General features: G+C 47.7%; 103 protein-coding genes, 1 tRNA gene, 5 pseudogenes and 1 riboswitch (2 of these 110 running past the window's edge). Of the genes and pseudogenes, 43 read left to right on the top strand and 66 right to left on the bottom strand.

The features are described from left to right. The 7 genes in view from btuB to RBH92_RS03830 are tightly spaced (at most 14 nt apart) and all read left to right on the top strand, a layout consistent with a single transcriptional unit that may run on beyond the window. Positions 1 to 1,716: the 3' portion of a TonB-dependent vitamin B12 receptor gene (btuB, locus tag RBH92_RS03860; protein WP_307933338.1), read on the top strand. 132 nt of this gene lie to the left of the window's left edge; the window shows 1,716 of its 1,848 coding nt (coding positions 133-1,848); its start codon lies off the left edge, out of view; its stop codon occupies positions 1,714 to 1,716. Positions 1,717 to 1,730: 14 nt separating this feature from the next. Then, on the top strand, positions 1,731 to 2,309 hold the full coding sequence (locus tag RBH92_RS03855) for a hypothetical protein (RefSeq protein ID WP_307933337.1): 579 nt from the start codon (positions 1,731 to 1,733) through the stop codon (positions 2,307 to 2,309). A 4-nt stretch (positions 2,310 to 2,313) separates the two neighbouring features. Continuing rightward, on the top strand, positions 2,314 to 2,919 hold the full coding sequence (gene cobO / locus RBH92_RS03850; protein ID WP_307933336.1) for a cob(I)yrinic acid a,c-diamide adenosyltransferase: 606 nt from the start codon (positions 2,314 to 2,316) through the stop codon (positions 2,917 to 2,919). 4 nt (positions 2,920 to 2,923) lie between these two features. Then, positions 2,924 to 4,405 carry a cobyric acid synthase gene (locus RBH92_RS03845; RefSeq protein ID WP_307933335.1) on the top strand — a complete coding sequence of 494 codons (1,482 nt, stop codon included), beginning with the start codon at positions 2,924 to 2,926 and terminating at the stop codon, positions 4,403 to 4,405. Continuing rightward, positions 4,402 to 4,932, top strand: a complete 531-nt coding sequence (gene cobU / locus RBH92_RS03840; protein WP_307933334.1) for a bifunctional adenosylcobinamide kinase/adenosylcobinamide-phosphate guanylyltransferase — start codon at positions 4,402 to 4,404, stop codon at positions 4,930 to 4,932. The genes RBH92_RS03845 and cobU overlap by 4 nt, the downstream gene beginning before the upstream one ends. After that, positions 4,929 to 6,002: a nicotinate-nucleotide--dimethylbenzimidazole phosphoribosyltransferase gene (cobT, locus tag RBH92_RS03835; protein WP_307933333.1), complete on the top strand. Its 1,074-nt coding sequence runs from the start codon at positions 4,929 to 4,931 to the stop codon at positions 6,000 to 6,002. Before cobU ends, cobT begins: the two co-directional genes overlap by 4 nt. A 3-nt stretch (positions 6,003 to 6,005) precedes the next feature. Next, a complete protein-coding gene (locus tag RBH92_RS03830; protein WP_307933332.1) occupies positions 6,006 to 6,623 on the top strand; it encodes a histidine phosphatase family protein in 618 nt (205 codons plus the stop codon). A 121-nt stretch (positions 6,624 to 6,744) separates the two neighbouring features. On the opposite strand, the gene RBH92_RS03825 is transcribed toward RBH92_RS03830, so the two are convergent. The 10 genes from RBH92_RS03825 to fdxA form a co-directional block, all read right to left on the bottom strand. Further along, positions 6,745 to 8,772: a CopD family protein gene (locus tag RBH92_RS03825; RefSeq protein WP_307933331.1), complete on the bottom strand. Its 2,028-nt coding sequence runs from the start codon at positions 8,770 to 8,772 to the stop codon at positions 6,745 to 6,747. A 13-nt stretch (positions 8,773 to 8,785) separates the two neighbouring features. Next, complete coding sequence (locus RBH92_RS03820) at positions 8,786 to 9,112, bottom strand: copper resistance CopC family protein (protein WP_292922697.1); 327 nt, start codon at positions 9,110 to 9,112, stop codon at positions 8,786 to 8,788. Positions 9,113 to 9,282: 170 nt separating this feature from the next. Further along, positions 9,283 to 9,810 carry a hypothetical protein gene (locus tag RBH92_RS03815; protein ID WP_374049961.1) on the bottom strand — a complete coding sequence of 176 codons (528 nt, stop codon included), beginning with the start codon at positions 9,808 to 9,810 and terminating at the stop codon, positions 9,283 to 9,285. 53 nt (positions 9,811 to 9,863) lie between these two features. Continuing rightward, positions 9,864 to 10,481, bottom strand: coding sequence for a hypothetical protein (locus RBH92_RS03810; protein WP_307932430.1), 618 nt, complete (start codon positions 10,479 to 10,481; stop codon positions 9,864 to 9,866). 208 nt (positions 10,482 to 10,689) lie between these two features. Beyond that, on the bottom strand, positions 10,690 to 11,952 hold the full coding sequence (locus RBH92_RS03805; RefSeq protein WP_307933330.1) for a methane monooxygenase/ammonia monooxygenase subunit B: 1,263 nt from the start codon (positions 11,950 to 11,952) through the stop codon (positions 10,690 to 10,692). Continuing rightward, on the bottom strand, positions 11,952 to 12,776 hold the full coding sequence (locus RBH92_RS03800) for a methane monooxygenase/ammonia monooxygenase subunit A (protein WP_307932432.1): 825 nt from the start codon (positions 12,774 to 12,776) through the stop codon (positions 11,952 to 11,954). The genes RBH92_RS03805 and RBH92_RS03800 overlap by 1 nt, the downstream gene beginning before the upstream one ends. Before the next feature lie 164 nt (positions 12,777 to 12,940). After that, positions 12,941 to 13,750 (bottom strand): methane monooxygenase/ammonia monooxygenase subunit C, encoded by an 810-nt coding sequence (locus tag RBH92_RS03795; RefSeq protein ID WP_307932433.1) that lies wholly within the window; start codon positions 13,748 to 13,750, stop codon positions 12,941 to 12,943. 312 nt (positions 13,751 to 14,062) lie between these two features. Beyond that, positions 14,063 to 17,539 (bottom strand): UvrD-helicase domain-containing protein, encoded by a 3,477-nt coding sequence (locus tag RBH92_RS03790; RefSeq protein ID WP_307933329.1) that lies wholly within the window; start codon positions 17,537 to 17,539, stop codon positions 14,063 to 14,065. A 1-nt stretch (position 17,540) separates the two neighbouring features. Then, entirely contained in the window at positions 17,541 to 20,297 is a 2,757-nt protein-coding gene (locus RBH92_RS03785; protein WP_307933328.1) for a PD-(D/E)XK nuclease family protein, read from the bottom strand. A 32-nt stretch (positions 20,298 to 20,329) separates the two neighbouring features. Continuing rightward, the gene (gene fdxA, locus RBH92_RS03780) at positions 20,330 to 20,653 is read right to left on the bottom strand and encodes a ferredoxin FdxA (RefSeq protein WP_292924213.1); all 324 of its coding nucleotides are present in this window, start codon (positions 20,651 to 20,653) and stop codon (positions 20,330 to 20,332) included. Positions 20,654 to 20,912: 259 nt separating this feature from the next. Here fdxA and RBH92_RS03775 point away from each other — a divergent pair, with 259 nt between their 5' ends. Both RBH92_RS03775 and RBH92_RS03770 read left to right on the top strand, forming a co-directional pair. Next, positions 20,913 to 21,836: a peptidylprolyl isomerase gene (locus tag RBH92_RS03775; RefSeq protein ID WP_307933327.1), complete on the top strand. Its 924-nt coding sequence runs from the start codon at positions 20,913 to 20,915 to the stop codon at positions 21,834 to 21,836. A gap of 710 nt (positions 21,837 to 22,546) precedes the next feature. Then, complete coding sequence (locus RBH92_RS03770; RefSeq protein WP_307933326.1) at positions 22,547 to 23,842, top strand: polysaccharide lyase family protein; 1,296 nt, start codon at positions 22,547 to 22,549, stop codon at positions 23,840 to 23,842. 50 nt (positions 23,843 to 23,892) lie between these two features. Here RBH92_RS03770 and RBH92_RS03765 read toward each other — a convergent pair. Continuing rightward, positions 23,893 to 24,234 (bottom strand): annotated as a pseudogene (locus RBH92_RS03765) (integrase core domain-containing protein); the annotation flags it as partial. 189 nt (positions 24,235 to 24,423) lie between these two features. Continuing rightward, positions 24,424 to 24,510, top strand: a riboswitch (cyclic di-GMP riboswitch). 123 nt (positions 24,511 to 24,633) lie between these two features. Here RBH92_RS03765 and RBH92_RS03760 point away from each other — a divergent pair. Beyond that, positions 24,634 to 25,983: a polysaccharide lyase family protein gene (locus tag RBH92_RS03760; RefSeq protein ID WP_307933325.1), complete on the top strand. Its 1,350-nt coding sequence runs from the start codon at positions 24,634 to 24,636 to the stop codon at positions 25,981 to 25,983. Between the two features lie 179 nt (positions 25,984 to 26,162). After that, complete coding sequence (locus RBH92_RS03755; RefSeq protein ID WP_307933923.1) at positions 26,163 to 26,276, top strand: hypothetical protein; 114 nt, start codon at positions 26,163 to 26,165, stop codon at positions 26,274 to 26,276. A 60-nt stretch (positions 26,277 to 26,336) separates the two neighbouring features. Here the strand turns inward: RBH92_RS03755 and RBH92_RS14950 are convergent, their stop codons facing one another. Continuing rightward, positions 26,337 to 26,504 carry an integrase core domain-containing protein gene (locus RBH92_RS14950; protein ID WP_374049960.1) on the bottom strand — a complete coding sequence of 56 codons (168 nt, stop codon included), beginning with the start codon at positions 26,502 to 26,504 and terminating at the stop codon, positions 26,337 to 26,339. Positions 26,505 to 26,602: 98 nt separating this feature from the next. On the opposite strand from RBH92_RS14950, the pseudogene RBH92_RS03745 reads away from it, so the two are divergent. The 3 genes and pseudogenes from RBH92_RS03745 to RBH92_RS03735 form a co-directional block, all read left to right on the top strand. Beyond that, positions 26,603 to 27,537: pseudogene (locus tag RBH92_RS03745) on the top strand (IS3 family transposase); the annotation flags it as partial. A 77-nt stretch (positions 27,538 to 27,614) separates the two neighbouring features. Further along, positions 27,615 to 28,046, top strand: a complete 432-nt coding sequence (gene tnpA / locus RBH92_RS03740; protein ID WP_307931855.1) for an IS200/IS605 family transposase — start codon at positions 27,615 to 27,617, stop codon at positions 28,044 to 28,046. A 74-nt stretch (positions 28,047 to 28,120) separates the two neighbouring features. Next, positions 28,121 to 28,362 (top strand): annotated as a pseudogene (locus tag RBH92_RS03735) (IS3 family transposase); the annotation flags it as partial. Here RBH92_RS03735 and RBH92_RS03730 read toward each other — a convergent pair. Next, positions 28,359 to 28,811 carry a DDE-type integrase/transposase/recombinase gene (locus RBH92_RS03730; protein WP_307933323.1) on the bottom strand — a complete coding sequence of 151 codons (453 nt, stop codon included), beginning with the start codon at positions 28,809 to 28,811 and terminating at the stop codon, positions 28,359 to 28,361. The pseudogene RBH92_RS03735 and the gene RBH92_RS03730 overlap by 4 nt on opposite strands. A 243-nt stretch (positions 28,812 to 29,054) precedes the next feature. Next, positions 29,055 to 29,414 (bottom strand): annotated as a pseudogene (gene tnpA, locus RBH92_RS03725) (IS200/IS605 family transposase); the annotation flags it as partial. 100 nt (positions 29,415 to 29,514) lie between these two features. Here tnpA (RBH92_RS03725) and RBH92_RS03720 point away from each other — a divergent pair. After that, the gene (locus RBH92_RS03720; RefSeq protein WP_307931565.1) at positions 29,515 to 30,510 is read left to right on the top strand and encodes an IS30 family transposase; all 996 of its coding nucleotides are present in this window, start codon (positions 29,515 to 29,517) and stop codon (positions 30,508 to 30,510) included. Here RBH92_RS03720 and RBH92_RS03715 read toward each other — a convergent pair. The 7 genes from RBH92_RS03715 to RBH92_RS03685 form a co-directional block, all read right to left on the bottom strand. Continuing rightward, a complete protein-coding gene (locus RBH92_RS03715; RefSeq protein WP_307933322.1) occupies positions 30,431 to 31,123 on the bottom strand; it encodes a hypothetical protein in 693 nt (230 codons plus the stop codon). The two genes, RBH92_RS03720 and RBH92_RS03715, sit on opposite strands and share 80 nt — an antisense overlap. Beyond that, positions 31,116 to 32,192: a tyrosine-type recombinase/integrase gene (locus RBH92_RS03710; RefSeq protein WP_307933321.1), complete on the bottom strand. Its 1,077-nt coding sequence runs from the start codon at positions 32,190 to 32,192 to the stop codon at positions 31,116 to 31,118. The genes RBH92_RS03715 and RBH92_RS03710 overlap by 8 nt, the downstream gene beginning before the upstream one ends. Positions 32,193 to 32,435: 243 nt before the next feature. Further along, on the bottom strand, positions 32,436 to 32,867 hold the full coding sequence (gene tnpA / locus RBH92_RS03705) for an IS200/IS605 family transposase (RefSeq protein WP_307932278.1): 432 nt from the start codon (positions 32,865 to 32,867) through the stop codon (positions 32,436 to 32,438). 566 nt (positions 32,868 to 33,433) lie between these two features. Next, positions 33,434 to 34,372, bottom strand: a complete 939-nt coding sequence (locus RBH92_RS03700) for an IS30 family transposase (protein ID WP_307933320.1) — start codon at positions 34,370 to 34,372, stop codon at positions 33,434 to 33,436. A gap of 371 nt (positions 34,373 to 34,743) precedes the next feature. Further along, a complete protein-coding gene (locus tag RBH92_RS03695) occupies positions 34,744 to 35,202 on the bottom strand; it encodes a hypothetical protein (RefSeq protein ID WP_307933319.1) in 459 nt (152 codons plus the stop codon). Between the two features lie 106 nt (positions 35,203 to 35,308). Beyond that, complete coding sequence (locus tag RBH92_RS03690; protein ID WP_307933318.1) at positions 35,309 to 35,899, bottom strand: hypothetical protein; 591 nt, start codon at positions 35,897 to 35,899, stop codon at positions 35,309 to 35,311. Positions 35,900 to 35,909: 10 nt separating this feature from the next. Next, positions 35,910 to 38,870, bottom strand: a complete 2,961-nt coding sequence (locus tag RBH92_RS03685; protein WP_307933317.1) for a hypothetical protein — start codon at positions 38,868 to 38,870, stop codon at positions 35,910 to 35,912. A 273-nt stretch (positions 38,871 to 39,143) separates the two neighbouring features. On the opposite strand from RBH92_RS03685, the gene RBH92_RS03680 reads away from it, so the two are divergent. The 4 genes from RBH92_RS03680 to RBH92_RS03665 all read left to right on the top strand — a co-directional run bounded on the left by RBH92_RS03680 (position 39,144) and on the right by RBH92_RS03665 (position 42,692). Continuing rightward, positions 39,144 to 39,980, top strand: coding sequence for a hypothetical protein (locus tag RBH92_RS03680; RefSeq protein WP_307933316.1), 837 nt, complete (start codon positions 39,144 to 39,146; stop codon positions 39,978 to 39,980). Positions 39,981 to 40,087: 107 nt separating this feature from the next. Continuing rightward, positions 40,088 to 41,473: a hypothetical protein gene (locus RBH92_RS03675; RefSeq protein WP_307933315.1), complete on the top strand. Its 1,386-nt coding sequence runs from the start codon at positions 40,088 to 40,090 to the stop codon at positions 41,471 to 41,473. Then, a complete protein-coding gene (locus RBH92_RS03670; protein ID WP_307933314.1) occupies positions 41,470 to 41,799 on the top strand; it encodes a helix-turn-helix domain-containing protein in 330 nt (109 codons plus the stop codon). Before RBH92_RS03675 ends, RBH92_RS03670 begins: the two co-directional genes overlap by 4 nt. Further along, on the top strand, positions 41,709 to 42,692 hold the full coding sequence (locus RBH92_RS03665) for a tyrosine-type recombinase/integrase (protein WP_307933922.1): 984 nt from the start codon (positions 41,709 to 41,711) through the stop codon (positions 42,690 to 42,692). Before RBH92_RS03670 ends, RBH92_RS03665 begins: the two co-directional genes overlap by 91 nt. Positions 42,693 to 42,726: 34 nt before the next feature. On the opposite strand, the gene RBH92_RS03660 is transcribed toward RBH92_RS03665, so the two are convergent. The 8 genes from RBH92_RS03660 to RBH92_RS03625 form a co-directional block, all read right to left on the bottom strand. After that, positions 42,727 to 42,802 (bottom strand) — tRNA-Thr (locus RBH92_RS03660). A gap of 26 nt (positions 42,803 to 42,828) precedes the next feature. After that, complete coding sequence (locus RBH92_RS03655) at positions 42,829 to 43,251, bottom strand: ClpXP protease specificity-enhancing factor (RefSeq protein ID WP_307933313.1); 423 nt, start codon at positions 43,249 to 43,251, stop codon at positions 42,829 to 42,831. Next, on the bottom strand, positions 43,248 to 43,847 hold the full coding sequence (locus tag RBH92_RS03650; RefSeq protein ID WP_307933312.1) for a glutathione S-transferase N-terminal domain-containing protein: 600 nt from the start codon (positions 43,845 to 43,847) through the stop codon (positions 43,248 to 43,250). Before RBH92_RS03650 ends, RBH92_RS03655 begins: the two co-directional genes overlap by 4 nt. A 50-nt stretch (positions 43,848 to 43,897) precedes the next feature. After that, the gene (locus tag RBH92_RS03645; protein ID WP_292924981.1) at positions 43,898 to 44,611 is read right to left on the bottom strand and encodes a cytochrome c1; all 714 of its coding nucleotides are present in this window, start codon (positions 44,609 to 44,611) and stop codon (positions 43,898 to 43,900) included. Positions 44,612 to 44,615: 4 nt separating this feature from the next. Continuing rightward, positions 44,616 to 45,863 carry a cytochrome b gene (locus tag RBH92_RS03640; protein WP_292924980.1) on the bottom strand — a complete coding sequence of 416 codons (1,248 nt, stop codon included), beginning with the start codon at positions 45,861 to 45,863 and terminating at the stop codon, positions 44,616 to 44,618. After that, positions 45,864 to 46,472: a ubiquinol-cytochrome c reductase iron-sulfur subunit gene (petA, locus tag RBH92_RS03635; protein WP_374049959.1), complete on the bottom strand. Its 609-nt coding sequence runs from the start codon at positions 46,470 to 46,472 to the stop codon at positions 45,864 to 45,866. A 197-nt stretch (positions 46,473 to 46,669) separates the two neighbouring features. Next, complete coding sequence (gene secA, locus RBH92_RS03630) at positions 46,670 to 49,399, bottom strand: preprotein translocase subunit SecA (RefSeq protein WP_307933311.1); 2,730 nt, start codon at positions 49,397 to 49,399, stop codon at positions 46,670 to 46,672. Between the two features lie 91 nt (positions 49,400 to 49,490). Next, positions 49,491 to 50,162 carry a M23 family metallopeptidase gene (locus tag RBH92_RS03625; protein ID WP_307933310.1) on the bottom strand — a complete coding sequence of 224 codons (672 nt, stop codon included), beginning with the start codon at positions 50,160 to 50,162 and terminating at the stop codon, positions 49,491 to 49,493. Positions 50,163 to 50,440: 278 nt separating this feature from the next. Between RBH92_RS03625 and RBH92_RS03620 the strand changes: the two genes are divergently transcribed. Beyond that, entirely contained in the window at positions 50,441 to 50,911 is a 471-nt protein-coding gene (locus RBH92_RS03620; protein ID WP_307933309.1) for a DciA family protein, read from the top strand. A gap of 162 nt (positions 50,912 to 51,073) precedes the next feature. Here the strand turns inward: RBH92_RS03620 and RBH92_RS03615 are convergent, their stop codons facing one another. From RBH92_RS03615 to RBH92_RS03600, 4 genes are all read right to left on the bottom strand, one after another. Then, complete coding sequence (locus RBH92_RS03615; protein ID WP_307933921.1) at positions 51,074 to 51,190, bottom strand: Kazal-type serine protease inhibitor domain-containing protein; 117 nt, start codon at positions 51,188 to 51,190, stop codon at positions 51,074 to 51,076. Between the two features lie 250 nt (positions 51,191 to 51,440). Beyond that, entirely contained in the window at positions 51,441 to 52,331 is an 891-nt protein-coding gene (locus RBH92_RS03610; protein WP_307933308.1) for a tetratricopeptide repeat protein, read from the bottom strand. A gap of 9 nt (positions 52,332 to 52,340) precedes the next feature. After that, positions 52,341 to 53,375, bottom strand: a complete 1,035-nt coding sequence (locus tag RBH92_RS03605; RefSeq protein WP_307931601.1) for an IS630 family transposase — start codon at positions 53,373 to 53,375, stop codon at positions 52,341 to 52,343. A 53-nt stretch (positions 53,376 to 53,428) separates the two neighbouring features. Next, a complete protein-coding gene (locus tag RBH92_RS03600; RefSeq protein ID WP_307933307.1) occupies positions 53,429 to 54,241 on the bottom strand; it encodes a hypothetical protein in 813 nt (270 codons plus the stop codon). Positions 54,242 to 54,523: 282 nt separating this feature from the next. Between RBH92_RS03600 and RBH92_RS03595 the strand changes: the two genes are divergently transcribed. From RBH92_RS03595 to mgtE, 4 genes are all read left to right on the top strand, one after another. Next, positions 54,524 to 56,380 (top strand): ribonuclease catalytic domain-containing protein, encoded by a 1,857-nt coding sequence (locus RBH92_RS03595; protein WP_307933306.1) that lies wholly within the window; start codon positions 54,524 to 54,526, stop codon positions 56,378 to 56,380. 107 nt (positions 56,381 to 56,487) lie between these two features. Next, the gene (locus tag RBH92_RS03590; RefSeq protein ID WP_374049958.1) at positions 56,488 to 57,408 is read left to right on the top strand and encodes an energy transducer TonB; all 921 of its coding nucleotides are present in this window, start codon (positions 56,488 to 56,490) and stop codon (positions 57,406 to 57,408) included. 53 nt (positions 57,409 to 57,461) lie between these two features. Further along, the gene (gene aroE / locus RBH92_RS03585) at positions 57,462 to 58,289 is read left to right on the top strand and encodes a shikimate dehydrogenase (RefSeq protein WP_307933304.1); all 828 of its coding nucleotides are present in this window, start codon (positions 57,462 to 57,464) and stop codon (positions 58,287 to 58,289) included. A 150-nt stretch (positions 58,290 to 58,439) separates the two neighbouring features. Beyond that, positions 58,440 to 59,879: a magnesium transporter gene (gene mgtE, locus RBH92_RS03580; RefSeq protein ID WP_307933303.1), complete on the top strand. Its 1,440-nt coding sequence runs from the start codon at positions 58,440 to 58,442 to the stop codon at positions 59,877 to 59,879. Between the two features lie 57 nt (positions 59,880 to 59,936). Here the strand turns inward: mgtE and RBH92_RS03575 are convergent, their stop codons facing one another. The 7 genes from RBH92_RS03575 to RBH92_RS03545 all read right to left on the bottom strand — a co-directional run bounded on the left by RBH92_RS03575 (position 59,937) and on the right by RBH92_RS03545 (position 70,129). Next, a complete protein-coding gene (locus RBH92_RS03575; RefSeq protein WP_307933302.1) occupies positions 59,937 to 60,803 on the bottom strand; it encodes a YicC/YloC family endoribonuclease in 867 nt (288 codons plus the stop codon). 45 nt (positions 60,804 to 60,848) lie between these two features. Next, entirely contained in the window at positions 60,849 to 61,865 is a 1,017-nt protein-coding gene (locus tag RBH92_RS03570) for a hypothetical protein (protein WP_307933301.1), read from the bottom strand. 8 nt (positions 61,866 to 61,873) lie between these two features. Next, positions 61,874 to 63,484, bottom strand: a complete 1,611-nt coding sequence (locus tag RBH92_RS03565; RefSeq protein WP_292924968.1) for a peptide chain release factor 3 — start codon at positions 63,482 to 63,484, stop codon at positions 61,874 to 61,876. A 4-nt stretch (positions 63,485 to 63,488) separates the two neighbouring features. Then, positions 63,489 to 65,540, bottom strand: a complete 2,052-nt coding sequence (locus RBH92_RS03560) for an ABC transporter ATP-binding protein (RefSeq protein ID WP_307933300.1) — start codon at positions 65,538 to 65,540, stop codon at positions 63,489 to 63,491. Continuing rightward, on the bottom strand, positions 65,537 to 67,048 hold the full coding sequence (locus RBH92_RS03555; RefSeq protein WP_307933299.1) for an ABC transporter permease: 1,512 nt from the start codon (positions 67,046 to 67,048) through the stop codon (positions 65,537 to 65,539). Before RBH92_RS03555 ends, RBH92_RS03560 begins: the two co-directional genes overlap by 4 nt. Positions 67,049 to 67,322: 274 nt before the next feature. Further along, on the bottom strand, positions 67,323 to 68,348 hold the full coding sequence (locus tag RBH92_RS03550) for a PstS family phosphate ABC transporter substrate-binding protein (protein WP_307933298.1): 1,026 nt from the start codon (positions 68,346 to 68,348) through the stop codon (positions 67,323 to 67,325). A 50-nt stretch (positions 68,349 to 68,398) separates the two neighbouring features. Then, on the bottom strand, positions 68,399 to 70,129 hold the full coding sequence (locus tag RBH92_RS03545; protein ID WP_374049957.1) for an OprO/OprP family phosphate-selective porin: 1,731 nt from the start codon (positions 70,127 to 70,129) through the stop codon (positions 68,399 to 68,401). 349 nt (positions 70,130 to 70,478) lie between these two features. On the opposite strand from RBH92_RS03545, the gene RBH92_RS03540 reads away from it, so the two are divergent. The 12 genes from RBH92_RS03540 to nudB all read left to right on the top strand — a co-directional run bounded on the left by RBH92_RS03540 (position 70,479) and on the right by nudB (position 83,284). Continuing rightward, complete coding sequence (locus tag RBH92_RS03540; RefSeq protein ID WP_307932433.1) at positions 70,479 to 71,288, top strand: methane monooxygenase/ammonia monooxygenase subunit C; 810 nt, start codon at positions 70,479 to 70,481, stop codon at positions 71,286 to 71,288. Between the two features lie 149 nt (positions 71,289 to 71,437). After that, positions 71,438 to 71,872 carry a PGPGW domain-containing protein gene (locus RBH92_RS03535; protein WP_292925337.1) on the top strand — a complete coding sequence of 145 codons (435 nt, stop codon included), beginning with the start codon at positions 71,438 to 71,440 and terminating at the stop codon, positions 71,870 to 71,872. A gap of 39 nt (positions 71,873 to 71,911) precedes the next feature. Further along, a complete protein-coding gene (locus RBH92_RS03530) occupies positions 71,912 to 72,433 on the top strand; it encodes a GNAT family N-acetyltransferase (protein WP_307933296.1) in 522 nt (173 codons plus the stop codon). Further along, positions 72,430 to 73,257 (top strand): diaminopimelate epimerase, encoded by an 828-nt coding sequence (dapF, locus tag RBH92_RS03525; protein ID WP_307933295.1) that lies wholly within the window; start codon positions 72,430 to 72,432, stop codon positions 73,255 to 73,257. Before RBH92_RS03530 ends, dapF begins: the two co-directional genes overlap by 4 nt. 17 nt (positions 73,258 to 73,274) lie before the next feature. Continuing rightward, positions 73,275 to 73,952, top strand: a complete 678-nt coding sequence (locus RBH92_RS03520; protein ID WP_307933294.1) for a DUF484 family protein — start codon at positions 73,275 to 73,277, stop codon at positions 73,950 to 73,952. 10 nt (positions 73,953 to 73,962) lie between these two features. Next, a complete protein-coding gene (gene xerC, locus RBH92_RS03515) occupies positions 73,963 to 74,856 on the top strand; it encodes a tyrosine recombinase XerC (RefSeq protein WP_307933293.1) in 894 nt (297 codons plus the stop codon). A gap of 79 nt (positions 74,857 to 74,935) precedes the next feature. Further along, the gene (gene hslV / locus RBH92_RS03510; RefSeq protein ID WP_307933292.1) at positions 74,936 to 75,457 is read left to right on the top strand and encodes an ATP-dependent protease subunit HslV; all 522 of its coding nucleotides are present in this window, start codon (positions 74,936 to 74,938) and stop codon (positions 75,455 to 75,457) included. A 78-nt stretch (positions 75,458 to 75,535) separates the two neighbouring features. Continuing rightward, positions 75,536 to 76,870, top strand: coding sequence for an ATP-dependent protease ATPase subunit HslU (gene hslU, locus RBH92_RS03505; RefSeq protein ID WP_307933291.1), 1,335 nt, complete (start codon positions 75,536 to 75,538; stop codon positions 76,868 to 76,870). 240 nt (positions 76,871 to 77,110) lie between these two features. Beyond that, positions 77,111 to 80,410: a hypothetical protein gene (locus tag RBH92_RS03500; protein WP_307933290.1), complete on the top strand. Its 3,300-nt coding sequence runs from the start codon at positions 77,111 to 77,113 to the stop codon at positions 80,408 to 80,410. 216 nt (positions 80,411 to 80,626) lie between these two features. Continuing rightward, a complete protein-coding gene (locus RBH92_RS03495) occupies positions 80,627 to 80,932 on the top strand; it encodes an FmdB family zinc ribbon protein (protein WP_307933289.1) in 306 nt (101 codons plus the stop codon). 120 nt (positions 80,933 to 81,052) lie between these two features. Further along, entirely contained in the window at positions 81,053 to 82,834 is a 1,782-nt protein-coding gene (gene aspS / locus RBH92_RS03490; RefSeq protein WP_307933288.1) for an aspartate--tRNA ligase, read from the top strand. 18 nt (positions 82,835 to 82,852) lie between these two features. Continuing rightward, positions 82,853 to 83,284 (top strand): dihydroneopterin triphosphate diphosphatase, encoded by a 432-nt coding sequence (nudB, locus tag RBH92_RS03485; RefSeq protein ID WP_307933287.1) that lies wholly within the window; start codon positions 82,853 to 82,855, stop codon positions 83,282 to 83,284. Between the two features lie 18 nt (positions 83,285 to 83,302). Here nudB and RBH92_RS03480 read toward each other — a convergent pair whose 3' ends face one another. From RBH92_RS03480 to RBH92_RS03440, 9 genes are all read right to left on the bottom strand, one after another. Beyond that, positions 83,303 to 84,118, bottom strand: a complete 816-nt coding sequence (locus tag RBH92_RS03480; protein ID WP_307933286.1) for a nucleotidyltransferase family protein — start codon at positions 84,116 to 84,118, stop codon at positions 83,303 to 83,305. 42 nt (positions 84,119 to 84,160) lie between these two features. Next, entirely contained in the window at positions 84,161 to 85,453 is a 1,293-nt protein-coding gene (locus tag RBH92_RS03475) for a SulP family inorganic anion transporter (protein ID WP_307933285.1), read from the bottom strand. 231 nt (positions 85,454 to 85,684) lie between these two features. Further along, on the bottom strand, positions 85,685 to 86,686 hold the full coding sequence (locus RBH92_RS03470; RefSeq protein WP_307933284.1) for a cadmium-containing carbonic anhydrase: 1,002 nt from the start codon (positions 86,684 to 86,686) through the stop codon (positions 85,685 to 85,687). Positions 86,687 to 86,949: 263 nt separating this feature from the next. After that, positions 86,950 to 87,078, bottom strand: a complete 129-nt coding sequence (locus tag RBH92_RS03465) for a hypothetical protein (protein ID WP_307933283.1) — start codon at positions 87,076 to 87,078, stop codon at positions 86,950 to 86,952. Between the two features lie 34 nt (positions 87,079 to 87,112). Then, complete coding sequence (locus RBH92_RS03460; protein ID WP_307933282.1) at positions 87,113 to 87,514, bottom strand: universal stress protein; 402 nt, start codon at positions 87,512 to 87,514, stop codon at positions 87,113 to 87,115. A gap of 101 nt (positions 87,515 to 87,615) precedes the next feature. Continuing rightward, positions 87,616 to 88,950: a SulP family inorganic anion transporter gene (locus tag RBH92_RS03455; protein ID WP_307933281.1), complete on the bottom strand. Its 1,335-nt coding sequence runs from the start codon at positions 88,948 to 88,950 to the stop codon at positions 87,616 to 87,618. A 23-nt stretch (positions 88,951 to 88,973) separates the two neighbouring features. Continuing rightward, positions 88,974 to 90,008, bottom strand: coding sequence for an IS630 family transposase (locus RBH92_RS03450; protein WP_307931601.1), 1,035 nt, complete (start codon positions 90,006 to 90,008; stop codon positions 88,974 to 88,976). Positions 90,009 to 90,287: 279 nt separating this feature from the next. Beyond that, entirely contained in the window at positions 90,288 to 91,271 is a 984-nt protein-coding gene (locus RBH92_RS03445; protein ID WP_307931813.1) for an IS5 family transposase, read from the bottom strand. 264 nt (positions 91,272 to 91,535) lie between these two features. Further along, positions 91,536 to 92,315, bottom strand: a complete 780-nt coding sequence (locus RBH92_RS03440) for a DUF5995 family protein (protein WP_307933280.1) — start codon at positions 92,313 to 92,315, stop codon at positions 91,536 to 91,538. A gap of 21 nt (positions 92,316 to 92,336) precedes the next feature. On the opposite strand from RBH92_RS03440, the gene RBH92_RS03435 reads away from it, so the two are divergent. Next, positions 92,337 to 92,462, top strand: coding sequence for a hypothetical protein (locus RBH92_RS03435; RefSeq protein WP_307933279.1), 126 nt, complete (start codon positions 92,337 to 92,339; stop codon positions 92,460 to 92,462). A gap of 179 nt (positions 92,463 to 92,641) precedes the next feature. Next, positions 92,642 to 93,628 (top strand): malate dehydrogenase, encoded by a 987-nt coding sequence (locus RBH92_RS03430; protein ID WP_307933278.1) that lies wholly within the window; start codon positions 92,642 to 92,644, stop codon positions 93,626 to 93,628. 13 nt (positions 93,629 to 93,641) lie between these two features. On the opposite strand, the gene RBH92_RS03425 is transcribed toward RBH92_RS03430, so the two are convergent. Together RBH92_RS03425 and fur are read right to left on the bottom strand one after the other, a co-directional pair. Continuing rightward, a complete protein-coding gene (locus tag RBH92_RS03425) occupies positions 93,642 to 94,913 on the bottom strand; it encodes a lytic murein transglycosylase (protein ID WP_307933277.1) in 1,272 nt (423 codons plus the stop codon). Positions 94,914 to 94,916: 3 nt separating this feature from the next. After that, the gene (gene fur, locus RBH92_RS03420) at positions 94,917 to 95,357 is read right to left on the bottom strand and encodes a ferric iron uptake transcriptional regulator (RefSeq protein WP_307933276.1); all 441 of its coding nucleotides are present in this window, start codon (positions 95,355 to 95,357) and stop codon (positions 94,917 to 94,919) included. Between the two features lie 77 nt (positions 95,358 to 95,434). Between fur and RBH92_RS03415 the strand changes: the two genes are divergently transcribed. Genes RBH92_RS03415 through RBH92_RS03405 form a run of 3 tightly spaced genes read left to right on the top strand, consistent with a single transcriptional unit; the run spans position 95,435 to position 97,511 of the window. Next, the gene (locus RBH92_RS03415) at positions 95,435 to 95,839 is read left to right on the top strand and encodes an outer membrane protein assembly factor BamE (protein WP_307933275.1); all 405 of its coding nucleotides are present in this window, start codon (positions 95,435 to 95,437) and stop codon (positions 95,837 to 95,839) included. Between the two features lie 54 nt (positions 95,840 to 95,893). Continuing rightward, positions 95,894 to 96,700 (top strand): 4-hydroxy-tetrahydrodipicolinate reductase, encoded by an 807-nt coding sequence (gene dapB, locus RBH92_RS03410; protein WP_307933274.1) that lies wholly within the window; start codon positions 95,894 to 95,896, stop codon positions 96,698 to 96,700. A gap of 10 nt (positions 96,701 to 96,710) precedes the next feature. Then, positions 96,711 to 97,511, top strand: coding sequence for a symmetrical bis(5'-nucleosyl)-tetraphosphatase (locus tag RBH92_RS03405; protein ID WP_307933273.1), 801 nt, complete (start codon positions 96,711 to 96,713; stop codon positions 97,509 to 97,511). Here the strand turns inward: RBH92_RS03405 and RBH92_RS03400 are convergent. From RBH92_RS03400 to RBH92_RS03345, 12 genes and pseudogenes are all read right to left on the bottom strand, one after another. Continuing rightward, a complete protein-coding gene (locus RBH92_RS03400) occupies positions 97,465 to 98,256 on the bottom strand; it encodes a lysophospholipid acyltransferase family protein (RefSeq protein WP_307933272.1) in 792 nt (263 codons plus the stop codon). The two genes, RBH92_RS03405 and RBH92_RS03400, sit on opposite strands and share 47 nt — an antisense overlap. A gap of 141 nt (positions 98,257 to 98,397) precedes the next feature. Further along, on the bottom strand, positions 98,398 to 98,715 hold the full coding sequence (locus RBH92_RS03395) for a P-II family nitrogen regulator (protein ID WP_292925312.1): 318 nt from the start codon (positions 98,713 to 98,715) through the stop codon (positions 98,398 to 98,400). Between the two features lie 38 nt (positions 98,716 to 98,753). Further along, positions 98,754 to 99,710 carry a sodium-dependent bicarbonate transport family permease gene (locus tag RBH92_RS03390; RefSeq protein WP_292925311.1) on the bottom strand — a complete coding sequence of 319 codons (957 nt, stop codon included), beginning with the start codon at positions 99,708 to 99,710 and terminating at the stop codon, positions 98,754 to 98,756. A 298-nt stretch (positions 99,711 to 100,008) separates the two neighbouring features. Then, positions 100,009 to 101,283 carry a sensor histidine kinase gene (locus RBH92_RS03385; RefSeq protein ID WP_292925310.1) on the bottom strand — a complete coding sequence of 425 codons (1,275 nt, stop codon included), beginning with the start codon at positions 101,281 to 101,283 and terminating at the stop codon, positions 100,009 to 100,011. Continuing rightward, positions 101,264 to 101,953, bottom strand: coding sequence for a response regulator transcription factor (locus RBH92_RS03380; RefSeq protein ID WP_292925309.1), 690 nt, complete (start codon positions 101,951 to 101,953; stop codon positions 101,264 to 101,266). The genes RBH92_RS03385 and RBH92_RS03380 overlap by 20 nt, the downstream gene beginning before the upstream one ends. Positions 101,954 to 101,984: 31 nt before the next feature. Next, entirely contained in the window at positions 101,985 to 103,058 is a 1,074-nt protein-coding gene (gene hemE / locus RBH92_RS03375; RefSeq protein WP_307933271.1) for a uroporphyrinogen decarboxylase, read from the bottom strand. Between the two features lie 278 nt (positions 103,059 to 103,336). Further along, positions 103,337 to 104,458, bottom strand: a complete 1,122-nt coding sequence (locus RBH92_RS03370; protein ID WP_292925307.1) for a deoxyguanosinetriphosphate triphosphohydrolase — start codon at positions 104,456 to 104,458, stop codon at positions 103,337 to 103,339. After that, entirely contained in the window at positions 104,451 to 105,551 is a 1,101-nt protein-coding gene (gene aroB / locus RBH92_RS03365; RefSeq protein ID WP_307933920.1) for a 3-dehydroquinate synthase, read from the bottom strand. Before aroB ends, RBH92_RS03370 begins: the two co-directional genes overlap by 8 nt. Before the next feature lie 108 nt (positions 105,552 to 105,659). After that, positions 105,660 to 106,070 (bottom strand): annotated as a pseudogene (locus RBH92_RS03360) (shikimate kinase); the annotation flags it as partial. 168 nt (positions 106,071 to 106,238) lie between these two features. After that, entirely contained in the window at positions 106,239 to 109,379 is a 3,141-nt protein-coding gene (locus RBH92_RS03355; RefSeq protein ID WP_307933270.1) for an efflux RND transporter permease subunit, read from the bottom strand. 382 nt (positions 109,380 to 109,761) lie between these two features. Then, a complete protein-coding gene (locus tag RBH92_RS03350; protein WP_307933269.1) occupies positions 109,762 to 111,486 on the bottom strand; it encodes a methyl-accepting chemotaxis protein in 1,725 nt (574 codons plus the stop codon). Between the two features lie 38 nt (positions 111,487 to 111,524). After that, positions 111,525 to 112,037 (bottom strand): chemotaxis protein CheW, encoded by a 513-nt coding sequence (locus tag RBH92_RS03345; RefSeq protein ID WP_307933268.1) that lies wholly within the window; start codon positions 112,035 to 112,037, stop codon positions 111,525 to 111,527. A 510-nt stretch (positions 112,038 to 112,547) separates the two neighbouring features. Between RBH92_RS03345 and RBH92_RS03340 the strand changes: the two genes are divergently transcribed. Next, positions 112,548 to 112,955, top strand: a complete 408-nt coding sequence (locus RBH92_RS03340; protein ID WP_307933267.1) for a VOC family protein — start codon at positions 112,548 to 112,550, stop codon at positions 112,953 to 112,955. Between the two features lie 4 nt (positions 112,956 to 112,959). Here the strand turns inward: RBH92_RS03340 and RBH92_RS03335 are convergent, their stop codons facing one another. Further along, positions 112,960 to 113,745, bottom strand: coding sequence for a M48 family metallopeptidase (locus tag RBH92_RS03335; protein ID WP_307933266.1), 786 nt, complete (start codon positions 113,743 to 113,745; stop codon positions 112,960 to 112,962). 78 nt (positions 113,746 to 113,823) lie between these two features. Here RBH92_RS03335 and RBH92_RS03330 point away from each other — a divergent pair, with 78 nt between their 5' ends. Beyond that, a complete protein-coding gene (locus RBH92_RS03330; RefSeq protein ID WP_307933265.1) occupies positions 113,824 to 114,030 on the top strand; it encodes a dodecin in 207 nt (68 codons plus the stop codon). Between the two features lie 69 nt (positions 114,031 to 114,099). Here the strand turns inward: RBH92_RS03330 and RBH92_RS03325 are convergent, their stop codons facing one another. After that, on the bottom strand, positions 114,100 to 114,777 hold the full coding sequence (locus RBH92_RS03325; RefSeq protein WP_307933264.1) for an ATP-binding cassette domain-containing protein: 678 nt from the start codon (positions 114,775 to 114,777) through the stop codon (positions 114,100 to 114,102). Beyond that, positions 114,777 to 115,343: the 3' portion of an ABC transporter permease DevC gene (gene devC / locus RBH92_RS03320; RefSeq protein WP_307933263.1), read on the bottom strand. It continues 603 nt past the right edge of the window; the window shows 567 of its 1,170 coding nt (coding positions 604-1,170); the start codon falls outside the window, past its right edge; its stop codon occupies positions 114,777 to 114,779. The genes RBH92_RS03325 and devC overlap by 1 nt, the downstream gene beginning before the upstream one ends.

Raw genomic sequence — 115,343 nt, 5'->3', positions numbered from 1 at the left:
ACTGCATTGGCTTCGGTAACGGTCATTTCACGAAAAGACATCGAGCGGCAACAAGCACGCTCGGTGCAAGATTTACTCCGCGGTGTTGCCGGAATCAGCATTTCAAATAGCGGCGGCATGGGCAAATCGTCGTTTGTGTTCATGCGCGGCACCGAGTCCGATCATGTATTGGTGCTGGTCGACAACATCAAAGTTGGTTCGGCCACTTCCGGTACCACGGCGTTTGAGAACATTCCCATTGATCAAATCGAACGCGTCGAAATCGTGCGCGGACCACGTTCCAGTTTGTATGGCTCCGAAGCAATCGGCGGGGTGATTCATATCATCACCCGCAAGGGAACCGGCAGCGGCTTCCGGCAACACTTGAACTTCGGCGGCGGCAGCTTCGGCACATTCGAGGGTGCAACCGGTATGTCATATAATGGCACGCAAGGCTGGCTGAATCTGACCGCCAGCGGCATCGGCACCCAAGGCTTCAACGCTTGCAACGGCACCAGCAGCGCCGGGTGTTTTGTCGATTCATCCGACCCCGCATTGTTCGATCGCGATGGCTATCGGAATGTTGCGGGCAGCATGCGCGGTGGCTACCGTTTTCAAAATGGCTTGGAAATCGAAACCAATTTCATGCAATCCACCGGAAAAGCGTACTATGATGGCAGTTTCGCCAATAAAACCGTGCTAATGCAGCAAGTTGTCGGCGGCACCATCCGTTACGCGCCGGTTGCATTCTGGAATTTCAATTTGATCGCGGGCAGCAGCCGGGAAGACAGTGACAATTTTTTGGGAACCGCTTTTCAGTCCCGGTTCAATACCACGCGAGATAACGTTTCGGTTTTAAATACTTTCACTGTCGCAAAAGACCAGCAGCTTACGCTGGGCATGGATTATCAGCGCGATCATATCAACAGCACCGAAGCCTACACGGTAATGTCACGCACCAATTGGGGGGTATTCGCGCAGCATCAAGCCAATATCGCCGCACATAACTTGCAATTTTCGATCCGGCATGACGATAATCAACAATTCGGCAGCCGTGTTACCGGCAACGCCGGATGGAGTTATCCGCTATCCGACAAATTTTTATTGATCGCCAACTTCGGCAGCGCTTTCAAGGCGCCGACATTCAATGAGTTATATTTTCCCGGCTTCAGCAACCCTAATCTCAAACCCGAAGACTCTCTCAGCTATGAATTCGGCACGCGCGGCCATGCTAACTGGGGCAACTGGTCGATCAATGCGTATGAAACACGTATCGACAATTTGATCGCGTACGATGCGAGAATATTCGCGCCGAACAATATCGAGCAAGCTCGTATCCGCGGCATTGAAGGGATATTGTCTACACAAATCATGGCATGGCAAGTCAATACCCATTTGACGCTGATGGAACCGGTCGATCGCGGATCGGGATCCGATCGCGGAAATATATTGCCGCGACGTGCCGAGCAATCGTTCAGGCTGGATTTGAACCGCGAATTCGGTAAATATGCCGTCGGCGGCATGCTGCTGGTGGAAGGTCAACGCTACGATGACTTGGCCAATACGCGAAAACTGGATGCATACGCGAAGTTGGATTTGCGCGCAGAATATCAGTTCGCGCCAAAATGGCGCTTGCAAGGCCGCATCGACAACGTATCCGACGAACACTATGAAACCGCGGCGTTTTATAATCAAGCCGGGCGAAGCTTTTTTGCCATGGTCCGTTATCAACCCTAGAAGGAGTAATACCTATGCTGACATTATCCACTCGCAACCAGATCGCTATCGGATTGTTACTTGCAGCGCTGATGATAGCGACACGCAGCCATCATTTCGCCACCGTCCATAACCTAGCCGATGCATCCTGGGCGATTTTCTTCCTTGCCGGAATCTACTTACGATCTGCTTGGACATTACCGGCGTTCTTTGCGTTGGGCTGGGGCTTAGACATTTCTGCCACTACCTGGGGCGGAGTCAGTGATTATTGCATGACGCCTGCTTATCTATTCATGCTGCCGGCATATGCTTCATTATGGTTGGCCGGGCGCTGGTTTGCACAACATTATCAATTCAGCTGGAGCACCCTGGTGCCATTGTTTATCAGCGCATCCACAGGGTTAATACTGTGCGGATTATTTTCCAGCGGCGGATTCTATTTCTTCTCCGGCCGTATCGCAGAAACCAGCTTCGCAGAATTCGGCGAGCAATTGCTGAAATATTTTCCAATGTATATCGAAACATTCGTTTTCTATTCTGCTATAGCCATCGGAGTACACGTGTTATTTACAGCTGTTCATCAGCTTAATTCGCGCAACACCACAACCGGTTAAACTGATGACTGATTCCGAACGCGCAGAGCGTTATCGCGTGCGCATGCAACGCAAAAAAGAGGTCATTGACGCCGCCATCGCACGCGCCGATCGCAAACAGGGATTACTGTTGGTACTCACTGGTAACGGAAAAGGCAAATCCAGCTCGGCATTCGGTATGATGGCGCGCGCGTTAGGCCATGGTATGCGCGTGGGTGTCGCGCAATTCATCAAAGGCCGCTCAGATACCGGTGAAGAAGCGTTTTTCCGCAAACAGGAAAACGTGGTTTGGCATGTCCTAGGAGAGGGATTCACTTGGGATACACAGAATCTTGAGCACGATACCGAAACCGCGCGCCTTGGCTGGGAGGTAGTGCAAACCATGTTGCGCGATCCGTCATTTGACTTGATTGTGCTCGATGAATTGACCTACCCGCTCAAATTCGGCTGGCTTGATCTGCAACAAGTGCTGGGCGATCTGAAAAGCCGTCCGCCGATGCAGCATGTCGTCATCACCGGCCGCGGCGCGCCCGAAGCGCTATGCGATGCCGCCGACACCGTTACCGAAATGACCGACATCAAACACGCGTTCCGTGCCGGCATCCAGGCGCAATCAGGTATCGATCTGTAATATCATGAATGCGCAAACACTGATGATTCAGGGCACCACGTCCGATGCCGGCAAAAGCATGCTGGTAACCGCACTTTGCCGCTGGCTGGCACGACAAAGCGTGCGTGTCGCACCGTTCAAACCGCAAAATATGGCGCTCAACAGTGTCGTCACCGCCGATGGCGGGGAAATCGGCCGGGCTCAGGCGGTACAGGCGTTGGCCGCCGGATTGGCGCCGCATACCGATATGAATCCGGTATTGCTGAAACCTACTTCGGACAAGAATGCACAGATCATCATTCACGGTCATGCCATCGCCAACATGGATGCATGCAACTTTCATGACTATAAATCGAAGGCGCTTGGTGCGGTGCTTGATTCGCATACAAGACTCTGCGGGCAATACGACAAAATTATCGCCGAAGGCGCCGGTTCACCTGCTGAAATCAATCTGCGCGCCAATGACATAGCGAATATGGGCTTTGCCGAAGCGGTCGACTGCCCGGTTGTTCTCATTGCCGATATCGATCGTGGCGGTGTATTTGCGCATCTGGCAGGCACATTGGCATTATTGAGCGAAAGCGAACAAGCGCGTATCCAAGGGTTTGTCATCAATCGTTTCCGTGGCGATAAAGCATTGCTTGATTCCGGATTGGATTGGCTGGAGCAATATACCGGCAAGCCGGTGTTGGGTGTTATTCCTTACTTGCAGGGTTTACACCTTGAAGCCGAAGATGCTTTACCTTGTGCTAATGTTTCAAAAGCATCCTCGGAGCAGAAACATTTCCGGGTTATTGTTCCGGCACTGCCGCGTATCAGCAATCATACCGATTTCGATCCGTTGCGTTTGCAGCCGCACGTTCATTTGCAGTTCATCGGTCCCGGCGACACCATCCCGCCAGCGGATTTGATCATTCTACCCGGTTCTAAAAGCGTCCGCGCAGATCTCAATTGGTTACGCCAACAGGGCTGGGAGCCAGCAATCCATCGTCATTTACGCTATGGCGGGAAGTTGATAGGTATTTGCGGCGGTTTTCAAATGCTTGGGAAATTGATTCATGATCCTGATGGCTATGAAGGTGATGCAGGCAGCTCAGCAGGGTTCGCCTGCTTTGATATGGAGACAACGCTGAAAGCCGATAAAATACTCCGCAACATTCAGGGACGATTCGCTGCGAGCGAAGTTGCCATGACTGGCTACGAGATTCATGCGGGGGTCTCCACGTTTCATGCGCATTATCAACCAGTGTTCCACTTAGCGCACGGAAATGATGGCGCTATCAGCGGCGATGGATTGATACTGGGAACCTATCTGCATGGCATTTTTGAATCACCCCTTGCCTGTAATGAACTATTAACCTGGGCCGGTTTTAAAAATACATGCATTGCTTTTGATTACCACGCGGTGCGCGATGCTCAGATAAATCGATTAGCGGATTGTGTGGATCAATATCTGGATACTGCGCGTTTATATCACATGCTCAACTTGCCTTCGTGTACTCCATGAGCGCGACAAAAACATTGATCCTAGGTGGTGTACGGTCGGGTAAAAGCCGCCTGGCAGAGCGTTTGGCAACAGCCAGCGGATTGCCGGTCACCTATATCGCAACTGCGACTGCCGGAGATGACGAAATGCGCGCAAGAGTTGCCGCGCACCGGGCGCGGCGGCCAGATCACTGGCAGGTCGTGGAAGAGCCACTGCAACTCGCTTCGGCATTGACTCAACACGCAACTGAAACACGCTGTCTATTAATCGATTGCCTGACACTCTGGACGACGAATCTGCTGATCCACCCAGATCCGTTACGAATCGACATTGAACACAGCGCTTTTCTGGATGTACTCGCCCGCGTATCGGGGCCGCTCATTTTAGTCAGCAACGAAACCAACATGGGAATCACACCTTTGGGTGAATTAAGCCGGCGCTATTGCGATGAAGCGGGTCGGCTACATCAGGATTTAGCAAAAGTCTGCGATCAGGTGGTCCTGACTGTCGCCGGTCTGCCGCTGGTTTTGAAAGGAAAACCGTTATGACTCGGCTGCTCACACCCGCATGGCTGCGGGAACCTGTCTGCTCTCTCAACGAAACAACATGCCATCAAGCGCTACAGCGCCAGATGCAACTCACCAAGCCGCCCGGTGCGCTGGGCCTCCTGGAAACTGCGGCAATTCAGCTTGCTGCTATGCAGCATACCGTTAAACCCTGCGCCGATCGCGTGCATATCAGTATTTTCGCTGCCGATCACGGTATTGCTAACGAAGGCGTTTCCGCATTCCCGCAAGCGGTTACCGGTGAAATGATCCGCAATTTCTCACGAGGCGGCGCGGCAATCAGTGTGTTGGCCAAAGCAATTGGCGCGACGTTGGAAGTCGTCAATCTCGGCACGGTCAACGATGTCGAAGCCCTGCCTGGCGTCATCCATCGCCGGCTTGGCTCAGGCACTGCCAATTTTTTGCACGCCCCGGCCATGACGGAGCAGCAATTATCCGCAGCTCTGACCGCCGGCTTCGATGCAATCGAGCGAGCACAGCAGCACTCTGTCGACATCTTTATCGGCGGTGAAATGGGTATCGGCAATACTACCAGCGCGACAGCGCTGGCCTGTGCTTTGTTGAATCGTGACTCGCAAGCGCTGACCGGCTCAGGCACCGGCCTTACTGCCGCGCAAATTGCGCATAAAGCAGCCGTTATCGCCCAAGCGCTGTCTTATCATCGCGCGCAGATTGATTCGCCGCTGGATGCGTTACGCCGCCTAGGCGGTTTTGAAATTGCCGCACTGACCGGCGCCTATCTCCGCGGCGCGCAAATCGGATTGCCGCTGCTGATCGATGGTTTTATCAGCTCGGTCGCTGCTCTGGCAGCGGAATCAATCGTTCCAGGCTGCAAAGATTGGTTTATTTTTTCGCACCGGTCAGCCGAACCCGGTCATCGCATCGTGCTTCAGGCATTCGATGCGACACCGCTGCTCGCTATTGAGATGCGGCTCGGCGAAGCCAGCGGCGCAGCAACAGCGCTACCTTTGCTGCGCCTGGCTTGCAACCTGCACAACGGCATGGCGACTTTCGCCGAAGCGCAAGTATCAGGTCAACAGTTTGCGGAGTAACCGATGCCAACACAAATCGATTTACTCAGACACGGCGAAACCGTTCACAGCGGCCGCTATTGCGGCAGCACCAATCATCCGCTCACTCGGACCGGTTGGGCGCAAATGTGGAAGGCCATGGAAAATCGTCCCATCGAATGGCAACAAATCGTCACTTCTCCCCTCGCGCGGTGCGCGGACTTCGCCGAAGCAATCGGTCAACGCTATGCCATTCCCGTTACATGCGATGAACGCATCCAGGAAATCCATTTCGGTGATTGGGAAGATCGATCGTCCGCAGAATTGATGCGTATCGATGCCGATGCTTTGGCGTGTTTCTGGCGGGATCCGTTTAACCATCCGCCGCCAAACGGCGAATATTTGCCTATTTTCATGACGCGCGTTTTATCGGCTTGGCATGCCGTTCAACAACAATTTAACGGGCAAAAAATTTTGCTTGTTACCCATGGAGGTGTTATCCGGATCATCATTTGCCATGTTCTGCAGTTTCCACTTGAACGCATGCTTGAAATAAAAATCGAACACGCCTGCTTCAAGCAGATTCAAATCAGTCCTGTTCAATCGCCACAAGCAATGCTGATTTCCGGTCTGCAATCACAATCGGAGCATTGCATAAAATAGGATGTCATTAGGGAAATTGGGGTTTGTGGACTTAAAAACCGGAACAAAAGGAATACGCTGGAGCTGGTTGCGATAACACGCGCATAACTATCGCTGCGTCAGAAAATTGTAATCAATGAAACTAGCGAACCGAATCTTCCGGAAACGGCATTGCCATTCGCTCACGATTCAACAAATTGACTTGCTGGATCAAGGCATCGATATCCGACCAACCGGATTGGTCTATGGATGGAATCCAACGTGCACGTAAATACCCACTACGGTCGATCAAAAACTCCAGATGATCCGGAACCGTACCTCGCCCGATAATATCCGGAGTACTCAGTGTCCTCCGCCACAGTGCATAGCTAGCTGTAATCTCTTCAAAACCTTGGGTAACAACGGGAAATGGCAGGTCATCCATTACTTGCGCCAATTCATCAGTAGTGAGTTGCTTGGTTGGCACTGCTAATAATGCGATATTTTGCTCTCTTAGCTTGCCATAGAAATGCCTGAGTTGTTCGATTCGTTGTTTCGATTGCGGCCACGAAAAGTTAACGAGTAATACCGGTTGACGATTACGAAAATCCTGCAATGCGCCATGGCTGCCATCCTGAGTTGTATAAGAAAAGACAGGGGGTTTTGCAAATGCTTTATCGGGTACAATTTCCGGTGTCAGAATACGTGCTTGATAACCTCTCGATAATGCATGAACAAAGTTAATTAAATCCCAGCGGCCTTCTTCGGGAATTTTATCGGCATAACCTGGCATGTCGGTATCAACCATCCCGAAACTTATCCAATGATAAAAATCACCCGGTGTATGATCATTAACATGAAGCTCCATCAGTAAATCGGGCAGCTTAGTTGATAATGTTCTCGATTTGATGCCATTACCTTTCCCCTGAATACCATGACAATCGACACAATGCTGAGCATAAAGTGTGGCACCGTTTGCTATCGAGGTCGTATCAAACGGAATCGGTGGTTGGCGATAAGTTTCAGGATGAGCTTTGATCGTCAAAGGAGGTAACGTTACTGCGAATCCTGATAACAAGAGCAGCATCGGAATGATTACCAGACGCCTGCCACTCCAATTCCGGAATTGTCCCCACCCAATCACGACAAAAGCCAGTGCAACAATTGCCATGCCAATCCAAACCTGTGATGCGACGCCGGGTTGATTCCATGTTGCATCAATCGAGAATCGAAACGGAAAAGGCCAGTTATCAATAGGCGTATACTTAGCTGGCGTTGTATTCGAAATGATCGTAGCCAGCAATATCAAAACAAGTGCCAGAATAAACTCGATTCGCACCCATTTCGAAATGTTATTCCGGTTTTCAACTAACCCATCTTCTGTCTGCTCATTACTCTGCAACGCAGGTAGCCAATCCGGCCGGACTCGCCAGGCAATTACAAGAATAATTCCAAGCAGAAGTAGTTTAGAACTGAGCAACCACCCATATTCAGTAGCTACCAAGGCAGCATATTGTTCCGCAAATATGCGATCGCTCACAACAAGCCCGGTTAGGATAATCAATATCATAATCGGTAACGCGATTATGGAAAAACGCTGAGCCGTCTCTATAGCTAATCGATGAGTGCCAACATCAACACTTTGTTCTGATGAATAAAACAGGAGAAATAGAGCCGGCAAAGCGCCAAACCAAATGCCTGCGAAAACTTGATGTAATGCATAAGGCGCAATGGCTGATATTGACACTCCTTCAGCAGCGCTGTGACTAGCGAATGAACTCGCTATAAGCGGTAAAGCTGCAATAGAAGCACAAGCTGCGTAGTGCCAGCGAACGCGTGTTACCTTGCGCAGGTATATTATGAATAGAAGAAGGATTACTGCAAAGATGAAACGACCAATCCAGATTTGTCCTACCCTGGTTTCATTCAGAAAATTTAACCACACGCCAGGGTGTTTTAAATTGACTGCATCACCAGTAATTTGCAGGATAGTTGCAAATACAATCACCAATAAAGCTATCGGAATCGTGATTGCAAGCCCGATAAATGAACGCTCTAATTTTTCAGGCCATTTCTTTGCGTATGCCGACTTATTAGCACTTAATATAAATAGAAAAACACAACCACCCAATAAAATCAGATTTGCCGCAAGTTGACTCCAGCGCGCAAATGTGGCAATAACTTCAAGCATTTTTTGTTACATATTATTTTTTTACATTAAAATCAAAATTGGATTCAATAACATGCCCGTCAACAGACATGACACGATAATGCACCATATATCGTCCAGGCTCAAGCTGGGGCAAACTTAAAACAATAGATTTAGGGTCATCTGCGACGGTTTCGGGATTATTTGTAGTGACAACATTCTGTTGCGAATCCTTAACTGTAATTAAAGCATATGCTCCTTCAATCTTTTCGTTGAACCAGAGTTGAATATGTTTCGGTGATACAGCAAGCGCCGCTCGACGCGGTGGATCGGATTTGACTAATGCGGCGTGAGCAAATACAGAATTTGCTTGAAATAACATGGAGAGCAAACACATTAGTGCTACAAAGACTGAAGTTCTCCTAGAACCGAAATACCATAACCTTTTGTTTTGCACAATTTTCCTCAATGCTTGTAATTTATTTCATCTTTGATTCTCAGAGAAAGGATGAGTTCAATACCCATCCTTAATCTCTGTCAAAATCTTACTAACTACGCAGCGGCGCCGTCGGATTTACGTTTGCGCATCATCAAGAAAGCCACACCGGCAACCACCAGCACGATCGGCGCAATGATGGCTATTTTCGGTGTTGGCCGTCCTTCTCCCACTGAAAACGGAAACCGCGACACATACTCTTGCGGCCCGCCGGACACCGTTACCAATCCTACAAACTTGCCTTTTTCCGGGAAGGTATGATCAATCGTTATGGATGCTGTCGGGTATACCTTCGGCGGTAAATGAAAGACCGTGATCTCGTCGAGATTCGCTTCTGATCCCGTATCCCGGATTATCCGCACTTCCGTTAGTAACGGACGCAGCTCTTCTTGTATGTAATCCAACGCTATGACCGTTTTCCCTACTTCCGGTATGTCTTCACAAAATTCTTCTTCTTGCGATAATGGCTGATAGCCGGTAAAGTGCATCCGGTAGGGGCCTACCGTCAATACACACATATCTTCCGCCAGCGCTAACCCTCCGTGCGCTTGCACTTGTGTCGTGAACATGACGCTGACCGCCATGATTCCCGCTATTACCAATTGTTTTATTGTTCCACTTCTTTCTACTAACATCGCTAGGATTCCCCGTCTTTAGTTTGTTTGTTGATTGATGTCTTTTCTTCGTCGACTGCCGATGATTTTGCTCCGCCATCGACTTTTTCAGTTCCTTTCGAGCTGCGTGATGCCATCCATTCCCTGAATCGTCTTGACCGGATGAGTTTATACCCAAGTATGGCGGTCAGCAATAGACCGACCAGTGGCCCTACCGACGCTCTAAATGCATCCGCATAATTAATCATCTCAACGCGCAGATGATATTCATAGTGCAGGGGCGGCACGCCTTCGGCAGTCACTTGTATGAGATATTTTCCTTGTTCCAGCGCTTTTTGCGTGCTGATAACTCCATCCTGATATACCGCCGGACGCAGATCCGTGACGGTTTCTCCTTCCGTCCGATCGCCTCTGATTATCTTCATCCCGATCGGCATCTCTCTCAGTGCAGGATCCACTAAGTCTATCACTAGGATCGTGCTTCCCATTTTGGGTATATCCGTGCAGTAGTGCCCTTCTTCATCAACCTGGGGTTGATAGATACTCAGGTGGATCATGTTTTCGCCTATCCGGCGCATACAACTGTCATCTTCCATGGCTACCTTGCCATGGGCGCCGGCTGTGCTTGTGTAAAGTGTCATAACAAGCATAAAGGCCGCAATCCCTGCTCGTGCTATTTGTCTGACCACGACAAATCCTCCTTTCGCGTTAGTGCCTCTATTTTTGCCAGTTCTTTTGTCCGCATTCTTTGTTGCACCTTAAATTTTCTTTGTTCTCTACCCATATAAAAAAACCGGTACACCGGCTGTCTTGCGACAGTGGTGTACCGGTGTTCAGACTCGCTCTATCTTATAGCTTGGTAAAGACTGGAATTACTGCGCCAGCAATACTGTTAATATAACGATTGCCTTCGTCATCCCATGTCATCAACAAACCACCAAAGCGGCTTTCCGGGTCACCCAACAGCGCCATCAAACGTTGTACTTCCCACAACGCGTCTTTGGCTTCCATCTTAACTTCCCGGGTTTCTCCTGGTTCAATCCCTCTTTCATCTTCCATCGTCAAACCGGTTGCTACCAGTTCGCGTGGATAGTCAGGATCCAGATATTTGCGTCCCAAGTCGTTTACAAAACGGACACCCGCTGTCGTGAACTCGCCAATGTTGACTGTCGAGTCACCGTTGTTGGTGATTTCCATCGTTACACGCAGGGCACGTCCAGGTACGTCGTAGTTAGCGTGCGTTACCTTGATCGCAACCGGATTCGGTGCAATCGGCATCGGTTCTACTTTCGATTCACCCGCTTGGATCGGTACTGTGTATGGATGGACACTTTCGGTATAACGATAGCCGCCCCATACCAGTGCACAGGTCAGGATCGCTACTGCCATCCCTACTTTACGATCCATTGGATCCAGCAGCAGTTCGTCACCGTAGGCTAACAGTACACGGCTACGTGGCAGGAACATCGGACGTGCTACATAGTAGCCAATCCAGAAGCAGCCTAAGCCTAACCATACCAAGTGCCAGAACACGCCATTACTGAAGTTAAATGTCTCCAGATCAATGGTTTTGCCTGTCAAAGTGGTTACCGGGTTGGTGAAGTCATCCCAGTTGCCTGAGATGTTCATCCACGATGCCGGTCCTGCGATCGGACCCGCTTCTTTGACGTTTACCATCGCATGCATGTGATGGCGTCCTGGAATCCTTGCTTTCAGTCTGACTTCAAATTCATAGTCACGGCCAATTTGCAACGGTCCAGAAATAAACGTCGGTTCGCCATTCAATTTGGTGCTTAAACGTACAAACACCGGACTCGGGCTACCTACGTTGAAGAATGCGCGTTCCGGCTTGCCTACCGCACGTGGCCAGTCTTCCGCCAAGTGAAATTTACCGGTAATCGTTGCAATGTCGTTCACTTTGGTGACTTTCGGTTGCCATTTCAGGTCGTACCATTGAATCGTACGCATACGAAGGAACGGTTCTTGCGAACGTTCACCGTGCGCCGCCGCTGTCTGAACATCTACTGTCAGTGTCAGTGCCAGTGAGGCCGCTCCTATTGCCGCTCCATACAGGCCTAATACGCCCAGCTTAAATATGCTTCTTATATTCATTATCTAATCCCCTGTGCAAAGCCTTTTTCACCAAATGCGGTTACGTCGTTCTTCATAGAGATGCGTCCTCTTTCTCCTTTAACATAGAAGAATGCGGTGCAGTAGATCTTGCCAAAGTACCACCATACGCAGTACATCAACATCGATACAAACGCTGAGAAGAATGCCGCAATAACCGTGGTGTGACCACCAAAGGTACGCAGTGAGCCTTGTTCAATCAGGCGTACATATTCCGGTGTACCGGTACGTACATATAAGAAGCCTGTGTAGTCAGCTACTGATAACAGTACGCCTTCTACTACCAGCGGTAAGTGGGTCGGTCCAAAAATCGGCCAGTTGCCAGGATAGAAGAATAATCCCCAGAATCCACCACCCAACAGTGCCGTGATCAGCCAGTTACCGGTCAGCAGCAATATGGTATCCAGCATCAATGCGCCAGGTATCATCGTTGATGGCAGTACAAAATTCAACGGGTAGTGTGACCACCAGTAGAATCCCCAGTAACGGGTCAGCCATTCTCCGACTAACAGGCATACGATACACAGTGTCGCACCGTAGGATAAACGGTAGTTTACCCACAGGTAATATTGCAGTGCCGCGCAATACATAACGCCTACGATCGGTGTTACTACCGGCCACCATTGACGGTCTTTCCAGTCAAGCCAGAAATCCCAGTCACCTGCCAACAGCATGAAGTGCATGTGGAATGTTCCTACCAACAAGATGCACAGGATCGGAAAATATACCGCGTCGATATATCTGGACATCCTGATCGCTTCTGGCGGCATCTTTGCCGCTGCTAAAATTTCGTCTGTTCTACTCACTAGACCCTCCCTTCTTCATTTCGTGTGATATTAAATATGAAAACTCGACGATTCCCTTTACTTCCTTTTACATCGCCTGCCTTAGCCCGTTTTCATCTTTTCTCTTCGTTACTTAATTTCTTCTGTCACACCTGGCTTGCAGGTGTGACATTCTTACTCAGAAATTAAGGAACAATTCTGTTGTTCAGAATTTCGCGGCTTGCACCGTTCCAGGTTACGTCAGTCAGGTTTGAGTAACGGGTGACGATTTGTGCTGCAATACCGCCCGAGAACAAGCCTGCCCAGCCCAGAATTACAAAGCCCCAGTGCAATGGCGCGCTAAACAGTTCTTCCATGAACCAGAATGCATGACCCCATTCGTTCAAACCGACGTTCGGCAGAATCATCAATGGGCCTGCAATCGCCATTACCAGCGGGAATGATGTGCCGCGGCTGTACAGTGGCAGACGGGTCATCGCGTACAGGTAGGATGCTACACCACATACGATGTACATCGGGAATGAGCCGTAGAACACTACCACGTGACTTGGCGTGAAGCTGGTGTCACGAATAATTACTTGGTGCCAGCTTGCATCTTGTTCGGTGAAGAAGCTGCCGCCCCAGTAAACACCAAACAAGTAAACACCCAGCCACATCATCCAGTAGAAATAACGTTTGATTTCCAATTTGGTGTCCAGGTTGTCCAATTGCTCTTTGGTGTCACGGGTCTTCAGTATCCAGCCCCAGGTTACCAATGCAAACAAAGGCATCAGGGTCATGTGTACCCGCCACAGTCCCATCCATACTTTGTCAAATTCCGGTTCCATCGAGTCCATTCCGTGTGAATACGCAAATGTCCTTTGGTACCAGATCCAGAATATCGCTACCAGCAGCATGGTGCCCATGCCCAGTTTGTAGTACTTCGAGTCGTACCACAGCGACATGTCATAGCTCGCGCTCGACGCGCTACTCGTTGTGCCATACGTTGTTGCCATCTTTCTACCTCCTATCTGTTAATCAAAACTACTTCTCTTTTCTTCTACTGCTTCTAATACTAATTAATTAGTACTGCTTAAAATTTCGGCAGCTAAATTAAACTCTACTTCCCCTCTAATTTAGCTACGCCTCTCAGGCTAGTCGACCTTGGGGTCCAAAGTCAAGTCATTTGTCATAAAATTACCTTTCCATCTCAATGGATTTCTTACAGCCATAGCGATTTTGTCCTTCTTATACAATAACTAGCAATATCACTTCAACTAGAAAAATTATATAAACCTTAAAAATAATTAAAAAAGTTTCTGAAAAAACTACTCCCAAAATTCCCACTCGCACCAACCGCTCACCAATGGAAAATAAATTCCCAGTTTTATTAACCGCGAATCCATCTGCTGCATGAGTTTTGCATAATTATGCATTTGATTTTGATAGCGTACTTTCTCACGATCAAGAAATCCTTGCAAATCGGATCCCTCATGGCTGCTGATTTTGTAATCGATAATCCAACGGATATTTTTCGAATCGCAAAATGTACGATCAATCACCCAATTAGTAACCTTGTTGTTTAAAACCGATGTGATCTTAAACTCATTATGGGCGTATTGATGTGATCCTAAGATCCAACGCCCACGATCATCCGTAATGACTCTTGTCAAACTCAGCATGATGCGTTCAACCGCAGCTTGCACTTGATCATCATTACCATTCATTCCGCATGCTAACAGATTGTGTTTAAATTGATTTCGCAATCTCTCAATACGTTTAACAGACCACATTGAGAGACCATCTTCCGCAATTTGTTGTAACCAACGATGTACAACCGTCCCAACATGTCGCGCCATATCACTTACCCAATAGAAATCAATCGCATCATGAATTGGCATGCTCTCCTGCATCTTTTTCAATTTGATAGACTCGGGAGCATCCGGTAAAACCCAGCCTGATTTCAATCGGATGATTTCTTGGTTGAATACTTTCCTAATTTCGTTGACGTAACTGTCATTTGTCGAGTCATTCTCCCTTGAAACTGCATTCGCAACACTCGAGAAAACTGGCTCTACGACCGGCCAGAGCCTATCAAGCAGCGACCCCCTTTTTGGTCTTTTCAATTCACTCCAGTCATTTCTGGCTGTTGATAACTCAACATGACCCAGAAAATGCAAAAATTTCTTTGCACGGGTCGCAGCAACATACAATAGCCGATCCGATTCCAGTTGCCCTTTATCCCAATCGAGCTTTTCCAACCAAGTATAGATCGGATCAATTTCCGTACCCGTCCTCCGGACAGGTGCCAACAATAAATCCGCAGTGGCAAAATTTTCGTATACAAACTGATCGCGAGGCTGTTCTATCCATTGCAACAGCTGTTTTTCCTTGTTGCGAGGCATGTAACCAAGTCCAGGTACAATAACAGTATCGAACTCAAGCCCCTTGGCTTTATGAATTGTCATAATTTGTAATGAGCTATCGGCAGTCAAGTCCGGAGCAGCATAAAGCGCATCAAGTCCGCTCTGAAATCGTGCTAAATCCAGAATGTTACCCGCCACTTCTTGATCTTCAAGATAATCCAGATAAATCGCTGCATCATCCAAATGCTTCATGATGCCTTTCTCATCCTGAGTGCCATGGCTGGCGCAACCAGGGCCACCTAAAGCGTTCCAAGCCGCTTCCACTGTTACACGCAGTGATTGGCGCCGGCGATGTATCACGCAGGGTTTAAGAATTTCGCGCAGGTTGCGAATTCGATTTCTTGCATCGCTAGAGATTTTTCCCCATTGTGTTTCGTCACTCATCGATTCCCACACACTCCGTTTGGTGACGGCAATTTGCGAAGAGTTATCTTGCTGGTCTATGGCCATCAGCGCGGTAATATCTTGCAACAACAAACCGCACCATGGCGCACGCAGCAGCGCAAACCAAGCAAGCCGGTCAGCAGGATTGATTATTGCACGGGTCAGCGCCAGCAGATCTTGCACGACTGGCTTGGTACGTAATATTTCGATATCGATCGCACGAAAACGCAAATCATTTTTTTGCAGTTGCTTCACGATTTCATGCAAGTGACTTCGGTTCCGCACTAAAATTGCAATCGAGTCCGTTGGATAATCGTGCCGGCTGGATTTAATAATTTCAATGACCTTAGCAGCTTCGGCGGCAGGATCACCTGTAAACTCGGGATATATTTTTACAGCATCACCGTTTAGCATTGGATGCGTCGCAACGGAAGGCGAAAATGTTATCGCACCGGATACACTATCCTCTTCATCTGGCATGATCTGTGAGAATGTTTTATTCACCCAATCGATAATTCCTTGCTGGGACCGGAAATTCGCACTGAGTGTTATTGGCTGAAGCTTTCGATTATTAATCCCAAAGTTACGAGCCCGTAAAAACAAACCCACTTCCGCTTCGCGAAAACGATAGATTGATTGCATCGGATCTCCCACTACAAACAAGCTGCGACCATCCGTATCTTCCCAACCAGTCACAAGTTTCTCGATCAATTCAAATTGACTGATGGAAGTATCTTGAAACTCATCGATTAATAAGTGTTTGATCTGGTAATCCAGCGCCAATGCTAAATCTGTCGGCGCCTGCGGGTTGCCAAGCGCCGATATTGCGCGTTGCGCGACTTCCGAAAAATCCACGCAACCGCTTTCTTGGAAAATAACTTGTAGTTGCGCCACTGCATAAGGTAGTAACCGCATAATCGTTCCAAGAATTTCCCATTGCTGCTCGGAATAATTGGGCGGCGGAAGCTGACGCATTGTCTGTAATCCTTGCCGGAAGTCCTGCTCCTGAGTCAATTTAGCAATCAGCGATTCGAACCGATCCTTCCAGGATTTTGCTGTATCTTTTTCGATTTTGGTTTTTCCCGAAGGAAAACCTTCTTTGCTTGAAATTCTTTTTCGCCAGGCGTTCTCTTTGGTTAACAAAAACTCTGCAATCCCTTGCCACTGCTCGATAGTCGCCATTGACAATGCCTCAAGCTCTGCACAGCAAGTGATAACCGACTTGTTGTCCTCCGCGAGAAGGTTTACAGCCGCATACCGCAGTAACTGCAACAACTCACTTTGCAGAGCTTCGGGCAATAACTGAAAAGTCTTCTGTTGAGCGTTACGGCGGGAATTCTGCAGCGAACATTCCAATTCCTCTCGAGTTCTTGCATGCAGATGGCGCAACCAGTGATCGCGCCGCGCCAGCATATCGGCCAGCAATGTTTCTATTCGCGCAAGATCATTGTCCAGATGCTCGAGTAGCCGCTCAACATCATTTGCAATCGCCACGTCTTGCTCCATCAATCTCAACGTCGCACGAGCGGCTTCCGAATAAAAACGGGCCGCATCCTCAATCGTTTCAGGTTGCGCACCGAATTTCGACAGAACCGGCATTTGCCGGGTCAAGCTGGCGCACAGGGAATCTATGGTCTGTATTCTTAATCGTTCCGGGTTTTCCGCAATTTGCCAACCGGCTTGACGATCTCGCTGCAAAACCATTTCTGCTAATTCCCGATTTAATTTTCCATTCGGTGATTCGTCTTGCTCTGTCGGCTGATCAATCTGTAAAGCCGCCAGAACACGGGCTCGCATTTCCGCGGCAGCTTTTCGCGTAAATGTAATCGCCACAATCTCCTCGGGCGCATCAACGCAAGCGAGCAACCTCAGATACCGCTGTATCAAAATCGAAGTTTTTCCAGATCCAGCAGGCGCTTGCACGATAAATGATCGGGAAGGATCCAAAGCGAGGATGCGCTCGTCAGCATCCGGAACGAAACGAGTTACCGGCATTTTATTGTCCCTCCTCATCCGGAGAGTCATTGACGCGCTCATAAATCCTGCAAAACATATGCAGATCGCAAAATTCACAGGTTGCTGGAAATTTCTTAGGATCCACGCTCGCTTCACCGCTACAAAACCCAACGGCGAGATTTGTCAGATTCTGTCGAAATGCGGTAATGATTTCCTGCCAGCTATTAAAAGACTTGCAACCAGTTAATTGAGAATAATCTTTTATCCCTGGCAACAAACCCGAGCTGTCCGTTAGCCCAACAAACCCTATTTCGCCGGATTTCACGATTCCAAACGCAATCCCCGCAACCCCCAGTTCCAGATCGGGCATCGTCATATAAAGCGGCAACTGCGGTTCATCCGGCCGTTCTCCAAGTACCGATTGAATGGATTGTTTACTGGTTTTGTAGTCGATAATAATATGCCGCCCGTCCGCCAATTCATCCAGCCGATCGAGCCGCATGCTGAGTCTCAGGTTATCTAATTGGATATAGCACTTTTCCTCGATTGCAATCACGGTGAAGCAATCACGATTTTTCTCGGCATCCAGCCATTCACGTATCAATCGGATCAGACGCCGTTGTTCGACTTGCAGGAAACGATCCGGCAACAATGCAGGACGAGCTTTCCGCAATACCGAAATCGCGCTGCCAACGATTTCCGCAATTAACTTTTGAAGATCATCTTCACTGATTTGATCTAATGCCGTTTTGGTATTCAGTCTACGCCACACATCAGCCAGTGTTTGATGAACCAACGACCCTCTTTCCCTCGCATCCAAACCGGTATGCGGTTCGTCGAAGCTTTCAATATCCAATCGATGCCTTGCCCACGCACGAAATGGACAAGCAGCATAGTCCTTGATGATAGATGTGCCTCCTTGAATGCCTTGCTGTGCAATTTCTTCTGGAAGCGGTAGTGCTTGATTATCTTTAATCCGCTGCATCTCACACGATTGAACAATCAAGTCGCGATGCGACAACCACTTTGGGATTACAGGATCTTCAGCAGGTATCGATTGAATCAGACCGCTGGGCGCCAAAATCTGTTGATCATGTCCATCCCGATACTTGGGTGAACTTACGATCACTTCTTCAGCATTCGAAAACCAGCCTTGCATTAATCGCCGGCAAAAAGCGGATGATTCTTGAATTGATCCGAATGTCAACTTTGCTTTGCGCTGTAACTCAAGCGGTAAAAACGGATTAGGGCGGGCACGAAGCGGCCACTGGTCATCCGAGAGGCCCAGTATCCACAGGTAGTCAAATGACATCCCCGCGGCCTCCAGCACTCCTAAAATCTGTATCGGTGCTTCCGGTGACTCAGGCTGAAAAACGGTATCATCCGCCATCCATTTCAAACGGCTGATTGCCTCGTGAAAAGTAATTCTTGAAGTAATATGATCGAGTGCAGCAAAGTCAGCAAGCAGCGACTGCCATTTTTCAACGGTCTGATATTCATCGGAATTCAAATTACGCTCCCCCGGAAAACCAGAAAGTTGCAATATTTCTGTGATAGCCCTGACAAAATCCGTATGACTTCCGCCGCTTGGCAATTTTGTCAGGCGGTAAGCATCAATTTCTGTCAGGAATGCCAATAAAATAGGACAACTTTTGTGGCCATTCACGCGCTTCACAAGCATTAGCAGTTGCGGCAGTGAAATCATTGGCCCGGCAGAACGCCGGATCGCGGCATCGAGTAATGCACGCTGCCCCATTTCGGTTTCAGCGCCTCTTAGAAACGGCGATCGCAACCAATGACTCACCTGATGAAATTCTACTTCTCGATCAGCAAGCGCTAAAGTAGCGAACGCAGTATCAATGACTGGATAGCTTGAAAATGCTAAACCCAGCGAAACATTAAACGGTGCAACCGGTCGATCCGAACCTGGCAAAGCTGATCTGACATCCGGCTGCAGCACCGCATAAAAAGTCCGGATTAAAGCATTACGATAATTCGCGAATGCTGGCACCACGATACCGACACGAACTTCAGCATCGGTCTTGTCAATTTTCGATCGCGCCCACACAGCTGCATGATAAATCTCGTCAATACTATCCAAGTATTCTACCCGCCGGACGTTTTCCGGCAGTACCTGCTTCTGGATTGGAGAACCGGTTATCGTTATCTCGCAACCTAAAGCCCGCAGTTTTTCGAAAAATTCATTTTGTTGCGGTGTAATCGCATCAAAACCATGGCAAATCAATGAAGCACATTTCTTTATTTCAAGAGCTTCATAGCATTCCGCAATGAGATTGCAAAGGCGCGCTTGATCAGTAAACCCTTGAAGTGCGGTGATATTCTGGTATGACTCAACCCAGCCCAGAAACGCTCTGCCATCTTCATTAGGTAAGTAGTGACCTAATTGTGAGATCAATTGCCAAGCATGCGCGAGCTGCCAGGCTTCTCGCGCCAATTGCGCTGTTTGTGAAACCCTCAGTAATGTATTTCCGACTTCGGATTGTTGAATAACCGATTCCCACAATGCTTGCTCTTGAGCATCCGACAACAACAAAGGCAATGACGAGAAACTTGCAGAATAAAGCGCATCGCAATAGATGCGATTGATGAAATTAGTAAAGGACAGGATGTCGGCAGAGTGCCAGACTGCCTCCTCCTGATCGATTCGATGCTGATCAAACTTTCCTTTAAGCGCCAACGCAAGCCTTTGGTTGGGCGTGACAACCGTCCCGCCGGCAAGTAAGCGCTTAAATACTTCTTCTAGGGAAATCTGCGGATGTTGCGAAGGGTCAAACATGCGGCAGTTGAAATACTAACCGCTATCGCAGCTTAACGTTTCAGTTGATCCAGCTTGTCCTTGACGCTCGCCCACTGATCAGCATCTGGCAAGGGTTCTTTTTTCTCAATGATCGGTCGCCATTTCTTAGATAAATCAGCATTCAATTCGATGAAATGAGTCTGCTCATCGGGTACATCATCCTCAGCGTAAATGGCTTCCACCGGACATTCAGCAACACATAATGTGCAATCGATACACTCATCAGGGTCGATCACCAAAAAATTTGGACCTTCACGAAAACAATCAACCGGACATACATCCACGCAATCTGTGTACTTACATTTAATACAATTTTCAGTTACTACATAAGCCATGACAACTCTTCCTTGCTTGTCTCTTGAATAGAATTTTCCATTTTAACAGAATTCTATTAACTAACGCCATCACTCAGAATCCTCTCATTCATCCCGTATCACGCATAACTTTGACTTGATCTCAATTCTGCCTTTGCCAAACCGGATGGACAGATTACTGCGTATTCCATCGATACAGATTTATTTGCATAAAAAGTTTGATGCATCTTGATTATCATCAGTAAAATGTTTTAGTCAACAATTAAATCTGTGGATCGCCATGAACATTCAACAAAAATACAAACTCCCGCTGGCTGTTTCTCTACTGCTCTTACCTCCATTTTCCCATGCCAATCCAGTGGCCTGCTTTAATACCAACGCTGGACGGTTCTGTATAGAACTATTTGAATCGCATACACCTACAACTACCGCAAACTTTCTTAACTACATCAACAATGATGCATACACAAACGGAATTTTTCACCGCAGCGTCCCTGGTTTTGTGATTCAAGGCGGCGGTTATAAAATCACTGACAGCGCTAGCGGAAAAATTCTCTCGGCTGTAAACACCTTTCCACCGGTTACAAATGAATTTAAGATTTCCAATACGCGTGGAACCGTCGCCATGGCTAAAATCAGCGGCAACCCGAATAGTGCAACCAGTCAGTGGTTTGTCAACCTCGCAGACAATTCCGGTCCTCCGAGCCAATTAGACACACAAAATGGTGGCTTCACTGTATTTGGAAGAATTATCTTTGATGGCATGAATACCATCGACGCGATCGAAGACCTCCCGGTTTCGAACATCAACCTCGGCGGCAGCCGTTCGCCAGCACCTATTATAGGTTCGGACGGTTCAGCGATTACCATCGAAAATCTGGTAACTATCAATCAGGTAACTGTGACATCTGTCGCCGGCATATTCAGTCAAGACGTTTTAAGTTTTGCTGTTGATATTGGAACCGGTACCGCATTAGATGTCAATTTGCGGTTAATCAATAGTCCACCCCATATGTTCGAACTTGAACCAGCAAGTATCAAATCGCTTGCAAATAAACCGGCGAATATTGCTACGTACTCAAGTTCAAGCGGCCAGCTTCACATCCCATCCGTGATGATTAACTCCAAGACTATTGTCAACAATGTCACTATGCAACTTATTGATAATGAAACCTATAGATTCCAATTGATCAGCTATGATTGATAATAAATACCGATACTTATATTGTCATTCTAATTAATGCGTCGTTCGTAATTAATCACATCTTCATAAAAAATATTTACTTAAGTAGAGAATTTGAAGTATATTTATTATTAATAATAATAAGTCTCATTTATGCATAACTAGAAATCAGAACAAGCTAAATTAGATAACTTCATAGAATTTTCTGAAGAATCCGGATGCACCTGCCTGTTTAATGCATCAGCTAATAAACAGTAATCTCCAAAGACGTTTTGGCATTTTTTGTCAATATGCAACAGAGAATGTCATTCTTTTTTTGATAAAAAGCAATAATCCATGGTTATTTCCGGTTTTATCCCGAAAGTTTTAGATTAGTATTTCTCAATGCTTGCTTGTCCTATTCGTTATGCAAATTTATTAACTTTATGGAGATTGATAGCCTAATTTAAAAATTTCAATTTTGTTGCTCACTTTCAAAGCATAAACAGAGCGACATTTCCTCACCATCAAGATGCGGCATGAAACATAGGGATTTCTCTATAAAGGAAATTACAAGTTTCATACAGCACTGATCCTAACCAAAAGGGCAATAGCCTCAAGACAATAGAGTTGCTTGATAAGCCGCATCAGCTTACGTTGAGTCGTAATCGTGTTGCAACTTGAGTCAATTATATTGACTAAAAAAGGCATCAATGCAAGATCTGTTCTAGTAACCAGAAGGAGAAATCGAAATGCACATCGATAACCAAGCACTACAATCATTTCAAGCCAATCGAATTTCACGATCAATTCGAAACATGCAGTTCTTTGCAATGGTAATTATTGCCATCATGACTTTAACTGCCACTCAAGCTCAAGCAGCCAAAATATTATTCAGGTCGAATTTCAGCTCGGGAGTTTCCATTAGCACACCTTATGGCTTCTATGGCAATGGTGCATGGCAGCAGATTACCGGCACTGATAGTGATACTGGTCATAGCTGGCCAATTAGGGCATTAGGCGCTAATTTCTCTGGCATTCAGCTTATTACAGGTGATCCAGTTGAGCCTTCAACCATCGGAAATTACATTACCAATACGATTAGGACTGTTGCCGGACCGTTCGGAACGATTAATGAGCTTTTCCAAAATGTAAAATTAAAAGGTGATGTAGGTGAGGCAACTTCCCAATCGCCATTTGTGATCACCAGGCCATCGACTATTGGCGATGTAAAGGATTTATATTTCTCCTATTGGTTTAAGTATTCTGACGACTTAGCTTCGAAACTGGATAGTGCTGTCACAAACGGCAACTGGCGCGCGCAGTTCAGCTTCAAAACCGGCGGCTACGGTGGCAATGCGGCTTCAGGTGATTATCGAATCGCAATTAACGTCCTGAAAAGAAAAGATGGCAAACTCATTTGGCTTACTAAAGGAGATAGTGACGCAAACGGTCCCGTTCCAGATGATACCTATTGGTATGAAACAAATGAAGTTGTCCCAGTCCCCGTTGGCACATGGTTTAAATTTGAAGTTTACTGGCACCGCTCAAGCGGCAGCGACGGACGCTTCTGGGCCGCCGTCAATGGTCAAGAAATTGTCGATTATAGAGGCCCAAATACCGGTATCTATAATCTTCCAATTACACGAATCATAGCCCATAACGCATACAGCGGCGGATATGGCCCTGTCCAATCAAGCATTACGGGATTTGAAATATGGGACGGATTTCCTTGTGGCATTGGCGTCTCATGCTATAACTTCGATAAAACCGCGCCTACTGTCCCGGCTTCACCAACCGGGAGACTCACGAAATTTTCGAGTTTCGGGTCGGTAGCTTTAGCTTGGCTGCCTTCGACAGATAATGTCGCTGTAGCGAACTATATAATTTACAGAAACGGCACGAGAATCGGAGTCAGCGTAACGCCCAATTTTATTGACACGATCTCCGGAAGCTCCAAAGGAGCGATTTATAGCTATACAGTCCGCGCTCTTGATGCAGCTGGAAACTATTCTTCCATGAGTTCAGCAATCCCAATTGTTTATTAAGGAATTATGGCAACCCTCTCATTTTTAATTGAGGCATGCAGTCGAGAGTCTTAGTTTAAAAACTTCGCCAGCTTCATAGCTGGCGTGATGCCTCCGGGTATCATACTCGGACATTCATTATTGTAAATCCAAAGCCATTGTGTTGCGGTGAGTTGCACTTCATCAATGGTCGCAGATTCATTCATCCCCAGCTATTCAGTCCTATTATGGCGTTCCACACAGGCATTCTGCTGTGACTTTCCCGGTAGAATGCAATCAAGCTGGCCACCTCGTTTCTTTGCCCAATAACCGAGTGTGCCACTGACATTCTCCGGTTCGTTATCACAACGGAGCCTACTTGGCTTGCCGCGCCATTCAATAATCTGATCCAGGGCACGTGTAACACGCTCTGCCAACTACCCCATTTATAAAGACTCACTGCTCATCCCATATCCCCGGCATAAATCAGCCGCAGAATCTTCTCGGCCTGCTTCAATAAATCTTATATTAATTATTATAATCATATAATTGGAAATACTTTGGAGATAACCAAAGAAGTTTACACAATTAATTGGCACGAATAATGCTTTATGATTACCGTAGCACAAAAAGGGCAAACTCTGCGAAAGCAGGGGACGCAAAGTCACTGATCTAAAGGGCAAAAGCCCCAAGATGGCAGGACTGCCACAGATATCGCTGATTGATTTAGTAGCCATACGATGCAACCCTATCACGGTTGTACTGTATTTTGAGTAATCTAATTCAAAGCTTATCTCTGCAGTTCCGTCCTTGAAATTTAAGGAGGAATCGAAATGAACATCGATAATCAAGTAGTTATAGCAACAAAACCACCAACAGTAGTTAATAAAGCAGAAAGACCATTTCTATCCACCACCAAACACAACAGTGTTTCAAAGTCGCTTCAAATAGGAAAGCTTATAACGATGATGCTCATCATCACTTTTGTTTCTTTCCACGCACAAGCAGCCAAAATGCTTTTCAGGTCAAATTTCGGCTCCGGAGTATCGGTTAATGCTCCCACTAACTTCTTCCCTTCGGGAAACGGAGCTTTGCAACAAATCACCGGTATCGACAAAGAAACTGGTTATAGTTGGCCGGTTACAGCATTTGGAACGAACTTTTCGGGTCTGATGCTCATTACCAAAGACCCGGTTACTTCCGCAACTATAGGCGATTACATAACCAATGAAGTCCGGTCCGTGAGCGGGCCAAAAGGAAAAACAATTAATGAAGTTTTTCAAAATGTAAAAATCAAAGGTGACGTAGGCCAAGCCAGTTCTCAGTCGCCCTTTATGTTTAATAGATCATCGAAAATCGGTGATATCAAAGATTTTTATATGACATACTGGATTAAGTATCCGGCTGACTTGACAGAAAAATTGGATTCCACAGTTTCAGCGGGAAACTGGCGCGCCCATTTTGCTTTTAAAACTGGCGGATACAACGGCAATGACAGTAGCGGTGACTATCGCATCGCAATAAATATATTGAAAGACGCTGATGGCAAGCTGTATTGGCTAACAAAAGGAGATAGCGATGCAAATGGCCCTATTCCGAGAACCACTTACTGGTACGAAGAAAATCGCATCGTACCGGTTCCAGTTGGTGAATGGCTCAAATTTGAAGTCTACACACGTCGTTCAAGCGGCAGCGACGGACGTTTTTGGGCCGCGGTAAATGGGCAAGAAATTGTAGACTATCAAGGTCCGAATATGGGAGATTACAATCTTCCTATCACTCGACTCATGCCGCACAACGCATACAGTGGCGGCTATGGCCCCGTTGAATCGCATATCACAGGATTTGAAATATGGGACGGATTTCCATGTGGCGACGGTGTTTCATGCTATGACTTCGACAAGGTTGCGCCTACAATTCCAGCATCTCCAAAAGGCACACTAAGAAAATATTCTACATTCGCTTCAGTTGCCTTATCTTGGACAGCGTCAACCGATGCAGTCGGTGTTGCCGGGTATGCAATTTATAGAAATGGCATAAAAATTGGAGTCAGCATCACACCCAGTTATACCGATACCATAACTGGCAGCGCTAAAGGTACGCTTTATAGCTATACTGTAAAAGCATTTGATGCTGCAGAAAACTTTTCTAGCTCGAGTTCAGCCGTCAAAGTAACCCACTAGAAGTAGGATCATAATCCCCACATTTATTACTTATTTGTGGGGATTATCATGACCTGATCGCCTGAGCTTGATAATTGCATGGTAGAGCTTAATCTTCTCTCAGGTTTTCCAGTCCAGGGAGTCACTTCAAACTAGCAGAATTAGGATTAGCCAATCCCCGCATCCGGCGCAACGAATTGATGGTGCGCATTTGCGATTTTGAATACACCACCAATGAATTAGGTCATGCCGGGGAATTCTACTCCATCACTTGCCCATCCCGGATGCATACCCGGCCACTCCGTCAACGGTGAGCATAATACCAAGTAACACCCAAACAAGCACAAAAATATTTGAATAAAGTGTAAGAACTCTCAGGGTTGTTTACAGAGAGGTTGATTAAAATAAGCGTTGAGTATTTCATAAGGGGTTGCGTTATTCAAACTCTTATGGGGTTTGACGGTGTTGTAGAAGTTAATGAAACGGACAAGTTGAATACGGCGGTCAGCGGTGTCTTTAAAACAGAGTTTGTTGTGCCACATGTCCATGAGCGTGCGGATCACGCGCTCGGCTTTGCTGATGTGGTCCAATAGACCCGGACACTCCAGTTAAGAGAGAATAGTCTTAATTGGAGGAAGAAATGGAACCGAGGAAACACTATACAAAGGAATTTAAGCTGGATGCAATCAGCTTGGTACTGGATCAAGGATTAACGATAGCAGAAGCTGCCAGAAGCCTGGGAATCAGGGCTAACATGCTTGGGCGCTGGGTCAAGGAGAGCCAGGCGGATACTAATGGTCAGGCATTTCGCGGCAATGGAAAACTGACGGCGGAGCAGGAAGAAATCCGGCGGCTTAAGCTAGAAAACAAGCAATTAAAGCTTGAGCGGCAAATATTAAAGGAGGCGGCGGTCTTCTTCGCGCAAGAAACGAAGTGAAATATTCGTTCATCACCCAAAAGAAGAAGACCTGCCCGGTTAGCCTAATGTGCCGACAATTGGGTGTGAGTCGCAGTGCTTACTATAACTATGAGCAGTACCGTAGAAACCAGTCTGATGATTTGTATCATCAACAACTGCTTGATGCTGTAAGGAATATCGCAAAATCATGCGATTACACCTATGGCAGCCGCCGGATGAAACGAGCGCTGAATGCCTTGGGCTATCGGGTTAGCCGCTGGAAGGCAAGAAGACTAATGCAGGAAGCCGGAATACAAGTGAGACACCGGAAGAAATACAAGGTGACGACGGACAGCAATCACCTGTTGCCGGTGTTTGAGAACCAGTTGAATCGGCAATTTACGGTTGCCAGACCAAATCAAGTCTATGTTTGCGACATTACCTACATTTGGACTCAGGAAGGCTGGCTGTACCTGGCGGTTGTCATCGATTTGTTCTCCAGAAAGGTGGTGGGCTGGAGTATGAGCTCACGGATGAAAGCAGCACTGGTTTGTGATGCATTGCGAATGGCGATCTGGTTACGCCGGCCACCGCCTGGCCTGATCGTGCATTCTGATCGCGGGTCGCAGTATGCCAGCAAAGCATACCGTAATCTACTGAAAGCATACGGTTTTATTGTCCATCATAAGGTTAAAACCACCGGCTTCAGCCGGTCAGCTTTAGCTGCGAGAATATGCCACACAGGAGGTGTGGCATGGATTATAGACATGGAAGTCATACGGTTTATCAGATTGAATATCATTTTGTATGGGTAACGAAGTATAGATATAAGATTCTGAAGGGAGAAGTAGCAGAACGAGTACGAGAGTTGGTTCGTCAGACGTGTGAAGCATTTGAAATGAGAATTGTACAGGGTGTAGTAAGTAAGGATCATGTGCATATTCTGGTGAGTTGTCCGCCGGAGATGGCTCCGAGTGAGATCATGAGGCGGCTAAAAGGACGAACATCGAGCTATCTGTTTGAAGAATTTCCTCACTTGAAGAAGCGGTACTGGGGAAGGCATTTTTGGGCGCGAGGGTATTTCTGCGTGACAGTAGGTCAGATGACAGAAGAGATGATCAAACAATACTTGGAGCATCATTTTGAGCCAAATCCAAACGACAATTTTAAAATGGAGCCGGAATAAGACGCGTCGTTTAGTCGACGCGTATCCGGACTTTCAGTCCGTAACTCAAACCCACCGGCTTTAGCCGGTGGTTGTTTAGTGGCAGCATGAGTCGTCTGGGAAATTGTTGGGATAATGCAGTTGCGGAAAGCTTCTTTGGCAGCCTCAAGCAGGAACGCTGCCAATGGCGGCATTACCAAACCCGCTATGCAGCACAGCAGGACATTTGCAATATATCTCTGTGTTTTATAACAACCAAAGACTGCATTCATACCTGGATTACAAAAATCCAAACCAATATGAAGCAGAAGCAGCAAAATCGATAAAAGCAGCTTAACTGGAGTGTCCGGTTTTACTTGACCAGGTCATGCCGTTAGTCTGGGGGTGATTGATGCGGGTAAACTTCTGACCGATATCGTGTTGCGCGCATGCTTTGACGAAAGCGTGACCGGCAGTCCCCTTAAATTCCTTGCCGTTATCGGAATAAGTGTAGTCGATCTGATAAGGGCACTGGGCGATGACGGTTTCTATGAGGAAATGCACAGCGCTGTATTGGGTTTTATCAGGGAAAATCGCGGCATATAACTCCCTTGAGAAGTCATCGATGGCGACAAACAGGTATTCGCGAGGTTCGCTGGCAGATTGTCCTTTCAGCAAGGGAAGGCGCTTGGTATCGAAGTGAACCAGCTCACCGGGATAAGTTTTGTTATAGCGTTTTGATTCACGCTTGAGGCGATCCTGGATCGCTTGCTCAACTTTGGCCAAGCGTTTAAGACCGTACTGCAATGTTCTAAACCGCTGATTTGTACTGTTGAGTGGAGTAAATTCCTGAAGTCTTGCGCGTTCCAATACGGCATAAATCGTTGGCCGGCTGACTCTGAAGTGTTCCGCCAGCTGCGTTACCTTCCAGACTCGGGTTTGATAAAGCCGCCAGATTTCCTGGCGATCTACTAAACAACCACCGGCTAAAGCCGGTGGGTTTGAGTTACGGACTGAAAGTCCGGATACGCGTCGACTAAACGACGCGTCTTATTCCGGCTCCATTTTAAAATTGTCGTTTGGATTTGGCTCAAAATGATGCTCCAAGTATTGTTTGATCATCTCTTCTGTCATCTGACCTACTGTCACGCAGAAATACCCTCGCGCCCAAAAATGCCTTCCCCAGTACCGCTTCTTCAAGTGAGGAAATTCTTCAAACAGATAGCTCGATGTTCGTCCTTTTAGCCGCCTCATGATCTCACTCGGAGCCATCTCCGGCGGACAACTCACCAGAATATGCACATGATCCTTACTTACTACACCCTGTACAATTCCGATTTCAAATGCTTCACACGTCTGACGAACCAACTCTCGTACTCGTTCTGCTACTTCTCCCTTCAGAATCTTATATGGTGGATTCAAAATTGAAGTGCAACTTTTGTAAGGAAGTTTAGGAAGCAAGCTGCGGTAGTATCGGAGCTTCTTAAACGACCAAGTAGAAGGAGCACAGATGAAGCACTACAAGCAGCTCACCAGCGAGCAACGATACCAGATTTCCGGCTTGAAGAAGGCGGGTTTGAACCAATCGCGAATAGCGGATGCAGTGGGCGTGAGCAAGTCGACGATTTCGCGGGAATTCAGGCGGAACAAGGGTCGGCGTGACTGGTATCCCAAGCAGGCGCAGGAATTACGGAACGAGCGCCGAAAACAATGCGCCAACGCCCAGCGTTTATCAATGTCGGACTGGACGGAAGTTGAGCGATTGGTTCGGCTGGACATGAGTCCGGAGCAAGCGGCCCGTCGACTTGCTTTGGAAAGTGTGTTGCAGATCAGTCACGAGACGATCTACTTGCACATATATGCAGACAAGCGTCGAGGTGGCGACCTGTGGCGGCATTTGCGTTGCCAGAAGCCCCGCAGGAAGCGTTATGCGAGCGGTCAAGAGCGCCGGGGCACGATCAAGAACCGGATCGGCATTGATGAGCGTCCGGGGATCGTGGATCAGAAGAACCGCATAGGCGACTGGGAGGGCGACACCGTAATCGGCAAGAACCATCAAGGCGCATTGGTTACGCTGGCCGAGAGGAAGTCGCGCTACATTCTGGCAGCCCAAGTGCCCGGCAAACATGCATCGGGCGTAACGGCGGCGGTAACGCGATTGCTGCGCCCCCATAAACGCAAGTGCCACACCATGACATTCGACAACGGGAAAGAATTTGCGGAGCATGAAACCATTGCTGCGAAACTCAATGTGGATATCTACTTCGCTCATCCTTATCATTCATGGGAGCGCGGCTTGAACGAGAACAGCAATGGGCTGCTGCGGCAGTATTTCCCCAAGGGAATGGAATTGATTAAGGTGACCCAGGAACAAGTACAATGGGCGGTGGATAGACTCAACCATCGACCGCGCAAGGTGCTTGGATTCAGAACCCCGTTTGAGGTGTTCTTCGGAAAGACGGTGCGCTATACCAAGCCACCGCTAGGTGTTGCACTTCGAAGTTGAATCCGCGTCTCTTTCCTTTTGCGGTTTTTATATTTTCCCGTTCAAGCTGTTCAGCAATTTTATCTGCTATCCGTGCTTTTGAGGGATCGGTTCCGAAACTTCTGCAATTTTTATAAATTTCATCTGCTTTGGATAAAGCAATTTCTTTCCAGGTATCTTCTTTCTGCTTTTCCGTAGTTCGTAAATTAATAGATTTTCCAGATACCGCATCAACAGCAGTTTCAAACAATTTGAACATGCAAACATCAGGCGCATTCAGCCAATCCTTAGATTTTAAAATCGGTTTATCCAAATCATGCTTGCGCCCCCAATCTAGCCATTTAGCAGGAGTGTTCATAACGATTTTTTCATCTTCGGCCATTACTAAGCTTCGCTTAATGGATTGAATCATTTCATAAGGTAAACGTTTCTCCTTTTTCTCATATTCTTCCCACGATCTAGGATCAAGTCCATTCATTAGTGGAATTGCTTCCTTAGCAATTAACTTACTTTGACTGGCCCATAAAGCCCATTCATTTCTGATTGAATAATATCCAAGAAAAAAACCTCTTCTTATCTCATGTTCATATTCTTCTTGGTCTTTTTCATTATTTATTTGTATCATTTCAGACATCACCAAAAATCTTAGTATTCATAGATTCAACTACACGAGCGGTATGGCCTTCCGATAAGTGAGCGTAACGCTTTACCATTTGCAAAGTTTTATGTCCTAGCACTTCCGCAATTTCAGCCAAGCTTGCGCCATTCATGGCTAAGTATGATGCAGCACTATGACGCAAGTCATGAAATTTGAAGTCATGAAGCTCTGCTTTTTTAACGGCTGTTTCCCATGGCGTGCGTAAATCCATAGACTTTTGTGGTTTTTGTGGTGTGTTTTCCTTAGCTGGAAAAAGCAAGTTGCAATCAATCCGACGTACCTTGGAAAGTGCTTTTAATAATTCCAAAGCATGGCCAGTAATCGCCACGGCGCGGCGTTCACCGTTTTTTGTTTCGTGCAGAATCGCGCGGCCTTGGTTTAAATCCACCACATCCCAAGTCAATCCCATGATTTCACCTTGACGCATTCCGGTAGACAATGCCAATACAACAACAGTATATAAATAAGGATTGCTGGATTCCTTACAGGCTTTCAGTAAGCGCATGCGCTCATCATCGGATAGGAAGCGAACCCGTCCGCGTGATTCCTTGGGTTTGGTCACCTTACGCATTGGGTTATCTTCTAACCAGCCCCATTCTTTTACGGCGATAGTAAGCGCATGAGATAGCGCAGCCATATACCGCACTACACTGGCAGGTGAACGTAACTTATTTCTTATTGTGATTTCTCGGCCTAGCTTATCCCTGCATTCGCCAATCAGCGAAGGCGTTACATCTGCGAGTGAGTAGCTGCCGATTTCAGATTTCCACCATGCCAGTTGCTGCATTTGGTCTTTTGCACTTTTCTTGCTTGGTAATACATCACGGCAATAGCGATCTATCATTTCCGCTAGTGTGTGGCGTTTGGCTTCTGTGGTTTTGAAATGGCGGCCTTCTCGAATCGCTGACTCGGTTTGCTGTGCCCATTTCTTGGCATCGGTCAGGCGTTCAAATGTGGCAGATTGAGACGGGAATCCTTTTAAGCGTATTTTTACCCGGTAACTGGTTATGCCATCATTAGAAATACGTTTTTCAATGTTTGCCATGATTGCCTCTGCAAGTGATTAATCACTTGTATACAGGTTACAACAATGAGCAATAAATTACAACATATGATATACATTCATATGTTTTTTCTTATTTTTCTTTTTATATACAAATACCTTTTGATTGTTTATCAAAAATTAGGGCACTAATGGGACACTTCATACTAAACAACCACCGGCTAAAGCCGGTGGGTTTGAGTTACGGACTGAAAGTCCGGATACGCGTCGACTAAACGACGCGTCTTATTCCGGCTCCATTTTAAAATTGTCGTTTGGATTTGGCTCAAAATGATGCTCCAAGTATTGTTTGATCATCTCTTCTGTCATCTGACCTACTGTCACGCAGAAATACCCTCGCGCCCAAAAATGCCTTCCCCAGTACCGCTTCTTCAAGTGAGGAAATTCTTCAAACAGATAGCTCGATGTTCGTCCTTTTAGTCGCCTCATGATCTCACTCGGAGCCATCTCCGGCGGACAACTCACCAGAATACGCACATGATCCTTACTTACTACACCCTGTACAATTCTCATTTCAAATGCTTCACACGTCTGACGAACCAACTCTCGTACTCGTTCTGCTACTTCTCCCTTCAGAATCTTATATCTATACTTCGTTACCCATACAAAATGATATTCAATCTGATAAACCGTATGACTTCCATATCTATAATCCATGCCACACCTCCTGTGTGGCATATTCTCGCAGCTAAAGCTGACCGGCTGAAGCCGGTGGTTTTAACCTTATGATGGACAATAAAATAATGAACTTTACTGATTCTCGGGTTAAATTCTTAGTGAGTTTGAAATGAAAATGGAGCATTTGGTATTACACTTTGTTATTCTTAAGTGCCCCACCAATGCCCCACAATGAGAATTACTGAAGAGTTTCTACTGCTAACTAATTGATTTTTATGGTGCCGACACCAAGAATCGAACTCGGGACCTTCTGATTACAAAACGCAGCACAAAACTTTATATCACTACTAATCAATTGCTTGCAATGCTTGCCAAATACAAAAATCAGTGTCACACGGTCTCGAATAATAGTATTTCTGTCGTAGTTGGACACAAATTTGACACAACTAAATTGAGATCTAATTGGCTCACCAAAACCAAAACGGATAGATCCAGATATTTGGTGTCAATCATCATTCAAAATTTACCAAGTGTCAGCATCCAATAGTTTTTCTGCTAAAAAGACATATAATTTAGTTTTTGAGTACATTTTTACAATCGCCGATTCAAATATGAAGTGCAACGCCTGATTTGAAGAATACCTGATTAGGTGTTTGGTATCCAAGTCGTTTTCTGGGTCGATTGTTCAATCTTTCCATTGCTGTATCCATCTCCTGCTGTGTAATCGTGGTGAAGTCCCGGTTTTTTGGGAAGTACTGCCGAATCAGTCCATTGGTATTCTCGTTGGTCCCTCGTTCCCATGAAGCGTAAGGGTGGGCGAAATAGAAGTCCGCATCCAGTTGTTTGCTGATCTCCTCGTGTCCGGCGAATTCCCGCCCGTTGTCGGAAGTAATCGTATACACCCGCCTTCGGTGTGGCTTGAGCAGGCGGGTGGTTGCTTTTATTACTGCCCCGGCGGTCTTCCGCTCCACCTTGCGAATCAGCGTGTATCCCGTTTTTCGCTCGACCAGGCTGACGATGGCCTGCCGGTGATTCTTGCCGATGAGGGTATCTGCCTCCCAGTCGCCGATACGACTTCCAGCATCGACAATAGCCGGATGTTGCTCAATGGACTGGCGGTTGGGGATGATGCCGCGCCGATCTGTCTTGCCATAACGCTTCCGGCGCTGCTTCTGACAGCGCAGATTCTTCCAAAGAGTGCCACCGTTTCGTTTGTCGGCATAAACCCTCTGGTACACCGTCTCAATGCTGATGTCCACATGGTTGCTGATCTGGTCCGGGCTCCATTGCAGCATGAGTTTCTCTTGCGCAAATTGCCAGGTTGCATCGCCTATCACCCGCGCATTGTTGGCTTTCCGCTCGACTGCCTTGTTATGCGCCTGTTTGGGGCGATAGCCACGCGCCCCACGGTTACGGGCCAACTCTCGGCTAATAGTTGATACGCTTCGGTCGATGATGGTGGCGATCTCGCTTTGTGTGTGTCCCGCTTTCTTCAAAGCGTATATCTGGTATCGTTCTTCCCGGGTTAGGTGTGTGTAGTTCATCTTTGCAATTTCGACTGGCTGGTCAAAAAGGCTCAGATGCTACCGCATCCAACCCTCATGACTTGCGTTACTCAAAATTGCACTTCAAACTTGAATCCGCCAATGCTTAAATCGTTTTAGGTTCGAGAATATCGCGGTGATGCATGAGGCCATATCAAACCCGGCTGTGTAAGGTAGCACATTTGGCGGAACGCTTCTACGTCAGTCGGCCAACGATCTGTGACGTGCTGAAACGCGCCGGACTTCAGGAATTTACCCCGCGGACAGCACTAACCAGCGGTTCAGGACGTTGCAGTGCGGTCTCAGACAACCTACTCAAGGTCGAGCAAACGATTCAGGAATCGTCTCACTATAGATGTGTATGTGATAAATTATTTAGCATTTATTTTTTTATCAACTTCCAGAAGAATATCTTCTTTCAGTTTCTTCATAGCTTCACTTGCTGCGAGTTCTTGAGGAAGTTGGTCGAACCTAGAATTAATCGATGACCGAAGCTCCTTATTAAAATTTGTTATTGTATTATTAAGAAGGTTTTTTGTTTCTTGTGATGTCTGTGTTATGCTTGGAACACTCGCAAGCGAATTATTTATTGCTGTTAGGTGGTTAATCATTAATGTCAATTCTTTGTTGGTTTTTAGAACTTCTTCAAAAATAGCTCGTTCCACCTTCCATACAGGAAGGTTGCCTGGACATGCAAACCCTCTATTCTCATCAACAAAAACTTTATCTTTACCACCGGGACATACTGTTTCAGTTTCACTCTGAACTGAAAAAGACAGTGCAAGTAGTGTGAAAATTATTAGAATCTGGAAAACTAATTTTAGATTCATTGGAATGCCCTTCTAATTTAATTGAACGAATAATAGATGCTTACTTTTCATTAGCAGTTAAATCTGGTTATATCTTTCTTATTCATTAGATGAATAATATATAAGACTATTTGCTCTCGGATATCCTTCTGTCAACTTCCAAGAGAATATCTTCTCGCAATTTCTTTATTACCCCAATAGTTACTAGCTCTGGAGCAAGTTGATCAAATCTCGCATTGATAACAGAGCGGAGTTCATTATTCGATGTTATTGCATTATTAAGAAGATTCTTTGTCTCTAGTGAATTGCCAGCTAAATTCGGGGTTGATGAAAGAAAATTTGCGATACTGCCAAGCAACTGATTAGCTTGTGCAAGTTGCTGATTGTATCTAAACATCTCTTTGGTTGTTGCCAATTCAAGAGATATTGATTCTCCCTCACATCTTAGCTCCACATGCTCTCTGCTGTTAATACCACCAATAACTTTATGTCTTTTTATTTTGCCGTTACAAAGCGTCTCCGTTGCAGAAGATCCGCTGCAACCAGCATCTAGAAATTTTCGCCCTTCTTTATCAAAACAAAATCCTTCTTGACCATAACAAGTTTTTCCATCAACTCCACCAGAAGTTCTGCAAATTCCCTCCTGAGCATGAATTGATGCAGTAATCATCAAGAGGAAACTAGCAATCAATATTTTCGAGATAAATAATAAGTACATAACACTATCCTTAATTTTTATTGGATTTTAACAGTGCTTTCACAAACAACTCTCTTGCTTCATCAGAATTATTTCCATTCATTGCAGCCCAGTCATAAACGGAGTATTCTGCCAAACGAGCCGAAAGTCTATTCTGCATGGCTAAGAAATCCTTCATTAGTGGGGGATAAACTAATTGACGGATACGAAATTCTTCAGCAGTCGGCAGTGCAACCTTAAGCCCTAGGAAACTTGCTTCCAAGCGCCTATTGCAATCTTCATTATTTGTATCAGCGCAGTTGCTATTTCCTGAATTTGTTGATTCTAATGAACTAATAAATTGCATACCTTGCCCGAATAAGCTGATCAATAAGGCATCGGGCTGAACCGAAGCCGATTTCATATGATCGAGCGCAGTTTGATACGCCAATACTGCACCCTGATCATTAACCTTAGAGGTATGCGCAAGTGCGTGCATCAGTACATTTTTCAAAAGATACGGATTATTACTTGCCAAAAGATCGTATGCCGCTTTTCTAAGCATAGTGATCCGTTTTAGATTTTCGTCCGTTGAGGTATCCGTAATTGACAGTTCTGAAACTGTGTAGAAACGCTCCTCGCAATTTTCAGTCGAAGAGACTTTACAATCTTGTGGGATATCTTTTTTCCAAAGAAGCTCGAAAATAAGTTTGGAAGTTAAATCTCCGTACAGAAGATTAAGTTGTGCTATTCCTACAGTCAATGCCTGCATCGCACCAATTAAAATCCTTGGGCCTTTTGGCAAGTTTCGTTGCTCAACAAATTCATCCAAAGTTGTTAATACTTTTCCATTCTTAAGATCGAGATGATCATAAATTGGTGCGAAAAATAATGACCAATCCGCCAAAAATAACAGGGGATCTTGCATGAGCGGAGTTTCAAGAACTTTGAATGCTACCAAATTCGCATTATCGTCGATATCTTTAGATGCATGCTCAGGTAGCTTCAAATGAGTAGCAAAAACATCATCCCCTGCCGTACAAAGGATTTGAATTAAAGGCTCCCCAAGAATGCTATTTTTACTACAAGCCGATTGCGAGAATTTCGACGATCCTGCGAGTTTTTTCTCCAAGTCAATTACAGAATTTACTGGAAGCGTTAATAAAGAAAACAAAAATGGGTAATTCTTGACCCGCGAGTCTATGGCATGAGGAGATTTTAAAGCAAGATCAAATGTAGGTTTATATTGTTCCTGATAGAAAGCCTGAATCTTTGTTTTTTCAATATATTCTTCCTGATCACCTTTTTTATAATAGGTACCAAGATTAATTGTATTAGAGTGTCTCAAAGCAAGAGATTCAAGACCTAGGTTTAGGGGATCGAATGCATGCTCAAATAATCCCTGTAAATACATGACACAATCATTTATGCTATTAAATGTGGCTGCTTTACTTACAGCTTGAGCGTCCTCAAAATTAGCTATAATTAATTCATAATCTGGATTTCTTTTAGTTTCTCTTACAATGTTTACTTTCACCGTATGACAGTTCTTCAAGTAATGAAACAAAATTTCTCTGGTCATACTCTCAACAGTATCTAGCTTGAATTCCACACGATCTAGGCGATCATGAAGGGTTCTGTCGTATAAAGCCATTTGCTCAGATATTTTTCCGAGCGTTTCCATAATCTTCTTCTGTCCTTCGATTATCTGATCAAGCTTTTTGTCTATTACAGCAAACCTTTTCTCAATGAAATCCAGTAATTGTTTATGTCTTTCTGAAGCAGGATCAGCTGGGCTTTTTCCAAATAATCCCGAAACGCCGACAATAGCGCCCAAATAGTTCTGCGATACGATATTAGATACAACCCCAGCAACTGCACTGGCAGTTGAAATTGCAGGAATCAGATCACCTCCAACTCCAAGGTTTTTTGCAATTTGTCCTATGCTATTGAACGTAGAAACCACATTATTTATATCTGAGAGAAGTTGTTCTTTTTTTTGCTGTCCAGTGATAACTGTAATGAGTTCCTTACGTTGATTCTCATCGAGAGAATCCTTCAAATGCCCAGACTGCAACATCATTAATTTCTCAGAAGGTGATGCTTTACTAAAAAGCATTTCTGACACTGCTTGGATTTGCTGTGTATTATTTTTTGTTGTATCTTTTAATGAACTAAGCGCATCATTTGCAGCATCTAGTGCACTTTGTGTGTCACTAATTTTTTTACTAATATTAGTTAAAGATAAATCAGTCTTTTTTGTGTAGTCGGAAAGTTGTCTCCCGATATCTGTCAAACCGTTTTTAGTAGCTTCAATGTCGGCTCCATGTTGAGCAAGTCGCTCTAACTCGATCTTATCTGTATTAATTATTGTATCGATTACAGCTGCCTCGACAATCCCTTGAGCTTGAGAGTCTCCACCCAGTGTTGTTTGTATATCAGAAAGCAACTGTAAGCTATCTAATGCTTCTTTTATTTCTTTCGGTTCTTTTTTTTGGAGAGATTCATAATCTAAGCCTTTATCATCTCTGAAGCGATCGATGTTTGCCGCTAGCAGCTTTCTACTGTTTTCATCGGCTTTGCTCCTCAATTCATCCATCGCCACATTCTTAACCCATCGTACAGCACTAGTTGCAAGAATAGCGCTTCCCCCAGTCGCTAATTCAGTACCAGTTATTGCCAATTCAAATGAAGCATCCAACATACCAATACCTGCTTTTTGTGTTTGAATAGCAGTCTGATATGAAGAAACCATTTTATTTAAGGAATCTTTTACCTCGTCCCCTGTAATTTTTGGGGGAGAAGCAGATTTTGCCGCGTCGGTTATCGCTCCCATCATGGCAATACCATATTTTCCTAAAGCTTCATATATCTCCGAATTACTTGGTGAGTGTGATGACTTTTCAGCTCTGATACTCCCAGAAAAGGCCAGCAAGATAATTAATACAAGGCAACAATATGTCATTAAATTATGACAAATGATTACTGCAGGTCTCAGGTTAATTTTAGACATGGTTATTTAAATTTGACCAATTATTGTCATGGCGTATTCACTTTAAATAGTGAATTGATTTTAAGCACTTTTTATCTTAAACCATTTAAATCACTTAACAGTCTGGCATAGCCAGTCTGTTCCCATTCCATGCGCAAGAGCAAAGCTGTTGTGCCTAATTTTAGCATTCAGCATTTAAATTTTTTGCCGTAAATTTTGTAGCAAGCTAAAAATCAAATTTAAACTATTACTGTTCTGATTACTTGTCAAATTTAATTACTACGGCAATTCAGCATGAGCGAAGTCTATTACGCTAAGGGCATTATGGCAAAAAATCTCCGAGCATTTCTTCAATTTTGGCCATTGGTTGCAATTGGAATCGAAGATACCAAGAAATCGATAAATGATTGTGATGACCGGCTCTTTGATAAAGAAGACGAAGAGTTCAGTTGGTGCTATTTGTACGAGCTTCCCACTAAAGACCTTACAGTTTTATTTTGTACCGGGCTTTTGCAGTTTGTTTCACTGGAGCAAATTTTGGGTTGGTTCAAACAGATGTCCGATTGCCCTGGAAACATTGGAGCATTGCCGGATATTTACAATCAGGTGCAAAGCCATTTTGATGCACGGCCAAATCCGACTAAAGACGATCTTGAATTATTGCGCCCTTCTCTCCCTGAGATTAGTGCTGCTTTCATTGCCGTGCAGTATTCTCTGTGGTGCGTGCTTTATCACGGGTGCTTCCTGAATGAATTAATCGAACGGGCTCGCAACGGTGACAACAAAGCCTTAATTGATGCCATAAAGATTGATACTTCTATTATTGGTTGTCCAACTGCTGTTGGAAAAATAAGCAAGGCTACGCTACTACACGATGTGAAGTTTTTTGCAAAGCTAAAATCTGCCATTAATGGCAAGAAAGAGAAACTCAAACAAGACAACTTCCAAAAAATGCGCTTGGTCTTTGAAGTGCTTTATGAAGCTGGCGCATTACGCCTAACTGATAAGCAACTCTATCAATTATTTGTCGAGGAATTAGAGCTCTATGCCGCCAATTCAAAAGGTGGCGGTAGTGAGAAAGCGTTGCGTAAATTTGCTGATACTTACATGAAGAAAAACGCAACCACCTAAAAATTCATTTTTTGAGTGGATTACTTTTTTTGAGTTGATATACAAAATCTCTATCCATTGCGATGTTAGCAATGTTTGCATAATCACTATGGATAAGGATTTTTATCATGAACAAAGAAATTAGTGTTTCACTTGATACTGTAACATTCAAAAAAATTGAAACCGCCGAGCCAACGCAGAAGACGACGAGCTTTAGCGAGGAGGAGAGATGCGAGGGCGAGGTGGAAAGAGATTTGACGGATACATCGCATCAGGCTGACTCATCCGCACAGGGTACGCCATCTTGTAACACAGTACCCTCAAACGACAACCCTAAACATTTCAAACCCCTGCTTTACGGAATAGATAGTCTTTATCTTTCTTATTATGGGCAATTGTCTGAAGATTGGGATAGCAAATTATCTGAATTAAAAGAAAAAGCGCAATCGGAAGATGAGAAAGTGCAAGCCTTGGCGCAAGTCGCTATCGGTTCTCACCTATTTGAAGTTAGTTATAGAGGATTTCCGCGTTTTCCCTACGTCCTGTCGGATAATTGCTTTTTCATTAAACTGAATCGCAGCCAATCCAGCAAGCTGCCGATGGCGCATGTTCAGGTTTCCAGCGAATATCTAGCAGCGGTCGGTGCTGAAGCGGCTGAGAAAGACTTGCGCTTTGTCGTGAATACGCTGGGATTAGTACTTGATACACCCGGTGTCAGCCGCGCCGATTTATTTCTGGATTTTGTCTGCATCGATAATCTTTCTGAAATTCATCATTCCGATTGGATCACTAGAGCCAATTTGATGGCGAAATACTTCGATTGCCGTCTGGATGATCCTTTTACCGGTTGGGTTATTGGCATAGGCGGCGATTTGCATGCCCGCTTGTATGAAAAAGTAGTCGAAATTAAAACCAAGTCTCATAAAACCTGGCTGTTTTCTTTATGGGAAAGCAACGGCTGGCAAGCTGACGAAAAAGTCTGGCGCATTGAATTCCAGGCTGAAAAGCAATTGCTCAAACAACTCGGAATTATCGGTCTATCTGAGTTACAGTGTAACCATGCTGCGCTATGGCATTATTTCACCCATGATTGGTTGCGTCTTTCCATCCCGAGTTTGACTGACAGTAAGCGCAATCGCTGGCCGAATCATCCATTATGGGGCGATATTTCCAATATCTACTCATTTCCTTCCGATCAACCGCGCTTAAAACGTTTTTCTATTGGCAGACTGCCGCACGATGAACGAATCTTCGTGCATGGCCTGGGCGGCCTTACGTCTTTTATGGCTCGAGAGGGTATTGAGGATTTTAGTGAAGGTGTCGGTGAATATCTGCATCAAGCTACACAATACCATGCCAGAAAGAATGAAAATCTTCAGCGTTATATTCGTCGCAAGGTAAAAGCTAAGGGCAGAAAATATAACACCATCAATAATCGCGAAAATCTTGCAGAAACCATTCAGGAAAGAAAGCAAGGGGCAAAAGCTTATCAGAGTGCGAGGGATGGCGAATGAAAACATTCAATCTTGAAGAAGCCGCCCTATTCCTTAAACTGCACCGCGAAGAAGTACGCCGCCGCACCAAGGCCGGAATAATTCCGGGTGTTAAATTGGGCAAATGCTGGGTATTTATTGAAGATGATCTTGTCGCCTACCTGCGCTCGTTATATGCTACCCCTCGGCAAGCGTTGCAAGTAGGACATGAGGAGAAACAATTATGTCACTCTTTAAACGCGGTAAGACGTGGTGGATTAGTTTCACCACACCAAGCGGCGAGCGAATTAGATGCTCTGCTGCAACTGAAGATAAAACCCAAGCACAAGAATTCCACGACAAGCTGAAAGCAGAATCTTGGCGGGTCGTGAAACTGGGGGATAAGCCAAAACGCACCTGGGATGAAGCAGCCTATAAATGGCTGATGGAAACAGAGCATAAAGCTTCACATAAGCAGGATATGAAGCAGGTTGCATGGATTCAACAGTTTTTTAGAGGTCGCTTACTTTCTGAATTAACTCGGGAAGTGATCGCTGAAGTGGGTGAAGTGAAGCGCAAGGAAACTTCACCTTCAACGGCTAACCGCTATTTAGCAACAATACGGGCTATTTTGCGCCGTGCTGCCCTTGATTGGGAATGGATCGATAAAGCACCGTTTATCCGGTTGTATAAAGAACCTAAACGGCGTATTCGTTGGATCGAACCAGAGCATGTAAAAATGCTTCTTGATGAATTACCGGAGCATTTAGTTGATTTGGTTAAATTCTCGCTTTGTACGGGGTTACGCAAACGAAATGTAACTGATCTGGAATGGTCGCAAGTTGATCTGCAAAGAAACGTTGCATGGATACATGCAGATCAAGCTAAAGGAAGAAAAAGTATTCATGTTTCGCTAAATGCTACGGCAATGGAAATATTGCGAAAACAAATTGGCAAACATCCGATAAGGATTTTTACTTATCGAGGAAAATCAATTAACCAAGTGAATACTAAAGCTTGGCGTAGAGCATTGGAACGAGCTGGAATCGAAAACTTCCGCTGGCATGATCTGCGGCATACCTGGGCGAGTTGGTTAACTCAAAAAGGTGTTCCGTTAAACGTGATTCAGGAGATGGGGGCTTGGGAATCAACTGAGATGGTGAAACGTTATGCTCATTTGGCACCCGAGCAATTCAGGAAACATGCGTTGGTTGTAGATGATCTCCTGAATGACACAATTCTGGCACAAGGAGAAAATTAGAAGGCCATTAAATTAATATAACTTATTGATTTAATGGTGCCGACACCAAGAATCGAACTCGGGACCTTCTGATTACAAATCAGCTGCTCTACCATCTGAGCTATGCCGGCAATTAGGCAAGAATAATCGGACAGATTTATTTGATTATTCTAAGTTTTGGTTGGTGCACTTTCTTTTCTTCAAAGATTTGGGTATTTTGATTAAAACTTCTATTTTCCAAGCTTTCTATATTGTTTCTATTTTCAATGTCATCTGGAGAAAAAGTAATTCCTTGATTAACTTCCTTAGCGAATATCCCTTTAATCGCATCCAAAGGAATATCTAACCTTTTTGCAATACCGCTGAATCTAGCCGTGAAACTCAAGCCATCATTACTGATATTCAATTCATGTACAGCGATCGCACTGATATTGAATACTATTTCGTTATCTCTCACATATTCTTTTGGAATATCTAACTCTTTGAAGACTTTGACAGAAATATATGGCGTAAAACCGTTATCGCTACACCAGTCATAAATAGAGCGGATTAAATAGGGTTTGGTAGATTGATTCATCATTTGCGCATGACTTTTTCGGATGCCGATAATGCATCAATGAACAATGGGCGGCTAAATAATCTCTCGGAATACTTTAATAAAGGCGCCGCTTGTTTAGGAAGTTTTATTCCAAAATATTCCAAACGCCATAATAAAGGAGCAATTGCAACATCAAGCATCGAAAACTCATCACCAAGCATGAATTTCTGTTTTTCAAAAACTGGAGAGATCATCGTTAGATTTTCTGCAATCACCGCTCGAGCCTTGTCTATGGCCTTTTGGTCGTCTCCCTCAAATGCATCGATATGACAGAACAACTCCTGTTCAAAACGAAACAACAGTAATCTGGCACGCGCACGCATCACAGGATCTGCAGGCATTAACTGTGGGTGCGGAAAGCGATCATCGATATATTCATTGATAATATTCGATTCATACAAAACCAGATCGCGTTCCACAAGCACAGGCGCTCTACCATAAGGACTCATAACAGCCAAGTCTTCTGATTTATTATTGGGGTCAACATCAATCACTTGGAAATCCATATCTTTCTCGTGCAGTACAATTCTGCATCGATGACTATAGGGACATGTAATCGTTGAATATAGCGTCATCATAACTTCAATCTCTGACTAAATCACCCGCACATTCAGGCAAGCTTGAAGTCTTAATGAATATCTCTCCAATACTCTTTCTTCAGCACATATGACAAAGCAAACATGAACAGCAGAAAGATCATCACTTTGGTACCCAATTCTATCCGGGCATTTGCATGCGGCTCACCCAAATAAACCAGATAATTAACCAAATCGCCAACGAATTTATCATAATCGGCTGTAGTCATTTGACCTGGCTTATCAAGCATTAAGCTTTTTTGATCGCCTTTCACTACCAATCGTTGCTCGCCTTGGAATTGATACAAGACATGAGGCATTGCAACACGATCAAATACAAAATTGTTCCATCCAGTGCTTGTAGCATCATCCCGATAGAATGCTCGCAAGTAGGTATATAGCCAATCAGCTCCTCGCGAACGCGCAATAACTGACAAGTCTGGTGGAACGACACCGAACCATTCTTGCCCTTCTTTTTTACGCATTGCAGATAACATCAAATCACCAACTTTTTGCCCTGTAAATACTAATTTATCCAGGACTTCTTCATTCGATAATCCGATATCGCGGTGTCTGTTGTAGCGCATATAACTTGCACCATGACATGTTAAACAGTAATTCACAAAGGTTTCTGCACCACGCTGCAAAGAAGCATTGTCAGTAATATCAACCGGGGCTCTATCTAATGGAACATCTGATTCAGCTGCATTAGCATTCCCAAATGGAACCATACATAAAATTAATAAAGCGATCGTTAATTTCATCATTTTTTTACTCTTGTAGTCTTTTGGGCTCAGGTTTTGTCTTATCTATCTTGCTATACCATGGCATCAAGATAAAGAATGCAAAATATATTACGGTGAAAATTTGCGCAAGCAACGTATACATAGGTGTTGGTGATTTTGTTCCAAGCCAACCCAATACAAAAAAGCTAATAACAAACAGCGTCAATGCAATCTTGAAGTATGGTCCTTTATAGCGAATCGATTTAACAGGACTTCGATCCAACCATGGTAGGAAACAAAAAATGACTACTGAACCGGCCATTAATATGACACCCCACAATTTAGCATCAATTCCGAGAAAATTGACCGTTACAGCCCTAAGCATTGAATAGTAGGGAGTAAAATACCAAACCGGTGCAATATGGTCGGGTGTTTGCAAAGTATTCGCAGGAATGAAATTATTATATTCCAAGAAATATCCACCCATTTCAGGGGCAAAGAAAATAATTCCACAGAACACAAATAGAAAGACCACCACACCTACAATATCTTTAACCGTGTAATAGGGATGAAATGGTATGCCGTCTACTGGAATACCTGTTGACGGGTTTTTGTTTTCTTTGATCTCAATCCCGTCCGGATTATTGGATCCAGTTTCATGCAAGGCCAGAATGTGTACGAATACCAGTACCAGCAGTACCAGCGGTAATGTCACAACATGATAGGCAAAAAACCGATTAAGCGCCGCATCTGAAAGTGTGAAGTCACCCAATAGCCATTGCTGGAGCGTATCGCCGATAGCCGGTATCGCACCAAACATACTCACAATCACCTGCGCTCCCCAGTATGACATTTGTCCCCATGGCAGAATATAGCCCGTGAAAGCCAAACTCATGAGAACGAAAAATATGCACATCCCCACCAACCACAGGAGTTCCCGCGGTTTTCGATATGAACCGTACATCATCCCCCGGAACATGTGCAAGTAAACAACCACAAAAAACATCGATGCGCCGGTTGAATGCATATATCTGATTAACCAGCCATATTCCACATCGCGCATGATATATTCAACCGATGCGAACGCTTGACTCGCATCAGGTTTATAATTCATCGTCAGGAAAATACCGGTTAGCAACTGATTAACCAAGACCAATAAAGCCAAGGAACCAAAAAAATACCAGAAATTAAAATTCTTAGGTGCGTAGTATTCGGAAAGATGCGCTTTCCAATTCGATGTCAATGGAAAACGCTTATCAATCCACTCTATCATGGAATTAAACATATTACTCATTTACGCAGATCCCTCACTCTCAGATCCAATTAAAAGACGACTATCACTTAGATAAACATGTGGCGGCACAACCATATTCGTCGGAGCCGGTACACTTTTATAAACGCGACCTGCCAAATCAAATTTCGAACCGTGACATGGACAGAAAAAGCCGCCTAGCCAATCAGGCCCCAAATCTGCGGGAGCGACATCTTTTCTGAATACGGGGGAACATCCCAGATGCGTACAAACGCCTTCGGTAACAAGTATTTCCGGCTTGATAGAACGCGTGCGATTTCTGGCATATTCAGGTTGCTGATTCTTTTCAGAATTCGGATCAGCTAATTGATCCTCTAATTTTGCAAGCGTCTCAAGCATATCTGGTGTGCGATTTAATACCCACACGACCCTGCCACGCCATTCAACCATCATAAGCATCCCCGGTTCAAGCTTGGATATATCCACCTCTACCGGTGCCCCCGCCGCTTTTGCTCTTTCGCTGGGCATCATACTCAATAAAAAAGGCGTTGCAATCGCAGCGCCCGCTATACCACCCGCTACAGAAGTCGCAGCGACTAAAAACTTTCTCCTGCCGCTCATCTTATCATTGATGCTGAAACTATCTGCCATCATATTCAATCATTCCATCAGTAATTATCTCGAGTAACCCTATAAAAACAAAGGATAATATTAAGAACCCCAACTGTTTTCGTTCACTTCCTTAACGCGCCAACCACAAAAGCGCGCAGTATACCACAATCGTTTCAAGGATAATAAGATTCTTCTTCCACTCATAATCACCAAAAAATAAGTACGTTTTGAAGTAATTACTTAATCTTCCCATGACATTGTTTATATTTCTTACCCGATCCACATGGACAAGGCTGATTTCGACCTATTTTTTCATTTGAGCGTACGAACGGCTGGGCTTTATCATTCTGGATTTCCTCATTCCCCGAATCCTCTTCAAAAATTCCCGGAGTACCATGATGAAATTCAATTTTCTCAGGAGGCCGCAATGTTTCAGATGCTGCATCAACCTGCTGTTCATTTTTAATTTGAACAGCAAGAAGTATCCTTGTAACTTCATTTTTGACTTCTTCAAGCATATTAGTAAAAAGCTCGAAAGCTTCACGTTTATACTCTTGCTTCGGATTCTTTTGCGCGTAACCACGTAAATGAATGCCCTGGCGTAAATGGTCCAATGCAGCCAGATGTTCTCGCCAATGCGAATCAAGAATTTGCAGCATTACCACTCGTTCATAATGATGCATAATCTCTGCACCGACGAGCTGCACCTTGGCTTGATAATTTTCCTCTGCGGAATTAAGAATGCGTTCAAGCAAATTTTCTTCATGCAATTCAGGTTCTTTCTCGAGCCATTGCTGTATCGGGAAATGTAGTTGATAGTCCACCGCAAGCACTTTCTCTAATCCTGTCACATCCCATTGCTCTTCGACGCTTTGCGGCGGAATGTGGGTGTAGAATTGACCACTCAGGACACTTTCCCGAATTGCTGCAATGGTCTCCGAGATATCGTGATCTGCTTCCAGCAATTCATTTCGCTGCTGATAGATAACATTGCGTTGATCATTGGCCACATCATCGTATTCCAGCAACTGCTTGCGCATATCAAAATTTCTTGCTTCAACTTTGCGTTGCGCGTTCTCAATTGCACGCGTGACCCATGGATGCTCGATGGCTTCTCCTTCCGGCATCTTCAATCGATTCATAATATTGGCGACGCGATCAGAGGCAAAAATACGCAACAACGGGTCTTCCAATGAGAGAAAAAAACGACTCGAACCAGGATCTCCTTGCCTACCAGAACGCCCGCGCAACTGATTATCTACACGCCGAGACTCATGACGCTCCGTTCCCACAATATGCAAACCGCCTTTACTGAGAACTTCTTGGTGCGTAACTTTCCATTGTTCGTAGATTTCATGTATGCGCTTTTCTTTATCTGCTTCACTTAACTTGTCATCATGACGTATCCGCTCAATTTCTGGCTCGGGATTACCCCCCAGTACGATGTCAGTGCCTCGACCTGCCATATTGGTTGCGATCGTAACCATTTTGGGACGCCCTGCCTGTGTCACAATCAGCGCCTCGCTGGCGTGTTGTTTTGCGTTCAAAACTTGATGAGGCAATTTTTCCCGGTCGAGTAATTTTGATAACAATTCATTATTCTCAATGGAAGTTGTACCCACCAAAACCGGCTGGCCGCGCTCATAACAATCCTTGATTTCATGAATGATGGCCTCATTTTTTTCTTTCGTGGTGCGATAAACTAAGTCCATACGATCTTCGCGGATCATCGGTTTATGCGTTGGAATGATAATTGTTTCCAGGCCATAGATTTGCTGAAATTCCGCAGCTTCCGTATCAGCGGTACCCGTCATACCGGATAATTTGTGATACATGCGGAAATAGTTTTGAAAGGTAATTGAAGCCAGTGTCTGATTTTCTTTTTGAATTGCAACGCCTTCCTTCGCTTCAACGGCCTGATGCAATCCATCGGACCAGCGCCGACCGGCCATTAACCGCCCGGTAAACTCATCGACGATAATGACTTCACCATTCTGAACAACATAATGTTGATCCTTAAAATACAAGCTATGTGCGCGCAAACCCGCATTTAAGTGATGAATCAGGTTGATGTTTGCAGGATCATAGAGACTGGTGCCCGATGCAAGCAAACCGGCTGATGCCAGCAACTTTTCGGCGTGTTCAAATCCTGCTTCGCTCATCGTCACTTGATGAGATTTTTCATCAACACTGTAGTCGCCGGGACTATCTTCATTCTCTTGTTTCGCCAGTTTTGGAACCAGAGCATTGATTCGCACATAAATTTCAGTATCACCCTCAGCTTGCCCTGAGATAATTAATGGCGTCCGGGCTTCGTCAATCAAAATCGAATCCACTTCGTCGACAATTGCAAAGTTCAGCACCCGTTGCACACGCTCATTGGCATGTGTCACCATATTGTCACGCAGATAGTCAAAACCGTATTCGTTATTAGTGCCATAAGTAATATCGGCCGCATAGGCTGCTTGTTTTTCATCGTGCGGCATCTGGGCAAAAATAACGCCAACATTCATCCCCAGCGCCTGATAAATTTTCCCCATCCATTCAGCATCACGTTTGGCCAAATAATCATTGACAGTAACAACATGAACGCCGTGGCCTGACAGCGCATTTAAATAGGCCGGCAACGTCGCCATCAGCGTTTTACCCTCACCGGTCCGCATCTCGGCAATCTTACCCGCGTGAAGCACCATTCCTCCAATCAGTTGCGCGTCAAAATGACGCATCTGCAATACCCGCTTACCGGTCTCGCGCACCACGGCAAAAGCTTCCGGCAATAATGCATCCAACGACTCGCCATTTTGAACGCGCTGCTTGAATTCGTCTGTCTTAGCGCGCAAATCAATATCCGACAAAGCTGCAACTGCCGGTTCCATCTCATTAATGGCACGCACGGTCTCTGTATATTGCTTGATCATCCGATCATTGCGACTGCCAAAAAGCTTCTTGAGTAAATTGCCTAGCATAAGTCTCTAATGAGTTTGAATAATTAATTAAAAAACAAAGGGTGAGCTAAATTCTCACCCTTCAATCAGTTGTACATTCCGAAAATTCAATTTAACTCGATTTTTTTAAAAATTTAGACGGATTCTGCGGTTTATCTTTATCCCGGATTTCAAAATGCAAATGCGCTCCCGTTGAACGTCCGGTATTGCCAACTTCACCGATTTTCTGGCCTTGCAATACTACCTCGCCACGCGCAACAACCAGTTTTGATGCATGCGCATACCGGCTAACCAGATCATCGCCATGGTCAATTTCGATCATATTACCATATTCGGGATGACGATCCGAATAGATCACCACCCCGCCGGCCGCCGCTTTTATCGGGGTTCCAATTTCCGCAGCAAAGTCGACACCTTCGTGAAAAGCTTTTTTGCCGGTAAATGGATCAATCCGGTACCCGAATCCGGAAGAATACCAATCGGTTTCAACCGGCATTTCAGAAGGCAGCACAAACTTGGTTACCCTGCCGTAGCGCAGCAAAGAATCCAATGCGCCCAGCTTATCCGCTCTCTCGTCCAGCAAATTGGATAATTCCTGGAGTTTCTGATCAAATTCATCAACGGTCAGATCTTCGGATAACACATTATTACGCGCACCGCCTTGCCCCGGAATCTCTTTAAATGACAGATCCCTTGTTTTAATTCCGGTTGATTCCGCCAAGCGCTCGCCTAATGCATCCAAACGTAACAATTGCGCTTGCATCTGGCCCAACTTGCTAGCCATAATGTTTAAATTATCCTGTAAATGCATCTGGATTTTCTGATGCCTTTCCTCTTGAGGATTGACCAGTATCGTTCTCAATAAAGGCGCTTCGATGCGGTCAGCATACCGCAAAGAAATAAAATTTAGGATTAAAGCTAATGTTATGATAATAATTGAAAATATGGCAATTGATAAAATGATATTCGTTTTGGTTAATGCCAGCTTGCGCGCTCGCTCAGAATTATTTGCTATCAAAATAATATTCATACTTCTTCTCACTGGATATTTTTTAAATAACCATGCCCCCTCATAAAGTTGATTCTTATCTTAATCTGCTAGGCAAGACACCTGAATATGCGGACTTGCTAACATTAGCCCGTCAATTGCTTAAGGACCAGTCAACCTTCCACAAACTAATCCCAATCCAGATGGCACAATACTGCCGCCTTAGTCGGATTATTAATGGCAAATTAACCATATTGGCTGAAAATGGCGCCATTGCAGCAAAACTTAAGCAGTTATCACCATCGCTGCTTCGCAAACTGCAACAATACGGATGGAAAGTTACTTCATTTCAAATATTGGTGCAAGCACAAAACTCGACAGAAGAAAAAAAATATATTAAGAAACATACAGATATAAGAAAACCAAAACTTAGTGAACATGGCAAAGCATGCTTCAATCAACTCGCCGCAACTCTGCCAGATTCTGAATTAAAGAAAGCTATTGATTCATTGGTAAAAAAACTAGAGATGACTAAAAACATTTGATCATCAACTACCATGCACTGGTTGCTTTATTTTTTACTCAACCGGAAATTACAAATTCATAGCACCCCGGTTTACTCTTTTTGCGATCACCGGTAATAGATCGTCGATATCAATCGGATCTTGTGAGCATTCATACCCTGATTAACCATTGCATAACCCGGGTCAATTACATTCCCCTTTGTATTGAAGTGAAACACCGGCAGAAGCTGCTTCGCAGGCATTACCGTATGTCTTGCCATCGCAACCGCAAACCGGAGCGTACTGTTTGGTACAGGCCATCGGTTTAACTTTGCATGTCCCTTCTTTCCCGGAAACGCTGCACTGTCCTACCTCGAATTCACAATATTGGTTAACATCCGGACATAGTTTTCCCTGAATACCGCCACAACTCAACGACCGGATCGTCCCACTGGACTCACAACCCTGGGTTACCAACATTAACCAGAGCAAAACCAGGTTGCGAACCAATCTTGTCACTTTAAATCCTTGTTTATAAGAAATTAGCACTCGATCTACAGAATTGTATCGATCAAAATCTTGATGCGGTTAAAGAAACATCCGCGTTCCGCCAAGCCTGATCGAACGCTTTCTGTATTTCGCCATAATCCTTACCTTGCATTTGCAAGCTTTGTTTCAAACCCAGCAACGCCCATCCGTTTTTTGGGAATTTCTTGAGATTATCGCGATAAACCATCTCCGCTTGTATGAAATCTCCAGCTTCAATTAGCGCTTTGCCTAACGAAAGCTGGATCGGGTAATACCAGAACGGCGGTTCCATGTATGGCAATTGATCCTGCAATAAAACCGCAGCTTTATAAGCGGTGATTGCTTTCGCATAATCCTTTCGCGCCATTAAAATCTCAGCCTGCACCAACTCATCGGCAATTTGCAACAATTGAGTGGCTGGATAGTCCTGTTCATCCAATGAACCAAGATCGGCATTTGTCCGAATCTTCGACAACAGTAAGTATTCTGCTTGCGCAGCTTCCGGATCACCCAGCTTGAGATACGCGATCGCCCGGGCATAGCGCCAGATCCCTTGAGAGAACTGCAATGAGCCGGAGGGTTGCGGTTGCTGCAATACTTCCTGCCACTTGCCGAAATTGGTCAAGGTCAGCACCGGAATCGTTTTCACAAATTCGACAACAGGAAACTGCTGTATCATCTCAAAGGAAACACTGGCCGCAACTTTGTCCGCGGCTGCTATCGCCGCTTCGCTTCGCCCCTCCATGCTATAAGCCGCCCAAAGGAAATGGAGATTATGCGGATAATACGCAGCCGTATAAAAGCTTTGCACTTTGCAATTTGCAATATACGTTTCATCAACGGCTACCGCCCTGGCATTCGCTTCCGCAGCATCGTGATAGCGCCCGATGCGCCAATAAATATGTGACGGCATATGCACTATTGATCCGGCCATTAAATAGTTTTAAGCGGCATATTTTACATATGGATCTTGGAAGTAAGAAGCAACACGCTCTGGATTGTTCTCCAGCATCGTCATGTGATCGTTGGCAGCGTTACGCAATTTTTCCTTGGTACGCGTCGGCACTTTAGAACCGATAGCCTGTTTCAAATCTGAATTTAATCGCTCTTCTGGATTTAATTCCGGACTGTAGCTGGGCAAATAAAAGCATTCGATTTTTTCCTTATTTTCTTCCAGCCAAGCCTTTACTGGTTTGCTGTGGTGTACTCTCAAATTATCCAGGATCAAGAACACTTTTTTCTCCGTATCTTTGATCAGAAGCTCAAAAAACTCAATGAGCCGATCCGAATTGAAATTGCCATCGATAATCTGCCACCGTGCACAACCTTTGTTTGTCACTGTGGCAATCATTGACAGTCGTTGTCGTGTACCAGGCGCATAGGCTACCGGCGTTTTTCCCTTGGGTGCAAAACCACGTCCTCGCACATCCGTGTTGACTAGTGCTGTTTCATCACCCCAGTGAATTTCACCGCCTTCAGTTCGAGCGCGTCTGGCTATCTCCGGGTATTGCTCATTGAGCCATTGCTTTACCGCTTCCGGGCGTTGTTCGTAAGCACGCCGGATCGGCTTCTGCGGGGTAAACCCCCATCGTTTAAGGTAGTGCCCCACCGTACGTATCGGCATGGATAGGCCACATTCCTGCTGGATTAACTGACTCACCGCGCCACGATTCCACAATGCAAAATCCATCTTCAGTTGCTCAGGACGCTTATCGCAAATAAGCCGTTGCAATCTCAACTCCTGCTCTTCGCTGAGGCTGCGCTTGTCACCCACGCTTCGTCCCCGTCTACCAGGTTTTAGTCCAGCTGCGCCAGCTGTTTCATAAAGTCGAATAATCTTCTTCACAGCCGTGTCGCTCAGTTCCGTTATTTGCGCTATTTGCACAGAAGTGCTGCCTCGCTTGTAAAGACGAATCACTTGCCGCCGCCGTTCATGCAGCGCTTCATCCTTTAAGGTTCTTGCATCTATTTTCTCCATTCTTCTATGGGCATGCAATATCACTCAAAGTTCAAACTATTTATTGGCCGGGTCTATAAATGCCCCGCATCCGGTATTAAATCGAGCAAAGTATCCGCCGCGTTTTCAGCGCGCTGCGGTGACGATGAGGCCTCAACCGCATGAATATATAAATGCAAAGCCAGCGGATGTTTGGGCGAGCGGCGCAATACGGTTTCAAGCACATGGATGACTTCTCTCATCAATTCTTTCGGCGTTTCCGGGTCAATCCAATAATCCCATGGCATGGTCGTCATCATTGATTCCGCGAATAATGAAGCAGCATCGTTGTCGTCAGGATACTGTTGATACAGTTCGCGCATCGCATTCATGTAGGCAATATCCAATTCGCTTCTGGATGAGGCAGTATCATTGCTATAACGTACTGCCAATGCATCGATAAAATGACGCTCCTTAGCGCTCATCAAAGGTTTTAGTTGAAGCGCTTTCTGTATGGCTTCATATGCCTGAGCATGCACTTCCGGCGGCAATACCGCTTGACCATTACTGGTCACGTTCATATTCGGACCAAGCGCTAACGCTTCGCCCCAATAACACATAGCGCAAGCTTCATCCAGTTGCTGCGCGGCGAGGAAAGCGCGCACTACTTCATTGTGATTAAACGCGAAACTCATTATCAGTCCTTGATTAAAATAAGCTTGCGCTACCGGGTTCCGTGTCGTGATTGTATATTGATACCCGCCTATATCAGCCAGCAGTTTCACCCCGGTTTTACCGGACCAGGATCCAGCGTTCGCTGATTGGCTCGGGAATGGCGGGTTCTTGGTCGACGAGCATGCAACCATTAAAACCATTGCGATTGCTATAAAGACATTGATGTATTTCATTTCCGTGACTTCCTGCATTTTCCTGATCAGTTCGCCGGATGGATGCAATCAGCAAACATTAAAGTGATTCCAATCATGCTGGCACTATTCGTACTGACAACTGTCTATCCCTATCTTATTTTTATCACTTAGCGCTCCGGTATATAATATAAAGCTGCTAATTCGATTTTATAGTGTCATCGTTCTTAAGAAATCGAATGCCAATGGCATTTATTCTGAGATGATTCTTCACCCTTTCTCTATCCTTGAGTCTGATTTTATCCGACCGACCCCGAAAACGATATGAATGTTTTTTATGAAGAAGCTGGAACCTTTAAAGTAGGCGCTATTCTGGCTGACAACAATACTTCATTGCAAATTGAAGCTGTACATGGCAAGCGATCAAAGATTAAGGCATCCGCAGTGTTATTCCGGTTCGATACGCCCCCATTGGCGGAATTTATGGGGCATGTACAAAAAATAGCGGAAGAATTGGATCCGAATTTTCTTTGGGAATGTTGCGCGCAGGAAATTGAATTCGCGAGCGACGCCCTTGCAACGGATTACTTCGGACATACGCCGAATCCGGTAGAGGCTGCTGCGACATTGTTGCTCTTACAAAACGCCCCGATGTATTTTTATAAAAAAGGACATGGCCGTTACAAAGCCGCACCGCCCGATGCGCTCAAAGCCGCATTAGCCGGTCAGGAGAGGAAGCGATTGCTGGCTGAACAGCAAGCACGCTATGTTGAGCAATTGAATCAATTCATTTTACCCGAGGAATTTAAACCCTCTCTCTCGCAGCTACTCTACAAGCCGGATAAAAATTCCACCGAATGGAAAGCACTCGAAATCGTCTGTACCGAGAAAAAACTTTCTGCTGTCAAACTGATGGAAAAGTGCGGCGCCATTCCATCCTCTCACGATTACCATTTCAATCAATTCATCTGGGAATTTTTCCCGGAAGGTACCGGATTTGGCGAACTGGAATCACAACCAGCGGTTGAAAATATCGTCGATCTGCCGCATGCGGATGCCGCCGCTTTCAGCATTGACGATGCTTCCACGATTGAAATTGACGATGCGTTCTCGGTTACCCCCTTATCTTTCGGAAGTTTCCGTATCGGCATACACATAGCCGCTCCCGCCCTGGGAATCCCCCCCGAGTCGGCGCTTGATCAATTGGCTGCGACCCGCCTATCGACCGTCTATTTACCCGGCAACAAAATCACCATGTTGCCTGACGGCGTGATCACCCGTTTTACCCTGGCGGAACAGGCAATCTGCCCGGTCGTTTCCCTCTACCTTGAAGTATCCGACGACTACACGGTTACCGGTATAGAAAGCAGAATCGAGTTGATAAAAATAACCGCCAATTTGCGCCATAACGAATTGGAACAACATTTTAATGACGATGCATTGAGCAAGGGGCATCTGCAGCATGCCCTCAGCAAAGAGCTGACTTTTTTATGGAATTTTGCTTGCAAACTGGAAAAACTGCGCGGCAAGTCGAATGACACCAACAATGACAAAATCGACTACAGTTTCGAAATCAATGACGAACATGTTTCAATCATTGAGCGCCGCCGCGGCTCTCCGATTGATAAAGTCGTTTCGGAATTAATGATTTACGTTAATACCGAATGGGGAAGACAGTTAACGGATGCAGGTATTACCGGTATCTTCCGCAGCCAGATGAATGGCAAAGTAAAAATGAGCACTTCGCCCGCTCCCCATCAAGGTCTTGGGGTTTCACAGTACGCTTGGAGCAGTTCCCCGATGAGGCGCTATGTTGATCTCATCAACCAGCGTCAGCTTATCGCACTGCTGCGCAATGAACCGCCACCCTACTCCAGGGATAGCAACAATTTATTGATCGCGATGCGCGACTTTGAAACTGCTTACGGGATCTACGGCGAATTCCAAAGATCCATGGAACGATATTGGTGCTTGCGCTGGTTGCTGCAGGAAAAAATACAGACAATCAATGCGCAAGTCATTAAGGAAAATCTGGTTAAACTGGATCATATTCCCCTGGTTACAAGGGTAGCATCATTGCCGGAAATTGCACCGGGCGCTTATGTCAAACTCAGACTCTCTGAAATCGATCTGCTGGAACGTACCTTTCATGCGGAATTCCTGCAAAAACAGGATTCATAAAACATCACTTATCTATTTCACCAAGAATATGTGACAAGAAAAAAGCGGTTGCCTACAATAACGCATCTTTAATGGCAGGTTACTCTCAACTTTCAAGGTTCACCTGAATTGCTGTGATCACTCAAACACTGGGAACTCAGTCCCTGAATCAGGACAGCTATCAATCGTTACAAACGAATCGCCTATCGATCGCGATGGCTGTATCGTTGCTATTACACGGTATTATTCTCTTCGGGGTTGCCTTTCAGTTTCCACAACCCAGTTTTGACAAAATTGCATCGTCGCTGGAAGTGGTACTGGTTAACAGTAAAACACCGGCACCGCCCAAAGAAAGCAAGTTGCTCGCGCAAGATAATCTCGACGGCGGCGGCGACACCGATGATGATCGCAAGGCAAAAACACCTTTCCCGGTTCTGCCCAAAAGTAAGCCGGTTGTCGATGACAAGATCGCGCAACAGAAAGTCAAAGAACTGGAGCAGCAAGCAAAGAAACTGATGGCGGCGGTGAGTGAAGTGCCGCAAATCGAACTTTCGAGCGCAGCGGATAATACCGATGAAATCAAACCGGCCAATCCGCCGGATACATCCGAATTATTGCTGCGAAGCCTTGATATCGCGCGGCTAAGAGCACAGATCGATCAAGACCACGAGACTTATCAGAAACGTCCTAAACGAAAATTTGTCGGCGCCCGCACCAAAGAATACCGCTTTGCACGCTACGTAGAGGATTGGCGTTTGAAAGTCGAGCGCATCGGCAATTTGAATTATCCGGAAGCGGCCAGGAAAGAAAAGCTCTACGGCAACCTGCAACTGACCGTTGGAATCCGCGCGGACGGCAGCTTGGAATCGATCGAAATCAACCGGTCTTCCGGCAAGAAAGTTCTCGATGAAGCGGCCATCAATATCGTGAAACTTGCCGGTCAAAACGGGTTTGCGCCCTTCCCGCCGGATATCAGCCAGGATACGGATATCCTGCACATTACCCGGACTTGGGTGTTTGCTTCTACCGACATGCTGTTGAGTCAGTGATTAACTGATTTTAAATCTCAACATTTTTTGAAACATCATTAATCCATCCGCTTATGCCCGACTTGTATGCAGTAATTGGCAATCCTGTTTCCCATAGCAAATCGCCCCTGATACATTCCGCTTTTGCTCAACAAACCCAGCAATCCATGGAATATACCGCGTTGCTCGCTCCCATCGGCGGTTTCAAACTGACTGTTGAGAATTTCCGGCAGCAGGGCGGCAAGGGACTCAACGTTACGGTACCCTTCAAACTGGAAGCATTTCAACTGTCGACCCGTCTCACCGAGCGTGCAACGATTGCACAAGCTGTGAATACCCTTAAATTCGATGACGATGAAATTTTAGGCGATAACACGGACGGTGCCGGATTGGTATGCGATATCGAGTTGAATTTGTCGATCCCGATAGCTGCAAAACGCGTCTTACTGCTCGGCGCCGGTGGCGCCGCACGGGGTGTCATTTTACCGCTGCTGCAAAAGCACCCGGCGCTGCTGGCCGTTGCGAACCGTACGATTAGTAAGGCGAAAACGCTTCAGGAACAATTCATGATGTACGGCAATATTGCCGCTGGCGATTTTTCGCAGTTCTCTAAAGAAAAATTCGACATCATCATTAATGCTACCTCTGCCAGTCTCCACAACGAATTACCCGGCATCGGCCCCGGTGCTTTCAAACACGCCGAGCTGGCGTACGACATGATGTACAATCTGGATGCGCACACACCTTTCCTTAAATTCGCGCAACAACATGGGGCGCGGCAGCTCGCGGATGGCATCGGCATGCTGGTCGAACAAGCAGCCGAATCATTTTTTGTGTGGCGCCACGTAAAACCTCAAACAAAACCGGTAATCGCAATGCTGAAATCCGCCAATAAAATTTAACCCGGTGGCTGACCCGCATAGAAAAATTTTAAATGTTGGTACTGATGCAGCGCTGAGGGTTATACTTTTCGGTCATCCAACTGCAAACTGTTTCGTGTATAAACCTGCAAACATTTTCAATATCCACTGGCTTGCTGCTATCAATCGACCATGACCGAAACCAATAATAGCGATCAAGAAGATTCGCAAACGCCCTTGCAACAGATCACATTTCTGTTGCGGAAGTATAAATTAGTCGAAGGCTTGGTGAATTTGCAGGACTCTCCCGATCTATCGTTAAGCGAGTCAGTGGTTCAGAAAAAAAACCTCTCTGAACTGCAGGATTTTTTAGATCAACTGCATCCCGCAGATATTGCGCACATTCTTGAAGCTTTGCCGCTGGAAGACAGGTTACTGATCTGGAGCATGATCAAATCCGACCGGGACGGCGAAATCTTGCTCGAAACTTCCGAAGCGGTTAGAGCAACGCTGATCACCGACATGGGCACGCAAGAATTGGTCGCCGCAACAGAATATCTGGATGCCGACGAAATTGCCGACCTTGCGCCTAACTTGCCGCAAGAAGTCATGGAAGATGTTTTTCGCTCATTGCCCATTGAAGAACGCGAACAATTGCGCGCCGCCATGTCCTATCCGGAGGACTCCGTGGGCGCATTGATGGATTTTGATGTGATTACCATCCGTGAAGACGTGCGGTTGGAAGTCGTACTGCGCTATTTACGCTGGCTTGAGGAGATGCCGGATCACACCGACCAGTTGTTCGTTGTCGACCGGAATGAACAATTAAAAGGCGTATTGCTCATCAATCGCTTATTAGTAAGCGACCCGGACACCTTGGTCGCCGACGTGATGACTAAAGAAATCATCAAGCTGCGCCCGGATGATGTTGCCCAGCAAGCCGCGAATTCGTTTGAACGCTATGATTTGGTTTCTGCATCGGTCGTCGACGAAAACGACAAATTGCTCGGCCGTGTCACCGTCGACACGGTCATTGATTTTATTCGTGACAAGGCTGAAAACGAAGCCTTGAATTTGGCTGGTTTAAGCGAAGAAGAAGATCTCTTTGCACCGGTTCTCAAAAGTGTCAAGAATCGTTGGGGATGGCTGGCAATCAACTTAATTACCGCCTTTATCGCATCCCGGGTTATCGGGTTATTCGAGGATTCTATCGAAAAGCTGGTGGCGTTGGCCGCTTTGATGCCGATCGTTGCAGGTATCGGCGGCAACTCGGGAAATCAAACAATTACCATGATTGTTCGAGCACTGGCATTGGAACAGATAAACACGCGCAGCACTTGGAAATTGCTCGGTAAGGAAATCGGCGTCAGTTTAGTGAACGGTCTTGTTTGGGGAACCATCATCGGTTTGTTCACATTTGCCATTTATCAGAATGCCGAACTGGGATTGGTTATGACGCTGGCGATGATGCTTAACTTGTTACTGGCGGCGTCCCTGGGTGTATTAATCCCGCTGACCTTGCGTAAATTCGGCCGGGATCCGGCGCTGGGTTCCAGTGTCATGATTACCGCCGTTACCGATAGCGGCGGCTTTTTTATTTTCCTGGGATTAGCGACTATTTTTTTGCTGTAACCCGATACCAATCAATTTAACAGCCACATCCACGCTCTAACCTGGATTTCCAAGCAATTACTCAATATTCTGCACTTGCTCACGCATTTGTTCGACAAGCACCTTTAATTCCATGGAAATCCGGGAAATCTCGAGATCAACCGACTTTGAACCGATGGTGTTGGCTTCACGGTGCAATTCCTGCATCATAAAATCCAATCGTTTACCCACCGCACCGCCTTGGTTCAAAATGCGTTCCACTTCGTCAAGATGCGCTTGCAAGCGCGACAACTCTTCATCGACATCGATTTTACTGGCAAATAGCGTGATCTCCTGGTGAATCCGCTCGTTCTCATTATTGCCGAGTATTTCTTCCAGCCGGGCGCGTAATTTATCCTCGAACGAAGCAATCAATGCCGGGATGCGCGGGGATGCAATTTGCAGCAGTTGGCGCATTTGCAAAATACGATCCAGCAAAATCGATCTCAGCTTATCTCCCTCGCGCATCCTCGCGGCTTTTAAATCCTTTAGCGCAGTTTGCAGCAACATCATACCGATTTCGTCCCATTCCTCGCTTGGCGCTGTATTACTTTCGAGCATACCCGGCCACTTCAGAATTTCTGCGACGGTTAAAGAAGCTGCGGAAGAATAACGCGTTTTGATGGTCTGTTCCAATTGCATCAATCGTTCCAGCAAACTGTGATTAAGTTGTTGATCAATGTCCAACGTATGAGCCGGTGAGAACAACAGCCGGCACTCAATTTTGCCACGGCTGAGCTGCGCGGTCAGCAGTTCCCGCATCGCAGCTTCCAGCCGGCGGAAATCATCCGGCAGGCGAAACTGGATATCAAGAAAGCGGTTATTGACGGAACGAATTTCGAGATTAAACGATCCGTAGGGTGTTTCCTGGCTTGCGGCCGCGAAGCCGGTCATACTGAATATCATGGTTAAAGTTATTCCGAAAACGTGATCAAAGTAAAGCGAGAAAGATTAAAAAAGCCCATCCTCACAAACGGTTGGTGCGTGTTTCTGGTCGAGTAAGCCGGTTACACGAAATGGCATGTCGTTATTGTCAGGATCAAATACGACTTGGCTAGCATCAATGTATTTGTAATCGCCGGGCGCATTAAGCCGCCACAGATTCGGGATCACCGCGTACGGCTGAAGCAAGCAATAGGCCGGAGTGTCTCCATGAACAACCAGCACCGGTTTCTTGAATTGCGCCGAATGCCGCTTGATTTCATCGCGCAGCATGCGATAGCCGTCGCAATCTGTGCGGTTATCGGGCGCACATGCCGGCTTATCGTGATCAAAGTCAAAAATATCCGCCTGAAAAGCGATCACGACGGCTTGCGCGGCTTCCGCTTCTGCGAATAACTGGCTTAGCCACTGTTTATTCGATTGATCGCGAAAATCCGCTTCATTCAATGCCTCATCCAAATTACTCCGCAAGATCTCCTTGCGGCCATTGTTAGTCCCCGGAATATGCAACGTCGCGAAAATAACCGGACCAATGCGCCAGCGGGCATTTTCAACAAACCCGCTCTGACGGACCAAGCCCGGAATATGCTTGGTCAATTGCCATTGATCTTGATGGAAAAAAAGCTGGCGAAGGAAACTCAATCGTTCCAACTCATCGTAACGAACCGATAAGGTAAAACGATCACAATCAGTCCAGTCGTTATCGCCGGGTGTATAGACTGTCTTATGCGGATTTAGAAACGCAATCTGGCGGTAATGATCTTGCAACAGCTCGTCACTGCAACTCAAGCGCCCCCTTTTGAAATCACCCAAATGAATTAAAACCGGCGGATCCGTGGCTCTAATCGCTTTGGCGAGGGCGCCGCCGGGTTGTTCCAGCAATGCGTATTCGGCATCGGTATAGGGCATGTCACCGATCACGACAAACCGGGTTGTTTTCTCATGGCTTAACAGTAATGCATCGCCCGCGCGCAATGGCAAAGCCAGAAACATGCACGATAGCAGCAACCATTGCCAAACCGTCATGGTTCGCGTTATCCGTTCAAGTGGTTTTGAAAAACCAGACCGGCATGCTCGCGCAACTTATGGAAACAGATCGCCGGCCAATTTTCCTGAGCTACACTCAGTTCCGCGCCAAACGACGCCAGAAAGGTCGGCGCATCAACCGCATCGTACGCAATCCGGTGCGCGTTGGCTTCGATGAATCGTTGCAACTCGCGCGGATCGTCGCAGGTAATCCATCGCGCCAGTTGATATTTTGCAGAAGCGATTCGAGCCGCGACGCCGTATTCATGCTGCAAACGGTGCGCGACCACTTCAAATTGCAGCGTGCCGACCGCCCCGAGCAACAGCATATTGCCGAGATGCGGACGGAAAACCTGGATCGCCCCTTCCTCGCCCAACTGCGCCAAACCCAGCTTGAGTTGTTTGCTGCGTAGCGGGTCGGCAATCTCAACCGTACGGAAAATCTCGGGCGCGAAGAATGGCAAACCGGTAAATTGCAAAATTTCGCCTTCGGTTAATGTATCGCCCAATTGCAGCGTGCCATGATTCGGTATGCCGATAATGTCGCCGGGATAGGCTTCTTCGAGAATATCGCGCCGTTGCGACAAAAACGACACCACCGTGCTGGTGCGGATATCCTTGCCGTTCCGCGCCACTCTCAAATTCATGCCGCGTTTGAAATGGCCGGAACAAACACGCACAAACGCAATACGGTCGCGATGCGCAAGATTCATATTGGCTTGGATTTTGAATACCATACCGGAGAATTTTTTTTCATCCGGCAGCACTTCCCGCTGAATAGCATTACGCGACTCCGGCGGCGGCGCGAGATCCACCAGCGCATCGAGGATTTCCCGTATGCCGAAGTTATTGATCGCCGAGCCAAAGAAAACCGGTGTTTGCTCGCCGGCAAGAAATGCCGCGTGATCAAAAACCGGAGATGCGCCTTTGATCAAATCGATTTCCTGCAACGCGACATCCAAATCCCTGCCAAACCGCTGCCGGATTTGCGGATCGTCGAATTGCGCAATCACTTCATTATCACTGTCAACGCGATCGGATCCCGGTTGGAAAACCCGCATGCAGTTATTCTTCAAATCGCACACGCCGTGAAAATTCTTTCCCATGCCAACCGGCCAGGTAAAAGGGATTGTCGACATGCCGAGCGTACGCTCGATCTCATCGATCAAATCCAGCGGTTCACGCACTTCCCGGTCCATTTTGTTAACAAATGTCACGATCGGGGTGTTGCGGGCGCGGCACACCTCCAGCAACCGCAAAGTCTGCGCTTCTACACCATTGGCAGCATCGATCACCATCAGCGCGGCGTCAACCGCCGTCAATACGCGGTAGGTATCTTCCGAGAAATCCTGGTGGCCCGGCGTATCCAGCAAATTGATGACGCAATCGCGGTATTCCATCTGCATGACCGAACTCGCCACCGAGATTCCGCGCTGCTTCTCGATCTCCATCCAATCGGATGTGGCATGCCGGCTGGCTTTGCGCGCTTTAACGCTGCCCGCGATATGAATCGCCCCGGCGTACATCAGCAGCTTCTCAGTCAATGTGGTTTTCCCGGCGTCGGGATGTGAAATAATAGCGAATGTGCGGCGGCGCGCCACTTCGTTTTGAATACTCATAATTTCAAGAAATCTGTTCGGGTGAATAAAGAAAGCAGTGTGTGGAATGCGTTGCACTGAATGAGCTGGCCGACGGATAACGCTCCCGGCATACCGCCATCGCCTGCGCGCAACGCGGATGAAAATGACAGCCAGCCGGGGGCGCAGCCGGTGACGGCAAATCGCCTTTTAACGGAACAAATTGCCGATCCGCGTCTGCTGCGATCCGCGGAACCGACGATAACAATGCTTGGGTATAGGGATGCCTGGGACTCCCCATTACCTCATCGATCAACCCGCGTTCGACGATCCGTCCAAGATACATGACAGCAACCTCATCCGCCAAATATTCTACAACAGCGATATTGTGGGTAATAAACAAAAAAGCAAGCCCCAAGTTATTTTGCAGCGTTTTTAACAAATTCAGAATTTGCGCCTGCACCGAAACATCCAAAGCGCTGGTCGGTTCATCGCAAATCAATAGTTTTGGATTCACTGCCAAAGCACGCGCAATGGCAATGCGCTGACGCTGACCACCGGAAAATTCGTGCGGATAACGCCATTTTACCTCAGCAGGCAATCCGACTCGTTGCAATAACGAATCGATTTCCAGCTCGCTTGAATTGTCCTGTAAACCTCCGTCATTCGCTGGCGGGCTGACGGCACCGGCTTTCAACGCGCTCATGCCTTCTTGCAAGATTTCCTTGATACGCATGCGCGGATTCAATGACGAATAGGGATCCTGGAAAATAATCTGGAACTGCGAACGCACCGGTTTTAACTGGCTCCGCTTCAAGCCCGTCAATTCTTGCCCTTTGAACCGCACACTTCCCGCAGTGGGTTGAATCAACTGCAGAATACTTTTGCCTATGGTCGTTTTACCGCAACCGGATTCCCCGACCAATGCCAGCGTTTTCCCGGCGGCGATTTGAAACGACACGCCATCAACCGCTTTAATATGCCCGGCCACCCGTTTGAACAAGCCTTTGTGAACCGGGAAATGCACTTTGAGATCCGCCACTTGCAATAACACTTGTTCCGTTCGATTTGTTTCAGTATGCAGCGCAACCCCTGGTGAACTCACGCCGGTTACCGGCAGGGCGTGGTTCACACCGGATTGATACAAATGACAACGAACTTGATGCGCATCATCGAGCTGATGCCATTGTGGAACCGCCTCACGGCAAATCGCCATTACTTGATTGCATCGGTCGGCAAAACGGCAACCGCTGAATTGCTGAGATAACGACGGCACAACGCCGTTCATTACCGTCAACGCTTGATCGCGTTTATGCTTACCGGGTAGCGAAGCGAATAATTGCTGCGAATAGGGATGCGCCGGTTGCTGAAAAAAAGCCGAGCGGGGCGCCAGTTCAACGATTTCTCCGGCATACATCACCGCCACGCGCTGCGCCATTTCCGCCACCACCCCCAAATCATGGGTAATCAATAATATTGCCATGCGCGTGTGTCGCTGGATATGCCGCATCAAATCCAGCACTTGTGCCTGAATCGTAACATCCAGGGCAGTGGTCGGTTCATCGGCGATCAACAGCTCCGGCTCACCGGCTAACGCCATCGCGATCATGACGCGCTGCTTCATGCCTCCGGAAAATTGAAACGGATATTCGTGCATGCGCCGTTGCGCATCCGGAATACCGACTTGCTCGAGCAATTCTTGAATACGCGCCTGCATCGCCGCCGGCGCCAGATTCAGATGCTGTTCTAATACTTCTCCAATTTGCTCGGCGATCGTCAACACCGGGTTCAGGCTCAGCATGGGTTCTTGAAAAATCATGCCGATCTGCTTACCACGAACCTTGCGCATAGCCGCCTCGGGCAATTGCAAAAGATCCACGCCATGCATTCTGATCTGTCCGGCGGCGATTTCACCCACATCCGGCAGCAACCGCATAACCGACAGAGCCGTCATCGACTTGCCGCAGCCGGATTCACCTAACAGCGCGAATGTCTCTCCTTGCAAAATATTCAACGACAAGCCATCGACCGCGCGGACTGGCAAACTGCCGGTATGCAATATCGTTGCCAGATCGTCTATTTCCAGCAAAGTTTTCATTTCGAATTGGATGAACCTGCCGGAGTCATGGAGCCGGAAGTCTTGTTTGGAGAAATCTCATCTTTTCCATACCGTTGAAAAAAACGACTGCTTAATTTCAACGTCCGGGTACGCGGATCCAGCGCGTTTTGCACCGCATCGGCAAACAGATTGGCGCTCAACACCAGCGTGAACATAAAGCCGAACGCTGCCAGCAAAGCCCACCACACCATCGGTTCCCGGGCCATCTCCAGACGCGCGGCATTAATCATGGTGCCAAAGCTGATCATCGAAGGATCGACACCGACACCAACATAGGACAATACTGCCTCGGCCAGCACCAATCCACTGAAATCCATGACGGTTGCAATTAGCACAATGTGCATCACATTCGGCAAGATATGGCGGCTGATGATGCGCCAATGCGAGACCCCGAACGCATGCGCCGCCTGAATGTATTCCAATTCGCGTAATTTAAGCGCTTCCCCGCGCAACAAGCGGCACAAGCTCGTCCAACTGGTCACACCAAGAATCATGCACAAAAACAACAACCGTAAATCGGCGCGTGATGCAATGGTTTCAAATAATTCCGCATGCGTTTCGATATAAACCTGCATCATCAGCACCGCCGCCGCAATTAACAGCACGCTGGGAATCGAGTTCAACGTGGTATAGATATACTGAATCACATCGTCGATCCAACCCCGGAAATACCCGGCCATGATCCCCAGCAGCAAAGCAAACGGCAGCATGATCAGCGTGGTCAATGTTCCAATCACCAATGCAACGCGGATGCTTTTAAGCGATTGATACAAAACATCCTGGCCGACTTTATCGGTACCCAACACATGATAGTGCACCGCCAGCATTGCACTGGAACCGATCAGCAATAGCAAAATCAATAACGTGATCAGGATCGCGTACCATGGAATTTCGCTGGTTCGCCGCCAGATCGCGGACATACTTTGAAGGAAATTTTGTTGATGGCGGCGCGACAGATACGAAATTAAGCAAATTGCCATGCCAAGCCACACCAGAAAACCGTATGCCAGGCCTTTAACGATTCTTCCAAGAATATCCGGAAAATACTCTTTCTCGGGATCCTGCAAATGCGAACCGCCGAATTCCAGCCGGGCGAAGGCCCGCACTTGCCCGCCATCCGGTGATTCGATCGTCTCCTTCGCGTACAAATGAGTTGCCAGCGGCGCGGAATAGGTTTTCTCAACATTGGTGCGTAGCGGCGTTAAAATTAAATCCAGCAGACTCAATACTTCGACGCTGTAAATCGTTTCGCCACTCGGACTCTTATGGTCGAGCGCCGGGCGGAAATGCACGGTATCCAGCAAACCGGCCAACAGAAAAAAAAGCAGCACCGTCAGTGCCGACATTCCGCTGGCGCTATGCCCTACACGCTTCCATGGCATCAGCAGATGTTCGTTCCGACGCACATACCAAACCCAAAAAAATACTGTTAAGACAAACAAATAGACAAGTGCATCTGTCCACAGAATGATTGGGCTGAAAGGCATGATCTGATTGATTATCGAAAGCGCGATGGCGTCATTTAATTACGGGGAACAATCCATATCATAAATGAATGCCGCGGCATTTTGAAAAAACATTAATGAAGCGCAAACCGATGTCAGAAAAAACAGGCAAAAAATGCGACGCGTACTCGTTCCGCATTTTTTGCCCGCTTCCGTACTGTAACCGCATAAAGACCGCTTTTAGCAGGAATGCTATGAATTCTCCAAGCTAAGAAAACGCTGATTATTGCCTGCGCAAGCGATCTGCTGCGCTTCCCTAATAATTTTCATACTGCAAGCGCTCCTCCCGGCGGATCAATTCGTCAATCGTCAAGCCAATCACCGGCACGCCATTGAAAACCGTACCCGCTCTTTTTTTATTGAAATGCCCCAGCATGGTTGTATAGGCTCGTGGCGGCAATGGAAAAAAATGGGTTTCCTTGACCAATAGCAAGGCATTTTTGAGATAAAACTCGACGAATTCCTTTACTTCCGGTTTCCCGGCACTTTTGAGGCTGACATAGATAAACATGGGTCTGGATAACGGTTGATAACTGCCGTCTTCAACAGATTCTACGGACGGCAGAACCGCTCCTTGACCAGTACCGTTGTCAATCGCCACTGCAGTGACCTTATCCTGATTTTCAATGTAATACGCAAACCCGAGAAAACCCAAGCCGTTTTTATCACCGGCTACCGCTTGCACCAAGCTGGTGTCATCATCGGATCTGGTGAAATCTGTACGGCTTGACTTCGCTTTTCCAGTGATTGCTCCGGTAAAATAATCGTAAGTACCGGAATCTCTCGCAGGACCGAACAGTTTGATTGCTTCTGCCGGCCATATCGAATTAATTTGATTCCAGTGGGTGATTTTACCTTCGGCTGCCGGTTCCCAGAGTTTCCTCAACTGCGCAACCGTCATGGTCTTGCTCCAAGTATTGCCGGAATGGATCGCTACCGTCAGCGCATCGAACGCCACTGGTATTTCCACATATTGCACCCCGGCATTTTTGCATTCTTTCATTTCATTTTTCAGGATCGGGCGGGAAGCATTGACAATGTCGATATCTCCCCGGCAAAACTTCCGGAAACCGCCACCGCTGCCGGAGACAGCAATCGTCACCTGAATTGCCCCCTGCTTGACTTCCTGAAACTGGTCGGCCACCGCTTGAGTAATCGGATAAACAGTACTGGAACCGTCGATTTTAACCACTGACTGTGCGTTTACGGCTCCGGCAGCGCTGATCCAGAAACTCAATAAGAATAAAGAAATTAGTACCTTAACATTGCATGATTTTGGCATTTCGTACTCCCGTTTATTAGGATTGCTATTCGCACCCAAAATACTTTCAACTAAAAGTCGATGGTCCATTGGGTCAGGAAAGCGCTCAAGTCGCCATTGTTCCAGCCATTGGTACGGGCGCCGGCGCCGCCGGAGTAACCATCGGTATTGGTAATCGGCGTCCTGGCGGTATTGATATCGAGCACATGTATCACGTTCGCCTGGAATTTAACGTTCGAATGCGGATACCAGTTCAAACCGAATCTAACCATATCCGCTTTACCGCCCGCAATGACACCCGAATTCATATCGATGTAATCGTAACCGGCCGCGATTTCCCAAGCACCCCAGCCCGATCCGTTAAACTGGAATGGACGGTTCGGTTTAATCCGGTTCGCCGCGCCGTTTCTGACATGATACGCTTTAGATTCGCCGGTCAGGAAGTAACTTGCAAAACCGTAATATCCCGTCAGATGTTCATTATCGTAACCGACACCATTGATATTGGTACGCAAATATTCACCTTGCAACGACAATGGGCCGTACACAAACCAGGTCTCTGCACCAAAGCGGTCGTAGCTGGTGACTTCGCGGCGATTGGGATTGCCCAGCGCGCCGGTGCTTAAATTACCGGTATTCAAAATATTGGTCCGGTCGACGTTGGTTCCTGGAAACGCGAAGAACGACATACCCCCCCCGCCGCCGATTTGTCCCTCACCAACCATCGTGCCATCGGCGCGATACTGCGTATTGACATTCGTGTGGCCAGCCGAAATACCGAGATGCAGGAATTTGGTATCGTCTTCCATCCATGGTCTGCCGCTGATCCGGCCGATGCCTTGCCAGCCGGTATCGCCCGAGCCGTTGTTACGGTTCTGGTTACCGTTGGCATTGACCGATGTTGAAGCCGAAGACCATGAACCGATCGGTTCCGTTTGAAACGCAATCCCGGTTTGCCACCTTCTAACCGCATAATTGGCACCAATACCGGTTTTATAGGTATTCGGGTTATCGACGAAGGAGTTAACCGACATATGCCGTTCGATAAAAGTCAGATAGCGGTTACTGGCGGCTTCTTCCAAACTAAACGGTTCCTTGAACGAACCCAGTTTATAGGACAGCGCATCGGTATGATTCAAACGCACAAAAGCATCGGTAATTCCCGATCCGACCGATCCGTTACCGCGGCTGAAATCGTACTCAAATTTATAATCCCATACTTTGAAAAAAGTACCTTCAACCCCTAAACGCGCCCGGCGGATATTCATGCCGCTGTTTAATTCGTTTGCAGTGTTGGCACCAAATGCCGGATTTGGATCATTCTCAAAATTGTACTGCGAAGCCGGTTGAATACGGCCATTGAGCGACATAGAAAAATTGCCGTCCTTGGTTGCCCAATGCAAACCGCGATCGTCAAAAGTGCCATGAATTTTTTCTACTTCTTTCATGCGTTCTTCAAGCAAGGACACTTGATTGACAAACCGGGCCTTTTCCGCCTTTTCGGAAATTCTGGCAAGACGTTCCGCAGATCTTCTTTTTTTCATTTCCTCGGATTGATTTTCAGCCAATTGTCCAGAGTCTGCCGGTGTTTTTAATGGTGCTTCCACGACTTTAGGTGGTTCGTTTTTGGCTGGCGTGCTCTCGGCTTTCACAAACGTCCCCATATGCACACGCCCTGGCCCCGGTTCCGCATAAATCTGCTTGGTTGTCGTATCAACATATAGATCCAAAGCATACGCATTGGATAACATGCCTAGATTAACTGCAACGATCGCCATCAAGATAAATCTATTTAGTTTCATCATCAGTCTCTGATCCGTGGTTAAAAATTCAATCGATAAAGATGACGAGCGTTATAAAGTAGCAATGTTACAGATTTATGACAGTTACATTTTTATTGCATCAATGTGACAACCCTCCATGGTTGACCCGCAATAAATATTACTTAACCACTTGAAGTAAAGACTATTAATTTTTAAAATATCCATTGCTGGGCGTCATAACAATAATTAACCGCTCATTGCACAGTCGTTTTGATGAATAAACGGGAACTTTCGCTAAATGAAAGCCTGTCTAAAACCATGTGTTAAACAAGGAATAATTTTTCCTTGCAAAACATCTCTACCCATTTATTAATAGGAGGCAAATAAAATGGCAACAACGTATGGCACAACGAGTAGCGCGTCGAGCGCGAGCTATGACATGTCGCTGTGGTACGACTCGAAGTACTACAAACTGGGCATGGGCACCATGCTGCTGGTAGCGATATTCTGGATCTGGTACCAAAGGACATTTGCGTATTCACACGGAATGGACTCGATGGAACCGGAATTTGACAAAGTATGGATGGGACTGTGGCGCGTACACATGACCCTGATGCCTTTGTTTGCATTGGTAACCTGGGGCTGGATCCTGAAGACCCGTGACACCAAAGAGCAATTGGACAACCTGGACACCAAACTGGAAATCAAACGTTATTTCTATTGGATGATGTGGCTGGGTGTTTACTTGTTTGGTGTTTACTGGGGCGGCAGCTTCTTCACCGAACAAGATGCAAGCTGGCACCAAGTGATCATCCGTGACACCAGCTTCACGCCAAGTCACGTGGTCGTGTTCTACGGCTCATTCCCGATGTACATCGTATGTGGCGTAGCCTCATACCTGTACGCGATGACCCGTCTGCCACTGTACAGCCGCGGCACATCATTCCCGCTGGTAATGGCGATTGCAGGCCCATTGATGATTCTGCCGAACGTTGGTTTGAACGAATGGGGTCATGCATTCTGGTTCATGGAAGAACTGTTTAGCGCGCCATTGCACTGGGGCTTTGTAATTCTGGGCTGGGCAGGCTTGTTCTCGGGCGGTATTGCAGCACAAATCGTCACCCGTTACTCAAACCTGACTGACGTAACCTGGAACGGTGCAAGCCGCGAAATTCTGAACAACAGAATTGTTCCTTAATTCATTCGCAAGTGGAATGATATCAACCTGCTGCCGGAAGATCCGGCAGCAGGTTTTTTTAATGTCTTTCTGCGGCTAGCAACCAACCCGGCAACACATTCATTGCACCCGCAAGTCTTATCGTTTTTATATCCTACCGGTTTTCTTTCATGGAAGATTTGATCCTGGTTGTTCAACAATGGGTATCCACCGATGTCCTCATTGGTCTAATGATCGCATCCATTATCGGCTTTATCGGCTCGCTGATCGCCATTCCATGGATACTGATCCGCCTGCCGAGCGACTACTTTGATTTGCGCGTTCCCCGTTATTGGATGAAAGATCATCATCCAGCGTTACGCCTGATCGGATTGATCGTGAAGAATATCGCCGGGACTATTTTTCTGATCGCGGGCTTTCTGATGTTGTTTTTGCCAGGACAAGGCTTGCTTACGATGCTGATCGGGATCTCTTTCATTGACTTCCCCGGTAAACGCAGACTGGAATCGAAGATCGTCGGACAACACACAATTTTGCATGCGATCAACACCATGCGCAGTAAATTCAATAAACCGCCGCTTACATTATCTCCAACCGATTGTTAAGACGCGTACAATATCGTTTTCTGATCAGCGACTGGGAATATGCCGGTCAACATATCGCCTTTAGCGCCTGCGGATGTTTTTAATATTTCAACCCTGGCTGGAATTATCTGGCGGCACCACTACGCCGGCATCATTTCATCCGCGCAAATCGAATATATGCTGGCACAACGTTATCAACCGGATCTAATCCGGGAGCAATTAAAAAATCCCGGTATCTGGTGGCGCAAGCTGGTTCTTGAAGAAAACGTGATCGGTTTTTCCTGCTGCATGCGCACGACGAATCCGGGCGAACTCAAAATCGACAAGCTCTACATACATTGCAATCATCATCGCCAAGGCTACGGCAGGAAGTTTATCGCCGACGCAATCGCAATTCTCAAGAAAAATAACCTGCAATCATTGATTCTGACTGTCAACAAACAAAACCAAACCGCCATTGCTGCGTATCAACATTATGGATTTGAGATCACGAGTGATAGTATTGTGGATATCGGCGGCGGTTTTTTCATGAATGACTATTTGATGACACTTGATTTATCTCACTGGAAAAATCATCAATGAAACTTAAATTCACCAAAATGCAAGGGCTTGGCAACGACTTCGTAGTGCTGGATGGAATCCATCAAGCCATCCATCTTGATCGCCAGCAATTGCGTTTTCTGGCGGATCGTCATTTTGGCATCGGCTGCGACCAAATCCTGCTGGTCGAACAAGCCGAAGGCGACGCGGATTTCCGTTATCGCATTTTTAACGCCGATGGTAGCGAAGTGGAACAATGCGGCAACGGTGCGCGCTGTTTCGTGCGCTACGTGCACGATCATGGTCTAACGCAAAAAAGCGAGATCCGTATCGAAACACTCAGCGGCGTGATCTCGCCGAAACTGGAAATCAGCGGCAACGTTACCGTCAACATGGGGCAACCTGTTTTTGAACCGGCGCAGATCCCTTTTATCGCTGAACACATCGCGCCAACGTATCAACTTGAAATAGCCGGTCAGCCGGTTACAATAAGTGCATTGTCGATGGGTAATCCGCATGCGGTTCGCGTCGTGCCGGATGTTGATCGCGCCCCGGTTGAAACGGAAGGCGCATTGCTAGAGCAACACCCGCGTTTTCCAAAGAAAGTCAATGCCGGCTTTATGCAAGTGGTGGATCGCACGCACATCAAATTGCGCGTTTATGAACGCGGCGCCGGTGAAACGCTGGCATGCGGAACAGGCGCTTGCGCCGCGGTCGCCGCCGGTATCAATCTGGGATTGCTCGATCCGCGGGTAACCGTCAGCACACGCGGCGGGGACTTGGCCATCCGCTGGGAAGGAAAGAACGAGCCGGTATGGATGACCGGTCCGGCAGTCACCGTGTTCGAAGGTGAAATAAATTTGTAATCAATCAAGGAAACACCATGAAAGCAGAAGATGTCGCACAGTATTTGCAGGAACATCCGCAGTTTTTCAACGATTACGCCGATTTGCTGGCGGATATTCAAATCTCGCACCCGCAGAGCGACAAGGTTATCTCGTTGAACGAACGCCAGCTCATCTCCTTGAGGGAAAGAAACCGTGCGTTGCAAGATAAGCTTTTGGAATTGATCAGTTTCGGCGAGGAAAATGACGCAATTGGAGAGAAGATGCACCGGCTGGCGATCGCACTCATTTCGGTAGCCAATCTGGATGAACTTTTGAATGCATTGTATTTCAGCCTGAAAGAAGATTTTTCCGTACCGCTGGTGGCGATGCGCTTCTGGAAAATACCGGGCGCTGATCCGTCTAAAGTGGAATTCACCCCGACCAGTGAAGATGTTCAAGCCATCGCCGAGAGTCTGCCCCAGCCTTATTGCGGCAATCATATCGCAGACGAAATCAAACAATGGTTTGGCGAAAGCTCGGAACACTTGCATTCATTCGCGATGATTCCGTTAAACACGTCACAAACCATCGGCTTGCTCGTTCTGGGCAGCCCGGACGCGGAAAGATTTTACCCGGAAATGGGTACATTGCATTTAAAGCGCCTCGGGGAATTGGCCTGCACCACCTTAGCGCGCTGCGGTCAGCTTGAAAACACCGAGACTGCCACCGCATAGACAATTTCTCATGAGCGCTGAATCCGGATCTTTAGCGGCTGCGTATATCGACTACTTAACTTACGAGCGGCGGTTGTCGCCGCACACCGGCAAGAATTATGCGCGCGATATTGCGGTTCTGCTAAAACATCTCAACTCCAATAACCTCGCGCAAGTTCACCCCCAGCATATCCGCCATATCATCGCGCAACTTCACGGCAAAGGTCTTTCCGGCAGAAGTCTGTCAAGAATGTTGTCGGCGTGGCGCAGCTTTTATCATTATTTAATCCGGAAACATCGTTTTCAGCAAAATCCGTGCATCGGCATCCGGCTGCCCAAGTCACCGCAAAAACTTCCCAATGCGCTGTCCCCGGATGAAGCGGCGCAATTGCTGCAATTCTCAGCCGATCATCTGCTGACAGCCCGGGACAGCGCCATATTTGAATTATTTTATTCTTCAGGGTTGCGGTTAACAGAATTGACTCAACTCAAACCCGGCGATATCGACTTTGCCGGGGAAACGGTCAAGGTGCTTGGCAAAGGAAACAAAGCCCGCATTGTTCCAGTCGGCAAACTTGCAATCCAAGCGCTGCAGGCTTGGCTGAAACAACGTCCTTTGATCGCCAATACCGGCGAAACAGCACTTTTCGTGTCACAACGCGGCTGCGCGATCAGCCCTCGCACCATCGGTTACCGCTTGAAACAACGTGCAAGGCAGCAAGGTATTCAACAAAATGTGCATCCGCATATCCTGCGGCACTCGTTTGCTTCCCACTTGCTGCAATCCAGCGGCGATCTGCGTGCGGTCCAGGAAATGCTCGGACATGCGCATATCACTTCCACCCAGGTCTATACCCATCTGGATTTTCAGCACCTGACCAAAATCTATGATGCTGCGCATCCCCGGGCCAAAAAAAGAAGTTGAATAACGCGGCTTGCTTCTTGACCGGATCAGCGATGCTTTATGCGTTATAATCGAATTTTGTAACAAATTAAGAAATTTCATGACAACCATTGTTTCAGTAAGGCGCGGCAAGCAAGTTGCGCTGGGGGGTGACGGTCAGGTAACGCTGGGAGCGGTCGTGGCCAAATCTAGCGCACGTAAAGTGCGTCGGCTTTATCATGACAAAATTCTGGCGGGATTTGCCGGTGGTACTGCCGATGCATTTACCCTGTTTGAACGGTTCGAAGGCAAGCTGGAAGCGCATCACGGCCATATCATGCGAGCCGCCGTCGAATTGGCCAAAGACTGGCGCACGGACCGGATTTTGCGCAGGCTTGAAGCGATGCTGGTAGTTGCAAATGAAGATGCAACTCTCATCATCACTGGCGCGGGCGATATTATCGAACCTGAACTAGGGATTGCCGCGATTGGCAGCGGCGGCTCGTATGCCTTGGCTGCGGCCCGCGCATTGCTGGAGAATACTGATCTGCCGCCCAAGGAGATCGTAAAAAAAGCATTAACAATCGCCGGCGATATTTGTATCTATACCAATCAAGATCATATTATTGAAACAATTGATTAACTCACTGCATTCCAGCCGCCTGTCTGATCGATAATTTGGTTTTCTTGTTATATTCATCCTATTTTAGAACTTAACATCATGTCACAAATGACCCCTCAGGAAATTGTCCACGAATTGGATAAACACATTATTGGCCAGCAGGCAGCTAAACGAGCTGTCGCGATCGCACTGAGGAATCGCTGGCGCCGTCAGCAAATTGCAGACCCGTTGCGCCAGGAAATTACCCCCAAGAACATTCTGATGATCGGCCCGACCGGAGTCGGCAAAACTGAAATTGCGCGCCGTCTGGCTAAATTAGCCGATGCGCCCTTTATCAAAATCGAGGCCACCAAATTCACCGAAGTGGGCTATGTCGGGCGCGATGTCGACTCGATCATCCGCGACCTGGCGGAAACCGCCATTAAGGAAGCCAGAGAACGAGAAACGCGGAAAAAACAGCCGCTGGCGGAAGATCAAGCTGAAGATCGCATTCTCGATGCGCTCTTACCGGGCTCAAGGGATTTCGGCTTCCAATCCAGTAGCGAAGATCACGACAGTTCGACCCGGCAAAAATTCCGGAAAAAACTCCGCGAAGGCGAACTGGACGATAAAGAAATTGAAATCGATGTAGCTTCGCCACGCGCCAGCATGGAAATCTTCGCGCCCCCCGGCATGGAAGACTTGACATCTCAAATCCAGGGCATGTTTCAGAATATGACCGGCGAGCGTAAAAAAACCCGCAAAATGACAATTCGTGAAGCAAAAAAATTACTGCTTGAAGAAGAAGCTGCAAAAATGGTCAATGACGAAGAACTGAAATTGAATGCCATTCAGAATGTCGAGCAGAACGGCATTGTTTTTCTCGATGAAATTGACAAAATCGCCAGTCGCTCCTCGGGCCACACTGGCGGCGATGTTTCCCGCCAAGGCGTGCAGCGTGATTTGCTGCCGCTGGTGGAAGGCACAACCGTATCGACCAAATACGGCATGATCAAAACCGATCACATTCTGTTTGTCGCCAGCGGCGCGTTTCACATGTCCAAGCCATCCGATCTGATACCAGAATTACAAGGCCGTTTTCCGATCCGCGTCGAATTGGCCAGTTTAAGCGTCAGCGACTTTGAACAGATCCTGACCAATACCGACGCCTGCCTGACCCGGCAATACGAAGCGCTGCTGGCGACGGAAGGCGTGAAACTGCAATTTGGCAACGACGGCATCAAGCGATTGGCAGAGATCGCCTTCTCAGTCAACAGTAAAACCGAAAATATCGGCGCGCGGCGTTTGCACACCGTCATGGAAAAACTGCTCGAAGACATTTCTTACGACGCCCCGAAACACAGCGGAGAAACCATCAACATCGACGCGGCATACGTCGACGAACGCCTCAAAGACTTGTCGCAAAGCGAGGATTTGGCGAGGTATGTGTTGTAGCAGTATTTTTGAGTGTCTGCTACACCGGGTACACTGAAACCGATCAGCAAAATTCATATGTTGTGATAGCATACAAAAAAGGAAGATATTCACACATCAGATTAACAATCGCGTCAAACCAAATCTGTGGCAATTAGCTTATCTATTATTCTAATTTTGCTATAGAAATACAGCCGTCCAATATCTTCCCGTTTCTTGCCCAGCACTTGATATGAACCACGTTTAAAGGGGATTAACAAGATGATGCCCAAGCATACCGGAGAACCCGATCTCGCGCTTGTCGGGCTTGCCTTGCTCATCATTCTGGCATTTATGATGTGGCAAGATCGCCCCATCCAAAGCCCGCGTCCCTACGATTCAACCAGTAAACACAGCCAAGCTCCTCGTGTCAGCGATAATTCCTACGAAAGCTGGCTATGGCAAGATCCTTTTGAGTTTGATCCTGGAGAGGATGAGCTCCATGACAAATTACATGAAGCATTCAATCTTAGCGGTAGCACTGGAAAATCGCGTCCTCTCGCGGAAAAATCCGAAAAAAATAATGACCTTTGCTACTGCAAAAATGGCTTACTAACTAGAGCGATTTCTGAACTCACAGAAAACCAGGGAAAAACTCCAATAAAAATATTATTACCCTCTGTTGAAATCAGGCCAAACACTGTCGAAAAAAAGGAATTCAGAACACGGTATCGTTATGCAGTAGTCAGTGGTTTAATCGCAGCAGGGTATCGTCCATCAAAACCCAACAGAATCAATTTTTGCGCGAGCCAAAAGATTAATGGGAAATCCCAATACGATATTCGCTGGGAACACTTCGAACGTAATGGCAACGATAATCTTCTTGTGATCTGGGGAATCGATAAAGATACATTTGAAACAAAAATCACAAGCAGTATGCTTATGAAAATTGAATTACCGGATCTCAAACCACCAGAAAACAGCGAAAATTCCCTCATTGATCTACTGAAAAAAGAGCTTGTTACTCACCGCAAAATGCTCCCTTCCGAAATCGCGATCATTTCAGAGTATGATACAGAAAGTTTCCAGAAGCTGACGAATGACCTCAAGGATTCTATTAAGGAACAATGCAGTGAAGATAAAAATAGCAAAAACGAATGCGACAGTGACATAAGCAATTACACTTACTTCAAAGGCTTGGATGCTTACCAGCGGCAACTTGGCAAGCAGGGTCAGGAAGGCATCAGCAAAACCGTCGAAAAGCGCGAAGAGATCCTGTCCATCATGGATCAGCATAACTTGCCCATCGGGCCGGCGCAGTTCGATTATTTATACCGGCTGACCCGGCAAATCAAAGAATCACACAAGGACACGGATCATAAAAAGCACATCAAGGCTGTTGGCGTTTTCGGCAGCGATTTTTATGACAAGCTGGTGATTTTTGAAGCGCTACGCGCGGAAATTCCCAATATCGTCTTGTTTACAACCGATCTCGATGCGGAAATGCTGCACCCGCAGTACTGGCGCTGGACCAGAAACCTGATCGTGGCGACACCGTTCGATCTGCGGTTGAATGAGGAGTTTCAGAAGCAAATCCCCCCTTTCCGGGACAGTTTGCAAACCGAAATTTATTACCGCACTTTCTATAAGCTTATAAGTGATAGTGAAGATAAGGAGATTAACTTAAAGAAAGCTAGCCGCGAATCTTTAATTTTTGAAATCGGTAGATACGGCCCGGTTTATTTGTATGGGTATCAGAAAGAATCGGTGCATCCCGACTACACCGGGCCGCAGAAACGATTGAAAAACCAATTGATCTTATGGTTTCTCATCGCAATCGCACTGATCTTCACCGTGCAGCAGATCAAACCCCACTCAGGTGCAATCGTCGTTTGGTTGTTAGCGACAACCGTTTGCTTCTTCGTTCTGGCATTTTATGCAATCAACTTAGCAGACGAAGAGCCTTTCAGCTTCACCGATGGCGTCAGCATGTGGCCGTCCATTTTGTTGCGATGGTTGACCTTTTCCCTGGTAATTGCATTTATTTACTCGACAATACGATCATTGGAAGCCAATTTTGATCGGCTAAATAGGCGATATTTTTCAGATCTTGGTAATTTAAATACACTATTTAAGGACGAAAAACCGCTTACTGTAAGTGAGATATTCGATTGGAAAAACGAGCATTCAACAGAACCTAAAAAGAGACTAGAAGCTTCCATTGCTCTTTTCATAATTTTTATAATTGTTTTAATTTATGCTTATGCCATAGACACTAATAATCTACCTCAGGCAATTGTTTTAATGGGGATTATTACGTTCTCGATTTTAATGATCATTTGTTTTCCTATAGGAATCCTGAGTCTAATCATACCGTTTTCTATACCAGTTATTGCGTATGCAATACTGTCTGTTATAAATGAAACAGTATCAATACTGGAAACAATACTGATGACTCTTATTATTAGCGTACTGATCTTAGGAAAAGAAATTAAGTCTATTCAAACCTTGATCGAGAAAGATATTCTCCGGCCACAAGTCACGTGTAGTACAGCAGATAATAAAGGGGAACTAAACGGCAATTACCCAAGAGCTGTTATCTCCTCTAAGGATTTATGGCAAGAATATTATGACCATGGCCGATTCAGGCATCGCCTGCTGCGCGCTTCATTAAAGTTCTGCATTTTCATGATCGTTGCCGCGCTCTTGTATCAATTGTTTCCGGTATTGCCGCCGCCCTGCCGGGGAGATAGTTGTATTTTCTGGGAAGAAACCTCCCGGGTGCTCAGCTTTTCCATCATCATGCTGTCGACATTCCTGGTTCTCGATGCGCAAAGGCTTTGCCTGCATTGGATCGAGAAAATACGTACTAAACATCCATTGCTAGCTAATAGAACTTTTGAGAACGAAGAGAATCTCGACTATCTTCTAACAGAAACGGATTCCTCGTATGAATTGGACGAGTGGTACAAGAAACTAAAATCTCTAAATTACACGAATGTATACAGAGCCAAGAAATCAATTGAAGAACTTGAAACAAGTTTCGCAGCACTGAAGCGTGAAAATAATAATCTTGAAAAATTAACTGTACTTGAAAAACTTCACGGTAAACTAGAAACAATTAAAGCTAAAGTATTGCCGATTTACGAACAAGATAATCCCGCTGCCGCCCTGAAATCACTTCAAGACATTGTTACACTGGTTGCCAAAAGAACGCGTGTCGTCGATCAACTGATCTATTATCCGCTCATCGCCATTATGCTGCTGCTTATCGCCCGGATGAGTTATTTCGACAACATCGCTTTCCCGTTGCATGTCGGTTTCACCGTGATCCTGAGTATTTCCCTGCTTCTGTACGCGGGAGCAAAACTGCGAATCGAAGCCGTTCAGCTCAAGCGGACCGCTATCAACGCGATCAAAAACCTGCCGCATTCCGGTAAAGAAACTGTCATCCGTGAAATCCAGGAAATCGACTATGGTGCATTCGAACCGCTGTTCGAACAACCGGCGATACGCTCGTTATTGCTGACGCTTGGCTTTTTGGGATTGATCATCGGCGAATACTTCAAGTTGTTCGGTTAATCATAAAAATCCGAAAGTATGAAAAGGAATTTCAATACCGATAATCGCTTTCATGCTTGTGATGCAGCAAAGGATTAACCGGAATCGCTGCATGATACCGGACTAATAGGATCAAATAGCCGTTGCTTCCAACCCAACCACAGTGAGATACCTATCAAACCCAGGGAGTTAAGGTATAATACCCGGCTTTTCAATACTGTATTATTGGAGGTCTCGATGCCTATTTATGAATACAGTTGCAATTCATGCGGCGCTGAGAAAGAGCATTTACAAAAAGTAAGCGACGCGCCGATTGCAGCTTGCCCGGTTTGCGGCAGCAGCAGCTATGTCAAACGCATTTCTGCTGCTGGGTTTCAACTGAAAGGAAGCGGCTGGTACGTTACCGATTTCAAGAACAGCAAATCCAAACCGGCGGATAAAGCAGCGGCAACTAAAGACAACGCGCAGACAAAGACTGCCTCCGCTACGGAGTCAACTGCAAATAAAGAAAGCAACACCGCTTCTACCGCAGCCGTCGACTAATCGACTGAAACCGTTAACGAAATGCCGGAACGATCTGATTGATCCGATCACTGGATCGTACGCAATGCGGCAAAAAACAATACCCTTTAATTTTCATCATTCAACCTATTGAACAACATCATGCGTACCAATTACTGCGGCGCCATCAATGCCGGATATCTCGATCAAACTGTCACGCTTTTCGGCTGGGTTCACCGGCGTAGAGATCACGGCGGTGTGATATTCATCGACTTGCGCGACCGCGAAGGCTTGGTGCAAATCGTGTGCGATCCTGATAACGCGTCAACCTTTCAGACCGCCGAGAAAGTACGCAATGAATTCGTGCTGAAAATTACCGGCAAGGTGCGCAAACGCCCGGAAGGAACCGTCAATACGGCGTTGTTCAGCGGCGAAATCGAAATCCTCGTCAGCGCCATCGAAGTATTGAACACTTCGTTGACGCCGCCTTTCCTGATGGACGATGACAATCTCAGCGAAGTGGTGCGGCTGGAACATCGTTATCTCGATTTGCGCCGTCCGGCGATGCAATCGAATCTGCGCTTGCGCCACCGGGTAGCGATGGCGGTTCGGATGTTTCTCGATCAGAATGGTTTTCTCGATATCGAAACGCCGATGCTGACCAAATCAACACCGGAAGGCGCGCGGGATTATTTGGTACCGTCGCGAGTTAATGCCGGTCATTTTTTTGCGCTGCCGCAATCACCGCAACTGTTCAAGCAGTTATTGATGATCTCCGGGTTTGATCGCTATTATCAAATCACCCGCTGCTTCCGCGACGAAGACCTGCGCGCCGACCGGCAGCCGGAATTCACGCAGATCGATATTGAAACCTCGTTCCTGTCAGAGAATGAAATCATGTCCTTGATGGAAGGCATGATCCGCGGATTGTTCAAATCGGTGATCAATGTCGATCTGCCCGATCCGTTTCCGCGGCTGACACATGAAGAAGCAATGTTCAAGTACGGCTCGGATAAACCGGATTTGCGCGTGCCGCTGGAATTCACCGAATTGACCGACATCATGAAAGAGGTGCCGTTCAAGGTTTTCCGCGAAGCCGCGGAAAAACCCGATGGCCGCGTTGCCGCGCTGTGCATTCCGAAGGGTGGCGAGCTGTCGCGCAAGGAGATCGATGATTACACCAGCTTTGTTGCCATCTACGGCGCCAAGGGATTGGCGTATATCAAAGTCAATAACTTGGCGGATGGCGTCGAAGGGTTACAATCGCCGATTCTGAAATTCCTGCCGGAAGCGACGATTCAAACGATCCTTGCCAGAACCCAAGCGCAAAACGGCGATTTGATTTTCTTCGGCGCGGACAAAGCCAAAATCGTCAACGAATCGCTGGGTGCGTTGCGTATCAAGATCGGTCATCAGCACGGCCACGCCGAACCCGGCTGGAAACCGCTGTGGGTCGTCGACTTTCCGATGTTTGAATTCGATGACGAAGAAAACCGCTGGAAAGCCCTGCACCATCCGTTCACTTCACCGGCAGATGGTCACGAAGATCTGCTCGAAACCGATCCCGGCAAGGCACTATCCAAGGCTTATGACATGGTGCTGAACGGCTCCGAAATTGGCGGCGGATCGGTGCGGATTCACCGCCAGGAAGTACAGTCCAAGGTTTTCCGCGCATTGAATATTTCCGAACAAGAAGCGCAAGAAAAATTCGGCTTCCTGCTGGAAGCGTTGCAATACGGCGCGCCGCCGCATGGCGGCATTGCTTTCGGTCTGGATCGCATTCTGACGATGATGACCGGTTCGGAATCGATCCGCGATGTCATCGCTTTTCCCAAAACCCAGCGCGCTCAATGCCTGTTGACACATGCGCCAAGCGCCGTCGACGAAAAGCAACTAAGGGAATTGAGTATCCGCTTGCGCCAAACGGAAGTAAAACCGGGCTGAGTAACGGTCTGCCGGCGAATGTATAAAATCCCGGTATCCGTTCTGGTCGTTATTCATACTGCTGATTTAGAGGTTTTGCTGCTCGAACGCGCCGATCACCCCGGTTACTGGCAGTCGGTGACCGGCAGCCAGGATCCCGGTGAAACGCTGTTCGATACCGCAATGCGCGAAATCGCCGAAGAAACCGGCTTAAACGCAGCCGATTATCAACTCACCGACTGGCACGTCGAAAACCGCTACGAAATCTACGAAGAATGGCGCTGGCGCTATGGCCCGGATGTACGATTCAATACCGAGCACGTGTTCGGCTTGCGTTTGCCGTCGGCGATGCCAGTTACCATCTCAACCCGCGAGCATCTGAACTATATCTGGCTGCCGTGGCAACAAGCCGCCCGGAAAGTCTTTTCCAGCAGCAATGCCGAAGCCATTCTGAGCTTGCCGGCGCGATAGCGCATCAAAGGTTGTCCATTAACGCTGCTGTTGGCTCAGCAACGATTCCGCCAATTGCAAATCCGCCACTTTATCAACATCGATGCCGGCGCACGCATCGCTCAGAACCAGCACCTGTATGGCGACACCCGATTTTTCCGATACTGCCGCCACGCCTTGCTGCAGCGTCAGCAAACCGAAGCAATACGACAATACGGTTTTGAAACCCAATACGCGTGCGATCAGTTTCACGGGATTTTTCCGTAAATCCTCGGCTTGCTGCCAGAAACGCACCAGCGCGCGCCCTCGCGATCTGAATGCATAAAGATTGCAGCCGCGATAACCGCCGTCGCGCAAACGTATGATGGTGCGCTTAGCACCGGGAAAAGCCGCGGCAATTGCTTGTTCCGTCACAGTTCCAACCATGGCGTCGCCTGCCGCCGTCCTTGATGCATTTAAAAATTCCTGCACCATCGCGGGCGTCAGCAGCGCATGATCAGCTGTGGTAATCAGCACCGGCGTATCATCCGGCACAATACTTAAACCCCGCTCGGCGCTGCGGCTGGGCGAATCGAGATTGGCCAGCCAGGTGACTTGGTCGCTGGCAATCCGCTGTTGCAATTCCGGGCAATGGTGCAACAGCGATTCCGGCGGACCGCATAAGATAATTTGATTGATCGATTCGCAAGCGGCCAGCGTATCCAGCACGCGGATAATCATCGGAATACCGGCAACAGGCGCGAACGCTTTGCACGCCGCACCCGTATGCCGGGTAATGGGATCCTTGCCGGTGCGGTCGGCCGCTAAAACCAGCGCAACAAACGATTGCGATTCAGGTGATGGGTTGTCATTCATAGGGTTTCACTGCGTGATGAAAATACTTTAGGGAAATGCTGATTAATCGGCGCCGCCCCCGATGGAAAAGCGCTGCAAATATTTCCTGATGATCGCGCCGGATTTCACATTATGCACATAATACAGCACCACAAAGTTCACAAACCCGTGGATAGCCAGCGCCAGCAGCAATCCTTCGAAAATCCCCAGGCGGTAAACCAGTAACGCGCACAACGTCGCCAGCATCAATGCATACTGCCCCTGATGCGCAACATGCAATAACCCCAGAATCATCTTCCAGCCGGTGAAAATCATGATCACCGCCAGCGAAAATTTCGGCAGAAATTCAAGATATTGCGTATTGATCACAAAAAATAAAACTACCAATCCGACCACTAGCACCGAGAATTTGGTATAGGCGCCGGCCAGTTTATTGGTGGTGCTTTTGGCCAATCCATCCAGATTTGTCATGCCGCCGAAAAAACTCGACCCCATGTTGGCAACCCAGATCGCCAGCAAACTGTTATTGGTATTGCATTTGCGCTGCAACGGATCGATTTTTTGGATGGCGGCATTACTCATGACTTGCTCAATCACATCAATCACCGCCAGCATGACCGCAAATCCCAAAACATACAACCACATCAGCGCATGGTCGAAACGCGGCAACGGCAGCGATAACTGCAACGGCACATCTTCCACGTGCAGCATCGGCATCGCGATAAACTGCGCCAGAATCGCACCGGCAACCATCAGGAAGAAATACGGAATGGCAGGTTGCCTGGACTGGAATTTACTGAAGAGAAACACGAATGCAACCATCCCCAGCAGCGAGATCGACACCATTTGGATGCGCGCAGCGTTCCAGAAGCTTTCCGTAACCAGGCTGTCCGGTATTTCGTAAGTCATGGTAAAAAAATTGATGGCGATTTTCAGCCCGACGCCGGCCAACAATCCCTCAACCAGATATTCCGGAACGGCGACCAGAATGTACTTCTGCAAATTAAATTTCCAGATAATGGCCTGCATCAAAGCCGTCATAAAAATGACAAACGCCATATTTTCCATGCCGAACGTTGCCACGCCCAATGCCAGCACCGGCGCCAAGCCGGCGGCGACGCCGGGAGCACCGACATAATTCCCGGGACGGAACCAGGCATTGATCCAGCCGACGAAGCATGCGAACACGACGGTTGCCAAGGCTACCTTGATCGGATAATCGGACATCAATGCAATCCCGGCGGATAGCGGGATCGCCATGGTTCCGGTGATGATGCCGGCTTGCAGGTCGCGCACAAAAAATCGCGATTGGAAGGCAGCCGGGCCGGTCGATGGGTTTTGCGTGTTCTGCGACATGATTTTTCCGAATGATGCAAAAGGTCCGTGGGAATTATCCGCGCCAGGATAAACCAGCTATGCGTTCAGCTCAGGCTGGAATATTACATACGATTTGCCGGCGCCTGACTTTGATATATATCACAAGTTGTTGAACAGCCGGAGGACAAGAATTGCCGCTGCCGTGTTGCAGACGCCCTTCATCGGGATCGAACGGCCCCGGCGATGAAGGGCGTCTGTTATCTGAAGAAGTTAAGCAATGGGAATAATCCGCAATGAGCCATGACCAAGAATCGAAGCTGTGGCAACATTCTGAATGGTAATGGCTTTCGCGATACGTTGAATGTCGTCATCGCTGCCGGTGGTATTGATATCTTTAGCCGCATTGCCGAATGCCCAAGCATCGACCACGAATATATCGTATTGCGGGCCATACTTGGCGCGAATCGCAGCGCGATCCACGGTGGTGCCGGGCTTGGTGTTCAATGCGATGCCGAGTTCGTTGTGCTTGCCGACCAGTTCTTCAAAGAGCGCTCCGCAATCCTGCGCCGTTTGCAGCACCGCAGCCCGGTCTTCGGCGAAAAAGCCTGCCTGCCCCAGGCGATTGTTGGCTTGCTGCACAATCGAGCCTTTCTCCGCATCGGTCACGTTAATGCCGAGCTTTCCGACCAGCGCGGCGATATCGTTGATACGTTCCGAGACGTGCTGATAAATCGTCGGCGCTTTGGCACACGCGCCGCATCCGCAAGATCCGTGGTCATCGCCGTGCACGCCGGTGGAATGCCCTTTCGATTTGAGCGCATGAATCGCTTGTGTCGTCAATTGCAACTCGTTCACGTCTCCGGCGGATGAGCCGCCCAGATCGCTGCCATACACGATGCTCAAAGTGCCACCCGCCGCACACGGCGCGCTGAAACGCGAACCATCGGCTTTGGTGCGGCCATCGACACAGATTTCCGGCACCACGCCATTTGCAGGCACGTTGAATACACCGGCGGCAATCGCTTGATACATCTGGATTAATACATTCTTGTCGATATCATCGCGATTGTCGGGACCGATGCTGCCCAGACCCAGGTTGAATTGCGCTAGCGAAAGATACTGATTGAGGCTTTCTTCCGGGACGGAAGCGGTTGAAACGGTTGTTGAAGCTACTGGTGGTTGTTGTGGAGGCGGGTTCGTTTCTGGTGCTGATGATGCTGTATCTTGACTGCCTGTAAAATGTTTTAACAGATTTTTTAAACTTTCAAACATTTTAGATATCCTTTGTAGTAATTAGTCATTTCATCATAAGTTCTATCTCAAACTTGCCATATTCAAAGTAACTCAAGGGAATGGCAAACATTACCTAGGTCTTTTTCATCGATTTATCAATCTTCTAGCGCGATAAAAATAAACCCGGCATTGGGATTCTAACACTACTTTTCGATGTTACAGACAGTAATTCTCTATTTTCTGCCAGGTGATGTTGCAATTTTCCTCACTGATATCAGGTATTATTCAATACACGCAGTAGCTTACGCCAATCGATCCCGGATCAGGAAAAAGCCCATGCCGCTGCGGTGACCGGCCCCACCGCTTGCCGGGTGAAATTCCAGACTTTCCGGATAATCACGAATATAGCCCGACTCTTTGCCGCCAGACATTTGACACGATTGCCCGGCTTCTCCGGTAGAATTTTTACGGGCGAACCAGCAGCACTGAAAATTTCACTCTGGCGGCTAACTGTTCGGCGATCGAGCCTTTCACGAAACGTTCCAATTTACTTCGATTGCTGGCACCAGCTACCAGCAAATCGGCCCCCCACTCCTCTGCCGCTACGGCAATCACTTCAGCAATTCCATTTGAGCCGTATTCGGCTTCAGCATTCAAAAGCCGGGTTTGGGCGCTCAAATCGCCGAGACATGACCGGGCTTCTTTAAGTATTTTCGCACCCGTTTGTTCATCGATTTTGTTATCGCCTTTCACGCAATGAACAATACAGATTGCCGCGTTATTCATTTTCGCAATATCGGCGGATTTCGCCAATGCCTGACGGGAGGCTTCACCACCATCAACAGCAATCATTATTTTCTGGTACATAAAATGTCCTTGTTAAAAATACCGGGCATCCCCCGGATTAATGCCTTCGTGATCCACCTTTCCTGACACAACTGCTTTATCTAAAAATCATCGAGAAATCGCTATTGAAGATTGCTGTTGCTGTCTTTCTTCAGATTTTCAAAGTAACGTTTGACGACGGCCTTACCCGGCAAATGATCGTGCTTGGTATACACCATGAAGTGAATGATGCCGTGAAATGTCATCGCGATCAGCAATCCTTCAAAAATACCGACTTTATAAACCAGGCCTCCGGTTAGCAGCGCCAGCATCAATGCATAGGTACCGTAGTGCGTGACATGCACCAGACCTGCAATCATTTTGTAGCCGGTGAACATCATGATTGCCGCCAGGGCAAACTTGGGCAAATAACTTAAAAAGTGTGGATTGAATGTGAATAAGCAGACCACCAATCCGATAATCAGAACGGAAAACTTGGTCATTGCACCAGCCAGCTTATTCGTGGTGCTTTTAGCCAAACCATCCAGATTGGTCATGCCATGGAAAAAGCTCGAACCCAGATTGGCGATCCAGATGGCCAACAAGCTGTTATTGCTATTGGTCTTACGTCCCAACGGGTCAATTTTTTCAATGGCAGCGTTACTCATGACTTGTTCGATCACGTCGACGATAGCCAGCATGGCACAGAAAAGCACCATATAAACCATCATCATCACCGTCACATCCGCTTGCGGCAATGGCAATTTCAAATAAAGATCGACATCTTCGGCGTAAATCATGGGCACACTGACAAATTGCGCCAGCACGGCACCACCGATAATCAACGCAAAGTAAGGAACGGCTGGTTGCGTATCTTTAAACTTGAAAAACAGGAATAAAAATACTGCAAGGCCCGCCGCGGAAATGCCGACCATTTGCATACGCGCGCCGTTCCAAAATTCTTCGGTGACCGCAGCCTCTGGAATTTCGTAAGTAAATTCGGAGAACTTCAATAATATTTTCAACCCCACGCCGGCCAGCAAACCTTCGACCAAATAAACCGGAACCGCAACCAGCAGATACCGTTGCCAATTGAATTTCCAAATAATCGCTTGCATTATCGCCGTCAGAAAAATACAAAATGCCATATTCTCCCAGCCAAATGTAGCCACACCCAACGCCAGCACCGGCGCTAAGCCCGCAGCGATGCCCGGGGCGCCGATATAATTACCCGGCTTTATCCAGGCATTTATCCATCCCACCAGGCAAGCAAACGCAACCGTCGCCAGCCCGACCTTGATCGGATAATCGGACATAATCGCAATACCGATCGTCAGCGGGATCGCCATCGCGCCGGTTATCAGACCCGCAGCGGTATCCCGGAAAAAGTACTGCGCTTGAAAAGCAGCGGAACCGGCTGGAACAGCCGCATCCTGCGTAACGCCCGATGCTTGCTTATCGTCCATCTGTGATTTCATATTGATCCGGCCATTAAATAGTTTTAAGCGGCATATTTTACATATGGATCTTGGAAGTAAGAAGCAACACGCTCTGGATTGTTCTCCAGCATCGTCATGTGATCGTTGGCAGCGTTACGCAATTTTTCCTTGGTACGCGTCGGCACTTTAGAACCGATAGCCTGTTTCAAATCTGAATTTAATCGCTCTTCTGGATTTAATTCCGGACTGTAGCTGGGCAAATAAAAGCATTCGATTTTTTCCTTATTTTCTTCCAGCCAAGCCTTTACTGGTTTGCTGTGGTGTACTCTCAAATTATCCAGGATCAAGAACACTTTTTTCTCCGTATCTTTGATCAGAAGCTCAAAAAACTCAATGAGCCGATCCGAATTGAAATTGCCATCGATAATCTGCCACCGTGCACAACCTTTGTTTGTCACTGTGGCAATCATTGACAGTCGTTGTCGTGTACCAGGCGCATAGGCTACCGGCGTTTTTCCCTTGGGTGCAAAACCACGTCCTCGCACATCCGTGTTGACTAGTGCTGTTTCATCACCCCAGTGAATTTCACCGCCTTCAGTTCGAGCGCGTCTGGCTATCTCCGGGTATTGCTCATTGAGCCATTGCTTTACCGCTTCCGGGCGTTGTTCGTAAGCACGCCGGATCGGCTTCTGCGGGGTAAACCCCCATCGTTTAAGGTAGTGCCCCACCGTACGTATCGGCATGGATAGGCCACATTCCTGCTGGATTAACTGACTCACCGCGCCACGATTCCACAATGCAAAATCCATCTTCAGTTGCTCAGGACGCTTATCGCAAATAAGCCGTTGCAATCTCAACTCCTGCTCTTCGCTGAGGCTGCGCTTGTCACCCACGCTTCGTCCCCGTCTACCAGGTTTTAGTCCAGCTGCGCCAGCTGTTTCATAAAGTCGAATAATCTTCTTCACAGCCGTGTCGCTCAGTTCCGTTATTTGCGCTATTTGCACAGAAGTGCTGCCTCGCTTGTAAAGACGAATCACTTGCCGCCGCCGTTCATGCAGCGCTTCATCCTTTAAGGTTCTTGCATCTATTTTCTCCATTCTTCTATGGGCATGCAATATCACTCAAAGTTCAAACTATTTATTGGCCGGGTCTATAAACTGCCCCCCCCTAATTCGACGAATATCAGTGAACAATGGCATGGCTGTATATCCAAGACGAGATGCTGAAGCGCCATGCAAGAATTTCTCTAGGGAAACGCTGATTAATTCGCCACACCCCAAGGGCAAAGCGAGCAGTTCTGGGATATTGGGTTAAAATTTGCCATATTCTGGGTTGAATTGCGTTATTTCTTGCCTTATTCCGCTCATTTCTTGTCTTTAAGACGCAATCTGGCTGTCAGAGCTACATAACCACCGGCGAGCCAGCAGCAAGTTGGCAAGCCCAAACAGTGAAAACATCTGAGCATTATTTTTGGCCATTCCTTTGTAGCGAGTTTTGCGATGCATGAACAGATTCTTTACGACATGAAAGGGATGCTCAACTTTGGCACGAATGCTGGCTTTTGCATGTTCAAGCTTCTCCATCAGTTCGCCTGCTGTTGTTTTGGGCAATGCCTTGCGCTTGGAAGGGCGCATCGCGATATGCCAGGTTACGGGCAATTCAAGATTCTCTTCTCGTTTCTCAACGCCCAGATAGCCCGCATCACCAAATACATCGGTTTCATCACCATGCAGCAGCGCCTGTGCCTGAGTAACATCGTGGACATTGGCTGCCGTTCCGATCAGGGTATGAACAAGCCCTGATTGCGCATCGACACCGATGTGTACCTTCATGCCGAAGTGCCACTGCTTGCCTTTCCTGGTTTGATGCATTTCGCTATCGCGTTTTCCTTCTCTATTCTTGGTCGAAGGAGGCGCTGAGATCAGCGTAGCATCAACAATCGTACCTTCGCGAAGAAATAGTCCGCGTTCAGCCAAATGTGCATTGATTGCATCAAAAATGGATTCCGTCAGATGATGCGCTTCCAGCAAATGGCGAAATCTCAGCAGAGTCGTCGCATCCGGTACTGCTTCCCGATTCAGATCAATACCAACAAAGCAGCGGATTGCTTGACTGTCGTATACAGCATCTTCCGCGCCTTCATCCGAAAAACCAAAGCACTGTTGCACAATATACATCCTCAGCATCCGTTCCAAACCAATCGGTGGATGACCTCGCCTACCGCTAACCGGATAATACGGAGCTATAACATTCAGCAGGGATGTCCACGGTGTTGCAGCTTCAATCTCAACCAGAAAACGATCACGCCGGGTTTGTTTCTTCTTTGCCGCATATTCCAGCTCAGAAAAGCTTGATTGCATCGCTCTATTCCATGTTTATCAATAGCAAGGTATTTTATCTAACCTTTGCAGGTCTATCTATTTGATCGAATAGATCAGTGTTTCCCTAGAATCACCTTACTCGATAGTAGTGTATCGTATACAACGTCAAATTTTTGTGAGGTACAGATGAGTATGTTGAGCCTGTTCAACACAACGACAATAAGCCCAGCGTACTATCAAAGCAGCGATAACCGGCGCAATGTCCTTCGAAAAAGATGATGTATCGGTGGATTTAAATTGAGATCACTCTAGAATTTCGATGCGTTGACGCGTTGTGCCACGTTCACCCAAGCGGATGATGCCGGTAATGAACGAGCCATAAAACCCCGGATGAGAAATCACGTTGGAAAACAATGCCATCATCTCGTCTTTTTCCCGGATTGCCTGTTGGCGTTGCGGCCCCGGCAACGGCGATAACTTCTCCGCGAATGACCAGGCGGCATCGCGGGCTTTTTCCATGCTGAAATTGATGATGGCGGTTTGCACCGAGCCCAGAAAGCGGTTGAGCAACCCCAGCACCGGCCAGATCTGCGCCAATTCGCTTTGCACGCCGCCGACCAAACCCGCCAGGACTTCATTGATTTTGTCGAAATCACCCTTGAGGTTTTGCAGTTCTCCCGGCGGCATGGTTTCCGCTGCGGCGATGCCGAGATCCAGATTGATGTGCGCATTCATGCCCAGTAACAAATGTTGCAACACGATCGGCCACCAATGTTGCGTGGCGTCAAACGCCCGCACCCAAGATTTGGTCGGGGTTTGATCGGTAAAGTGCAGATAACAGGCGCGAATGTAACGATTAGCGAAAATCACATCGAGCCGTTCCATGCGCGGACCGTCGTCAAAATAATTTTCCTGAATGCCTTTCTTGACCTGGATCGTCACTTTGCGGTACAGCGCGGCGAAGTAGCCGATGCGGGAATTATTTTGTTTTGACCATTCGACGATGGCGGTTAATTGCGTAATGACTTCGTCAATGGTTGTGGCCGGGGAAGCAATGGCGGAAGGAAAGCTGGTGGGCGACATGACATCTCCTGGAAATTGTGAGTGCTTGCATCATACGCAATGTGCACGGTGATGCAAGCCAAAGCGGGCGATCCGGTCCGGGTTATGTTGCATTTCCGTCCGGCTGCAATGTTGTATTTTCATAACGTGCCGGGTTTCTTGCTGTGATCCGTTTTCAAGGAAAGTAATTATTCCAGCATGCAATCATCAATATGCTGCCCTTATTCTGGTAGTCGCAGCGCAGCGGCTCTTCCGCGAGGCATTGATTGCAAGTATAATCCGTTCACATTTCCCCATATACCGCCAATTTTCCAACCTATTGGTGGCTTTTCGAGGATTGGAAAAAAATGAAATCGCCTATTCGTATCGCCGTCACCGGAGCAACCGGGCAGATTTGTTATAACCTGTTATATCGCATTGCTGCGGGTGACATGCTTGGCAAAGATCAGCCGGTCATTTTGCAATTGCACGATGTGACCGAAGCGCAACCGTTCTTTGAAGGCGTGGTAATGGAGCTTTATGACTGCGCCTTTCCGTTGCTGGCAGGCATTGTTACCACCGACAATCCGGAAGTTGCATTCGATAATGCCGACATCGCCCTGCTGGTCGGGGCGCGGCCACGCGGTGAAAATATGGAACGGAAAGACTTGCTCACAGCGAATGGCCCGATATTCATTTCGCAAGGAAGGGCGTTGAACGCCGCAGCCAAACGCGACGTGAAGATTCTAGTGGTTGGCAATCCGGCCAATACCAATGCGTATATCACCTTGAAAAACGCCCCTGACTTGGATCCCGGCAACTTTTCGGCGATGCTGCGGCTGGATCACAATCGCGCCTTGTCGCAAGTGGCGTTAAAACTCCGGGCACCGGTGTCCGGCATCAAAAGAATGATCGTATGGGGCAATCACTCCAACACGCAATTCCCGGATTTAAGTCACGCCATGTTCGGCAATGACAAAGTATCAACGCTGATCAACGATGCCGGATGGGTCGAACACCACTTTATCCCGACCGTGCAAAAACGCGGCGCGGCGATCATTGAAGCGCGCCGCGGCAAATCCAGCGCGGCCAGCGCCGCCAATGCGATTATCAATCACATGCAAGATTGGATCTTCGGTACCCGGGAAGGCGATTGGGTATCAATGGGGGTACCGTCGAACGGCAGTTACGGGATACCCAGCGGTGTGATTTATAGTTTCCCGGTCACTTGCCAAAATGGCCGGTATCGAATTGTCGAAGATCTGGAAATCACCGGCGCGGATAACGAGAAAATGCAAGCCAGTTACCGCGAACTGGTCGCCGAACAAGAAGCCATCCGGCACTTATTGGTTTAAGAAATACCCGGAACTACTCCACCATTTGTTGCATTACCCCGTTTGCCGCCTCGCGAATCGCAACCAACAAGGCGGCATCGAGATGGCCGTCGGCGATGCGTTGCGTTCTCTGCTGGAAACGGCTGATCGCTTTCCGCGTTGCGGAACCCAGCACGCCGTCCGCTTCACCGGCGTCGATTCCCAATGCCAGTAAATCCCTTTGCAGTTGGCGCACTTGTTCACGCGAAATTTTGATGGTTTCAACGGGCGGCATGCGGTGCAATCGCGCAGCACCCGCGATCCGGTCGGCCAGATGTCCGACAGATAATGCATAAAATTCCGAGCGATTCCAGCGCATGATCACGTGGAAGTTCTGGGTCACCAAGAAAGCCGGCCCTTGATGACCGGAAGGCACCAGCAGTGCGGCTTTTTGCTCCGCAGGACCCAGCGATGCACCAGATATCGCCGCTACGCCAAGGCGCTGCCACTCGGCATAGCTCATCATCTGATCGCGCCCCGCCAGGGAATAATCGAAAGATGGCGGCAAACGCACTTCTTGCCCCCAGTTTAAACCCGGCACCCAGCCCAATTGGCGTAAAAAATTGGCTGCGGAACCCATCGCATCCGGAATACTCCCCCACAGATCGCGGCGTCCGTCGCCGTCGATATCTCTGGCGTACCTTAAAAAAGTCGACGGCATGAATTGCATATGCCCCATCGCACCCGCCCAAGACCCGATCATCCGCTCTGCGGCAATATCGCCGGCATCAACGATGCGCATCGCATTCAGCAGTTCCTGCGTAAAATAGCCGCTACGGCGCGGATCGCAAGCCAATGTCGCCAGCGAATCGGTGATCCGGAAATCTCCAAAGAAACCGCCGTAGTTGGTTTCCAGTCCCCAAAATGAAACCAGAAATTGCGCCGGTATGCCCGATTCCCGCTCAATCTGCCGCAGCAGCTCGCGATGCCTGGTCAATAGCTCCCGTCCGCGCTGAATGCGTTCTTCGCTGATGCGCGTACCAAAGTAGTTTGCGAATGTTTGCGTGAATTCGGGCTGGCGCCGGTCCAGTTCAATCACGCGCGGCAGATATCTTGCTTTCCCCAGAACCTGTTGGATGGTTTTGTCTGAAATACCTTCGCTCCTCGCTTGATCCTTCATTCTGGAGATGCATTCGCCAAACTGGGGATTACTGGCTTCTGCCGGATGTATTAACAATAAAACCGAGAATGCAACAATAACTGCCTGCAAACTCCTGATATTTAATGGAGACTTGATTGAAGGAATGCTGAACACGATCACCGGCATTTTTTATTTTCGATGCGGGCAGTCGGTTTTTATGCAATCCGCATATAGCGACAAGGAATGCTCTTGCAATTTAAAACCGCGTTCTTTTGCGATGGCGGTTTGACGTTTTTCGATTTCGGCATCGTAGAATTCTTCCACGCGGCCACACTGCAAGCAAACCAAGTGATCGTGATGACCGTCGCCTTTCAGTTCGAACACCGCTTTACCACTCTCGAAATGGTGCCGTTCCAGCAATCCGGCCTGTTCGAACTGCGTCAGCACCCGGTAGACTGTCGCCAGCCCGATGTCTTCGCCTTCATTAATCAGCTCTTTGTAAACATCCTCAGCCGACAGATGCCGCACACTGCTTTGCTCGAATAAATTCAATATTTTCAGTCGTGGCAGTGTCGTTTTAAGGCCGCTGTTTTTTAGATCAATGCTTTTCAGATCATCAAAGTTACCCATAGTTATCTCTGTTCGGAAAATAATTTACTGTATCATATAGCGCCGTACTTACTTTGGAAACATATCATATCAACAAAATGGTTGCGAAATTTACCGTTCTGCTTACTTTCTTGCTGCTGGCAAACTGCTCATACCTGCCGCATGTCATTTATCGGATCGATGTGCAGCAAGGAAACGTCGTTACCGATGAAATGCTGGAAAAATTAAAGCCCGGCATGACCAAATCGCAGGTGTTATTCGTATTGGGATCGCCGCTGATCATTGACGCTTTTCGCGACAACCGCTGGGATTATGTCTATTTGTTCCGGAAAAAAGGTGATCTGGTTGAACAAAAACGGCTCACGCTTTTCTTCGACAATGATATTTTGATCAATATCGAAGACTATATGAATTTCTCGAAAGAGGAGACCGCAAAACAAAAACCGGCTCAAACGCCCCCTGAAAAAGAAGAAAACGCTCCAGAGAACGGTGGTCAAAAATAATTTCTTAACAAACTGTTTTTATTTACTTTAACTAAAGATCAACAGGGAAGATTTATGATAACTCAGAAGATTGCGATCGCAGGATGCTCCGGCCGCATGGGACGGATATTGCTGGAAGCAGTCGCGCAAGCGCCGGATCTGCAACTTGCCGCAGCGCTTGAAAGAACCGGCAGCCCTTATCTGAACAAGGATGCGGGAGAATTAATCGGAGCCGGTTGCGGTATCTCAATCACCAGTGATTATGCAACTGCTTTGAAAAATTGCGATCAATTGATCGATTTCACCCGCCCCGAAGGCACATTGGCGCACCTTGCCGTTTGCCGGGAAGCAGGTGTCAAAATGATCATCGGTACGACCGGCTTCTCCGCGTCAGAGAAAGCGCAACTCAAAGCAGCCTCACAAGACATTGCGATTGTGTTCGCACCCAATATGAGCGTTGGCGTGAATGTCACTTTCAAACTATTGGAGATTGCCGCAAAAGTACTCAACGAAGGATACGATATCGAAATTATCGAGGCACATCACCGTCACAAGGTGGATGCGCCGTCCGGCACCGCGCTACGCATGGGCGAAGTGATCGCGGAAACATTAGAGAAGGATTTGAACAAGGTGGCGATATACGGACGCGAAGGAACAACTGGCGAAAGAAACCCGGAAACCATCGGATTTTCCACTATCCGTGGCGGCGATATCGTCGGAGATCATACCGCGTTGTTTGCCGGAATCGGCGAACGCATTGAAATATCACATAAAGCCAGCAGCCGCATGACGTTTGCAATGGGCGCATTACGCGCAGTCCGCTTTCTCGCCGATAAGCCCAATGGCCTCTTCGATATGCAGGATGTGCTGAAATTACGCTAAAACCCTCGCCATGGCCATTTATGCGATCGGTGATTTGCAAGGCTGTTTCACAGCATTCCAACGCCTCATCGCGTTAATCCGCTTCGACCCCACCCAAGATAAATTATGGCTGGCAGGGGATCTTGTCAACCGCGGTCCGGATTCATTAGCGATCTTGCGCTATGTCAAGCAAGCCGGCGATGCGGTGCAAATCGTACTGGGGAATCATGATCTGCATTTATTGATGGTTGCGGCGGGTATCGGAAGAAATCATCCGAGTGATACCTTGCAGCCGATCCTCAACGCGCCTGACCGGGAGGAATTGTTGCATTGGCTGCGTCAGCAGAAATTATTTCACAGCGAAGGCCCCTATGCGATGGTACATGCCGGCTTGCTGCCCTCTTGGTCCATCGCTCAAGCCGTGCAACTGTCAGCCGAAGTGGAGAACGCTTTACGTCAGGACGGCTATCCCGAAATTTTTTCAGGCATCTATGGCAATGAACCCGATTACTGGTTTGACGACTGGAGCGGCTTCATCCGTTTACGCGTCATCGTCAATGCCATGACGCGAATGCGGATTTGCACTGCCGATGGCAAAATGAACCTTTACTTTAAAGGTGCTTTATCAACCATTCCATCCGATTATTTACCGTGGTTTCGCGTGCCGCACCGCGCCAGTGAACAGCATACCATCGTGTGCGGGCATTGGTCGGCATTAGGGTTACATCTGAGCGATCATGTGATTGCCTTGGATAGCGGTTGTGTCTGGGGCGGGCAATTAACCGCTATTCGCTTGGAAGACCGGAAGATTTTTCAGATTCCTTGCGAATAGGCACCGCCAAGACTTCCGCAATCGCATGCTCGGCCAGGCGCGCCAATTCCCGGCGATTTCTCAAACCGCTTGGAACCGGAGGCGTGAAAGTTAATGCCGCTTCAATCCGCGGCTGGCTGAGTATGTTCTGCAGCGACACAATCAGCGATGAATCGATATACGCCGCTTCCCTGCAAATCCCGCCGGCAACGTTGCAATACTGGATCGCCGCCGGATAAAGCAAGGCATCCGCATTGACTGCCGATTGCAGCAAAGAAGCATGAAAATGGTTTAGTTGAGAGCCGTCGGTCGTCGTGCCTTCCGGAAACACCGTCACCACTTCGCCATTCTCCAACGCCTCTGCAATCTGCTGATTGATACGCTGCGTATCGCTGCGTTTTGCGCGCTCGATAAACAGCGTGCCGACATTCCGGCTTAGCAAACCCAAAACCGGCCATTGACTGATCTCCGCTTTGGCGACAAAACGCGTCGGGCAGGCAGCCATCAGCACGCACACATCCAGCCAGGAAACATGATTGGCCGCCAGCAGCACCCGCTGCACTTGCACTGCCGGCACGCTACCGCAACATTGCAACCGGATTTCAAGACAGGCCAGCACGCCTGTTGCCCATCGCTGCATCATCGATCGCCGGATGTGCTGGGGAAAATAGGGATACACCAGCGATTGCAATACACCGGATATGACATGAAACAGCAATTTAATGACCCGGATAACCTGTAATAGCAGCGGTGTGGTTTTTTGCATGGTATGCATAGGCAACTTGAATAACAAAGCCGGATTTTTGGATTTCCCGGCAATCGGCTAAACCGTTTGCGATAAAGCAAAACGCGCAATAGGTTTCTATTGCGCGTTTTGCTAGATAAAACGAAACTGCAAAAAGAACGGTTAGTAAGAGACTGCCGGTCCCTCAAGCCACAGACAATCCGAAATCAGGCACATACCACCCAATTTTTTCAATACCGGCCGAACTTCGTTGACAATTCTCTGTGCCTGATCATCTTTGCAAGCAAGCACAACCATCACGTTCTCTTGTTCCATCAAAACATCATCCGGATCACGCACACCACGCGATCCCAAACCGCCGGCATTTTTAAGTACCGTATAGCCACGTACTTCACATTTTTCCAATATATCCGTCAGTTGCTCAAGCTGCTCAATACCGATAACGATTTCAAATCGTCTCATAGCAATCGTATTATTCATATTTTCCCCATTAATTGTCCGGTTAATTAAGTACTTTATTATACTGCCATGCCATGGAACCAGTGCGCCATTTCCCAGTAAATCGGTACCCCGATAAAGATATTGAAAGGGAATGTCACACCCAGCGATGCGCCGATTGAAACCGCAGGATCGGCATCCGGCACTGCAATGCGCATAGCTGCCGGTGCAGCAATATATGAACAGCTGGCATACAAGACCGCCAACAGCATGGTGCCGCCTTCAGTCAGACCGAAGATCCAGCCCAAATAAGCGCCAAACATTCCAGCCATCAACGGGAACAAAATCCCGAACGACACAATAAAAACACCTTTTGCCATAACCGCCTTCAACCGCGCCGATGCCAGCAATCCCATTTCCAGCAGGAAGAATGCCAATACGCCCATGAACAAGTCCATGAACATTTTATCCAATGGCGACACCAGTTTTACTACCCCTGCATAGTACCCGATGAGAACGCCCACAATTAACAGATAAAGACTGGTACCGGTCAAAATCTCGTGCATCAGCTTGCCCCATTGGGTTTTTTCACCGCCAGCACCGGCGCGCGCCAGGACTGTACCGGTTACCAACGCGGGTATTTCCATCAGCGCCATAATCAAAACCATATAGCCCTCAGAAGGCTCATCCTTCGCCGCCAGAAAAGCCACACCCACGGCAAAGGTCACCGCGCTGACCGAGCCATAGTGCGCGGAAATGGCGCCGGCGTCAGCCTGAGTGAATTTACCGACGAATCTTAAAATCGGATAAGCGGTTAATGGAACCAAAGCCGATAAAACCACCATGGAAACTGCAATTGGTAATACTTCCATGATTTCATACTTCGCCATTGACACACCGCCTTTGAAACCAATGGCAATCAGCAAGAACAAGCTCATACTCTTGTACAAAGCTTCGGGTATTTTCAGGTCAGACTTGATCACGCCCGCCAAAACCCCAGCAACAAAAAAGAACACTACTGGTTGTATAGTAGCCATGCAACACTCCTTATTTTAATAGTTATATCCATTCCGTTTCATTAATATTTTTCACTCCAGTATCTTCCAGAGTCTCGATGAAATCGAAGCAAAAAGAAAAATGCCCCCTCTAATTGATGGAGAAATTCAATTCTTGAATCAAAATTCTACGAGACGTGACTACCTAGTTAAATTCAGGCGACGAAAAACACTCTGTTTTATACCTGGAAACCCGTGACTGAATTACCCTTCACACGGAAACGTTAACACAGGAAACGTGAAGAATTCGTGAAGAGAACGATGCGTGTTTCTTCAGAAATTAAGGGAAAATAATGTGAAAAGTCGTACCCTTGCCCGGGGTGCTGTCGACTTCGATACGCCAGCCGTAGTGATTGCAGATTCGCTTGACGATTGCCAAGCCGATTCCTAAGCCTTCGCCTTGCTCAGAGCCGCGAAAGAAACGCTCATACAGTAAGGGCAGATAGGCCGGTTCAATGCCGATACCTGAGTCGGTAACGGATAAGCGGCGATTATTGTAATCGACACGAATAAAACCACTCTCGGTGTACTGTACTGCGTTGCGCAGCAAGTTCATCAGAGCGGTATGCAAGGCTTGGCGGTTCAGTACTATCGTCACAGACGGTGCGATATTGACTTCGAAATCCAGTCCTTTGCGGTAAATTTCGGTACAAATCGGCTCAACCGCATCGAAAACGCATTCAGCAATCGCAATCGGCTCGGTCGCGCCCAGCGCTTGCTCCCGCGCCAAGAACAGCAAGGCTTGCAATTGCTCGCCCATGCGCGTCGCCGCGCTTTCGATCATTTTTATCCGGTGTTGCGCTCGCGCCGGTATATCAACAGAAGCAACCAGCAACTCGCAACTGGTAAGAATGGTAGTAATCGGCGTCCGTAATTCGTGGCTGATATTGGCGGTAAACTCTTGCTCGCGCTGCAACATTCGTTTAATGCGGATTTGGTAATCATCCAAGGCTTGCGCCAGTTGCGCAACTTCCTCGTCCATATCCGGTTGCGTCAATAAGCCTGTTTGATCGCCTTCTGTTGCCAGTGAACTGACACGATCCGCCAGATCCGTTACTTGCTTGACCAGCACGCCGGCGAGCAAGTACCCGACGACAAAAGCGATGGCAACCACCGCAAACCAGGAAAATAAGATGATCACTCTTAATTTACTTAACCGTTGCTGATGCAACGCAATCCGGTAGGCAACAAGAAATTTCACGCCCTGGTCAGTGCGCACCAATACGTGAAAATCTTCCAGCCCATAGTAAATCCGATGATATCCCGCATTCAAACCGCGCAAATACGTTGGAATCTGCAACTCGTCATCGATGTTATGAATAACATAACTTTTAAGATGCAAACCGACTTGGTAGATAAAATCGGAGTGCTTTTTATAGCGCTGAACAAGATGATCCATTTCCATCTCGATCACCTGCTCAATATGCTCTTCCTCGATATTATCCGAGACAAAGTAAAGAATAATACAAAGCGTTCCAACGATAAAAACGCTAAAAGTTGTCAGCGCTACGGCAACCCGGTAGCGCAGACTATTTTCATTCGGGAATCTGAACACGCGATGTCAAACAATAACCGAGACCATGCACGGTTTCTATCGGATCGTATCCGCCCGCTTTGGTCAATGCCCGCCGCAGTATGTGCATATGGCTACGCAGTGTGTCACTGGTTTCTTGAACATCTTCCCAGGCTTCCAGTTCCAGTTCCTCGCGGCTGAAAACCCGGCCCGGTTCGCTCATCATCAAAGCCAATAAGCGGATACACTTGGGAGGAAGTTTGACGTTCTTGTTCTCAAAGCGAATCGACAGCGTCTTCGGATCGAAAGAGAGCTTGTCAAACTCCAGCGTGCGATTGGCTACTTTTCCGGCATGCCGCTTATGCAATGCCAATAAACGCGCTTCCACTTCTTTCAACGCAAAAGGCTTGATCAGATAATCGTCGGCTCCCTGTTCAAAACCCGCCAGCTTATCTTCGAGCGTATCGCGCGCAGTCAGCATCAAAATGGGTGTGTCGATTTGTGATTCCTGCCTGAGTTTACGGCATAGTGTCATGCCGTTCATTCCAGGCAAACCCAAGTCGAGCAAAATTGCATCAAACCGTTGCGTAACCGCCAGATGGAGACCAGCAACACCATTCACTGCAGCATCGACCGTATGCCCCCTTGATTCCAGAAAGTCATATAGATTGGCGGCAATCGCCAGATCATCTTCAATAATTAATATATGCATAAGATTACCTGCAACTATCAATTGGTTGTGGTTAAGCGCCTCCGGCATGGAATCTGCGGCTCAAGGTATGGACCGCATTGACTAACGCCGCGGCATTCTCCGGTGGCGTAAATTGCGAAATACCGTGACCGAGATTAAAGACATGCCCGCTCCCATTACCATAGCTCATCAGAATTTTTTCCACCTCCGCGGCAATGACTTCAGGCGTGGCAAACAGCACGGACGGATCGAGATTTCCCTGCAATGCCACTTTATCGCCGACACGGCGGCGCGCTTCTCCGATATCGATGGTCCAATCCAGCCCGACGGCGTCGCATCCGATATCTGCAATCGCTTCCAGCCACAACCCGCCGCCTTTGGTAAAAACTATGCTGGGTATGCGCGAACCATCCTGCTCCCGCTTCAATCCGGCAACAATCTGGCGGATATAATGCAAAGAGAATTCCCGGTATGCTGCATGCGACAGCGCACCGCCCCAGGTATCAAATATCATGACGGCTTGCGCGCCCGATTCGATCTGCGCATTCAAATAAGCCGTTACCGCTTTTGCATTGACGTCCAGGATGTGATGCAACAGCTCCGGGCGTGAATACAGCATGGTCTTGATTTCACGGAATTCGGTACCGCCGCGCCCTTCAACCATATAACAAGCCAGCGTGAAAGGGCTGCCGGAAAAACCGATCAGCGGAACACGATTGTCCAATGCTTTTCTTATTTCCGATACGGCGTCCATCACGTAGCGCAACTCCGCTCCCGGATCGGGCACCTTCAATGCCCGGATTTCCGCTTCTTCCCGCAACGGATGCTTAAACATGGGACCTTCGCCCTGGGAGAAATACAACCCTAATCCCATTGCGTCCGGAATAGTCAAAATATCGGAAAACAGTATCGCGGCATCCAGCGGAAAACGCGCGAGGGGTTGCATGGTTACTTCGGTTGCAAATCCCGGATTTTTGCAGAGCGACAGAAAATCCCCCGCCCGCGCACGCGTTTCATTATATTCCGCAAGGTATCTTCCTGCCTGCCGCATCAACCAAACCGGCGTGTATTCTATCGGCTGCTTCAGCAATGCGCGAAGCAATGTGTCGTTTTTAAGTGTCGTCATTCCAAAGCCTATGCTTATAGTTGTTATAAAAGGCTACATTTTGCACATACCTGAGGAAACACTCATTAATCGACTGCTCGAACGAATCACTTCGCTCACCGGATTAATCAGCGTTTCCCTAACCTTTCCTTGGTTGCAATTTTACCAGCGAATGGCCACCGCGTATATTCTCAATCCACCCGATCAAAATTCAGGCACACCATTTCACTATTCACTATTTCAGTGAAGCCGGATATGTAAATAGTTCAAAGAACTCTCCAGTGCTTCAATAGCACCCGTCAATCCTCTGCAATCGTGAATAAGCGCTGATACTCTTTTATCGCATAGCGATCGGTCATGCCGGCAATATAGTCGGCGATGGCTTGTTGCCCGTCGGCGTCGAATTTCTCCTGATACTTCGATGGTAACAACCGTATTTCCGAACTGAATGCAGTAAATAATTTCTCGATGGTATGGCGCGCTTTGTTATTCATGCGCATCACCCGGAAATGCCGGTACAGATTATCAAACAAGAATTTCTTTAATGTTTGCTGTTCCTGTTTGACTTGCGCGCTAAAACCGATCAACGGGGGTGCCGCATGAACGTCTTCCAGATTACGGATACCCGCTTCGCGGATATTATGCGTGCTTTGCTGTATCAGATCGGTCACCAAGGTATTGATCATATTGCGCACGGTCTCATAAACCATGCGCCGTTCGGAAAGCGACGGATGCATCGCCTTGACGCGCTGAAGGTGGCGGGAAAAAATCGAAACTTCCTGCAATTGCGCCAAATTGATCAAGCCGGACCGTAAGCCGTCGTCGACATCGTGATTATTATAGGCAATCTCATCGGCAAAATTGGCGAGCTGCGCTTCCAAAGAAGGGCTTTTGTGTTGCAAGAAACGCTCTCCCAACGCGCCCAATTTCTGTGCATTTTTTCTGGACACATGCTTGAGAATGCCTTCCCGGGTCTCATAACATAAATTAAGGCCATCGAAAGCCGCGTACCGTTCTTCCAGCACATCGACAACCCGCAGCGATTGAAGATTGTGCTCGAAACCGCCATAGTCCCGCATACAGCCATTCAATGCGTCCTGTCCGGCATGTCCGAATGGCGTATGTCCCAAATCGTGCGCCAAGGTGATGGCTTCCACCAAATCCTCGTTCAATCCCAGGTTTCGAGCAATCGACCGCCCGATCTGCGCGACTTCCAGGCTATGCGTCAAACGCGTACGAAACAAATCGCCTTCATGATTCACGAACACCTGGGTTTTATATTCCAAGCGGCGGAAAGCCGCCGAATGAATGATGCGATCCCGGTCCCGCTGAAATTCGCTGCGCCCGGCCGGCGGATCTTCATCAATCGCGCGCCCTCGTGAATTCTCGCAGGACACTGCATAACCGGCAAGCTTACTCATGCGGCATGCAAGCGAGAATCGTGTCGTTGAGGAGCTCGGCTGGAACATCGGCGCGCATCACCGCTTCTCCAATGCGATTCAGAACGATAAATCGTGTTTTACCGGATTCGACCTTTTTATCCAGCGTCATCAATTGCAGATACTTTTCCACGGGCATCGCGGGCGCGACAACCGGCAAACCCGCCTGGAGAAAAATTCTGCGGATTCGAATCACATCCGCTTCACCAATCAGTTTCATGCGGCGCGACAGCTCCGCCGCCAGTATGGTTCCAGCCGCCACCGCTTCGCCATGCAACCAGACACCGTATCCCATGCCATTTTCGATTGCGTGACCAAAGGTATGGCCTAAATTCAATAACGCCCGCACACCTTTTTCCTGTTCATCGGACGCCACGATTTCAGCCTTGTTCTCGCAGCTTCGCCGGATCGCTTCGTTCAGCGTCATCGGATCTCGCGCCAGCAAACGATGCATATTTTGTTCCAGCCATTCGAAAAACGCCGGATCGCGAATCAGACCGTATTTAATAATCTCGGCGATTCCCGCACGCAATTCCCGGTCGGGCAGGGTATTCAGCGTTGCACTATCGGTTAAAACCAAACGCGGCTGATAAAACGCGCCGATCATATTTTTGCCTAGCGGATGATTGATGCCGGTTTTACCGCCGACCGAAGAATCCACCTGCGCCAAAAGCGTGGTTGGAATCTGGATGAACGGCACGCCGCGCAAATAAGTGGCTGCGGCAAATCCGGTCAAATCGCCGACCACGCCGCCACCCAGCGCCAAAATAGCGGTTTTGCGCTCGCAATGGTTTGTCAGCAGCGCGTCATAAATCAAATTCAATGTTTCCCAATTCTTATGGGCTTCGCCATCGGGAAGAATAATCGGAAGGGAAACGACTCCTTTGGCTTCCAGAGCTGCGCGCAATTGATCCAGATACAATGGCGCAACGGTGGTATTGCTGACAATCGCCACCCGTTTCTGCGGCAAGCAAGATGCAATCAAATCGGCCTGCTGCAAAATCCCGTGACCGACATGGATCGGATAACTGCGTTTCTCGGATGAAGATGTAAAATCTACCGTAATGGTTTGCATAGCGTTCATGTCACTACCGTACATAATGTGATCGAGGTCTTCAGAGATTAATTGATTGATAAGTTTTTGAACCAGAAAACGAACGCCTTGCTTGCCGCTGTCGATGATCAAATGCGCTGTTTCGCGATACAGAGAATCGCGCTGACCATAAAGTTCGCTCAACCGGCCGTACAAGTTATCGGTCTGCAGCAACGGCCGGTTCTTGTCATGCCGGGTACGCCGGTATAAATCATTGACGGATGCCCGCAGATAGATAACGATACCGCTGCGCCGTAGCAACCGGCGGTTGTCCGGACTCAGAATAGCTCCGCCGCCGGTCGCCAGCACAACGTTGTTTTTATGCGCCAAATCAAATAACGCTTCCGATTCGCGCTTGCGGAATCCGGCTTCCCCTTCGATTTCAAAAATGACCGGGATTTTTACACCGGTGCGCTTCTGAATCTCATGATCGGAATCAATGAACTCTTTGTTCAAAGCGCTGGCCAGCGCCTTGCCGATCGTGGTTTTGCCGGCGCCCATCATGCCGATCAGGATAATATTGGTATTTCCGATTTTTTTCTGAAGGGGCTGCAATATTTTCGTTTTACTTAAATTCATACCTGTGATTGTAGCCGAAATCACAGCCTACACGCGGCAACACTTTTCATTGGATTGCATTCCGCCGGGTTTATCCTGCAGATTCCTCGCCTATCGATCGATCGATGCGGTTGGTTGCTGTTGCGTGGCTTTATTATTACTCCCGGGTTGTCCGGGATTTTGCCTGCGTACAAACCAAGAGAAAAATAATGGCACAAAAATTGTCGCGACCGCCGTGGCCAATATCATGCCGCCAAAAACGCCGGTTCCCATCGATTGCCGGGCTGCCGAACCGGCGCCGGTAGCCAGTACCAGCGGCACGACACCCAGTATGAAAGCCATCGAAGTCATCACGATAGGACGGAAACGCAGTTGCGCCGACTGCAAAGCGGCATGGGAGACTGCCATGCCTTGTTTCATTTTCTGATTGGCAAATTCGACCAGCAATATCGCATTCTTCGCGGTCAATCCGACCAAAGTCACCATACCGATCTGAAAATAAATATCATTCGGCATGCCGCGCAGCAAAATCGCCAGCAACGCGCCGGCCATCGCAAAAGGAATCGCCATGATGACCGCCAGCGGCAGCGCCCAAGTCTCAAACTGCGCCGCTAAAATCAGGAAAACCATCACGACCGCGAGACTCAGCGCAATAATCGCGGCCGATCCCATTTTTTTCTCCTGGAAAGCTGCTCCCGTCCAAGCGATCTGATAACCATCCGGTAATGTTCCGGCAGCGACCTCTTCCACCCGTGCAATCGCTTCCCCCGAACTCACCCCCTTCGCGCCGCTACCCATCACTTTAGCCGCTAACAAACCATTGAACCGCTCCAGTTGTTCCGCGCCGACAATGTGCTTCACCGTGCTTAAAGCCGATAGCGGGATCATTGCGCCCGGCTCGGAACGCACATACACTTTGCCGAGATCCTCCGCCGTCATGCGAAATGGCGCTTCCGCCTGCAATTGCACGCGGTAGGTCCGTCCAGAGCGGTTAAAATCATTCACATAGAATGTACCCATGGTGCTTTGCAGGGTGGCATAGATATCCGCTATCGACACGCCTTGGGCAATGGCCTTGGCATCATCGACTTCAATGAAATATTGCGGCACCGATGTCCGCAAGAAAGTATTGACCGTTGCCAACTTGGGTTCTTGCCGCAACGTTCGCATCAACTCGTCGACGACACGGGCCAATTGCGCCGGATCAGAGTTTGTCCGGCTCTGCACAAATAATTCAAATCCACCAGTACTGCCCAGTCCACGAATCGCCGGCGGGTTAAAGGCGATTGCGATTCCATCCGGCTGCTGTGCCCCCACTTCCGACATTTTTTTTACCACATCTTCCGCCGTCGTGGTGCGTTCGGACCAATCTTTCATCCGCAGGAAAATCGTCGACACATTGGTTTTGTTACCGCCGCCAATAAAATCCAAACCGTTGACGGCAAATTGAAAAGTAACGCCGGGTAGCTTGGCCATTTCGGTGGTAATGGCATCGGCGGTTCGGATGGTGCGGCCAAGCGCGGCGCCGTCGGGCAAAATCACCGCACCGAGCACGAAGCCTTGATCTTCCGGCGGCACGAAACTATCCGGTATGTTTCTCACCAGAATGAATACACACATAATCACTGCCATGAATAGCAACGCGCTTTTAATCGAATGACGCAGACTCAGACCGACCATGCCGACATAAAACCGGCGCGTCCGCTCGAAATGACGGTCAAACCAGGTAAAAAAAGCCGATTGCCGGTGCGTGGATCGCAACAACATCACGCATAAAGTCGGTGTCAACGTTAACGCCACGATACCTGAAATCACGCCGGCGACAGCGACCGTTACCGCGAATTGCTGGTACAGTTCCCCAGCAATGCCTCCCAAAAAAGCTACCGGTACGAAAACCGCCGCCAATACCATGGTCATCGCCACTACCGCGCTGGAAACCTGCTGCATCGCTTTCATCGCGGCATCCAGGGGTGATAGCTTTTCCTGCGAGATCAGACGCTCGATATTTTCCAGCACCACGATGGCATCGTCGACGACGATGCCGATCGACAGCACCATGGCAAAAAGCGTCAGCGTATTAATGGAGTATCCCAGCAACCACAACCCGGCAAATGTGCCGATCAACGAGATCGGGATGGCGATGACCGGAATGAGGGTTGCCCGCCAGCTTTGCAAAAATAAATAGACTACCAGCACCACCAGCAACAAAGCCTCTCCCAAGGTCTTCACGACTTCCCAGATCGATGCTTTGACAAACACGCTGGTATCGTAGGAAATGACATACTCCACTCCCTCCGGAAAATACTGTTTCAGTTCCTGCATTCTGGCTTTGACAGCCGCTGCGGTTTCCAGCGCATTGGCGCCGGACCGAAGAAAAATTCCGATCCCAAGACCGGGGTGACCGTTCAGCAATGTGCGCGTTGCATAATCCTGCGCGCCGAGTTCAATGCGCGCGACATCCTTCAAATACAACACACCACGCATGCCATCGGAGCGCAGGATGATCTCTTCGAATTGCTCGGGTTCCAGTAACCGGCCTTTCGCAGTTACTGTATAGACCAGTTGCTGATCAACCAGCGCCGGTTCTTGGCCGATTTTCCCGATCGCTTGCTGCGCATTTTGCGCACGGATGGCGTTCACGATATCGCTGGTGGTGATGCCCAGCTGCGCCATACGATCAGGCCGCAACCAGATCCGCATGGCGTAATCCTGCGCCCCGAAAATCCGTGCTTCGCCCACACCTGTGGCCCGTCGTAAGTCGTCCAACAAATTGATCGTAATAAAGTTGCTCAGAAACAGGGTGTTATGGCTAGGCTCCTTGGAAGTCAACGCAAAAACCAGCAGTAAATCATTGGAGCGCTTCTGCACCGTAATACCGGTCCGCCTGACTTCGTCGGGCAAGCGCGCCAATGCGGTATTGACTTCATTGCTGACATTAAACACAGCCCGGTCGACATCCGTTCCGATTTCAAAGGTAACCGTAATCGTCAACCGGCCGCTGGAATCCGCACTGGAATTGAAGTACAGCAATCCTTCGATGGCGCTCAATTTTTCTTCGATGGGTGCGGCTACGGTTTTAATCATGGTTTCAGCACTCGCACCCGGAAAGGTTGCGGTTACGATGACCGTAGGCGGGGTGATGCGGGGATACTGCTCAACCGGTAATTGCACAACCGCAGCCAAACCGGCGAGCACAATGATGATTGACAATACCGAGGCAAAAATCGGCCTTTCAAGAAAAAATTTAGCCATGTCGCTGTTACCGTATTTTTAGTACCCCTCGCAAAATTCAAGCATTTATAGCAAATTAAGGTTTGGGGCTGATGTGGATCGGATTCAATAACAATCCAAAATTCGAATATTTTTTGGCGTTACTCTGATGGATTCCTTCATTATTGTAACAATCGGTGCAACTGTCGAGATCTTTCTGCATTAGCTCCGGTAACGGTATCGATTTTATAAAAACTATCCAACCATATGATTTTATGTCAATTTATATGAATCCCCCGCAAATCGAACGAGCGAGCGGGTTATGACATCGCCTTGGAACAAACTTCAGTCATGCAGCTACCAAAAAAAACACCACCTGGAAACCAGGTGGTGTTTCGTTATTCTGACTACGACTGGATAAGTTTTAGAACTCTTCCCAGTCGCCCCCGCCACCACCGGCTGCAACTTTGCGGGGCGCCGGTTCACTGGCTACGCTCGCATTCGATTTTACCAATGCTTTTCTCGTTGCCGGGCCGCGATTAGGCAGCTTCGCGACCGCTGCCGGACGGTTACTTCTCTTAACCGGTGTTACCGCTCCATGACCACCTGATAGCCTGAATATGCTGACCGCTTGCGATAGCGATTGCGCTTGTTCTTGCATCGATTCGGCGGCTGCGGCTGCTTCCTCCACCAGCGCGGCATTCTGTTGCGTCACCTCGTCCATCTGCGTAACCGCTTGATTGACCTGTTCGATTCCAGAGCTTTGTTCTTGTGATGCCGCGGAAATTTCGCTCATGATATCGGTCACACGTTTCACCGCGCTCACGATTTCATCCATCGTCGCACCTGCTTCGTCGACCAGACGGGTACCGTCTTCCACTTTCGCCACCGAGTCGCTGATCAGCTCTTTGATCTCTTTTGCCGCCGCTGCTGAACGTTGCGCCAGGGTTCTTACTTCCGTCGCCACCACCGCAAAGCCGCGGCCTTGCTCTCCGGCCCGGGCCGCTTCGACCGCTGCGTTCAATGCCAGAATGTTGGTTTGGAATGCAATGCCATCAATCACGCTGATGATGTCGACAATTTTCTTGGAACTCTCATTAATCGAACTCATGGTTTGCACCACTTGCCCTACTACCGCACCACCCTTGACTGCAACTTCCGATGCACCTGCCGCTAATTGATTCGCTTGGCGTGCATTATCGGCATTTTGTCTGACGGTTGAGGTCAATTCTTCCATGCTGGATGCAGTTTCTTCCAGGCTTGACGCTTGTTCTTCGGTGCGCTGACTCAGATCCGAGTTGCCCGATGCAATCTCTCCCGATGCCGTGGTAATTTGATCCGTGCTCGAACGCACTTTTCCGACCAGGTCTATCAAGCTATCGTTCATTTCTTTTAATGCTTGCAGTAATCTGCCGGTCGACGACTTGGTCGATCCCACCGTTATATTCGAAGTGAGGTCTCCCGACGCGACTTTATGAGCAATCTCTATGGCTTCATTCAGCGGGTCAACGATCGACTTTAATAGCAACATGCCGAACACGGCTGCCGCCACGATACTGACGATCATGATCGCGGATAAAATCATGAAAATAGTCTGAAAATCGGTTTGAGCTTGCGCATATTCCTGCTCGGCAATTTTACTTTGCAAATCCAGCAAGGCAAAAACCGTATCGCGCAAAGCAGTAAACTTCGGTACGGTATCGGCAGCCAGATTCCGTGCCGCAGCTTCAAACTCCCCGGACGACGCTAACTGAATCGTGCGATTCATTGAACTCACATACTGCACGTGCTGCTCACCCTTGGTTTTGGTCAACGCCTCTTCTTCAGGCGTTAAGTACGTTGCAAGATATTTTGCCCACACGCCTTCATTTTGCTTGACCAAGCGGTTCGCATCGTCTCCCAGCGTTTTGGCTGTCGCAACATTATTCGACTCAACCGCATTTCTGGTATTTTCCCGGACTTGATACCAAACATCCAGAATCGAGCTTAGTTGCCCGGTAGTAATCAAGCGATCCTCATAGACCGTTTCCAGTCTGTCATTGCCCTGATTAAAACCATACAAACCAATGGTACCGGTACTCACTAGCAACATTGCCATCATGATCAATACTAAATTTAAACGAAACTTAATTGTCGTTTCTGTAAACATCCCAACCTCCTATGAATTTTTCCTAAAAAACCATCCTGCTAGTTGATGCTGGATTCAATCAATCCCATATCGTGACTGCTCATCAGCTTCTCGATATCAATCATGATCAACATTCGATCATCAATCGTCCCAAGACCCATGATATATTCGGTATCAATCACCGAACCTAGTTCCGGCGTTGGGCGAATCTGCTCAGACTCCAAACTGATCACGTCGGATACGCCATCCACCACGATCCCCATCACCCGCCCTGCTACATTGAGAATAATCACGACGGTGAATTGATCGTATTCCACGCTGCCCAGGCAAAATTTAATCCGCATATCGATGATCGGCACGATGATGCCCCTTAAATTCACCACACCTTTAATGAAGTCGGGCGCGTTGGCTATCTGCGTAATGGCTTCGTAGCCGCGAATTTCCTGTACCTTGAGGATCTCAATCCCGTATTCCTCGCTTCCCAGACGAAAGGTTAGAAACTCATTGGTCACTCCGCTGTTTTGCGGTTGCGGTGACCCGCTTGCTGCAGAGGTCGTCTGCTCCTGTAACATGTTTTCCGCTCCTTCTAGTTACATTGCTGATTTTTGATTAGGGAAGCGCTGATTAATTGACTGCACGAGCGAATTGCTTCGTTGCGCGGTACTCACTCCCTCGCCTATCAGATTGATATGTCTCGGTTGTTGCGTTCCGTGCGCCTCGCCCTTCAGCACGTTCGCTGAATTAATCAGCGCTTCCCTAGGTGATTATTCAGGTATTTACCGATTCAAATAACAGGTAAGATTTTTCTTACGGCTAAAAGAAATATTTTCTTTAATTGATTCCTTGACATTGATGGCCGCATAAAAAACAATGCTGATAAAATATTGTTTCATCAACTGGCTAACGCAGTTTCCGAGCAGTATCAACCGGTGATAAAAATGTTCCGTCTCTACTATTCTAGCGATGATGGAAAAAATCCAAGTATGAAATAAAAAAAGAAAAACCCATTATATTTGTAGGAATATATAAACATCATTGCAAGAACATGGAGAGACTCAGCTTCGTTCGGGAAAGGAGCTGGCATGATGCAGGAGGACAACAAAATGAAGATTCTCGGAATGAATCATTTCACGGTTTTAAGCAGCAACCTTGAAAGCAGCAAAGATTTTTATATCAACATCTTAGGTCTATCAGAAGGCTACCGGCCACCGTTTACGTTTCCGGGCGCCTGGCTCTACGCAGGCGATCAGGCCGTGTTGCATATCATGGCGGGCAAGCCGATACCGGCCGATGCGGCCGGTGTCATCGATCACATGGCTTTTACCGCTTCCGGTTTACAAGCAACTGTCGATAGGCTTAAGCAATGCGGTGTCGCTTATGAATTAAAGCGCTTGCAAGGATTGGAGATATGGCAGTTATTCTGCCATGATCCGGACGGTGCTAAGGTTGAACTGGATTTTCCGGCACACGAACCGGCGCCGGAACAATAACCGGCTATTTCTCGCAATCCGGTCTTTTTCCGGCGGCGCGGGCCTGTTGCATCAATGCCGTGGCTTTGGGCATTAGTTCCTGGAGATCATCGATCCGGGTATCGTGCGACGGATGCGTCGATAAAAATTCAGCCGGTTGCGAGCCTTGACTGGCTTGCGCCATTTTCTGCCAGAGCGTAATGCTCTCGGCCGGATTGAACCCGGCTTTCGCCATCAATTCGATCCCGATCGCATCGGCTTCGCTTTCATGCAAGCGGCTAAACGGCATCAATACGCCATACTGCGTACCGACACCGAGCAGCCCCATGGCGGTCTGACCCATCGGCGTACGCGGCGCAGCAATCGCGGCAATCACCGACATGCCGATTTGCGCGCCCAGTTTCTGTGACATCCGTTCGTTACTGTGTTTCGCCAATACATGACCGATCTCATGCCCTATGACGGCCGCAAGCTGATCCTGGTTGTCCGCCAGATCGATCAAACCGGTATGAACGCCGATTTTCTTGCCGGGCAATGCAAATGCATTCAATGATTTATCCTCGAATACCGCAACTTCCCATTCACCGCCGGTTTCACGCGTAATGGCGTCGGTAATGCAACGCACAAACCGATTCTCGCGCGTATCCTGACTCATCGGTTTTTCATTCTTCATTTCGGTAAATGCTTGTAATCCCATGGCGTCCAGCTCATCATCCGGCATAAATGCCAATTGGCTTCGTCCGGTAGGGGTCGTGGCGCAAGCGCATAAAGTAACTAATATCAACAAAACAACAACCAATCTGAACTTCATAGCAAACTGCTCCATTAAAATAATCGCCGGAAATATGATATAACGTTTTTTCCAACAACATAAAAGGGGAATTTCAAAATGAGCGATCATGTTTATAAAGTGATTGAAATTGTCGGCTCATCGACGAAAAGCAGTGACGACGCTGTTCATCAAGCCATTGCAAAAGCCGGACAAAGCTTGCATAACCTGGATTGGTTTGAAGTCGTGGAGACCCGCGGTCATATTGTTGATGCCAAAGTCGCGCACTTCCAGGTAAAACTGAAAATCGGTTTTCGCCTGGATTAATAAGGCTGCTGCAAGCTTTTGCTGACGATTGTTACAAGTAATGCTTCTTATAGCACGCACCATGCACCATCACGCATTTCGAATCACGCCGTCTTCCAGTTCCACGACACGATCAGCGATATCCAGAATGCGGTAGTCATGCGTAACCAGCAAAATGGTAGTACCCGATTCTTTAGCTAATTTTTTTAAAATTCCGACAGCTTCGTAACCGCTCTGCTTATCCAGCGAAGCTGTCGGTTCATCAGCCAGGACGATTTTAGGTTGCCCGACCAATGCTCTGGCAATCGAAACCCGCTGGCGCTGTCCGCCGGAAAGTTGTTCGGGCCGATAGTCCATCCGGTCGCCCAGCCCCACAGCATCCAGCATCGCTGCTGCTTGTTCAAGCCGCTGCTGTTCCGTCATGGCATCGTGCATTTCCAGGGCCATACTGACATTTTGCAATGCAGTCAATGCTTTGAGCAGGTTATGTTGCTGAAAAATATAACCGGTCTGCTGCCGGATCTTGATTCTGACTGGCTCGGCGCTACCAACCAGTTGCTGATCCAACACGTGCACACTGCCATGGCAGGCTTGGCGCAAACCGCCGACGATGGTCAAAAACGTCGTTTTCCCGGAACCGGACGGCCCGGTCATCAGTACGATTTCACCCTTGTCAATAGACAGCGTGACATCCTTTAAAACCGGACGCTCGATTTCACCGCTGCCGAAGCTGAAGTTGAGATGCTGCACGTCGATAATCCGCGCCATCAGAACATATCCGCCGGATCGGCGGCTTTCAGTTTGCGGATCGCCAGCAATCCAGCTATGGTGCACATGGAAAGAATAAACAAAAACACCGTGCCGAGCTTGCTGAAAGTCATCGGCATCGGCATGAAAATCTGCGATTCAGCCAAATGATATAAAGCCGCCGACAAAATAAGGCCGGGAACGAATCCGAGCACTGCCAGAAAAAACGCCGAGGCAAACACCACCCGGATAAAATAACCATGCTCGTATCCCATCGCTTTCAGTGTGGCGAATTCATAGCGCAGATTGGCAATGTCGGTAAAGAGAATCTGATAGACAATGACAAGGCCGACCACCAATCCCATGATCGTGCCGAAACCGAAAATGAATCCGATCGGCGCCATATCCGCCCAATAATCCTTTTCATGCTTCAACAACTCCTGGTAGGTAAAGATATCGACAAATTCATTGAGTTGCCGTCTAAGTTCTTGTTGTACCTGCAATACCGGCGCACCGGGATGCAGCTTGATCACGCCCAGGTCGATCGCATGATGATTGCGATTAGGAAAAATACGCATGAAATTGAG

Origin of the sequence: Nitrosomonas sp. sh817, from assembly GCF_030908545.1 — a bacterium.
GTDB lineage: Bacteria > Pseudomonadota > Gammaproteobacteria > Burkholderiales > Nitrosomonadaceae > Nitrosomonas.
This window is presented reverse-complemented; position numbering and strand designations above follow the sequence as displayed.

Excerpts from the sequence above, each read along its gene's own strand:
- RBH92_RS03710 (WP_307933321.1), bottom strand. The coding sequence starts at position 32,192 with ATGGCAAACATTGAAAAACGTATTTCTAATGATGGCATAACCAGTTAC.
- RBH92_RS03455 (WP_307933281.1), bottom strand. The coding sequence starts at position 88,950 with ATGAAATCACAGATGGACGATAAGCAAGCATCGGGCGTTACGCAGGAT.
- RBH92_RS03820 (WP_292922697.1), bottom strand. The coding sequence starts at position 9,112 with ATGTTATTTCAAGCAAATTCTGTATTTGCTCACGCCGCATTAGTCAAA.
- RBH92_RS14950 (WP_374049960.1), bottom strand. The coding sequence starts at position 26,504 with ATGTGGCACAACAAACTCTGTTTTAAAGACACCGCTGACCGCCGTATT.
- RBH92_RS03335 (WP_307933266.1), bottom strand. The coding sequence starts at position 113,745 with ATGAAGTTCAGATTGGTTGTTGTTTTGTTGATATTAGTTACTTTATGC.
- fur (WP_307933276.1), bottom strand. The coding sequence starts at position 95,357 with ATGGGTAACTTTGATGATCTGAAAAGCATTGATCTAAAAAACAGCGGC.
- RBH92_RS03560 (WP_307933300.1), bottom strand. The coding sequence starts at position 65,540 with ATGAAAACTTTGCTGGAAATAGACGATCTGGCAACGATATTGCATACC.
- RBH92_RS03380 (WP_292925309.1), bottom strand. The coding sequence starts at position 101,953 with ATGCATATATTAATTATTGAAGATGATCTGGCGATTGCCGCCAATCTA.
- RBH92_RS03480 (WP_307933286.1), bottom strand. The coding sequence starts at position 84,118 with ATGAATGACAACCCATCACCTGAATCGCAATCGTTTGTTGCGCTGGTT.
- RBH92_RS03615 (WP_307933921.1), bottom strand. The coding sequence starts at position 51,190 with ATGGCCTGTACCAAACAGTACGCTCCGGTTTGCGGTTGCGATGGCAAG.
- RBH92_RS03450 (WP_307931601.1), bottom strand. The coding sequence starts at position 90,008 with ATGGAGAAAATAGATGCAAGAACCTTAAAGGATGAAGCGCTGCATGAA.
- RBH92_RS03465 (WP_307933283.1), bottom strand. The coding sequence starts at position 87,078 with ATGTCTGGCGGCAAAGAGTCGGGCTATATTCGTGATTATCCGGAAAGT.
- petA (WP_374049959.1), bottom strand. The coding sequence starts at position 46,472 with ATGGCAGATAGTTTCAGCATCAATGATAAGATGAGCGGCAGGAGAAAG.
- RBH92_RS03655 (WP_307933313.1), bottom strand. The coding sequence starts at position 43,251 with ATGATGAATCAATCTACCAAACCCTATTTAATCCGCTCTATTTATGAC.
- RBH92_RS03430 (WP_307933278.1), top strand. The coding sequence starts at position 92,642 with ATGAAATCGCCTATTCGTATCGCCGTCACCGGAGCAACCGGGCAGATT.
- RBH92_RS03595 (WP_307933306.1), top strand. The coding sequence starts at position 54,524 with ATGAATGTTTTTTATGAAGAAGCTGGAACCTTTAAAGTAGGCGCTATT.
- RBH92_RS03345 (WP_307933268.1), bottom strand. The coding sequence starts at position 112,037 with ATGTTACAGGAGCAGACGACCTCTGCAGCAAGCGGGTCACCGCAACCG.
- aspS (WP_307933288.1), top strand. The coding sequence starts at position 81,053 with ATGCGTACCAATTACTGCGGCGCCATCAATGCCGGATATCTCGATCAA.
- RBH92_RS03625 (WP_307933310.1), bottom strand. The coding sequence starts at position 50,162 with ATGGCTAGCAAGTTGGGCCAGATGCAAGCGCAATTGTTACGTTTGGAT.
- RBH92_RS03785 (WP_307933328.1), bottom strand. The coding sequence starts at position 20,297 with ATGTTTGACCCTTCGCAACATCCGCAGATTTCCCTAGAAGAAGTATTT.
- hemE (WP_307933271.1), bottom strand. The coding sequence starts at position 103,058 with ATGACGACACTTAAAAACGACACATTGCTTCGCGCATTGCTGAAGCAG.
- RBH92_RS03395 (WP_292925312.1), bottom strand. The coding sequence starts at position 98,715 with ATGAATAATACGATTGCTATGAGACGATTTGAAATCGTTATCGGTATT.
- RBH92_RS03845 (WP_307933335.1), top strand. The coding sequence starts at position 2,924 with ATGAATGCGCAAACACTGATGATTCAGGGCACCACGTCCGATGCCGGC.
- RBH92_RS03575 (WP_307933302.1), bottom strand. The coding sequence starts at position 60,803 with ATGATATTCAGTATGACCGGCTTCGCGGCCGCAAGCCAGGAAACACCC.
- RBH92_RS03790 (WP_307933329.1), bottom strand. The coding sequence starts at position 17,539 with ATGCCGGTAACTCGTTTCGTTCCGGATGCTGACGAGCGCATCCTCGCT.
- RBH92_RS03570 (WP_307933301.1), bottom strand. The coding sequence starts at position 61,865 with ATGACGGTTTGGCAATGGTTGCTGCTATCGTGCATGTTTCTGGCTTTG.
- tnpA (WP_307932278.1), bottom strand. The coding sequence starts at position 32,867 with ATGGATTATAGATATGGAAGTCATACGGTTTATCAGATTGAATATCAT.
- RBH92_RS03830 (WP_307933332.1), top strand. The coding sequence starts at position 6,006 with ATGCCAACACAAATCGATTTACTCAGACACGGCGAAACCGTTCACAGC.
- RBH92_RS03530 (WP_307933296.1), top strand. The coding sequence starts at position 71,912 with ATGCCGGTCAACATATCGCCTTTAGCGCCTGCGGATGTTTTTAATATT.
- aroE (WP_307933304.1), top strand. The coding sequence starts at position 57,462 with ATGCCCGACTTGTATGCAGTAATTGGCAATCCTGTTTCCCATAGCAAA.
- RBH92_RS03405 (WP_307933273.1), top strand. The coding sequence starts at position 96,711 with ATGGCCATTTATGCGATCGGTGATTTGCAAGGCTGTTTCACAGCATTC.
- RBH92_RS03390 (WP_292925311.1), bottom strand. The coding sequence starts at position 99,710 with ATGGCTACTATACAACCAGTAGTGTTCTTTTTTGTTGCTGGGGTTTTG.
- RBH92_RS03460 (WP_307933282.1), bottom strand. The coding sequence starts at position 87,514 with ATGTACCAGAAAATAATGATTGCTGTTGATGGTGGTGAAGCCTCCCGT.
- cobT (WP_307933333.1), top strand. The coding sequence starts at position 4,929 with ATGACTCGGCTGCTCACACCCGCATGGCTGCGGGAACCTGTCTGCTCT.
- RBH92_RS03495 (WP_307933289.1), top strand. The coding sequence starts at position 80,627 with ATGCCTATTTATGAATACAGTTGCAATTCATGCGGCGCTGAGAAAGAG.
- RBH92_RS03675 (WP_307933315.1), top strand. The coding sequence starts at position 40,088 with ATGAACAAAGAAATTAGTGTTTCACTTGATACTGTAACATTCAAAAAA.
- RBH92_RS03695 (WP_307933319.1), bottom strand. The coding sequence starts at position 35,202 with ATGAATCTAAAATTAGTTTTCCAGATTCTAATAATTTTCACACTACTT.
- RBH92_RS03670 (WP_307933314.1), top strand. The coding sequence starts at position 41,470 with ATGAAAACATTCAATCTTGAAGAAGCCGCCCTATTCCTTAAACTGCAC.
- RBH92_RS03370 (WP_292925307.1), bottom strand. The coding sequence starts at position 104,458 with ATGAGTAAGCTTGCCGGTTATGCAGTGTCCTGCGAGAATTCACGAGGG.
- RBH92_RS03600 (WP_307933307.1), bottom strand. The coding sequence starts at position 54,241 with ATGAAATACATCAATGTCTTTATAGCAATCGCAATGGTTTTAATGGTT.
- RBH92_RS03500 (WP_307933290.1), top strand. The coding sequence starts at position 77,111 with ATGATGCCCAAGCATACCGGAGAACCCGATCTCGCGCTTGTCGGGCTT.
- RBH92_RS03690 (WP_307933318.1), bottom strand. The coding sequence starts at position 35,899 with ATGTACTTATTATTTATCTCGAAAATATTGATTGCTAGTTTCCTCTTG.
- RBH92_RS03550 (WP_307933298.1), bottom strand. The coding sequence starts at position 68,348 with ATGCCAAAATCATGCAATGTTAAGGTACTAATTTCTTTATTCTTATTG.
- RBH92_RS03685 (WP_307933317.1), bottom strand. The coding sequence starts at position 38,870 with ATGTCTAAAATTAACCTGAGACCTGCAGTAATCATTTGTCATAATTTA.
- RBH92_RS03815 (WP_374049961.1), bottom strand. The coding sequence starts at position 9,810 with ATGGCGGTCAGCGTCATGTTCACGACACAAGTGCAAGCGCACGGAGGG.
- fdxA (WP_292924213.1), bottom strand. The coding sequence starts at position 20,653 with ATGGCTTATGTAGTAACTGAAAATTGTATTAAATGTAAGTACACAGAT.
- RBH92_RS03470 (WP_307933284.1), bottom strand. The coding sequence starts at position 86,686 with ATGTTTGAAAGTTTAAAAAATCTGTTAAAACATTTTACAGGCAGTCAA.
- RBH92_RS03415 (WP_307933275.1), top strand. The coding sequence starts at position 95,435 with ATGGTTGCGAAATTTACCGTTCTGCTTACTTTCTTGCTGCTGGCAAAC.
- RBH92_RS03340 (WP_307933267.1), top strand. The coding sequence starts at position 112,548 with ATGATGCAGGAGGACAACAAAATGAAGATTCTCGGAATGAATCATTTC.
- RBH92_RS03640 (WP_292924980.1), bottom strand. The coding sequence starts at position 45,863 with ATGAGTAATATGTTTAATTCCATGATAGAGTGGATTGATAAGCGTTTT.
- RBH92_RS03565 (WP_292924968.1), bottom strand. The coding sequence starts at position 63,484 with ATGAGTATTCAAAACGAAGTGGCGCGCCGCCGCACATTCGCTATTATT.
- dapF (WP_307933295.1), top strand. The coding sequence starts at position 72,430 with ATGAAACTTAAATTCACCAAAATGCAAGGGCTTGGCAACGACTTCGTA.
- RBH92_RS03355 (WP_307933270.1), bottom strand. The coding sequence starts at position 109,379 with ATGGCTAAATTTTTTCTTGAAAGGCCGATTTTTGCCTCGGTATTGTCA.
- secA (WP_307933311.1), bottom strand. The coding sequence starts at position 49,399 with ATGCTAGGCAATTTACTCAAGAAGCTTTTTGGCAGTCGCAATGATCGG.
- RBH92_RS03330 (WP_307933265.1), top strand. The coding sequence starts at position 113,824 with ATGAGCGATCATGTTTATAAAGTGATTGAAATTGTCGGCTCATCGACG.
- RBH92_RS03855 (WP_307933337.1), top strand. The coding sequence starts at position 1,731 with ATGCTGACATTATCCACTCGCAACCAGATCGCTATCGGATTGTTACTT.
- cobU (WP_307933334.1), top strand. The coding sequence starts at position 4,402 with ATGAGCGCGACAAAAACATTGATCCTAGGTGGTGTACGGTCGGGTAAA.
- RBH92_RS03535 (WP_292925337.1), top strand. The coding sequence starts at position 71,438 with ATGGAAGATTTGATCCTGGTTGTTCAACAATGGGTATCCACCGATGTC.
- RBH92_RS03350 (WP_307933269.1), bottom strand. The coding sequence starts at position 111,486 with ATGTTTACAGAAACGACAATTAAGTTTCGTTTAAATTTAGTATTGATC.
- RBH92_RS03555 (WP_307933299.1), bottom strand. The coding sequence starts at position 67,048 with ATGCCTTTCAGCCCAATCATTCTGTGGACAGATGCACTTGTCTATTTG.
- aroB (WP_307933920.1), bottom strand. The coding sequence starts at position 105,551 with ATGCAAACCATTACGGTAGATTTTACATCTTCATCCGAGAAACGCAGT.
- RBH92_RS03700 (WP_307933320.1), bottom strand. The coding sequence starts at position 34,372 with ATGAACTACACACACCTAACCCGGGAAGAACGATACCAGATATACGCT.
- RBH92_RS03540 (WP_307932433.1), top strand. The coding sequence starts at position 70,479 with ATGGCAACAACGTATGGCACAACGAGTAGCGCGTCGAGCGCGAGCTAT.
- RBH92_RS03605 (WP_307931601.1), bottom strand. The coding sequence starts at position 53,375 with ATGGAGAAAATAGATGCAAGAACCTTAAAGGATGAAGCGCTGCATGAA.
- hslU (WP_307933291.1), top strand. The coding sequence starts at position 75,536 with ATGTCACAAATGACCCCTCAGGAAATTGTCCACGAATTGGATAAACAC.
- RBH92_RS03440 (WP_307933280.1), bottom strand. The coding sequence starts at position 92,315 with ATGTCGCCCACCAGCTTTCCTTCCGCCATTGCTTCCCCGGCCACAACC.
- RBH92_RS03400 (WP_307933272.1), bottom strand. The coding sequence starts at position 98,256 with ATGCAAAAAACCACACCGCTGCTATTACAGGTTATCCGGGTCATTAAA.
- RBH92_RS03650 (WP_307933312.1), bottom strand. The coding sequence starts at position 43,847 with ATGATGACGCTATATTCAACGATTACATGTCCCTATAGTCATCGATGC.
- RBH92_RS03545 (WP_374049957.1), bottom strand. The coding sequence starts at position 70,129 with ATGAAACTAAATAGATTTATCTTGATGGCGATCGTTGCAGTTAATCTA.
- RBH92_RS03810 (WP_307932430.1), bottom strand. The coding sequence starts at position 10,481 with ATGACACTTTACACAAGCACAGCCGGCGCCCATGGCAAGGTAGCCATG.
- hslV (WP_307933292.1), top strand. The coding sequence starts at position 74,936 with ATGACAACCATTGTTTCAGTAAGGCGCGGCAAGCAAGTTGCGCTGGGG.
- RBH92_RS03645 (WP_292924981.1), bottom strand. The coding sequence starts at position 44,611 with ATGATGAAATTAACGATCGCTTTATTAATTTTATGTATGGTTCCATTT.
- RBH92_RS03610 (WP_307933308.1), bottom strand. The coding sequence starts at position 52,331 with ATGGCCGGATCAATAGTGCATATGCCGTCACATATTTATTGGCGCATC.
- RBH92_RS03825 (WP_307933331.1), bottom strand. The coding sequence starts at position 8,772 with ATGCTTGAAGTTATTGCCACATTTGCGCGCTGGAGTCAACTTGCGGCA.
- mgtE (WP_307933303.1), top strand. The coding sequence starts at position 58,440 with ATGACCGAAACCAATAATAGCGATCAAGAAGATTCGCAAACGCCCTTG.
- RBH92_RS03755 (WP_307933923.1), top strand. The coding sequence starts at position 26,163 with ATGGTGCGCATTTGCGATTTTGAATACACCACCAATGAATTAGGTCAT.
- RBH92_RS03760 (WP_307933325.1), top strand. The coding sequence starts at position 24,634 with ATGAACATCGATAATCAAGTAGTTATAGCAACAAAACCACCAACAGTA.
- RBH92_RS03445 (WP_307931813.1), bottom strand. The coding sequence starts at position 91,271 with ATGCAATCAAGCTTTTCTGAGCTGGAATATGCGGCAAAGAAGAAACAA.
- RBH92_RS03680 (WP_307933316.1), top strand. The coding sequence starts at position 39,144 with ATGAGCGAAGTCTATTACGCTAAGGGCATTATGGCAAAAAATCTCCGA.
- cobO (WP_307933336.1), top strand. The coding sequence starts at position 2,314 with ATGACTGATTCCGAACGCGCAGAGCGTTATCGCGTGCGCATGCAACGC.
- dapB (WP_307933274.1), top strand. The coding sequence starts at position 95,894 with ATGATAACTCAGAAGATTGCGATCGCAGGATGCTCCGGCCGCATGGGA.
- RBH92_RS03425 (WP_307933277.1), bottom strand. The coding sequence starts at position 94,913 with ATGCCGGTGATCGTGTTCAGCATTCCTTCAATCAAGTCTCCATTAAAT.
- RBH92_RS03805 (WP_307933330.1), bottom strand. The coding sequence starts at position 11,952 with ATGAATATAAGAAGCATATTTAAGCTGGGCGTATTAGGCCTGTATGGA.
- RBH92_RS03325 (WP_307933264.1), bottom strand. The coding sequence starts at position 114,777 with ATGGCGCGGATTATCGACGTGCAGCATCTCAACTTCAGCTTCGGCAGC.
- RBH92_RS03775 (WP_307933327.1), top strand. The coding sequence starts at position 20,913 with ATGAACATTCAACAAAAATACAAACTCCCGCTGGCTGTTTCTCTACTG.
- RBH92_RS03715 (WP_307933322.1), bottom strand. The coding sequence starts at position 31,123 with ATGTCTGAAATGATACAAATAAATAATGAAAAAGACCAAGAAGAATAT.
- xerC (WP_307933293.1), top strand. The coding sequence starts at position 73,963 with ATGAGCGCTGAATCCGGATCTTTAGCGGCTGCGTATATCGACTACTTA.
- nudB (WP_307933287.1), top strand. The coding sequence starts at position 82,853 with ATGTATAAAATCCCGGTATCCGTTCTGGTCGTTATTCATACTGCTGAT.
- RBH92_RS03620 (WP_307933309.1), top strand. The coding sequence starts at position 50,441 with ATGCCCCCTCATAAAGTTGATTCTTATCTTAATCTGCTAGGCAAGACA.
- RBH92_RS03770 (WP_307933326.1), top strand. The coding sequence starts at position 22,547 with ATGCACATCGATAACCAAGCACTACAATCATTTCAAGCCAATCGAATT.
- RBH92_RS03720 (WP_307931565.1), top strand. The coding sequence starts at position 29,515 with ATGAAGCACTACAAGCAGCTCACCAGCGAGCAACGATACCAGATTTCC.
- RBH92_RS03795 (WP_307932433.1), bottom strand. The coding sequence starts at position 13,750 with ATGGCAACAACGTATGGCACAACGAGTAGCGCGTCGAGCGCGAGCTAT.
- RBH92_RS03520 (WP_307933294.1), top strand. The coding sequence starts at position 73,275 with ATGAAAGCAGAAGATGTCGCACAGTATTTGCAGGAACATCCGCAGTTT.
- tnpA (WP_307931855.1), top strand. The coding sequence starts at position 27,615 with ATGGATTATAGACATGGAAGTCATACGGTTTATCAGATTGAATATCAT.
- RBH92_RS03475 (WP_307933285.1), bottom strand. The coding sequence starts at position 85,453 with ATGTCGCAGAACACGCAAAACCCATCGACCGGCCCGGCTGCCTTCCAA.